This window comes from Photobacterium galatheae (assembly GCF_000695255.1).
In the GTDB taxonomy this organism is placed as follows: Bacteria; Pseudomonadota; Gammaproteobacteria; order Enterobacterales; family Vibrionaceae; genus Photobacterium; species Photobacterium galatheae.
Window position 1 is genome coordinate 114161 of record NZ_JMIB01000004.1, and the last position, 115343, is coordinate 229503.

The following is a 115343-nucleotide window of genomic DNA, read 5'->3' on the forward strand; positions in this document are numbered from 1 at the left end:
AGGCCGAAATGAGTGATGAAGCCGATGCGCTGACGGCTGGCCGTCAGGGAAAGCTGGCTCAGATGCTGATGGCGCAAGGTAATGTACAGGCAGATTCGAAAGCGAAATCATCGGAGGCGGCAGCATTCGCTGGTGTTCAGAGCGCTGCACCGCTGGATTCAGCTCATGCAGACGGTGAAGCTCAACCCGACTGGCTGAATGAAGCCATTGCCCGGCTGACGGCGTCGAAAGGCGGTGAAGCCGGCATGGCCGAAGGTGAGCACAGTGGTCATCAGCCTGGCAACGGTAATCCGGGGATGGCGGCAGGGCTGAATGCAGCACTGGCTGATGCCGGACTGCAGCTGGATGGCGCGCAGTCGGATGCACAGACAGCGACGGTTTCCGGGCAACATCAGTCGTTACAGACGATGGCTGCAGGTTTACAGCGCGGTGATGCGGCACAGACGCAGCAACCCCCTTTACCGCTTCAGCGGGACATGGCTGGGGAGCAATTGGCAGAACGTGTCCAGATGTTGATGAGCAAGAATCTCAAGCAGGTCGATATTCGTCTGGATCCGCCTGAGCTGGGACGCTTACAGATTAAACTGCACATCAACAATGATCAGGCCTCGGTTCAGTTTAACGTCGGGAATGCTCAGACCCGGGATCTGGTTGAGCATGCCATGCCAAGGCTGCGTGAATTACTTCAGCAGCAGGGAATTCAATTGGCGCAGAGCAGTGTTCAACAGGATAGTGGCCAACAACTGGCGGGTCAGCATACGGGCGGTCAGCAGCAGGATGAACACGGTTCGGCACGCGGTGGGCAAAGCGATCCGCTTCAGTCTGATGAGGACACAGGCAATGCGGTTGCCATGACCGTCAGTGAACAACGCGACGGCATCGATTACTATGCCTGAGGCTGAAAAGGTTCAGGCCAGCGCATCGCAGAGACAATTACAGAGACAATTTACCTTTAGGTCACGGAATTATGGCTGAAGAAGCGACAACAATCACAAACAGCAAAAAGCGCCTTATTTTATTATTACTGGCTTTGATTCCCGTACTTCTGGGCGGCGGGGCTGCATGGTATTTCCTGTCGGATAATGCGTTGTCAGACGATATGACCAGTGCCGATGTTGCGAAAGCGGCTGGAAAGCCAGAGCCTGCTTATTACGTGATTTTGCCAAATCCCTTTATTTTCAACGTGACCGGGGATACTCAGCAACGTCTGGTTCAGGTGAAGGTTCAGCTGATGGTGCGGGGAGACGAGAATGATACCCTGGCACGCCAGCACATTCCGTTGGTTGAGAGTACTTTGCTTCAATCATTCGGGGCGGCCAGTGTTGAGCAGTTACGTTCACCCAGCGGTCGTCTTGAACTGCGTTTGCAGGCGCTGCAATCTGTACAGTCAGCACTGGTGAAAGTGTCTGGCAATCCTGTCATCGAACAGGTTCTGTTTACCGGCTTCGTAATGCAATAGGTTTCTTGTGACTGATTTACTTACCCAAGACGAAATTGATGCGCTGCTGCATGGCGTCGATGATGTAGACGATGAGCAACCCAAACAGCAGGAAGGCCCTGGGGTTATTTCGTTCGACTTTTCATCTCAGGACCGCATTGTCCGCGGTCGGATGCCAACGCTTGAGCTGATCAACGAGCGCTTTGCCCGTCATATGCGGATCAGCCTGTTTAACATGCTGCGTAAGACCGCAGAAGTCTCCATTAATGGCGTACAGATGCTGAAGTTCGGTGAATACCAGAACACGCTGTACGTACCGACCAGTCTGAACATGGTGCGTTTCCGTCCGCTGAAAGGGACGGCATTGATTACCATGGAAGCCCGGCTGGTGTTTATTCTGGTCGAAAACTTCTTCGGGGGGGATGGCCGGTTCCATGCCAAGATTGAAGGCCGTGAATTTACACCCACGGAGCGCCGTATCGTTCAGATGCTGCTGAAGCTGGTTTTTGAAGATTACCGTGAGGCTTGGTCGCCGGTCATGGGGGTGGAGTTTGAGTATCTCGACTCTGAAGTGAACCCGACCATGGCAAACATTGTTAGTCCGACTGAAGTCATTGTCGTCAGCTCGTTCCACATTGAGATCGATGGTGGCGGCGGTGATTTTCATGTGGTGATGCCATATTCCATGGTGGAACCTATCCGCGAACTGCTGGATGCCGGTGTCCAAAGTGACAAGATGGATACCGATGTCCGCTGGAGCAAAGCACTGCGCGACGAAGTGATGGACGTCGAGATTAATTTGCGTGCCAAGCTGTTGGATATTGACCTGACGCTGCGCGATCTGATGGAACTGCGCAGTGGTGATGTGATCCCGGTGGAAATGCCTGAGTCGGCCACGCTCTTTGTTGAGGATCTGCCGACATACCGCGGTAAAATGGGCAAATCCGGCGATCATATTGCGATGAAGATAACAGAAAAATTGAAGCGGCCCGATACGGTGAAGACAGATTTGGCATTCCTGGATGGGGATGAGCTGAGTCCGACATTCTCCGTCACAGACCCGATTGACGATTAATACAGGTGATTTATGTCAGAAAAAGATCAACAAGTTGCTGACGATTGGGCGTCTGCTCTTGCGGAGCAGACCATTGATGGCTCGGTTGAAGCAGCACCCCTGGAAGAGCTGAAAGACGAGAGTACGCCAATTTCAGACGATGAACGCCGTCGTCTGGATACGATTATGGATATCCCGGTGACGATTTCGATGGAAGTCGGCCGCACCAAAATTAGTATCCGTAACCTGCTGCAGCTCAACCAAGGCTCGGTCGTCGAGCTTGACCGCGTGGCGGGTGAGTCGCTGGATGTGCTGGTGAACGGCACGCTGATCGCTCACGGTGAAGTGGTTGTGGTGAACGACAAGTTCGGTATCCGCTTGACTGATGTGATCAGCCAGACTGAACGTATTAAGAAGCTGCGGTAAGGGCATGAAGGGAAAGAAAATCATCCTGGCCACTGCGCTGGCAGCGTTGGGGTCACCCGTTTTTGCTGCGGCACCGGAAATTGATATGGGCGCGACGTTTGGATCGCTGCTGTTGGTTCTGGTGCTGATTGTTTTCCTGGCCTGGCTTCTGCGTCGGATGAAATTGCCTGGTGTGACCGGCGGCGATAATGGCTTGCAGGTGATCCGCCAGGTGGTCGTGGGCCAGCGTGAGCGGATTGTGCTGGTTCAGGTCGGTGAAGAGCAATTACTCATCGGCGTGACTCCTCAAAATATCTCTATGCTGACCAAACTGGATAAACCGTTGCCTGTTGAAACGCGTACAGGCAATGGGGAATTTGCTCAGCAACTCAGTAAGCTGTTGAAAAAACAATGATACACCGACTGAAATTACTGCCCTGGATTGCAGGTTTGCTGTGTCTGCTGATGTCCGGGCTGGCGCAGGCACAAAGTGAAGAAGGCGGCCTTGGTAAGGTCGCCAGCAGCAGTGTCACTGTCAGTGAAATGAAAAGTGATAAAGGCGCTGCGACACTTCTGACAACCAAAGGTGGCGGTGGCATTCCGGCTTTTTCTGTTTCGGTGAACCCGGACGGCAGCGAAGACTATTCTGTGACCCTGCAAATTCTGGCGCTGATGACCGCGCTGGGTTTCCTGCCGGCCATTGTGATTCTGATGACGTCATTTACCCGGATTGTGGTGGTGATGTCGATTCTTCGTCAGGCATTGGGTTTGCAGCAGACGCCATCCAATCAGGTGATCATCGGGATCGCGCTGTTTATGACCTTTTTCGTGATGTCACCGGTGCTGGATGAGATCAATACCAAGGCGGTTCAGCCGTACATCAATGAAGAAATGACGGCTCGGGAGGCGCTGACGGCGGCTCAGGATCCGCTGCGTCAGTTCATGCTCAAGCAGACTCGGGTGAAAGATCTGGAAACGTTCGTTGATATGTCTGGTTCAACAGCGACGGATCCACAGGAAGTACCAATGACGGTGCTGATCCCGGCTTTCATTACCTCTGAACTGAAAACCGCGTTCCAGATTGGTTTTATGCTTTTCCTGCCGTTTTTGATCATCGATCTGGTTGTGGCATCGGTGCTGATGGCGATGGGGATGATGATGCTGTCACCCATGATTGTATCGTTGCCGTTTAAACTCATGCTGTTTGTGCTGGTAGATGGCTGGAACCTGATCCTGTCAACGCTGGCCGGCAGTTTTGGCACCTGAAAACTGAAGAAGGAAACGCACGATGACGCCGGAATCCTTTGTCGAAATCTTTCAGGAAGCCCTTTATATGGTCTTGCTGATGGTGACGCTGATTGTCGTCCCTGGCTTGCTGATTGGTTTAGTGGTTGCCATTTTCCAGGCGGCAACCTCCATTAACGAACAGACGCTGAGTTTTTTACCGCGTCTGGTCGTGACACTGGCTGCACTGATGCTCTTCGGTCATATGATGACCCGGATGCTGATGGATTATTTCTATCGCATCATTGAGCAAATTCCTCAGATCCTCTACTGAGTCAGCGGCGCATGCATTATCCTGCAGAGATCATTCTTGAGTGGCTGGCGAACTACTTCTGGCCCCTGACCCGGATTGGCGCCATGATGATGAGCATGACCTTCTTTGGTGCCCGCTTTGTCTCAATGCGGATCCGGCTGTATTTGTCTCTGGCCGTTACTTTCGCGGTCATGCCGGTTCTGCCTGCGGTGCCGGATACGATTCCTTTACTGTCATTTCAGGGATTTCTGACCACGGCACAGCAAGTGGTGATTGGTGTCGCGATGGGGCTGGTCACGCAGTTTGTGACGCAGACTTTCGTGCTGCTCGGGCAGATACTGGGGATGCAGTCGAGTCTGGGTTTTGCCTCGATGGTCGACCCGGCAAACGGGCAAAATACACCGGTATTGGGTCAGTTTTATATGATGCTGGCCATCATGCTCTTTCTGGCAACAGACGGGCACCTGACCATGCTCAATCTGGTCGTGCTCAGCTTCACGACGCTGCCTGTGGGAACATCAATGTTGCAGGCTGTCGATTATCAGCTGTTGGCGGGCTGGTTTGGCCTGATGTTTAAAACCGGTCTGACCATGTCGCTGGCCGGGATCATTGCGCTGCTGACTGTGAACCTGTCTTTTGGCGTCATGACCAGAGCTGCGCCGCAGTTGAATATTTTCTCGCTGGGCTTCTCGTTTGCCCTGTTGCTGGGATTATTTATCAGCTGGTATCTGCTGGTTGGCATTCTGGCACATTATGAAGAACACTGGCAGTTAGGCACCGAGCAGATTTGCAGCCTGATCCGGCTGGATTGCTGAGTTAAAAGGGAGAGGCACAGGTGGCGGATTCAGACGGTCAGGAACGTACAGAACAGGCAACCCCCCGAAGGTTGCAGCAGGCGCGGGAAAAGGGTCAGGTACCGCGCTCAAGAGAGCTGGCGTCCGTTGCAGTCCTGGTTTCAGGCGCTGTAGGTCTGATGTGGTTTGGCGAAATGCTGGCGACGGCCATGAGCGAAGTCATGCGTAAGCTGTTTACGCTCAGTCGCGAAGAAGTGTTCGATTTTACCAAGCTGTTGTCTCTGACCGGAGACGCTATTTTGCACATGCTCTGGCCGTTGCTGCTGGTGCTGGTGTTTCTCTTTGTCGCTGCACTGATCGGCGCTTCAGCGCTTGGCGGAATTAACTTTTCCGCAGAAGCCGCCCGCCCTAAGTTCTCCCGGATGAATCCTGTCAGCGGGTTAAAGCGCATGATGGGCAAGCAAAGTGCTGTCGAATTGGTGAAGTCGATTCTCAAAGTCAGCCTGGTTGCCGGCGTGGCTTATTTCCTGATGTACAGCAGCCTGGAAGGTTTCTTTCAGCTCAGTATCGAAACTTACCCGAGTAATATTTTCCACGCGTTGGATATTCTGCTGAGATTTGTGTTGCTCATCTGTTGTTCGTTGCTGGTGGTGGTGGCGATCGATGTACCGTTTCAGATCTGGCAGCACAATGAACAGCTGAAAATGACCAAGCAGGAAGTGAAAGACGAGTACAAAGACGTTGAAGGTAAACCGGAAGTGAAAGGACGCATCCGGATGTTGCAGCGCGAAATGGCGCAGCGCCGGATGATGGCTGAAGTTCCGACCGCCGATGTAGTGATTACGAACCCGGAACACTTTTCTGTCGCACTTCGTTATGATCCCAAGCTTGACCGAGCCCCGGTGGTGGTGGCGAAAGGAACGGATCACATGGCCATGAAAATCCGGGAAATTGCCAACGAATATCAGATTGATATTGTGCCGGCACCGCCGCTGGCTCGTTCGCTGTATCACAGTACCGAGCTGGAACAGCAAATCCCGGATGGTTTGTTTGCGGCCGTGGCTCAGGTGCTGGCTTATGTTTTCCAGTTAAAACAGTACCGTCGGGGTCATGGAAAGCGTCCGAAGCTGTCGCCGGTGGCGATGGATATTCCGCCTGACTTGCGGCACTGATCACGGGTCGCAGAAAGTTTTGGCTGCAGGTCAAAAAATTGACTTCCCGAGGCGGTATAAAATTTGCTTTATGCGAAGCTTAGCCTGTTCAGTTCCACCAATGTCGTGGCTGACAATCACTTGATCCCAACCCAGTAAGAATGCATGAAGCTGTCGATACCTTTTTCTGATAAATTGCCTTTTCATCGATTGCAGTCGTTGCCTGCGATTGGTGCCCCTGTCATGGTTCTGGCGACGCTGGCAATGGTGGTATTGCCCATGCCGCCCCTGCTGCTGGATATGGCGTTCTCTTTCAATATCGCGCTGGCCCTGGTGGTGTTGCTGGTCACGGTTTACACCCGCCGCCCGCTGGACTTTGCTGCGTTCCCGACCGTACTGCTGATCGCGACGCTGTTGCGTCTGGCACTGAATGTCGCGTCGACCCGGGTTGTTCTTTTGAACGGTCATGAAGGTTCTGAAGCTGCAGGTCAGGTGATTGATGCCTTCGGCTCTGTGGTGATTGGTGGTAACTATGCGGTTGGTCTGGTGGTCTTCCTGATCCTGATGATCATCAACTTTATGGTCGTGACCAAAGGTGCCGGCCGGATTTCAGAAGTCAGCGCCCGATTTACCCTGGATGCATTGCCGGGTAAACAAATGGCGATTGATGCCGACCTCAATGCCGGTCTGATTGATCAGGAACAGGCGCGAACCCGTCGGAGTGAAGTCACCAAAGAAGCGGACTTTTACGGTTCGATGGACGGTGCTTCAAAATTTGTCAAAGGGGATGCCATTGCCGGTATCCTGATTCTGTTTATTAATATCATCGGTGGTCTGGTCATCGGGATGGGCCAGCATGGCCTGACGTTCGCCGATGCAATTCAGATCTACAGTCTGCTGACCATAGGTGATGGCTTGGTTGCCCAGATCCCATCGCTGTTACTGTCTATCGGCGCCGCCATGATGGTGACACGTCAAAATACTGACGAAGATATGGGACAGCAGATGCTGTTCCAGATGTTCAATAATCCACAGGCGCTGATTATTACCGGTGGCATTCTGTTCGTGATGGGGATCGTCCCCGGGATGCCGCATATTCCATTTCTGTTATTGGCCTTGATCATTGGGTTGATTGCCTTCTGGCGCATTAAGAAAGAACAGCAGCAAAAAGCACTGGCTGAAGCGGAACCTCCAGCAGAGCTGGATACGAAGCCGCCACAGAAAGAGCTGTCGTGGGATGATGTTCAGCCGATGGATACCATCAGCCTGGAAGTGGGTTACCGCCTGATCCCGATGGTGGATAAAGAACAGGGTGGTGAACTGCTTGAGCGGGTGAAAGGGGTCCGGAAAAAGCTGTCTCAGGATTTTGGCTTCCTGATCCCGCCGGTTCATATTCGCGATAACCTGGAGCTGCCACCCAATACTTATCGGATCAGCCTGATGGGCGTGAACAACGGCGAGTCAAATATCCACACGGATATGGAACTGGCCATTAACCCCGGTCAGGTTTTTGGCAGTCTGGAAGGGGAACGTACGACAGATCCTGCCTTTGGTCTGGAAGCCATCTGGATTCTTGAATCACAGCGTGAGCATGCACAGGCGCTGGGCTATACCGTGGTGGATGCCGCCACAGTGCTGGCAACACACCTGAGCCAGATTCTTGTCAACAATGCTTCGCAACTGCTCGGACATGAAGAAGTTCAGAACCTGTTGGAAGTGCTGGGCCAGTCGACGCCGAAACTGGTGGATGGTTTTGTGCCGGATCAGCTACCGCTGGGGGCGGTAGTGAAAGTGCTCCAGAATCTGCTGCATGAAGGTGTGCCGATTCGTGATATTCGTACGATCGTCCAGACTTTGTCTGAGTATTCCGGCAAGAGTCAAGATCCTGACATTCTGACCGCCGCAGCCCGAATTGGTCTGAAGCGCCTTATTGTTCAGGAAATCAATGGTATAGAACCAGAACTTCCGGTGATTACCTTGGTGCCAGAGTTGGAACAGATATTGCATAAGACTATGCAGTCCAGTGGAGGTGAGTCCTCCGGTATTGAGCCTGGTCTGGCTGAACGTCTGCAACGCTCTCTGACTGAAGCCACGCATCAGCAGGAATTGAAAGGTGAGCCTGCCGTATTGCTGACCTCAGGGGTTCTGCGTGGCACGCTGGCAAAATTTGTGAAAAACACCATCCCGACACTTCGGGTGCTCTCATACCAGGAAATTCCGGACGAGAAGCAGATCCGAATTGTGAATGCTGTGGGTAATTAGGTGTCACTGGCTGATGACTGAATCAGCTGCAACGCGCAGGGTAATCCGTCACCGGATGGGAAGACGAAATTGAAAATTAAACGATTTTTTGCCAAGGACATGCGAACCGCACTGAGCGAAGTGAAGGAACAGCTCGGTGCAAATGCAGTGATCATGTCGAACAAGAAAGTGACCGGTGGCGTTGAGATTGTCGCAGCCGTTGATAATGATACCGCGGAAGCGCCGGTAGCATCACCGTCGCAGTCAGCACGTGATGCATTGGCTGAGCGTTTTGGTGAGGCCAGACGTAAGCTTGCTGACGATAAAGTTCAGCTGCAAAATGCCAACAGTGGCCGCTTTGCCAAGGTTCTGCAGAATTATTCGCAGGAGCCGGACACAGAAGTTGATTCGCTGTCTGCGCTGCTGCAACGCCAGTCAAAACACTTAGCGCAGGCAGATGAGCGTCAAGGATATGACTTCTCCAGCCGTGCCAAGGCAGAGTCGACGACTGGTTATGGCAGTGACCGGCGCAAGTCACAGCATCCTTATGGTGCTGCAGGCCGTCAGCCACAGCATAGCAATGGTTACGATGGCTACCGTCAGAACCATGACGCAGATTCAGCCAGTCGTGCGAGCGGGCGATATGCGGCGCAACCGGAGAGTGAGACCAATGGTTATGCGCAGAACCGCCTTGATCCCAGTCGTTATGAGTCACGTTCATCCCGACGGGATGATGAGCTGGATGCCATGCGCTCTGAAATGGCTTCGATTCGTCGCCTGCTGGAGCACCAGCTCTCCGGGCTGATGTGGCAGGAAGTCGAGCGCCGCGAACCGATGCGCGCGATGATGATCAAGCGTCTGGAAAAAATGGGTTTGTCTGCAGAATTGGCCGATCAGCTGGCTTGTTATATCCCAGAGGATGTAGCGCCACATCAGGCATGGAATTCCCTGCTGCAATTATTGTCCGATCAGATTATTACGACCGATGACTGCATCCTTGAAACCGGTGGCGTGGTCGCGTTGCTTGGCCCAACGGGTGTCGGGAAAACAACGACCATCGCAAAACTGGCTGCCCGGGCGGCCATGGATTTCGGACCCGATGAAATCGCCCTGGTCACTACAGATACGTACCGGATTGGTGCTCATGAACAATTGGCCACTTACGGACGAATTCTCGGCTGTCCGGTAAGAGTTGCTAAAGATGCCGAGGAACTGGCCGATATACTTCACCAGTTACGGCATCGCCGTCTTGTTCTGCTGGATACAGCAGGCATGGGGCAAAGGGATCTGCGTCTTCAGGAGCAGCTGGATACCCTGATGCACAATAGTGGCTCTCATATCCGCAGTTTTCTGGTATTGCCGGCGACCTCCCAGCGCCGTGTATTGCACGAAACCATTGAGCACTTCCGCCGTATCCCGTTATCGGGCTGCGTGCTGACCAAGCTGGATGAAACGCTCAGTCTGGGTGAAGTGATCAGCGTAACACTGGAAAGTGCTTTGCCAATTGCATATTTGGCTGATGGACAGCGTGTGCCTGAGGACATCAAAGTCGCAACAGGTCGCTTCCTGGTGAACCGTGCCAATGAATTGCTGGAAAACGATATGGGCCAGCAACCCCACTTCTGGAACAGCGAGAGTGCAGAGAGCCAGGGGACGGACATTTATGATTGAGAAAACGATGCACGATCAAGCAAGCGGCCTGCGCCGTATGACAAAATTGGCCACAACCAAAGTGATCACCGTCAGTGGTGGGAAAGGCGGGGTCGGCAAAACCAACATCACGCTGAATATGGCGCTCGCCATGGGCCGTCAGGGGAAGCGGGTGATGGTTCTGGATGCTGACCTGGGTCTGGCCAATGTGGATGTAATGCTGGGTCTGCGTGCAGGTCGAAACCTGTCTCACGTGCTGTCTGGTGTATGCGATTTACAGGACATCATCATTGAAGGCCCGTATGGTGTTAAAATCGTCCCGGCCTCTTCCGGAACGCAGAATATGGCAGAACTGAGCAGTGCTCAGCATATTGGATTAATTCGTGCGTTCGCGACACTGGAAGATGAAATTGATGTCCTGCTGGTGGATACTGCTGCCGGGATCTCAGATATGGTACTGAGTTTTGCCGGCGCTGCGCAGGATGTACTAGTTGTAGTTTGTGATGAACCGACCTCAATTACAGATGCCTACGCGCTGATTAAAATTCTGAACCGAGAGTATCATGTCCAGCGTTTTAAGATTGTCGCGAACATGGTGCGTAGCTATCGCGAAGGTCGTGAGCTGTTTGCCAAGCTGACCCGGGTCACAGAGCGTTTCCTTCAGGCAAACCTGGAGTTGGTTGCCTGTATTCCGCTGGATGACCGGGTTCGTCAGTCGATTAAGCGTCAAAAAGTTGTCGTGGAAGCCTTTCCGCGCAGTCCGGCGGCACTGGCACTGACCACGTTGGCCAATAAAGCGCTGACCTGGCCTGTGCCAAATAATCCGGGCGGACATCTGGAATTTTTTGTTGAAAAGTTATTAGTTAAACCAACACCTGAAGAGGTACCTCTGGGTGAGTAAAGCACTGACATACGGCCGATATCAGGAAACACCCCATGCATTTGTTGAGCGGTATTCGTCACTGGTGAAGCGTATCGCGCATCACCTGATGGCGAGGTTACCGCCCAATGTGCAGCTGGAAGACCTGATTCAGGCTGGCATGATTGGTTTGCTGGAAGCACAACAGAATTATGATCCAAGCAAAGGGGCCAGTTTTGAAACCTTTGCCGGAATTCGAATTCGAGGTGCCATGCTGGATGATATCCGGCGTGGCGACTGGGTTCCCCGGTCGGTCTATAAAAATAGCCGACGGATATCAGAAGCCATTGCACAGTTAGAGCACAGCCTCGGCCGTGACCCTAATGATCAGGAAATTGCTGAATATCTCGAAATGACACTGGAACAGTACCATCAGGCATTAAATGATGTTAATTGTGGTCGCCTAGTGGGTATGGACGACCTCGGTGTCTCTGAAGATACGGTAGCAACCGAAGATTCAATGGCAGAAAACCTGCCTTTTCAGGATGTGGCGGATGGCAGTTTTCGCCAGGCACTTGCCGGCGCTATCCGAACACTCCCTGAAAGGGAAGCACTGGTGTTGTCGTTGTATTACGACGAGGAACTTAACCTCAAAGAAATTGGTGCCGTTTTAGGTGTCAGTGAATCCCGTATTTGCCAGATTCATAGTCAGGCAATGCAACGTTTGCGGGCCAAGCTCTCCGCTTGGACTGCTTCATAAACACACGATTTAGAAGAAAACACTGTGACCTCAGTGGAGGCAACTTTGAACAAAAATATGAAAATCCTCATTGTTGACGACTTTTCAACAATGCGCCGTATCGTCAAAAACCTACTGCGTGATCTGGGCTTTAACAACACCCAGGAAGCAGATGATGGATTGACAGCATTACCCATGTTGAAGAAGGGGGACTTCGATTTTGTGGTCACCGACTGGAACATGCCAGGAATGCAGGGCATTGATCTTCTCAAGCAAATTCGTGCGGATGCAAGCCTGAAACACTTACCAGTGCTGATGATTACTGCAGAAGCAAAGCGTGAGCAGATCATCGAAGCGGCACAGGCCGGTGTGAATGGCTACATCGTGAAGCCGTTTACCGCTGCCACGTTGAAAGAAAAACTGGATAAGATTTTCGAACGTATGCAGTGATGCCGTCAGTCTGACGCGAACAAGGGTAGACAGATATGATTTCACTTGAACAGGCGAGAGAGCTGGTAAGCCTACTGGAGACGAACCAGCTGGCTGAAGCGAATGAGCTGTTCCGGAGTATGGTGACGGATTGCAGAGATCCCATGTATATGGAAGTGGGTAAGCTGACACGTCAATTACATGATTCACTGCGAAACTTTCGCCTAGACCCCCGGATTGCCGATTTGGCAACCACGGACATTCCTGATGCACGTGGTCGTCTGACTTATGTGATCGATAAAACAGAAGAAGCTGCCAACAGAACAATGGATGCAGTTGAAGGCACTCTGCCAATTGCTGATTTATTGCAGGAGCGCCTGTTGCAAGTGAAACCCCAATGGCTGCGATTAATGCAAGGCGATATCACGTTGAGTGAATTTAAATCGCTTTGTCATACCATTGATGCGCTTCTGATTCAGGTGGAAGGAGACAGCCAGCAACTGCACCAACACCTGACTGAAATTCTGATGGCGCAGGACTTCCAGGATTTGACTGGCCAGGTGATACGCCGGGTGATTGAACTTGTTCATGAAGTGGAGCATCAGCTGGTTGAAATTCTGAGAGCAGCCGGGATTGAACAAAGTGAAGGTATCGCTGAGACCAATCAGAAACAGCAGCCACTCTCTCCGGAAGGGCCGATTATCAACAGTGCCGGTCGTACTGACGTGATGTCTACTCAGGATGATGTTGATGATTTGCTATCAAGCCTTGGATTTTAGGGGAAGCTTATGAGCTTTGATTTAGATGAAGATATCCTGCAGGACTTTTTGATCGAAGCCGGGGAAATTCTGGAGTTACTTTCTGAGCAGCTGGTTGATCTGGAACGACGTCCGGAAGATTCCGACCTGCTGAACGCGATTTTCCGCGGTTTCCATACCGTGAAAGGCGGCGCCGGATTTTTGGCGGTGACACCTTTGGTGGATGCCTGTCACGGCGCCGAGAATATTTTTGACCTGTTGCGTACGGGCAAGCGTACGGTAACGTCTGAACTGATGGACGTGATCCTTCAGGCGTTAGATACCATCAATGTGATGTTTTCCCAGCTGCAGGATCGTGAGCCGATTGATCCTGCAGAGCAAAGTCTGCTGGATGCGCTGCATTACTACAGTCAGCCACCGGGGGCGGAAGAACTGGCTGCAGCGTCCGTCGCTTCAGAGCCAGCGCCTGTTGAAGCACCGGTTCTGGCAGAAACACCTCAGGTTGCAGCCGATCAACCGGCCATTGCCGGTAGTTCTGTCGATGAAATTACCCAGGACGAATTTGAACGATTACTGGATGAACTGCATGGCTCCGGGGCTGGTCCGAGCGCGGCAGCGGCAGAAGTGAAAGCGCCGACACAGCCAGTGTCGACGGACATCGACAACGGTGATATTACCGACGACGAGTTTGAGCGTTTGCTAGACGAACTCCATGGTGTCGGAAAAGCGCCGGGCGACGAAGTCGCAGCATCACCACAGGCCATTGAGCCTGAAAATAAAGTCAATAGATCAGGTGCCAGTGAATCTGGTGATAGCGACCTGATGACTGACGACGAATTTGAGCGTTTACTGGATGATCTGCACGGTTCTGGGAAAGGGCCTTCTGACGAAGAGCTGGCCATTGCAACCAAACCTGCTTCTGCTCTGGCCCCGAAAACGGAGCCTCAGCCAGTGACGTCGCCACCCGCCGCGGAAAAGCCGCAGCCTGTGGCAGAGCGCAAAACAACGGCGCTGAAAGAAAAAGGTAAATCCCAAGCAGAAGCAACGGTTCGTGTTGATACTTCGACACTGGATACCATCATGAACATGGTGGGTGAGCTGGTGCTGGTCCGCAACCGTCTGATCAGTCTGGGACAGAACAGTAACGACGAAGAAATGTCGAAAGCGGTTGCCAACCTGGATGTGGTGACGGCTGATCTGCAAGGCGCGGTCATGAAAACCCGCATGCAGCCAATTAAGAAAGTCTTTGGGCGTTTCCCGCGCGTGGTTCGCGATCTGGCCCGAAGCCTGAAAAAAGAAATCGTGCTGGAAATGCGCGGTGAAGAAACCGATTTAGATAAAAACCTGGTGGAAGCACTGGCTGATCCGCTGATCCACTTGGTACGCAACTCAGTGGACCATGGGATTGAAATGCCGGATGTCCGCGAGAAAGCCGGGAAGTCCCGTATTGGTACTGTGCTGCTGTCGGCGGCACAGGAAGGGGATCATATCCTGCTGACCATTGAAGATGACGGGGGTGGCATGGACCCGGATCGCCTGCGCCAGATTGCAGTTGATCGCGGTGTCATGGACGCTGATGCGGCAGCCCGGTTGTCAGACAGTGAATGCTATAACCTGATTTTTGCGCCAGGCTTCTCGACCAAGAAAGAGATTTCCGATATCTCCGGACGGGGTGTTGGGATGGACGTCGTGAAAACCGGCATCAGTCAGTTAAATGGTTCGATTCATATTGACTCAAACCTGGGCAAAGGCACACGGATTGATATCAAAGTACCGTTGACGCTGGCGATTCTGCCAACCCTGATGGTCGGTGTTGCTGATCAGCCATTTGCGCTGCCACTGGCAAGTGTGAATGAAATCTTCCATCTGGATCTTGGTAAGACCAATGTGGTTGATGGTCAATTGACGATTATCGTGCGCGATAAAGCGATTCCGCTCTTCTATCTGCAGGATTGGTTGATTGGCCATCGTGTAGAGAAACGCGAACGACAGCTTGGACATGTGGTGATTGTCCAGATTGGCCACCAGCGTATGGGCTTTGTGGTTGATACCCTGATTGGTCAGGAAGAAGTGGTGATTAAGCCGCTGGATGAACTGTTGCAAGGTACGCCGGGTATGGCTGGTGCAACTATCACCAGTGATGGTCACATTGCCCTGATTCTTGATGTGCCAAACCTTCTGAAACATTACGCAGGCCGCAGATAATAACAATCAACAGGGGCGACAGCCCCTGCTCATTCGTGCCTGATTGCATACGGAATGAAATAAAATGGCTGTAAAAGTGTTGGTGGTGGACGACTCCAGTTTTTTCCGCCGCCGGGTGAGTGAAATTATTAATGCGGATCCGCGTCTGGAAGTGATTGGCGATGCTGTGAACGGCAAGGAAGCAGTAGAGAAGGCGCGAACATTAAAGCCGGATGTCATCACGATGGATATCGAAATGCCAGTGATGGACGGTATTACTGCAGTCCGCGAAATCATGAAAACCAATCCGACCCCGATTCTGATGTTTTCTTCTCTGACTCACGAAGGAGCGAAGTCGACACTGGATGCGTTAGATGCCGGTGCGCTGGACTTTCTGCCGAAAAAATTTGAAGACATTGCCCGAAATAAAGACGAGGCGGTGTCACTGCTGCAAAAGCGCGTCGGTGAATTGGCGCGTAAGCGATTGTTTATGAGAGCCCCATCTCGTCCAGCTGCCAGTACAGCTCCTGCGGCGACGCGTCGCCCGCTGACCACCGCGCGCCCTGCTGTCAGCAGTTCGTCAACGACGGCACTGACTCGCTCTGCGCCGTCGCCGGTTCGTCCGGCTGCCCGCTTTAAGGCGACAGGAAAGACTTATCAGTTGATGGCGATCGGAACATCAACGGGTGGTCCAGTTGCGCTCCAAAAAATTCTGACCCAGCTACCAGCGAATTTTCCATACCCGATTGTACTCGTTCAGCACATGCCAGCGACCTTTACCGCTGCCTTTGCCGCACGTTTAAATAATCTGTGTAAGATTAGCGTGAAAGAGGCTGAAGATGGGGACGTGCTCCGTGCCGGGACCGCGTATCTGGCACCGGGCGGCAAGCAGATGATGCTGGAAGGGCGTCCGGGCAGCAGCCGTTTGCGGATTATCGATGGCGGTGACCGCATGAACTATAAGCCATGTGTAGACGTGACTTTTGGTTCGGCAGCCAAGGTTTATCACGACAAAGTGCTGTCGATGATCCTGACCGGGATGGGCGCGGATGGCCGCGACGGGTCACGCATGTTGAAATCTGCAGGCGCGACCGTATGGGCGCAGGATGAAGAAAGCTGCGTGGTGTATGGTATGCCGCAGGCAGTTGCGAAAGCAGGAATCTCTTCTGAGGATTTACCGTTGGATCGAATTGCTGAGCGCATTCTGATTGAGGTTGGCTTAGCTTAAGGAGCGGGTGTGGTAGTCTGGAGTATTGCCAACCAGAAGGGCGGCGTGGGAAAAACCACCACAACGGTCAGTCTGGCGGGCTTGTTAAGTGAGCGGAACAAACGCGTGTTATTGGTGGATACCGATCCGCACTCGTCCCTGACCACTTACTTTAATTTTGATGCGGATCGCCTTGATGCCAGTCTGTTTGACCTATTCCAGCTGTCGACCATCAACCGTGATACCGTCAAGCCCATGGTTCTGGAAACCCGGTTTCAACACATTCATCTGTTGCCAGCGCATATGTCACTGGCAACGCTGGACCGGGTGATGGGTACCCGGAGCGGGATGGGGCTCATCCTCAAAAAGGCCCTGCAATGCCTGAGTGAAGAGTATGACTATGTGTTGATTGACTGTCCGCCAATTCTTGGCGTGATGATGGTCAATGCATTGGCTGCCAGTGATCGTATTCTTATTCCGGTGCAGACTGAATTTCTGGCCATGAAAGGGTTGGAACGGATGATGCGGACGCTGCAGATCATGCAAAAGTCTAAACCGAGTGATTTTAAGGTCACGATTGTGCCGACCATGTATGATAAGCGGACCCGGGCATCACTGGAGACTTTGCAGGAATTGAAGGTGCGGTACGCCAATCAGGTCTGGGCCTCAGCGGTGCCAATTGATACCAAGTTTCGTGATGCCAGTATCAAACACATGCCACCGTCTTTGTATGCGCGCGGCTCTCGTGGCGTCTATGCCTATAAAACTCTTTTGAATTATCTGGAGCGGCTTCGTCAAGATGAACGATAACTTCAAGCTGTCCAGTGAACAGGCTCTCGATGACTATTTTTTCGGGCTGCTGGATGAATCCCAGCAGCCTGATGACGTATTGGCAGAACCGGATTTACTCGAGCAGGCAGCCGAAGAGATTCGGGAACATGAAGATGGCGTGCTGGAGGATGCACAGGCATTCTTGTCAGATTTGGCACCAGATGCGGTATCTGAAGGGGCACCAGAAGCGGCCTTGGAAGCAGCATCGCTTGAAGACCTGACGGATGAGGTGGTACCAGCCGTAAGCCATCAGCCATTTGATTTTAACTTGCTGGATGAGTCTGCCGATTCAGACCGTTCGCTGACATCTGCCGGGGATGAACCGCCGTCTTTGCGGGCTATGGCAACGCCAATACCGCCCTCATCTCAATCTGGTATTGCAGAAGAGGAACCCGAGCTTCGTGTTCCTGAAGTCAGGTTTACGCCGCCTCGCAGTCAGGCCGACTTGGATCAGTTACAGCGACTGCTGGATCAAATGTCCGCCATGCAGGCGGAGGTGATCTCCGAGAGTGAAGCCTGGGTGGCAGAACAACACCAACTGGCAGCACTGGAACAAGAAGAGGATGCTGAACCGGTTGAAACCGGACTGGATGCACCCGGTTGGTTTGAAGACAGTGAAATGCTTCAGGAATCTGAACCGGAGTCTGTACAGGCACCGATTGCAGAAGTTGCTGATGACGCAGTTTCAGAACTGGCCTCAGAACTGGCCCCAGAACTGATCCCAGAATCAGCACCACTCAGTTTACGGGAACCAGAACCGGCAATTGCCCCTTATGCAGAGCCGGAAGATGATTTCCGACTGATGCAGACGCTCCCGAAAGTGGCGGAAGCTTCAACTGTGACTGAACCAGAAATTCCTGCTCCAGTTATGGAAACCAGCTCTCAGCCTGAAGAGGAAATAGTTGTCTCTTCCGCTGAGACGGACATCCTTAAGAGTACGTTTGTTGCTGAAACCGTTGTTCCGGAAGCGACGTCAGAACCGATTCAGGCCGTTCAACCCGAACATGAGCTGGTCTCTGAACCACCGCCGCCAACCTGGCAATTACCGGCATCTAGCGGACAGTCTGAGTTTCAGGCGTTGTTTTTCTCAGTGAACGGTGTGACTTTCGCCGTGTCGCTGACAGAATTAGGCGGAATTCATCAATTGGGTGAATTGAGTCATCTGATTGGTCGCCCGAGCTGGTATATGGGGTTGCAGTCTGAGCAACACCGGAAGTTGGATGTGGTAGATACAGCATGCTGGGTCATGCCTGAGTCTATACACAATGATGACCACCGGGAAAACTACCGGTATGTGGTGATGTTGGGTGAAAGTAAATGGGGACTGGCCTGTGATCAACTTCACGGAACTGAAACCTTAACAAAACAAAGTGTTCGCTGGCGGGAAAGGGCGGGTAAACGACCTTGGCTGGCGGGTATGGTGAAAGAGAAAATGTGTGCTTTAATTCATGTCAACGAACTCATTTCTATGCTGAAAGCGGGTTTAGACGTGAACAGTATTGTGTGACAAAGGCCGGAGAGGAAACAGCATGTCGCAGGTAAATGTTGCCGAAATTCAAAAAGAAGACAGTCACGACCAGGTATTACAGTGGGTCACTTTCCAGCTGGAAGAAGAAACCTACGGAATTAATGTCATGCAGGTGCGTGAAGTTCTGCGTTATACCGAAATTGCACCAGTGCCGGGCGCTCCGGATTATGTGCTGGGGATTATCAATCTGCGCGGCAACGTCGTGACGGTCATTGATACCCGTGCCCGATTTGGCCTGATGACCGGGGAGATTTCTGATAATACCCGGATCGTAATCATTGAGGCTGAAAAGCAGGTGATTGGTATTCTGGTCGACAGTGTTGCGGAAGTGGTTTATCTGCGCAGCTCGGAGATTGACAGCACGCCAAGCGTGGGAACTGATGAAAGCGCTAAGTTTATTCAGGGCGTCAGCAACCGTGATGACCAACTGTTGATTCTGGTTGATTTGAATAAGCTCCTGTCTGATGAAGAATGGGATGAGATGGCGTACCTCTGATGCCAGATCTGTTGTTAAAATGGCTGCCGCTGGCTATTTCTTTGCTAGCGGTTGTAATTGCTGTTGTGCTGGTCAAGCGTGAACGAAAAGCGCGTCAGGAACTTGATACGAAGTTTACTGCGGCTGAGTTATTGCTCAAAACAGCCAGACAGCAGCAAGAGAGCTTAACCAAACAGTTTCATGAGTTGCGTGCCGGTGCCATCGCCATGAGTAATAAAATGGCAGATCTGGCGCGTCAGCAGGATGAGTTGTCTGAACGTCAGGGGGAAATGGCCATGCAGGACCCTGAAGGCCGTTTGTACAGCCGCGCCAGTAAAATGGTTGAACTGGGGGCTGACGTCAATGAACTCATGAAAGAATGTGATCTGCCAAAGGCTGAGGCCGAGTTGCTCCTCCGTTTGCAACAGCGCATGAGTAAACGCCGGCGCTAAACAGGCACTGTTGAGGTCTGTTGCTGATAAGCTTCATGCGGTTTCATTCACAGGTTGATACCCCTCCCATCCGGGCGGGGTTTTTCCGTTCAGTACCCAGGAAAACGCAATCAGTTCCGCAATCACCACAAAGAGCGCTGGGGGAATATCATCACCCACTTCCAGCCGGTTCAGATATTCTGCCAGGACTGGATCCTGGTGAATTAAGCCACCTTGTGCCTTCACCTGTTCAATAATGTCCTTAGCCCAGTCATCATAGCCTTTGGCGGCAACATACGGGGTTTCATAGCCGTCGTAACTTAACGCGATCGCGCTGTTTTGCTTCTTGTTCATACGCTTATCCTGATGCCGCACTGCGGCGCAATCATCGGGTCGGTGTCTTCTGCGACCGGGGTATGGTGGAAAGAGATCGTGTCGCATTTGATTTCTAAGGCTTTGAGGCGACGGGTGAGCTGAGGGGTTAAAGATTCCGCGTGTTGTAAAACAGTCGGTTGGGCACTGTCAAAGTTGATACTGAGCTTTTCGTCTTGCCAGATAGCGGTTGCCTGCAAGCTATCCTCTTCACCGACGGGCAGCCCCAGCGTCACGATCCAGCTGCGGCCCGGACGTTTTCTTGCGCTTTTTGACGGTGTGTTTTTGGACTGCACGCTGAGCCGGATCTCGCGGCCGTTTGTCTGAGGCAGATGAAGCACGAAAGGGGTATTCTCATCCCGACCGACCGGATTACCGGCAATTCTCTGCTCAGCAGCCAGACGGATCAGGGCTTTGAGTTCACTCTGGGCATTGTCTGGCAGGCTGGCCAACAGTTTCGCCAGTGGGCTGTCTGGCTGAGATAACTGAGTGACCAGTGCCTTCAAACTATCTTTGCCTGCGCCCTGCTGTAGCCATCGGACTATCTCTGCCGGTGATTGAGGCAGCACCAACTGCGTCAGCCATTGTGCAATCGGAGACCCCTGCGCGCTGAGGCTAGGGGGGAGGTTGCCGAATAATCGTTGCAACACATGAAGTTGTGTTAACAAGTGTGAAAGTTGGCTGATCTGATTGCCAGATTGGAATAAAGTCGCACCTGCCTGCGAGGGCGTGACTGTTTGAGTCACGCTCCCGGTTGCCTGAGACTCAGGCGTTCGCGAAGTCTGGTTGATGGCTGTCTGATAAGCCGAATTTTGAGATATAGAGGTCACATTTACTTACCTTGCTACCGGATTGATAACAGCCTGAAACTAACAAAGATATTCGTCGCTGTGATATTATCCGGGGATGATTTCACTCACTCAGGATGACGCATCACTATGTTGTCAGTGAACGGATTGAGCTGTACCCGTGATGAACGAGTGCTGTTCGATGAACTTCAATTTTCGGTTACTTCCGGCGAACTGGTTCAAATTGAAGGCCGCAATGGTGCCGGCAAAACCACGTTGCTACGTATTATCGCTGGACTGGGACAACCGGATGCCGGTGATGTCTACTGGCACGATAACAAGATAGTCCATGTCCGTGAAGAGTATCATAGCCAGATGTTGTTTTTGGGACATCAAACTGGGGTGAAGCGCGAATTAACGGCTTATGAAAACCTGGCTTTTTTCCAGGCAATGCATGAGCATCGTCACAGTGAGGCACTGACGGGGCAGGCTAAAGTGCAGGGTGAAGATGCAATCTGGCAGGCACTGGCCCATGTGGGGTTGGCTGGCCGTGAAGATGTACCGGCCGGGCAACTGTCTGCCGGTCAGCAGCGCCGGGTGGCTTTGGCAAGATTATGGTTGAGTAACCACCCGCTGTGGATTTTGGATGAGCCTCTGACCGCCATTGATAAGCATGGGGTTAAAGTGCTGGAGCAGCTGTTTGTATCCCATACTGAACGTGGTGGCACTGTGTTACTGACTACGCATCAGGATATGTTTTCCTCGCAGAATCGTCTGCGCAAAATCACTCTGGGGCAGGCGTTGTAAATGTTGTCTTCGATGTATCAGGTTATCCGGCGAGAACTGCTGATTGCGTTTCGTCGTCAGGCCGACGTATTTAACCCGTTGTGGTTTTTTATTATTGTCATCACGCTGTTTCCACTCGGAATCGGACCTGAACCGAGTCTTTTAGCACGGATTGCGCCCGGCATTATCTGGGTGGCTGCCTTACTGGCTGCGTTGCTGTCGCTGGAACGTTTATTTCGTGATGATTTTGTGGATGGTTCTCTTGAGCAAATGATGCTGATGCCAACGCCTTTACCTGTCTTGGCACTGGCAAAAGTGATTGCTCACTGGCTGTTGACAGGGTTGCCTTTGCTATTGATCAGCCCTTTACTGGCAATTTTGTTGTCACTGGACTGGTCCACTTGGCTGGCCGTCGTGCTGACACTGCTGATTGGCACGCCAACACTGAGTTTTCTGGGGGCAATAGGGGTTGCACTCACGGTCGGATTGCGTAAAGGTGGGGTATTATTGAGCTTGCTCATCCTGCCGTTATTCATTCCCGTGTTAATCTTTGCAACTTCGGCTATTGAAGCCGCCTCTTTGGGAATGGGCTATCAGGGACAATTGGCCCTGATGGGTGCCATGCTGGCAGGCGCTGCCACATTGGCTCCCTTTGCTATCGCAGCTTCACTGCGGGTGAGTGTGAGCTGACCTATAAATGCTTGGAAGCAATTATTATTATTCATCATAGAGTATTGAAAGATGTGGAAGTGGTTACATCCCTACGCGAAAGCTGAAAACTGCTACCGTTTATGCGGCACCCTACTGCCCTGGTTTGCAGTTTTCTCTTTACTCAGCCTGACGATCGGTTCGATCTGGGGGCTGGCTTTTGCACCTGCCGATTACCAGCAAGGTGACAGTTTCCGAATTATTTACCTGCATGTGCCGGCGGCAATCTGGTCGATGGGCGCTTATCTGTGGATGGCCATTGCCGCTTTTATCGGGCTGGTCTGGCAGATTCGCCTGTCGGATATGGCAGCCGCTGCGATGGCACCGATTGGCGCCGTTTTCACTTTCATTGCCCTGCTGACGGGGGCCATCTGGGGGAAGCCGATGTGGGGCGCCTGGTGGGTCTGGGATGCAAGGCTGACCTCTGAGCTGATTCTGCTGTTTTTATATTTGGGCGTCATTGCGTTGTATAACGCCTTTGATGATCAGAAGAGTGCGGCGAAAGCGGCGGGCATTCTGGCGATTGTGGGGGTGATTAACCTGCCGATTATTCATTACTCAGTGGAGTGGTGGAATACCCTGCACCAGGGCGCAACCATTACCAAGTTTGCGAAGCCATCCATTGACAGCCGGATGCTGTGGCCGTTGCTGCTGAATATTTTAGGTTTTGCCTGCTTCTTTGGTGCCGTGACCATGATTCGTCTGCGGAATGAAATTTTGCTCCGGGAAAGTCATCGTCCCTGGGTACGCCAGCTGATGAAATGAGGTGAGTATGCATTTCGAATCAATTCAAGAATTTTTTGCGATGGGTGGTTATGCCGGTTATGTCTGGGCTGCCTATGGTATTTCTGCTTTATCTCTGCTGATCCTGCTCTGGCGCAGTGTCAGCCAAAGTCGTCATCTGGCTGCTGAAATTAAAAATAAAATTGCCCGCGAGCAACGCATTAAAGCTGCTGAGAAGCTGGAGAATACGCTATGAACCCAAGACGTAAAAGACGCCTGACTGTTGTCGTTGCCCTGCTGGCTGGACTGGGCGTGACGGTTGGCCTGATTCTGTACGCCATGAACCAGAATATGGATTTGTTTTACACGCCGACTGAACTGGTGCAAGGAAAGTCTGATGGGACGAAGCCTGAAGTCGGTCAGCGTCTGCGGATTGGCGGCATGGTGGTGAAAGGTTCGGTGTCCCGTGATCCGAACTCACTGCAGGTGAGTTTCCGGGTGGCAGATGTCGGTCCTGAAGTGACAGTCCGTTATGACGGTATTTTGCCTGACCTGTTCCGGGAAGGGCAGGGCATTGTTGCTCAGGGCGTTCTGGTGGATGCAACAACGGTTGAAGCGCATGAAGTACTGGCGAAGCATGATGAGGAATACATGCCGCCGGAAGTTGCTGAAGCCATGCAGAAGAACCACAAGCCGTTGGAATACACCGACCAACAAAAACAAGGTAGTGTGCAATGATTGCTGAGTTAGGGCAGTTCAGCCTGATCCTGGCGCTGGGGCTCTCGCTCCTGGTCAGCGTTTATCCCTTATACGGTGCCCATCAGGGGAACCCGGTTCTGATGCGTTTGGCCCGGCCCCTGACTTACGGCGTCTTTGTGATGTTGCTGTTGTCATTCGTTTTACTGGCCTGGGCCTTTTACAGCAATGACTTTACGCTGACGTATGTGGCCAGCAACTCCAACAGTAATTTGCCCTGGTATTACCGGATTACCGCAGTGTGGGGCGCGCATGAAGGCTCACTTCTGCTGTGGGTGCTGATTCAGGCAACCTGGGCGGCCGCAGTGGCAACATTCAGTCGCGGTATGCCACAGGAATCTGTAGCACGAGTGCTTGCGGTCATGGGAATGATCTCTGTCGGCTTCTTGCTGTTTATCATTCTGACATCCAATCCTTTCCTGCGCACTTTGCCTTACTTCCCTGTTGATGGGCGCGATCTGAACCCATTGCTTCAGGATCCGGGGCTGATTATTCACCCGCCAATGCTGTATATGGGGTATGTCGGTTTCTCGGTTGCTTTTGCTTTCGCCATTGCTTCGCTGATGACCGGACGCTTGGATACGGCCTGGGCACGCTGGTCGCGTCCGTGGACCATTGCTGCCTGGTCATTTTTGACTCTGGGGATCGCGCTGGGCTCCTGGTGGGCGTATTACGAACTCGGCTGGGGCGGCTGGTGGTTCTGGGATCCGGTTGAAAACGCATCTTTCATGCCATGGCTGGCCGGTACAGCGCTGATGCATTCATTGGCGGTGACAGAGAAACGGGGAACCTTCAAAGCCTGGACAGTACTGCTGGCAATTTCTGCTTTTTCACTGAGCCTGCTCGGCACCTTCCTGGTGCGCTCCGGTGTGCTGGTTTCCGTACATGCGTTTGCTTCTGATCCGGCGCGCGGGATGTTCATTCTGGGCTTCCTGGTTGTGGTGATTGGCGGCTCCTTGTTGCTGTACGCCCTGCGGGGTGCCCAGATCCGTTCTCACGGCAGTTTCAGCCTGTTTTCCCGCGAGAACTTCCTGCTGGCAAACAACCTGCTGCTGGTCACCGGTTTGCTGGTCGTTCTGATTGGTACCCTGCTGCCGTTAGTCCATAAGCAAATCGGACTGGGTTCTGTCTCCATTGGGGTGCCTTTCTTTAATACGCTGTTTACCTGGCTGATGATCCCCTTTGCGTTTTTTCTGGGCATCGGGCCGCTGGTACGCTGGAAGCGCGAGAATTTTGCAAATATCCGCCGTCCGTTGATCATTTCTGCGCTGATCACACTGCCGTTGTCCCTGCTGGTGCTCTGGTTGCGGCCAGATCCGATCCAGCCACTGGCTGTCCTGGGTCTGGTGATGGCATTCTGGATTATCATTTTGCAGGGCTTCGAGCTGTATGAGCGTGCGACACACCGCCATTCTCTGATGGTTGGCTTGGGTAAGCTGGGCCGCAGTCACTGGGCAATGGTACTGGGGCATCTCGGACTGGCAATCACCCTGATTGGGATTACGCTGGTGTCGAATTATGACCTGGAGCGTGATGTGCGCTTGTCGCCGGGGCAGTCTGTGAATGTGGAAGGGTTTGACTTCCGTCTGGCCGGCCTGCGCAATGTAGAAGGACCAAACTATGATGGTTTCATTGGTGACTTTGTGGTCACAGTTGATGGTCAGTTTGTGACTGAACTGCATGCCGAGAAGCGATTCTATACTGTGGCTGGCTCGATGATGACAGAAGCGGCCATCGACAGTGGTGTGACCCGCGACCTGTATGTCGCTCTGGGTGAGCAATTGACTGATGGTGCCTGGGCCGTCCGTATTTATTACAAGCCATTTGTCAATTGGCTGTGGGCTGGGGCTGTTCTGATGGCGCTGGGTGGCGCGATGGCAATCAGTGACAAGCGTTATCGTTTCCGTCAGCGGTTTAAAAAGGCAGAGAAAGCAGAAGAAAATGTTGCTGTATCCCGGGCTGAGGTGAATGGATGAACAAGAAATTACTCTTTATCCCGTTTGTGATTTTTCTCGCGCTGGTGGCTGTGTTTATGGAGCAGTTGACCCGCAACGCAGACGGTGATGATCCCACCCGGCTGGAATCTGTCTTGATCGGAAAGCCTGTTCCCGAGTTTCGTCTGGAAGATTTAGCCGACGCTGGCAAGCTGTATCAGCAAGATATTTTCCAAGGTGAACCGCTGCTGCTGAATGTGTGGGCAACCTGGTGTCCGACCTGTTATGCCGAGCACCAGTACCTCAATCAGCTGGCCAGTCAGGGCGTGAAAATTATCGGCCTGAATTATAAGGATGAACGTCAGAAAGCCATTCGCTGGCTGAACGATTTGGGAAATCCTTATATGCACAGTTTGTTTGACGGTAATGGCATGCTGGGCATGGATCTCGGTGTGTATGGTGCACCGGAGACTTTTCTGATTGATGCCAAAGGGATCATCCGCTATCGCCATGTGGGTGATGTCAACCCGCAAAACTGGGAAAGCACGCTGAAGCCAATCTATGCGCGTCTGCAGGAGGAAGCGAAAGGATGAAACACTGGATTGCAGTGGTTGCACTGAGCATCGCGGGCTGGCTGTCGGTGAGCCTGCCAGCTCAGGCCGCGATTGATGTGTATGAATTCAAATCCCCTGAGCAGGAAGTTGCCTTTCAGGATCTGACGGCAACGCTTCGTTGCCCGAAGTGTCAGAACAACAATATTGCAGACTCGAATGCTGAGCTGGCGAAAGATATGCGTCAGAAGGTGTTTGAATTACTGAATCAGGGAAAATCGAAGCAGGAAATCATTGATTATATGATTGCCCGCTACGGTAACTTCGTGACTTATAACCCACCGATCATGCCTTCAACGCTGATTCTCTGGCTGGGGCCGCTGTGTTTTCTGCTGATTGGGGCCTGTGTACTGGTTTACCGATCCCGCCGTGGGGTCACCGGGACAAAGACGATAGATGCTGAAGAATCGGCTCGTCTGAATGCATTGCTTGAGGAAATCGGGCAACAGGCAGACAAAAACGATCAGGCGGGTGAGAGCAAGGTGAAAAAATGACGTTATTTTGGATTTCCACCCTGATTCTGGTGCTTATTGCACTGGCGTTTCTGATTGTACCGGTATTCGTGGGCAGCAATCAGGATCAGGTCGCCAGCCGTGACGAGCTGAACAAAGCCTTTTTCCGTGATCGTTTGGGCGAGCTTAAAGAAGAAAACAGCGAAGGCTTAATTGCCAGTCCGGATGAAATGGAAGTTGAGCTGCAACAGTCGCTGCTGGACGATGTACCGGCTGAGCAGATTCAGCAGTACACATTGTTTAAACCCTGGTTAATGTTGCCAGGGGTGCTTGTCATTTTGGGTCTGTCTTACGGTCTGTATAGTATCGTCGGCAATCAGCAGAAAGTGGCTACCTGGCAGGAAACGGTTTCAAGGCTGCCTCAGTTGACCCAAAAGTTGATGGTGCAGCATGCTGACCCGCTGACGGATGAGGAAATGGATGCGCTGACTCTGGGCCTACGGACGCGTTTACACGAACGCCCGAATGATGCGACTGGCTGGCTGTTACTCGGCCGGATTGGTATCGCGAACCGGGATATTGAAACTGCTCAGGGCGCGATGAAACGTGCTTTGGATCTGGAGCCCACCGATCCAACGTTACAGCTTGAATATGCCCGGACACTGATGATGGGCGGAGAACCCGGCCAGCTTCAGTTTGCCCGGACGATGCTGAAGCATTTGCTGGAGCGTCACCCGACGAATTTTGAGGCGATGGCGTTGCTGGCATTTGATGCCTTCAGTCAGGGCGATTATCCGGTAGCCATTCAGTTCTGGGAACAGATGAAAAGTTTGCCCGGTATTGGTGATGATCGCCTCAGGATGATTGAAGGGGGGATTGCTCAGGCCAAAAAAGAAATTGAACGTGCGGCTAACCCGAGTCCTGGCGTGACCGTCACGGTGAATCTGGCACCATCCGTGACCCTGCCGGAGCAAGGGATCGTGATTGTGTCTGTTCATACAGCGGATGGTGCGCCGATGCCGCTGGCAGCAAGACGCTTACCACTCTCCCGTTTCCCGCTGACGCTGACCCTGACAGACAGCGACAGTATGATACCGGACCGGTTGATGTCTCAGCAGTCGAAACTGATTGTGCGGGCGAGAATTGACCGGGATGGAAACGTTGCCACCAAAGATGGTGACTGGTTTGGTGAAAGTGGGATTGTCTCCCTGGGGGGCGAAACAAGCATTACAATTCAGTCACAGTTTTAGTGATCTCCTGAAACATACTGGTAGTTCTGAAACAGACTGGATATCATTGTCCAGTCTGTTTTCGTTTGAATAAGTGATTAACACATTGAGTCGAAATCTTTTTTTATCCATCCTGTTGAGCATGTCTTTGATGGGGTGTGCAAGTTCTCCGCCCGATCCTGCACCGGAAAAACTGGCCGGGAATGAATATGGTCTTGATGAGGAAGAACTGGCAGCAGCCGGGTTGACAGTTGAAGAACTGCAGTCGCTGGAAACACCGGAAAGCACAGCTTATGACCCTTTTGAAGGCTTCAACCGTGCAATGTGGACGGTGAATTATGAGTATCTGGATCCTTACTTTCTTCGTCCGGTCTCCTTAGCTTATGTGGATTACGTGCCTTCACCTCTGCGTACTGGCCTGCGAAACTTCCTGTCGAATCTTGAAGAACCAGCCAATATGCTCAACAGCTTTTTGATGCAGAATCCCGAGAAAGCGGTTGATCATTTTAACCGGTTCTGGATTAACTCCATCTTTGGTTTAGGCGGGTTGATTGATATTGCCTCTGCGGCAGACATTTCCCCGCCCGGGCAGCAATCTTTCCCGGATACGCTCGGCTATTACGGTGTTGGCAATGGCCCCTACTTTATGATTCCGGCGTATGGTCCAGTCACCTTACGTGAAGGTGCAGGAGACTGGGTCGATAAACTGTATTTTCCACTCAATCTGCTGACATTCTGGCAAAGTGCCGGGAAGTGGGCGTTGGAAGGGATGGAAAACCGGGCAAAATTGGTGGCTCAGGAGCCGATGCTGAACAACTCTCCGGATCCTTATGTGTTTACACGGGATGCCTATATTCAGTACAAGAATTTCAGGGCTGGTGGAGAGGCGGTGGAGTCTGATCAACCAGTCAATGAAGACTACCTTGATGATTACCTTGATGAAATCGACAGTGAATAGTGTATTGTTTTGATTTTCTGATAAAAGTCAGAGCTATTGATGGCTCTGGCTTTTTTTTTCAAGCCTTCTAGAGTTGTGCGCTCTTATGTTAATTTTTTGTGAATAAAAACATTGTATGTTATTTGAATGACTTGTATGTAATTCAATCCATTTTTAGTTAATCCAATCGTTAATAACTTTCTTATTTTTCTCTCTTTTTTCTTTCATTTGAATAACCTAGCGCTCACTTATTGATTGCTTGCTTTATTTATCACTTTCATCAGTTCATCTTACGTGCGCTTACATTACAGCTGGCAGAAGATCACAAAGCGTAACATTTGTATCATTTTTTTCACTTTCTTTCTTTGAGACATAAAGAAACTCGACTATTTCTTATACAACGTAGCTTGTTGGCTATGTTTTCTTTCTTTTTTAACTCAAGGAACAAGTCATGTCTTTCAATAAGTTGAGTCCTATTGCAGCAGGCATTGCCGCTGTGACATTGTCGTGGGGAGTAATGGCGGCACCGGGCACACCGCAAATCGGCTGGATGGAAACTGATTTCGCGATCATTGAAGTTGATCAGGCGGCCAGTGCTTACAAAAGTCTGGTGACCGTTAAACCTGCTGCTGAAGTCCCAGTGGCCTGGCAGCGTTACTCAGGTGAAACGGCGGATCACTGGAAAGTGAAACTGAATGATCAGGTTGTGTTTGAAACGGCGATTGCTCCAGCGTCCAGCGGTGCGGGTTCAACAACACTTTCAGTCGCCCAGGGTGGCAAGTATGCAATGACCGTTGAACTGTGTAGCGGTACAGGTGCGGCCGAAGTTTGTACCAGCAGTGCGGCAAAGAATATTGTGGTTGCAGATACAGACGGCAGTCACCTGGATCCATTGCCAATGAATGTCGATCCGAATAATGGCAACTACACCACACCTCCCAATACCGTTGTAGGCGCTTACTTTGTTGAGTGGGGTGTTTATGGCCGTAAATTCCCAGTGGATAAAATACCCGCACAAAACCTGACTCACATTCTGTATGGCTTTATTCCAGTCTGTGGCCCGAATGATTCTCTGGGTGAAATTGAAAACGGTAACAGTCTGGCAGCGTTAAAACGCGCTTGTCAGGGCACGCAAGATTTTGAAGTGGTGATTCATGATCCTTGGGCTGCTGTCCAGATGCCTCAGGCTGGCCATAGTTACAGCACGCCTTACAAAGGCACTTATGGTCAGCTGATGGCATTGAAACAGCGTTATCCAGATCTGAAAGTGATTCCTTCTGTCGGGGGCTGGACACTGTCTGATCCATTTTATTCATTCACCGATAAGGCGAAGCGCGATATTTTTGTAGCCAGTGTGAAGAAGTTCCTGAAAACCTGGAAGTTCTTTGACGGTGTTGACATCGACTGGGAATTCCCGGGCGGTAAAGGTGCGAACCCAAATCTGGGTGATCCGGTGAAAGATGGCCCGGCTTACGTTGCGCTGATGCGTGAGCTGCGAGCTATGCTGGATGAACTGGAAACTGAAACAGGCCGTCAGTATGAACTGACGTCAGCCATTGGTGTGGGTTATGACAAGATTGATGTGGTGAACTACGCAGACGCGGTTCAGTACATGGATTATATCTTCGCAATGACCTATGACTTCTTCGGTGGCTGGAATAATGAACCGGGTCATCAAACGGCTCTCTTCTGTGGGACGCATATGTCAGCCGATGTCTGTAACGGTACGGGTGTTGATGAGAATGGTGAACCGCGCAAAGGTCCGGCTTATACAGCATCACACGGTATCGATCGCTTGCTGGGACAAGGCGTGCCAGCGAATAAACTGGTTCTGGGTGCAGCGATGTATGCGCGCGGCTGGACTGGCGTGACGGAAGCAAGCATGACCGATCCGTCGAATCCAATGACAGGGAAAGGGACAGGTCCGGTTCCTGGCTCCTGGGAAGCCGGTGTCATTGACTATAAAGATGTTGTGAAGAACTACATCAACAACGCGGCTGTTGTGAAAGGTTATGATGAACAGGCTGAAGGCCCATGGGCTTATGATCCAAGCAACGGTAACCTGATCACTTACGACAACCCACGCTCGATTCTGGCGAAAGGTCAGTATGTTCGTAATCTGGGACTGGGCGGTATGTTTGCCTGGGAAATCGATGCAGACAACGGTGACATCCTGAATGCGATGCAGGAATCTCTGGCTGGCGGTGGCGGTAACTATGCGCCAATCGCGAATGCCGGTGCGGATCAACTGGTGAATGGTGCAGCCACTGTGACACTGGATGGTTCTGCATCAAGCGATCGCGATGGCCAGATTGTCAGCTATCTGTGGACTCAGAACAGCGGTCCGGCTCTGACTTTGACGGGGGCTGATACCGCAAAAGCCACAGTTACTGTGCCGGCCGTGACTGCAGACACGCAGTATGTGTTTACACTGACTGTGGCTGATGACAAAGGTGACACAGCGACCGACACCGTGACTGTCAGTGCCAAAGCACCGGGTTCAAATACTGCACCTGTTGTGACTGTATCAGGCCCAACGTCTGTGAATGCGGGTGAGGCTGTTGTACTGGATGCTTCTCAGTCGACAGATGCCGATGGTGACACTCTGACTTTTGACTGGACAGTGCCAGCCGGCGTGAACGCAACAGTCAATGGTGCGACCGTGAGCTTCACTGCTGCCAGTTATACGGTTGATACAGCACTGAACTTTATTGTTGCAGTCTCTGACGGGACGGACACAGTGACTCAGTCTGTGACTGTCACGGTTCTGAAAGATGGTGGTTCAACCGGTTGTACCAATGTCTGGAGTAACGCTGGTGTGTATAACGCTGGTGAGATCGTGACGCACGCCGGGAAGTCCTGGAAAGCGAAATGGTGGACGACTGGCGAAGAACCGGGAACGACGGGTCAGTGGGGCGTCTGGGAAGATCTGGGTGCAGCAAACTGCCAGTAATGACTGAAATCAGAAAGCAAATTTGAATTCAGTGATAAAGAGAAAGCCGCTCAAGTTGAGCGGCTTTCTTATGCGTTTCAGCAGTCGTTTTTGTCTTGCTGTTCTTTTCAGCTTTTAGAAAGAACGACTGTACTGGACACCATACAGCAGGGCATCAGCACGGGTTGTCGCTGTAACCTGAGAAAGTGAGGTGCTTTCAGTTGCCTGGATATCTTTACCCATCAGGTAAGTCAGACCGAAGTCCAGTGTTGACTTACTGTCCAGATTGTAACTGAAGCCACCTGAGAACCACTGACGGTCTGAATCCGGTACAGAAATAGAGGTTTTCTTATCCTGAGCACTGGTGTCATACATGTAACCGGCACGCAGCGTCCAGTCAGAATTCAGGGTGTAGGTACCACCAACCGCGTAGTGCCAGCCGTCCTGCCACTGATATTCATTCAGGACCAGGCCTTTGTTAGTCTTCAGTACATCGAAGCTGCTCCACTCGATCCACTGGACACTATAGTGAACCGCAAACTGGTTGTTCAGTTGGTGGAAACCAGAGAATTCAACCATATCCGGCAGTGGCATCAGCAGTTTCTGATTGCTCTGTTTGCCGCCAGCTTGCTGGGCATAAATATCGCCTTCAGCTTCCAGCTCTGGGCTGTAGTGATATGACAGACCGAAACGGTTAGCGTCATTCAGTTCATAAACAGTACCCAGGTTGAAACCAACCGCAGTACCATCGACATCGACATCAACCAGTGGTCCTTGAACCCCGCCAGTTTGCATTTCGATCAATTTTTCGAGCGTTTGGTTAGAACGCTGCAGTTCGCCCTGACCGTAGATGATGTCCAGGCCGCCGCCAATGCTCCATTGCGGGTTCAGGCGGTATGCTGCATTCAGGGTCAGGTTCAGGCTTTTCACATCGGTCAGGCCACCAAATTCGTTTGCAGCATAGCTGCTGCTGAACTCAGTTTTGGTGCCGAAGTTTGAGTAGATGCCCACACCCAGTGCCAGTTGATCATTTACTGGATGGACATAATACAGGTTCGGAACGTAAGAAGTGCCACCGATTTGCTCATTCTCAAGACTTGTTGTCGTCACTGAACTTGTGAGTGGATTCTGGAACGTGTAATTTGCGTTTTTGACCTTAATGTCCGTATCGATGACATTCAGACCCAGTGAGATAGCTGGCGCATTAAACAGGGTCATGGCCGCGGCATTCCGGGACATCACGGATGCATTGTCGGCAATCACGGCATCACCGGCAAAAGCTCGGCCAAGTCCGGTTGCAGATTGTGAGTTTAACTGGAAGCCAGCAGCCAATGACTGCTGAGATGCCAAAGCGATGGCCGTTGCCATCATGGTTTTTGTAAACAGACGCTTCTTGTACATTTATTTTTATCCTGATCTTTTTTTCGGCTGATACATGATTTATCAGCAAGCAGCCGATTCTAGAAGCAGGTAAAAAAACATCAAATCAGACCAGTCTATAAGTTACTGTTTTATCACTATTGAATGTGACTGTTTGATGAAAAGATAGGCATTTTTTGCGGTGGCTGGATAAAATAGCCACCGCAGATTCAGAGAGCGCTGGTTCAGATATTGGTCCATTGCAGCGAATCTTTGAGTTTCTCTGCAATTGGCATCACGTTTTCACCTTTGTTCCCCACCACAATCAAGCTGGCGTCTTTGGAAGGAATGACGACGCCACGCATGTTTTTATCTTCAAAGTTTTCCATGGCGTGGCTGGGTTTTGGCACGACAAAGACGGTGATTTTACCGTTTTGTCCTTCCATCACCATGTGCAGCGCACCGCTACCGTCAAAACCACAGTGGTTCAGATAATAGACGTGGGAAGGTAACGCACTGAATTTTGGACCAAAAGGTTTTAGTTTGGCGTTGACCTGTTTCAGAGAAACCCCTTCATCAATCTGGTCGACAAACGGTGCTTCGTTATAAATATGATTCAGGGCAATTTGCCCGATATCCTGTGATGAGGCTGGCGCGAAGACGTCATTGAACTGACCGATGAGCAAACCACACAGGAAGGCGACTGAAGCCGCAATCGCCAGATGCCGGCGAACCTTTTTCTCGGCCTGATAACCCTGGCCTGACTGACGGAACAGAATGCGATCAGCCAGATCTTCCGGCACATCCACTTTCATGGCTGCGGCGAGCTTTGTATCAAGTTGTTGTAACTCGTCATGAAGCTTGCGGTTGGCAATCGACGAATTTTTCGCCGCACACATTTCCGGGCTGTGGTCACTGGGGTCAGCCAGAATTCTGCGACGAAATTCAAGATCGTCCATTTTGTTGTCCCCTCCGCTCTGTTTGTTTCTCTAAAGAATCTTTTAACTGATTTCTGGCCCTGAACAGTCGGGTCATCACGGTATTTCTGTTCAGGCCAAGGATATTAGCAATTTCATCACCGTTGAATCCAGCCATGACTTGCAGAACAAGCGGCTCACGGTACTCCGGTGAGAGTTGCTGAATTAAATGCTGTAACTGGCTCATCTCTGAGTCGCCATAACTGCTTGTGTCGGTGTCCTGAGCTGGAATCGCATGATCGTCAATATCGACCAAATCGAGCTGTTTCCGTTCAAAACGCCGGGCATTCTCCCGTCGCAGAATCGTAATCAGCCACGCCTTGGCCGCACTGTCGTCATTGAGACTATCTAGTGAACGCCATGCGCGCAGACAAGTTTCCTGGACCAGATCTTCAGCAATATGAGGATCGTGGCATAACCAGTAGGCATACCTGTACAGGTCTTTGTGCCAGGCCCTGACCAGGGCTTCGTAACGTTTTTGTTTATTCATGTCTACAGAGACCGAGGCATCTGCATTTTTCTTACGAAAAAATTGCTTCATCATGATGTTGCCTATTCGTAACCCTTAGCCATGTGGACCCTTCGTCGTCGAAAGTTAGGAAAATTTAAGTCATTCATTGTTGTGTTATTGATTTTCCTCAATATCCGTCAGTCTGTATCCGTTATAGTGATTCTGTTATCGGATGGTTTATCGGTAACGTCCTTTACGGACTGAGTATACCCTTCAACGACTTGCGACGGGGTTCGCTGGTAGATCAATTGGAAATACTGGCATTTACTCTTCGCCTTTTTATTGAGTCTTGCACAAACGGCTGACATTGTGAGTTTAATAACCATACCATAGCGGTGTGGTTTTTTTTTATGCCTCTCTGATTCCCTTTATTTTTGATTGTTTTTGACGCCTCTCAACTTTTTAAACATTCATTTGAATTAAATAACAATACCGTTACAATCGGTGTGGTCTGACCTCTAGTTTGTCTTACATAATGATAAGGAGTCGCGATGACACGTCGCCAGAATCTCACTACTCAACAGGGTGAGCGCATTGCTGTTGTTACAGGACTGCGTACCCCTTTTGCTCGCCAGGCGACTGCCTTTAATGGTGTCCCCGCTCTGGATATGGGCAAAATGGTGGTCAATGAAATGCTGCAAAAAATTGACTTTGACCCGGCATTGATTGAGCAGGTGGTCTTTGGCCAGGTGGTTCAAATGCCGGAAGCACCGAATATTGCCCGTGAAATTGTGCTGGGCACCGGGATGAACATTCACACGGATGCCTACAGTGTGACTCGTGCCTGTGCGACCAGCTTCCAGGCGGCGGCCAATGTGGCTGAAAGTATTCTTTCGGGGACGATTGATATCGGGATTGCGGGTGGTGGTGATTCTTCGTCGGTCTTGCCAATCGGCGTGTCGAAAAAACTGGCCGCGACTTTACTGGCCCTGAGTAAAGCAAAGACGATGGGCAAAAAAATGGGCTTGCTGAGTAAGCTCAGCCTCAAAGATTTGATGCCTGTGCCCCCAGCCGTTGCTGAATATTCGACGGGTCTGAGCATGGGTCAGACGGCAGAGCAGATGGCGAAAACCCACGGGATCAGCCGTGAGGAACAGGATGCGCTGGCACACCGGTCGCATACACTGGCCGCGCAGGCATGGCGTGATGGCCTGATCCAGGACGAAGTGATCACCGCTTTCCCAGAACCTTATCGCCAGTGGATCAATCAAGATAACAACATCCGTGAAGATTCTACGGTCGAAGGTTATGCCAAACTTCGTCCGGCTTTCGACCGCAAGTTTGGTTCTGTCACTGCCGCGAATAGTACCCCACTGACAGACGGTGCGGCAGCCATACTGCTGATGCGTGAAGGCCGTGCAAAAGCGCTGGGTCTGAAACCTCTGGGCTATATCCGCTCTTATGCATTTTCAGCGATTGGCGTTGAGCAGGACATGCTTATGGGACCATCGTATGCGACGCCACTGGCGCTGGATCGCGCCGGACTGACGTTGTCTGATCTGACGCTGATTGATATGCACGAAGCATTCGCGGCACAGACCCTGGCCAACGTGAAAATGTTTGCCTCGACGAAATTTGCGCAGGAAAAACTGGGTCGCAGCGAAGCCATCGGTGAAATCGACATGGACAAGTTCAATGTTCTGGGCGGCTCGATTGCTTACGGCCACCCATTTGCAGCCACTGGCGCCCGGATGATCACGCAAACCCTGCGTGAACTGCAGCGTCGTGGGGGTGGTTTTGCACTGAACACCGCCTGTGCGGCTGGCGGTCTGGGTGCGGCGATGATCCTGGAGGCTGAATAATGACGGATGTAACCATGACTGAACAAGATAATGCACAGCGTGCACCGGAAGCACAAGCGTCTGCCTTTCGTCTGAGCTATGGCGAGAACGGCATTGCCTGGCTGACGATTGATGTCCCGGATGAGAAGATGAATACCCTTCAGGCTGCGTTTGCCGAGCAGGTTGGCGCTGTTCTGGATGAGCTGGAAAGCAAGAAAGCAGACATCAAAGGTCTGGTCGTGCATTCGGGTAAGCCGGATAACTTCGTCGCTGGGGCAGATATTCGTATGCTGGCGGCTTGCACGACGGCAAAAGAAGCCGAGCAGCTGGCCTTGCAGGGACAGCAGATGTTCCAGCGGATTGAAGACTTACCGTTTCATGTTGTCGCGGCGATTCACGGCCCTTGTCTGGGCGGTGGTCTGGAGCTGGCGCTGGCGTGTCACAGCCGGGTCTGTACCGATGCCGGTGCGACGAAGCTGGGCCTGCCGGAAGTGCAGCTTGGCCTGCTGCCTGGCTCTGGTGGCACGCAGCGTTTGCCGCGTCTGATTGGTGTTGCAAACTCACTGGATCTGATCCTGACCGGTAAGCAGCTTCGTGCGAAAAAAGCGAAGAAGCTGGGTGTGGTGGATGAGTGCGTTCCGGAAAGCATCCTGCTGAAAGTGGCAGAAACACTGGCCCTGAAAGGGAAACCGACCCGTAAACACAGCTTCCAGGACTGGGCGATGGGGGGCAACCCGGTTGGTCGCTCTCTGGTGTTTGATCAGGCTCGGAAGAAGACTCGCGAGAAAACCCGCGGTAATTATCCGGCTGTGGATGCGATTCTGGATGTCATTAAATATGGTCTTCAGCACGGCGTGGCAAAAGGCCTGAAGGAAGAAGCGCGTCGTTTTGGTGATCTGGTGATGAGCCCAGAGTCAGCCGCACTGCGCAGTATTTTCTTTGCGACGACGGCCATGAAGAAAGAAACCGGTGCAGGGGATGACGTGCAGCCCGCAGACGTGAATCGTGTCGCGGTGCTGGGCGGCGGCCTGATGGGCGGTGGTATCAGCCATGTATCGGCCACGAAAGCCGGTTTGCCAGTGAAAGTGAAGGATATTTCGAACGACGGGATCCTGAATGCGCTGGCCTATAACCACAAGCTGCTGGAGAAGAAACGCAAACGTAAAATCATCAGTAAAGCTGAATTGCAAAAACAGATGCTGATGATCAACGGTGGTGTGGATTATCAGGGTTTTGACAAGGTTGATGTGGTGATTGAGGCCGTGTTTGAAGATCTCAGCCTGAAACATCAGATGGTGAAAGAGGTCGAGGCGAACGCTAAGCCGGATACGATTTTTGCAACCAACACGTCATCGCTGCCGATCAACCAGATTGCTTCGGCTGCGACGCGTCCGGAGCTGGTGGTTGGCCTGCATTATTTCAGCCCGGTTGAAAAAATGCCGCTGGTAGAAGTGATCCCACATGAGGGCACCGCGCCGGAAACCGTAGCCACGGTTGTGAAACTGGCGAAGAAGCAAGGTAAAACACCGATTGTGGTCGCCGATAAGGCCGGTTTCTATGTGAACCGTATTCTGGCACCTTACATGAATGAAGCGGCGCTGGCGCTGCTGAGTGGCGAACCGGTTGAGCACATTGACAGTGCGCTGCTGGACTTCGGTTTCCCGGTGGGCCCGATTACGCTGCTGGATGAAGTCGGTGTCGATGTCGGTGCTAAGATCAGCCCGATTCTGGAAAAAGAGCTGGGGGATCGTTTCAAGAGCCCGGATGTATTCGATATTCTGCTGAAGGATGGCCGGAAGGGGCGTAAGTCTGGCAAAGGTTTCTACCTGTATCACGGGAAGAAAAAAGGCGTCGATAAGAGCATTTATAAACTGCTGAACCTGAATCCGGCGCGGAAAGCCAGCGGCCACGACATTGCGATTCGCTGTACGCTGATGATGCTGAATGAAGCGGCTCGCTGTCTGGATGAGGGCGTGGTTCACAGTGCCCGTGACGGCGATATCGGTGCGATCTTTGGCATTGGTTTTCCACCGTTCCAGGGCGGCCCGTTCCGCTATATGGATCAGCTGGGGGCGAAGCGTGTTGTTGAGCTGCTGAATGAGCACGTGCACAAATACGGTGATCGTTTCCGTCCTTGTGAGCGACTGCTGGAAATGGTGAAGAACGACCAGCGTTTTTACGATTAAATCGTCAGAAACTCATAAATCAAAGGCCTGCAGTTGCAGGCCTTTGTCGTTAGAGGGAGATGGAACATGACGGAAATGTCAGAGAAAACAGAATCTAAACAGTTTTGTGGTGCTTGAAACCTTGCTGCATGGTGGCATTCAGACGAAAACGGCGATAGAGAATTCGGGGTCTGATCAGATGAAGCAGCAGAATCACGGAACCCGCGACCATTAAAGGGTTGAATCCAATCCAGAGCAGGAAGCTCAGGCTACATAAGGCAATCCCGGTCAGCAGGTACAGCATCCCGTCAAACTGGCGGGGATGAATGGCTTGCATACAGGTACGGCAGAAAAGCCGGCTGTGAATACTCTGATTTTTCGCCGTAATTTTTTCACGGCAGATCGAACAGGCGTGTGACATATCAGTTCCTGAACATTGTCTTGAGAAAATGTGCTTATTCGACCTCATGGCTTCTTGTGTCAAACCAGACACAGACTGCCAGCCAGAGGGGATATATTTTGATTTCTTAATTTAGTTAATCGACTGAAACCAAAGAAAAATTAGCGGAAATTATAAAAGTGTAACCGCGGTTCCATTTTTCGGGGGAATGGTGTGCGATAACGGCATATCCTCTGAGCCGGTGGCTCAGAGGCATGTATCAGAAGTATGGCAACGTCAGGGAAAGCACAAGCTGTCAGAACTAGCAGGCTGTTTGCTGAAATAAGGAGACGGAAGTGATGGGTTCACCGGTTTCCAGTGGGGTCAGATTTCTGTGGGCATCCCCCTGAGCGTAAGCGATGAGCCGGTTGGCTGTCCGGGGTTTAATGGCTTCGACCATAAAACGCACCAGCTCGGCTCGGCTCAAGGTCGCCATTTCTGCAGCAATTTTCTGGCGCTGGTCGAAATGGTCGTCTTTGTGGCCGATACTGACCCAGTAACGTTGCGCTCGGGCGCGCAGGTTGGTATCCGGTTCAGATAACTGAGCAATCAGGCCCTGTTTGCTGGCCTGCCACTGGCTTTCGTTCAGTTCCAGCAGAACCAACGCAAAGGCATTGGTAAATTCGTCAATGGCTTCCAGCAATTGCAACGGTCCGGCCACCGGCGACTGGATATAGAGTAACAGGCCGGGATAACGGTTGAGGGGCAGGTTCGCTGTACCCACCATATACCCCAACTGCTGTTCGGTGCGCAGCTCGTGGAAGAAAGTGGTCGACATCAGGTGATTGGCCAGCGTAAAGATGGCGATTTCCCGGGGCGACTGTTCCCGGGACTGATGATAAATCAGGATGGCAGAATCGGCATGGCCACAATCGACTTCGAACCGTAGTGTGCCGCTTTCCCCCAAATGTACCAGCGGGCGTTGTGCTTCGCCGTATAGCTGATCGGTGACCCGGAAGGCATCTTTCAGAACTTCTGCCAGTGCTAACGCCTCATCTTTGCGCCAGTCCCCATAAACAAAAGCATCGATATGCAGTTCGGCAAACATGGCATCCACAAAATCCGGCAGTTCAGATATTTCGACGGTTTCCAGTTCCTGAATCAGGGCCGGGTAGGGTGGATTATTGGGTTGCAGCAGACCCGTCAGTTGATTAAACAACTGGGAGATGGGTTTATCTTCTGCGGCATTGCGCCAGTTGCGCAGCATTTGCGCTTTAATACTGGCGAACCGCTCTTGTTTAAAGGTTCGGCCGGAGAATTTTTCCAGCAGCAGTTTGAGCAGCAGGGGTTGTTTCTCACTAAAGCCAGACAACTGTAATGTCACCCCACCCTGATGGGCATAGAGGTTATAAGCCATGCCTGCAACCTCGGCCGGATAAGCGGCTTCGTTGCAGGATTCCATCAGCATTTCAACGCAGAGTCGGGTTTTGACGATGTTCCGGACTGAACTGACGGCATGCGGACTATCAATGGCCACATAGACCTGACCTTTGGGCACCCGAAACTCATGTTCCTGTTTGTACCACAGGCGAAAGCCGGGCAAATCCTGAATGAGCTGCGGGATATCATCTCGCTGGCAGGTCAGTGGGTGGGGATCCAGCCGTTCACACAGATACGGATTGGGTTCCGGCAGGGTGAGGGCAGGATGAACGCCCGGAGCAGACCATGCCTGTAACTGGGCTTCTGTGAAAGGTTTGACCGAATAAGGCGTGTGATACCAGTCGGCGACCCGGTCGTGTGCCTGGCCTTTGGCAACCAGCGTCAGACGCAGGTTGTCCGGGCGCAGCATCGCCAGAACTTCTTTAAGCAGTGGTTCGTCGTAGTGGCTCATCATGTAATCGCCATAGACGATATCTTCCGGTGCATAGTGCATCAGATTCATGACCAGATAGCTGACAGTATCCAGTGGCCGGCTTTTTTCCTGATAACGGAAGGCTTGCTCCAGCACAGCGCGTTTTTCACGATAGCGCCATTCGGCCAGCCCCTGTTCGGCAATCAGGTGAATGTACTGAAAAATGGTGGTCACAATGTGATCGGTCTGCTCCAGTCCTTTTGGGGTCAGGTTCAGGCCAATTGTAAACTCACGGAAATTACTGCCGCTGATACCGCCACCGGCCGCCAGGGTATTGATCAATCCTTCGCTTTTCAGCAGCGACATCAGACTGCCGGTGCCTTCATTCCCCAATAAATGAGCCAGATAAGACAAAGGCTTGCTGCGGTAATGGATTTCCATGGCCGGCAGGGAAAACGACAGCGTGAGTTTGCGGACTTCTTTGATCGGCTCAATGGCAATAAAACGGGCGTTTTCCCTGTCTGTTACCAGAGGGACAGCAATGGCCGGTTTTTCTTTGCCGACATTCGGGATCGCGCCAAAAAACTGTTCGGCAAATGTCTGCAGTTCGTCGAGCGATTGTGGGCCAAGCAGCACCAGCCCCATCAGATTGGCGGAGTAGTGCTGTTTGTAGAAGGCGATTAGTTCGTCGCGGACTGGCAGATCCGGACGGTCTTCCAGCGTACTGAGATCTCCGACGGAAAATTTGGCAAAGGGGTGCTCCGGATTGATGGTTTCCTTATGCACCTGATACAGACGACGGACATCGTCTTTCAGCTTCAGTTTGTATTCGGAATCCACGGCCTGCCGTTCTTTGTCGACGGAATCGGCATTAAACAGCGGCGCGGTAAAAAATTGTCCGAACCGTTCCAGCCCGGCTGCAAATGCGGGCGGAACGATTTCGAAGAAATAGGTCGTGTTTTCGGTACCCGTCCAGGCATTGTTACTGCCACCGTACTGGTTCACAAAGGATTGAAATTCACCGGGATGAGGGAATTTCTCGGTGCCGAGAAACAGCATGTGTTCCAGAAAGTGGGCCATCCCCTGACGATCCAGCGGATCATCGAAATGGCCGATGCCGACCGACAGTGCCGCTGCCGACCTCGGTGCTGCCTGATCATGGACCAGTAACACCCTGAGTTGGTTATCCAGGGTCAGATAGCGGTACTCTTTGGGATCGTTCGGACTCTTGAACACAGGAAGCGCCTATTTTTACAGGGAATTAGGCTAATTATGACGCCCAATAATGACACTGGCAAATTCTGTCTGGTCAGTTGTTATGTTTCAGGGAAATGATCCTGTGATCGCGATAGCGATTCAGCCGTCACGCTTTCGGATCACTTAAGATTAAATGGCTACCCTGTCTATGCCAGCCTTTGCTAGCATAGCCACAGAAACGCGCAATCGGATTGGAGACTATGCGAATTTTTATCATGCGTCACGGCGAAGCACAGCATTTTGCCCCAAGTGATGCGGAGCGGCCCCTGACCGCACAAGGAAAGTCTTACTCGCGCCAGATGGCAAAGCAACTCGCCAGTCATCTGGACGGTCAGCTGGATCTGGTCTGGGTCAGCCCTTACCTGCGTGCGCAACAGACCTGGCAGGCAATGTCAGAAGAGCTGCCGGTGCCCAAAACGCTGATGACGATTGATGATATTACCCCTTACGGCGATGCTGCGCAGGTGGCTGATTATCTGAAAGCGGTGATTGAACTGGAAAAACCGGAAACCGTGCTGGTGGTCTCTCACTTGCCATTAGTCGGTTATCTGAGTGCTGAACTGGTGCCCGGATTGCAACCGCTGATGTTTCGAACGTCCTCCATTGCCGCGGTTGACTTTCATCCAGAAGGTGAACCGTCCGCCTTATTATGGCAGGAGAACCCGGTTGAGGCCGTCCAGTCGAATCATCACTAAGTTGGGTGCAGAGCGCACTTTTCAATGACCAGACTGTCCAGCCCGGATGGTTCAGGTACAATCCATCTTAAAAGAATGATTGATGAATAAACTGGTTATGAAAAAGATACTTCTTGTTTTGTTCGGCAGCCTGGGACTGACTGCCTGTGCAGCGAACATGGTTAAACCCAATATTGTGGCCAACGGGGCAATTAAATGGGCCAACGGTGTTCGTGAAGAAATGAATATTTCTAAGTCGGGCAGTACGTTAACTTTCCTGTCCCCACCAAGCATTATGGCACCCGGTGGTATCACGATTTTTTCCCGCATCGACAGTGCCCGTAACGGCAACTGCGAACATTACTACAACGAAAGTGCAATGAAAGTGCGGATGCAGATTTGTGACACCGGTGAAGTGACGCTGATCCAGGATGGTCAGGTGATTAACGTTGGTGCGCTGGCGCGGGAAGTTTATTGAAATTGCCTGAAGGGCGAGTGAATTCTGAAACCCTGATCCCTTGATGTCACTCATCGAGGGATTTTTGTATGTGCCAACCCATTTCATGACGGCCATCATCTCTGGTTTGACAGAGACGGAGGCAGGTGTTTTTTATGTGGAAAAGTCTGGTAGAATTTTCCTGCATGAAAAATATGTTATAGAACAAAGAGATAATTTTAGAGTGTTCCCCGTATCTACGGGGATGAACCGCGCAGACGATTATTAGCGAACTGGCGCACCATGTGTTCCCCGTATCTACGGGGATGAACCGAGTTTTCATCAGAATCGTTTAAACTGGACTCAGTGTTCCCCGTATCTACGGGGATGAACCGGTCGCCGGAATGCCGCTCACGAATGAATTGCTGTGTTCCCCGTATCTACGGGGATGAACCGAACTAGGTTTTTTGTGCGCTTTGTCGCTTCCGGTGTTCCCCGTATCTACGGGGATGAACCGTTAATGTGATTAAATGGCCACATCAGCCACACGTGTTCCCCGTATCTACGGGGATGAACCGTTGTCGTACCGCTATGTTCGGACTATGGTTGAGTGTTCCCCGTATCTACGGGGATGAACCGTTGAAACGCTTGGAAAATGGGGACGAGAAGGCGTGTTCCCCGTATCTACGGGGATGAACCGCGTAATTGGGTGTTGGGTATTCGTACCCAGTAGTGTTCCCCGTATCTACGGGGATGAACCGGCGAGTTCATTTGTTATGTATATCCGGAATAAGTGTTCCCCGTATCTACGGGGATGAACCGATACTTTATTAGGTCAGGGTATTGAGTTTTTGGTGTTCCCCGTATCTACGGGGATGAACCGAATGAATCAGGACGCGCAACATCATCACTAGTGTGTTCCCCGTATCTACGGGGATGAACCGCGATCCCGATATAACGTTTATCGGTCGGTAAAGTGTTCCCCGTATCTACGGGGATGAACCGGGGCAGCAGCTCAAACTTAAATCGCAGGGGACGTGTTCCCCGTATCTACGGGGATGAACCGTGTGGAATGCCTTGTATAGACACTTTTTTCAGGTGTTCCCCGTATCTACGGGGATGAACCGCCTGAGGATTTTGACTCGTATAGAGAGGAGACGTGTTCCCCGTATCTACGGGGATGAACCGAACAGGGGCTTAGGGTATATTAGTAATTTCTCGTGTTCCCCGTAGATACGGGGAAGCCCCATGTTTTTCATCCCGGTGCTTACCGCTCCGGGATTTCAATCAGTACCAGCAGGGCACCAGCGCCGCCAAATTCCAGCGGTGCCTGATGAAACGCCATCACATCCGGGTGTTGGGCCAGCCAGAGTGGGGCTTTCTGCTTCAGAATATGTTTCCCGATGCCGTGCATCACGCAGGCACAGGACACGCCATCTTTGATACAGGCGGCAATCATTGCGGCCAGTTCTCGTTTTGCTTCCATTTGTGTCATACCGTGCATATCCAGAAAAATATCCGGGACATAGACACCGCGCCGTAACTTTTTCACTTCATACTTAGACACATCGGAACGGGCATACTGCATCGGGCCGTGTTCGCTGAGGTGCGGCTCGAACTCGTCCGAGAAGTAAAACTCGTGATTTTGGCTGTCTTTGATGCTCACATTGCGCTTATCGGTTTTCGGGCGCTGTCGGCGTGGGGTGATTATGGTATCATTCGACAGCTTTTTAATGCCCTGAACTGCTTCCTGAAAGAGCGCGAAGTCGTCTTCTTCCAGGGCGGGGTCTTTTTTACTCATCATCAATTTCCAACTACTTTATCGCGGTATTGTAGCGCCATTTGGAGGCTATTTTGGATAAGATTTTTGTCGACGAAGCCGTCAACGAACTTCACACATTACAGGACATGCTACGTTGGACCGTCAGCCGATTCAACGATGCGGGCCTGTTTTATGGCCATGGCACAGACAATGCCTGGGATGAAGCGGTGCAGCTGGTTCTGCCGACGCTGCATCTGCCGATTGATATTCCTGCTGACGCGCGCTTCTCGCGCCTGACCAGCAGTGAGCGCCGTGCCATTGTTGAGCGCGTGGTCCGTCGTGTGACTGAGCGTACGCCGGTGGCCTATCTGACTAACCGCGCCTGGTTCTGCGGGCTGGAGTTCTTCGTGGATGAACGCGTTCTGGTGCCACGTTCTCCGATTGGTGAGCTGATTGATAATGGCTTTGAGCCGTTTCTGAACCGTGAGCCAACCCGCATTATGGATCTGTGTACCGGCAGCGGCTGTATCGGCATTGCCTGTGCTTATGCGTTCCCGGAAGCGGAAGTGGATCTGGTTGATATCTCAACCGACGCACTGGCTGTCGCCGAGCAGAATATTCACGATCACGGTCTGGAACAGCAGGTGATTCCGCTGCATTCCGATCTGCTGCGTGATGTGCCGAAAGATCAGTACGACATCATTGTCTCTAATCCACCTTATGTGGATCAGGAAGACATGGACAGCCTGCCGGAAGAATTTCGTCATGAACCAGAGCTGGGTCTGGCTGCCGGTTTTGATGGTCTGGATCTGGTTCGTCGTATTCTGGCCAACGCGCCCGATTATCTGGCAGAAGACGGGATTCTGATTTGCGAAGTGGGCAACTCCATGATTCACATGGAAGCACAATACCCGCACATTCCGTTCACCTGGATTGAGTTCGAAAACGGCGGCCACGGCGTCTTCATGATGACCCGTGAACAGCTGCTTGATTGCGCAGCAGATTTCGCTGAATACAAAGACTGATACCTTCCCCCTTTCAGTTTTCAAACAGCCGGATTTCATCTGGCTGTTTTTTTCTGCCTTTTGTTTTCCCGTCGCTTCCCCGCGCAAAGTCTCAAAACTGACTGCCTCATTTCTCATGTTTAAAATTCATGACCTATAAATGCTGCACAAATATCCGGCATCCGTGACTGAAATGTCAGGGGCGGTAGCGTGTTTGGCTGCAAAGTACACGGAGAAATCACAAGGGTGACAGCCCAAGAATGAATGTTGTCAATGACCGGAAGCACTCATGGTGAGGAGGGTTTGCAATGAGTCAACTTCGTCCCGCTCAGTTAGGACCCATTGTGGGGCATACGACTGCAACAAGTGCACGGATTTGGATTCGTGGCGCGACCGAAAGCGAAAATTTAGAATTTAACCTTGGCCGAAGAACAGTTGGGGTGATTGCGATTACTCGGGTGAATGGCCGTCGTCCGAGGCTGCGCCGAGTGTATTATTTTCGTTTGCGACGTGAATATGATCGAACCGGCACTTTTACATTAGGTGAAGAATTGGGGCTAAAGCCCAAGAATAGCCAGTTATTCCCGCTGGAAGCAGATACGGAATATGAAGTGCGGGTTGGGACACTCTCGGTTGATGATCCGAATCCAGAAGATGACAGCCTTTCCCATACGACACTTGCAGAGCGGCTGCCCGATCCTGACATCTGGTTTAGTGATCTTGAAGCTTTGGATCCGGAACTGTCCGAAGCAAAATTTCGCACATTTCCGGCAGAATCGCATGAGCGGGGGATCAGCTTTATCCTGGGGTCATGCCGTTACCCGGGAATCCTGTGGAAAGCGAAACACTCAGACGCCATTTTTGAACCTTTATTGAATGAAGCGTCAGGTCTTGATGCGCGGGAACGGGTGAATTTGCTGCTCATGGTAGGTGACCAGATTTATGCGGATATGCTCAACCGGCATGTTCCAGTGATGAAAGCTGAAACCTATGAAGCATTCCAATCGCGCTATCAACAAGCATTCGGTTCCAGGCACATGCGGCGATTACTCCGGCAATTTCCAACGTACATGATCCTTGATGACCATGAAATCGAAGATAACTGGTCTCAGGATCGTATTTGCCGTGCAGAAAGCCGTTGTGTGTTTAACCTGGCTATAGACGCCTATCGAAGTTATCAGTGGGTGCATGGCCCGAACTGTTTTGGCGAGCGCCTGTACTACAAGTTTGACTGTGGTGGCTATCCCTTTTTTGTGCTGGATACACGTACTCAGCGTGTGATGAATGATGTCCTGAATTCTCTGGAAGATAATTGTCTGTTGGGCCGGCCAAGTCTGGCAGACGAAGAACCCAGTCAGCTCGACCTGTTGCTGCGCTGGCTGGAAGATTGTCAGCATCGTCTGGGGAATATTCCCAAGTTCATCGTGAGTTCAAGCGTATTTGTTCCCAATCCTGTCGATGCACGCCTCGGGCGAGTGGGTTCAGTCGAAGATCGGGTTCGTTGGTGTGAAGCGACGGATTCCTGGCCGGCCTTTCCGACCACCAGAAAAGCGATCCTCCAGAAAATTGTGGAATCTGAAGTGCAAAACGTGGTGTTCCTGTCCGGGGATATTCATTGCAGTAATGTCGCTGAAATGCGCTTTTCCGGTGCTGCCGGCAGTGAAGAACTGCGTGCGTTTTCTATTACATCATCGGCCTTTTACTGGCCATTTCCTTTTGCCGATGGTGATCCGTCCGGATTTGTCCATGACTCACAGGCAGAGCGGCAGGAAGACACCTTCTCTTTTGAGGCTAATGGCGTGGCCTGTGAAATGAATTACCGGGCATGGAACTTTACCCAGGAAGATAATTTCTGCCGGGTCGATATTGACCGGGCAACCCATCAGATCCGGGTGACAACTTTCGGCAAAAAAGGTCAGGTGCTTGAGGCAGGCGGATGGTTTGGTCTGCCCGGTGAGCCACTTCGTACCGAACTGAGACTGGCAGACTGGTAAAGGAAACATCCGGGATTGATCTGAGAGTCAGGTCAGCATCTGAGAACGATGTCGCAAGCGGGTGAGTTGAGCGGAGCCTGAATAATGAAACGGATTACTTCTGACCCTGACAAACTGAAAGACGAAAAATTTGATGTGATTGTGATTGGCTCTGGATATGGCGGAGCAATCACCGCGTCGCGATTGGCGAGAGCCGGCCAGCGCGTCTGCTTACTGGAACGCGGTCGCGAAATTCTTCCCGGTGAATTTCCGGATACGCTGTCTGAAGTTCGCAAGGATATGCAGATCCAGCTGGCTCATGGACGTGTTGGCTCAGAGACCGGGCTGTTTGATATTCATATTGAGGCGCAGCAAAACGTCGTTGTCGGGTGTGGCCTTGGCGGCACCTCCTTGATCAATGCCAATGTTTCACTTGAGCCAACGTTAGAAGTTATGACAGATCCAGCCTGGCCAGAACCTCTGAGAAATGATCTCGATGGTTTACTCCAACAAGGGTTTGAACGAGCTGCGGAAATGCTGAAACCCACCCCTTATCCGGAAAACTATCCGCCGTTAAACAAACTGAAGGCCCATGAAAAGTCTGCTGAAGCTTTCGGCGTCGCTTTTTCGCGTCCGCCAATAAATGTGACTTTTGAAACACCGCCCGGCGGGGTGAATCATGTCGGGGTTGAGCAGTCTGCCTGCACAAACTGTGGTGACTGTGTCAGTGGCTGTAATTACAGCGCTAAAAATACCACTCAAATGAATTATTTGCCGGATGCCTGGAATCATGGCGCTGAAATTTTCTGTGAGGTGAGTGTCCGGTATTTGGAAAAAGTAGCAAAGGGGTGGCGTGTTCATTGTAAACGGGTCGGCGCACGACAAGGCAAAGAAGGAGAAGGCCATCCTGATGACGCACGATTGTCCGTTCAAGCCGATATGGTTGTCCTTGCCGCCGGGACATTAGGCAGTAACGAGATACTGCTGCGCAGTCGTGAATTTGGATTGTCTTTGTCTGATCGTCTGGGGCACGGTTTTACCGGCAACGGAGATGTGTTGGGCTTTGGATATAATTGCGATCAGCCTGTTGACGGTGTCGGCTTCGGCAAATTGCAGCGTGACAACCAAAAGCCCGTTGGTCCATGTATTACTGGCATCATTGATTTGCGTCATGCCGAGGCGCGTGACGAGCGCATGGTGATTGAGGAAGGCAGCTTACCGAGTGCGATTGGCCCTTTGCTGCCCATGGCGATGGCAAGCGCTGCCGGGCTGCTCGGTCAGGATACCGACGATGGCATTCTGGATGAACTGCAAGAGCACAGCCGTGCCTGGGAGAGTGTGGTACGGGGGCCGTATCACGGTGCTGTGAACCATACGCAAACCTATCTGGCGATGAGCCATGATGATGGCAATGGTCAGATTCTTCTGGAAAACGATCGGCTGCGGATCGACTGGCCGAATGTCGGTGAGCAGGCAAATTTCAAGCATGTTCATGATCGTCTGACTCAGGCAACAGCAGCCTTGGGGGGGACTTATGTCAAGAATCCGATCTGGTCCCCCCTCATGAATAAAAGCCTGGTGACCGTCCATCCGCTTGGAGGCTGTTGTATGGGGGAGGATGGTTCTAAAGGGGTGGTGAATCATCAAGGACAAGTGTTCAGTGGCAATGACACGGCAGTCCATGACAGGCTTTATGTTTCTGATGGTTCAGTGATTCCGACCTCTCTGGCGGTCAATCCGCTGTTGACCATCAGTGCCCTGGCAGAACGCTGTTGTGCGCTGATGGCAAGGGATCATGGCTGGACAATCTCCTACAAACTGCCTTCCGCCACAACCCGTAAACCTCTTTCCAAAACCGTCGGGCTTCGCTTTACGGAGACGATGCGGGGCTATTTTTCTGCCGGGATGACGGCCACGGGTGATGAACTTGCGGGTTATCTTGATGCAGCCCGTCAGGGACGGCGTGCGGGCACTGATATGTCATTTACCCTGACGATAGCTTCCGATGACTTGGATGCCATGCTGGCAAACTCGCAACATCCGGCGGAGATCACGCATGGGACGGTGGTGTGTCAGGCGCTTTCATCCGAACCGCTCACGATCAGCTCAGGCGAGTTCAGGTTATTTGAACAGCTTCCTGCCCAACCGGATATACGGCAGATGCGCTACCGGGTACGCTTGAAGGCGCAAAACGGTGAGGTGTATTTTCTGGATGGGTTTAAACAGATTCAGGATGATCCGGACACATTGGATCTGTGGTCAGACACCACGACTTTGTATGTCCGTGTTTATCAGGGCACCGATGAAAATGGGACACTCGTCGGTAAAGCGGTGCTCACCATCAGCCCGACAGACTTCTTTCATCAGTTAACAACAATTGAAATCACCAACACAAAGGAGCGTGACGAAAAACTGGCTGTGATCGCCAGGTTTGGCCGGTTTTTTGCCGGTGAATTGTATGACATTTACGGCGGTGTTTTTCATCACCGGAAGGTGTCTCACCCGCCCCGAAAGAAACGTCAGTTGCGTGCACCAGAGCCGGCGATTTATCCCATTCAGACAGATGACGGTGTGAATTTAAGGCTGACCCGCTATCAAGGGGGCCAGAAGGGACCGGTTATGCTGGTTCATGGTTTAGGGGTTGGCTCGACGATTTTCTCCACCGACATGATAGACACAAACCTTGTTGAGTTTCTGGTCGCAGGCGGTTACGACGTATGGTTACTGGATTACCGGGTCAGTATCTTGCTGCCATCGTCGGCTCGTGCTTCGAATGCCGATCAGGTTGCCCAATACGACTTTCCTGCGGCGGTCGCCAAAATCTGCTCAGAAACCGGTGCAGCCAGCATTCAGGCGATGGTGCATTGCTATGGCGCGACAACTTTTTTTATGTCGATGCTGAATGGTCTGAAAGGCGTGCGTAGTATTGTGTGCTCACAGATTGCGACGGACATTGTGGTCCCCAGCGTCACCCGGATCAAAACAGGCTTGTATTTTCCGACAATTCTTGAACGTTTTGGTGTGAATTCCCTGACGGCTCAGGTGCCGGAAGATGGGGGTTCAGCTTTGACCCAACTCTATGACCGGACACTGAGTTTGTACGCCAAGACTCAGGCTCAGGGAAATTGCAATACAGATCCCTGCCATCGCATCACCTTTATGTATGGTTCACTTTACCGGCATGATCAGTTAAATGACGTGCTACACCATCACTTACATGAACTTTTTGGGGCAGCTAACATTGAAAGCCTGAAGCACCTCGCAACCATGTGCCGGGCCGGAAAATTACTCGATGCCGAGGGGAATGACGTTTACCTGCCGCAGCTGGCGCGGCTTGATTTACCGATTTTGTTTATTTCCGGCGCAGAGAACCAGTGTTATTTACCGGAAAGTACCCAGCGGACTTACGATAAGCTTTGCCAGCAGTTCGGCCCGGAGCAGTATCATCGTGAAGAAATTCCGGGGTACGGACATATCGATTGTATCTTTGGTCATCATGCCCATCAGGATGTTTTTCATTACATCCTGAACCACCTGGAGAAAACAGCAGTTCCTGAATAACAGGTATCCGGTACACGTTTCTGAAATGCCAGGGCGGTAGCGTGTCTGGATGCAAAGCACACGAAACATATCGAGAAAGGGCAGAGCAATGATAACCAATACGATGGCACCCAGCGCTGTTTTGGTTCATGTCCCGGATGTTGAAGCGGGCTTGCACTGGTATATGCGGGCGTTTCCGCAAGCCAGAGCTGTTTATCTCGACGCTTTCAATTTTACCGTGCTGGATATCAATGGATTTTCAATTGAGATTGTTCAGGCGGATGAAAAAGTCGGAGCCGGTCAAAACGGGACGGTCTTATACTGGTCAGTCCCTTGTCTTCAATCCGCAATTGAGCATTTTACCCAATTAGGTGCGAAGCTTTATCGTGGCCCGATGTCGATCGAAAATGGTTTGAGTATGTGCCAGTTTCAGGATCCTTTTGGGAATTTGATTGGATTCAGGGGGGAGTTTGAGGATAGTGTATAAACGAACTGAGTTTTTCATCCGTATTGTTGAGATTGAATTTTCAACAAATAGTTCGCATAAATTATGAGTTCATGAATAAGTTCCATCAACACTTATCGGAGGGGGTATGGATACTGTTAAAATAATTCACATTTCAGATCTACATATTTCTGAAAGCTTATTTAAGGAGCCTACGAGTAACTTTAAACTTCCACATCGATATGGGCATAATATTCAAGCTTTTCTATCGTTGGATGCTTATTTGAAAGAGAATGAATGGGATCTCCTTGTTATAACTGGTGATGTTAGTAGAATCGGAAACTCAGAAAGTTTTGTTCATGTTCGAAATTGGTTGGAAGGCGAGCATATTAATGGAGCCCATAAGATAGGATTAAAGTTAGCTGATTCTGTTCATAAACAGTATGTTTTAATTCCTGGAAACCATGATCGGTTCAATGGCAAGCTTGTTCAAACTTCTTTAGATTTTTTTCATGGACAGTTTCAGCCTGTACAAAGTGGACATAATAAAGTTTTTTATTTTAATGGTAATAGAGTAAATGTACATCTTTATGATAGTACACAAAACAATAAATCATTCGCATATGGTTATGTTGAACCATCAGATATGATAGTTAAAGATTTAGATAGTAGTCTAAATATTGCAATATTACATCATCACTTTATTCAACCGCCACACCATTCCAGAGAAGCTGCATCAGAGCTTACCAATTCTCCAGATGTTTCAGCATATATGTTGAACTCAGAGTTTGATGGAGTATTTTTCGGACATACTCATAAAGGTTATATAGACCGATTAAATATTGATATGTTAAAGGAAATCCTTCCTGATAAGAGAACAAGGAATAGATATATTAGTAAGATATTACCCAAGTTTATTTTGAGGAAGTTAGATAAAAGCTGTTTTGTTTCATATAAGAGAGACAAGGCTAGAAATGGACAACTCCCGACGCTAGAGAAATATTTCCTTTTTTTATTTTTAAAAAAGAATGGGGTGGATGTGAAGGCTCCAAATGAATTTAAATCAATATCTGATTTTTATCGTCATATTGATTCGGTTGATGATAATAGATATGACAGGGTTTTTAAGAAGTTGAGAGAGAAAAATATCCTAATATCTCTCGCCCCAAGTGCTTGTCAAGATGAAGCAAAGCATAAAGGTTTTCATGAGATAATTTTTAAAAGAGATAATAATGGATGTTATCAACCTACATGGAAAGAGTTGAAATTCAATGGGCATAAATTTATTTAGGTTTGTTTTAACGTTATTATGTCAATTTAAATAACATTGTTAGGTGTTTTAGCCTGCATTGACAGGCTTTATTAAAATTAATTATTGTTAAATTTTCATTTAATGTTCATGTTCAAAAAATACATCACAATCTACCAAGTTTTCTTCATGCGATTTCGTGATTTTAGTCTGAAAAGGTGTGAATTTTGCAACAGCATCCATCGAAAAAAGCACTCGGGATTGGGCTACTCCTGACCACAACTTTCATCACAATATCTGGTTCAGCGTTGTCCTCAGTCGAAGGGAATGTCACAACACTTATCATCAATGATGGGAAACAAGACCAGTTGGTTCTGTCTGGAGATGAGCAGGTTCAATCACTCGAAGCGGAAGCAAAAAAAGGAAAAACTGCGCAGAAAGATCAACTTCATGTTGGAGCAAGTCATGCTAAGCAGAACGATAATAATCAAAGTCAGGCGGCGGGGAATGAAAGTCACGCTGAGCCGTGAGTGAACGGAGCAGAGATAAACTAAATATGGATGTTTCATAAAAAGGAGAATTCGGTGTTTCTGTCATTATTAGTCGTGACTTTTGTCATCGCCGTTTGTGTTTGTGTGATTGTCTCGAAACTATTTAGCCAGCCCATTGATGTCATTTTGGAAAGGCTGGTGGCGAGTGATATTGCATTTGCCTGGACAAAATATCTGAAATTCGCCATCTATGTTGTGGGTATTTCCGGCGGTGTGAGAATTTACAGTCTGGAAGAATTCTTACGCGCACCGAGTGAAAACTTCACGCCGCCTGTGTTAACAACGGAACGCTGGGTGCTGGAAATTTACCGGACCATTATCGAGTCACTGCAATCCATCGCCTGGATGTTACTGGTGTTCTTTATCTTTGCGTTGATTGCCTATGTCATCGTCAGGGCATTTGAGCTGCGTTCACGCAAAAATGATCCATAAACTTCCGTCATCTCTCTGGACTATGCTTACGGAATCTGCCTACGAAGCCTGATTGTGTCAGGCATTTCAGAATGAAGTGAGATGGACTGTGTATGCACCCTGACAGCGATGAAAAACTCTCTGAGGAGCACCGGCCGGAAGCGATCAGAGAAAAACTCAACAGGCCCGCGAAAGAAAATGTTGCTGCGGACGTTGTGCTTGGCGGCATTGACGGGTGTGTGACCACTTTTGCGGTGGTGTCCGGTGTTGTAGGGGCTGGTTTTTCTCCTGTGGTTGCGCTGGTTCTGGGATTTGCCAACTTGATCGCAGATGGCTTCAGTATGGCGGTGAGTAACTATGAGTCGATTCAGACCCAGGGCGAGTTTATTCAGAGCATTCGCGAGACTGAACAGGAACACATTCGGAGGGTTCCGGAGGGAGAACGGGAAGAGATCCGGCAAATTTTCCAAAATAAAGGTTTTTCCGGCGAAACGCTGGAAAAGATTGTCGATACCATCAGCGCTGATCAGCAGTTATGGATTGATACCATGCTCATTGAAGAGCATGGCGTACAAATTACGAACCGGAATCCGGTGAAGGCTGCGATTGCAACATTTGCATCATTTGTTTTCATTGGCTCAGTGCCGTTAATTCCGTTCATGGTTCCGGGACTTACACCCCTGCTTCAGTTTGCGATCAGTGCCTGTCTTGCGGGGCTGATGTTCTTTTCGATTGGTGCTTTCAAGAGCCGTCTTTTCGATAAACCCGTGTTTCGATCCGGAATCAGCACGCTGCTCACCGGCGGAACGGCTGCGATGCTGGCTTTTCTGGTTGGTTATGTGCTTCGGGAAATTTTTGGTATTGCTGCGCTTTAGGTTGATGTAACGCATACAGTGTCTGAAAGGAAAGGCAGGAAAAAAGTACCTTATGTTTGAGGTGAAGCCTGATTCCTGTCCATGATTCCCCCTAAAAAAATGCCTCTGAGCCTGACCTCAACCTTGCATCATTTAAAAGACCATTGAAGATAGCCGTTCAGATTAAGTCGTGCTTTTCACGATTGGTATAGAGATCAAATAAAAAAAATTTTGAGGGCTGTCAGCCACTTGAAAAAAGAAAATTCAGTTATGCTCCGTCTGACTCAGAAATGTAGTGCATGCGCCTGTTTATTGAGGGAGGGAATGTTGGCCGATGGATGACGCGCTTGCCCTCTCTGTGAGCGGATTGAGCGCATCGCCGGCAAAAAGTAAGCAGGAACAAACCATGAATCATTTTTTCAATTCGGCAATGGATGCAGAAAGCGGGAAGAAGGGGCTCTTTTATATTGATCCGGAGCAAGGTGCCCCCCGAATTTATTCCCTGAGCCCAAAAGAGAATGGAACGGGATTGACTCTGAATTGGGCAACTGCCCTGATGAAAGCCAAAAGCAGTACAACACTCACCGATTATTTCACTGCTGAGCCCGGCTATGAGCAATGCCGCATTGCCTACGATCAGTATGGCTGTTTATATCTGCTGGATGAGAAACAGCAACAGGCAGAGTTTCTTTACGACTATGGCATTGAGTATCTTCGTGCTGTGATACTGTCTGATGGCCGAACTTTAGCGGTTTTGTATCATTCAGAGACCACTTACACACATCATGTTGAATTCTGGCAGTTTGAGGGGAACAAACTTTGTCGTTCCTGTTCGGTTGAGCTGGATTGGGAAACGGATGATGACGAGGCTGATAACGAGGCTGCGCATCCTCAACCCCTGTACGAGATTCATTTTAACGACCTTCTTTTTGCCGGACCAGAAAATAGTCTGATTCTCTATGCCTGCCGTGAGGCCAAATTTACGGATCGGAGAAGACGTCCGCTGCAAAGTTTAATACGCATCGATCTGGATGTAGTACGCGGAAAAGCCAGGATTCGTACTCAGCAGCTGGAAACGCCGCTGGATCAATGGGAACCGGAACAGACCAGTGTTGCAGTCGATGCCCGTCGTGGCTTGCTGGCCATGCCCAGCATGGTGATTGAGGCAGAAGATCATCAGGATGCAGGGCAGCAGAACTACCAGCACGCGGTCAATCTGATTGATTTAAACCGGATGCCACTGGTCAGTGAACCACAATTGCCTTTTCAGGAACTCATGCACCGGATACCGGTGCGCGTCTTTATGCAGTCAGAACTGGGCAGACGATTTCAACCGGATGATGCGCGTCAGGTGTCCGAATTTATCAATCGGATGTCCGGCTTACAGATCAGTGCGCAGGAAGATGCCCTCTGGATCTGCTGGAATGATAGTGCAGTTCGTAAAATTGCCCTGGATGGACAATGGCGCTCTCCACTGCTTGCCGTTGCTGATGAGCGCAATCCTGAGCGAATTTCTCCATCGGGTGACGAAAAATATCTGCTGCAACTGCCGGTTTGTGCATCGAACCCTCAGGTATTGATGGCGAGCTGGCAGCATCTGCATACGCTGCATCTGACGGCGGAGCAGCTGACGGCTTTATCGATGGAAAGTCCGGGGGCTGCACTTGAAACATGGTCTGCTGTCCAGGAAGGCAAGTGTTATTGGGATGAAGACTGGTCCCGACCACAACATCAGAATGATGCGCAGAAATACCAGCTAGCGATGCTGGGCAAGCAGAAAGTGTGGGTATCCGATTTTCAATCTGATCAAGCTTTGGGGACGGCGCTTCATCGACTGTCGCTGAAATGCACTGAGATTGAACAACTGTGCACCGGCAATTATTTGATGTTTGCGTTTACAGATGGCAAAACGGTCTGGGATGAAGAAAAGTTTTTCAGTACTGTGATTCAGCTCCCCAATGTTTCCAGCGCAGAATGGATGGCAGATATCCTCAACAGTTTTATTGGTTACGATGGGTCGGATTATTGTTTTGGCGGAAATTATAAGCCTGCGCTGGCTGCTTGTGCATTGCAACTGGGTTTATCCGACAGTCGATGGCTGCCGCTGATCAGCCGCTATCTGAATGCGATTGACCCGGATCATGAAGCGTTTTTCGCCGATGAAGGGTTGAATATCCTGGCATCACGTCATCATCACAGCCCGGAATGGGAAAGTTTCTATCGATCGCTGCCATACCCGTTGGCTGACCATGAAGAAGATTTTCATGATTTTGAGGAGGACGATGAAAATGAGTGAGAACAATCATATTCATCCCCGTTCCGATGAAGCGGTAGGCACCGATATTCCGGCTGAGCTGCTGGCGCAGCTCTATTTGCAGCGCGAAGATCTGTATCAGCAGGAACTCAGCCGGATTGCTGGCATTGACACGCCAGAGGCGATGAACGCTGAGCTGGGCCGCTGGCTGGAAGAGGTACGTCACCCCGATGCGATGACTTCGGAAGATCCGGTCTGTTTTGATTACGAAAACCGGTTTGATCAACGTTTTATGGGACACGAAATCCGTCAGTTCGTTCGGACCATGGATAATACCCAGCTCAAACAGCTTCACCTGAAAAAGCCAAAAACTTATGGTTCCGCGATTCCTTCTTGCCTGTTTGATCAAGCGAAAACGCTGCATGCGTGGGATGCACTGGCAATCTATCTGAAAGCTCAGATTCGCTGGTATCAGGATAATGAGATTGAACAGGCTTTCTATCATGATGAATTGCCTTATGGTCATTATGCGGCCGGAATGCTGGCAGAAGTACACAGCCGTTATATTCCGCTGTACGTCGAGTACCTGAAGGCGCTGCCGTTGATGACCGAGTACGAAGGCACCGGCGAGCAAATCGATGCACTGTTCCAGCACTATTGGGACAATCAGGATGAGATTGACGGTGGTTTTGAGGCGTTTCTGCCAGTACTCAAAGCCCGGTTGACTTTCGCTCGGGGTGATTTATGGGAAGAAAGCTTCTGTGAGTGGTGCGAAACGGGTATGCGGGAATGGCTGGATGATCATTCGGCGATAAAGCAAGCGCTGTGTGAGCAGGTCCAGGCTGAACTGACAGCGCTCGATGTTGATCAGGATGATATTGAGAGCACAATAGATTTGATCGCTCATACAGATTGATGGGGTCGAATCAGCGCATTTGAAATCAAACGGAAGGCAATTGCCTTCCGTTTTTATCTCCGTCATCTCATGCAGTCCGGGCACCGGAAATGGTCTGTCATATCCGCTGGCTGCTGAACTGATGGCCGAAAGGTTTTAATTGGTCTGGATATTCTTCAGCAATTCCGCACTCAGTTCTCGTAAAACCCCGGGGGCTGGGCGGGTGTGGGAAAACGCCCGAATGCCATAAATCCCCATCACGAGGAAACGGGCCAGTTGTTCTGCTGTGCGTGATGTGGCGATCTCTCCTGAACGAAGTGCCTGTTCAAATTGGATGGTGAACAGATTCTCCCATGTGCGGAGCATGGTACTGATCATGCATTCGATCTCTTCATCCTGCTGTGCCAGCTCACTGAGTGCCTTCTGTAACAGGCAATCTTTAATGTTTTCCTGCTCGCATTCCGTCACCATTTGATCCAGATAAGCTGCAATGCCAGCCATCACCGTAGGTTGATGATCAAACAGGGCTTGAAATGCTTCGCCACGCTCAGACTGGTATTGCTCCAGCGCAGCGATCAACAACCCGCGTTTATTGGTGAAGGCACAATAAATCGACCCCGGGTGCAGCCCGGTTGCCTGTTTGAGATCCTGCATACTGGTTTTGCTGTATCCCTTCGCAATAAAAGCATCCATGGCTGAATGTAATACCGCTTTGCGGTCAAATTCGGCACTGCGCATCAATTTTCTCTGTATCCATAAAGCTTGCAGGGATTTTAACTGATCTTGAACAAGCATTCAAAAAATACTTGAACGTCCATTCAAGATCGACTAATTTGAATGGGCATTCAAGAAATAAAGACATGGTGTACCCTATGGAAAACTTGTTTCAACCTGTTGAACTGAATGGTTCTATCACACTCAAAAACCGCATTCTGATGGCGCCTTTAACCCGTTGTATGGCAGACGATGATCTGGTGCCGACTCAGGCGATGGTCGATTATTACGCTCGTCGTGCCGATACCGGCCTGATAATCTCTGAAGCCACCATTATCCGTCCGGACGGGCAGGGTTATCCGAACACGCCGGGGTTGTACACACCGGCACAAATTGCCGGCTGGCGTAAAGTCACCGACAAGGTGCATGAAAACGGCGGCAAAATTTTTGCTCAGTTATGGCATACCGGCCGTGTAGCGCATCCGCATTTCTTTGGTGGAGAATTCGTTCTGGCACCATCTGCTCTGGGTGTCGAAGGCACGGTGCCACGTATGCGTGAGTTGAATTACGTCGTACCGAAAGCCGCCACGAAAGAAGAGATTGAGGAACTGGTGGCAGACTATGCGCAGGCGGCGATCAATGCGCTGGAAGCGGGCTTTGACGGCATTGAAATCCACGGTGCAAACGGCTATCTGATTGATCAGTTCCTGCATTACAGCAGTAATGTGCGTGACGATGCGTTCGGTGGTACGCCAGAGAATATGGCACGTTTCCCACTGGCTGTGGTTGATGTCATTGTGGACGCGATTGGTGAAGATCGCACGGCGCTGCGTCTGTCACCGGGGGCTTATTTTAATATGGCACCGGATGTCCGCGACCGTGAAGTGTTTGACTATCTGCTGGCTGAACTGGAAAAACGTGCTCTGGCTTATCTGCATGTGGGCATTTTTGATGACGGCATGACGTTTGATACGCTGGGCGGGACAGCGTCTGAATATATGCGTGCTCGTTACAGCCAGACGCTGGTGGGTGTCGGCGGCTTTACACCGGAAACGGGTAGTCAGGCGGTTGCTGACGGGAAGTTTGATCTGCTGGCGATTGGTCGTCCGCTGATCGCTAACCCGGATTATGTGGCCAAAGTGAAAGCTGGCGAAGCATTGACTGAGTATTCAGAGACCATGCTGGCAGAGCTGGTTTAAATAAATCATTTCCCTGAACTGGATGAGAAAACGGAAGGCAGCCGCCTTCCGTTTTTGTTTCAGCCTGATCTCGTTGCGACGATGTGACATCGGCACCCCAAAAGCGATACATTGTGATTGATTGAAGATGCATGACAGGTGCGATGACCGTGATTGAAATGAAACGCCCTCAGGATCTGGCGCGTTTACGTCGCCTGGCTTTGTCTGCTCAGGGCTTGCTCCATACGCAGCCTTTCGGACGGGGCATACAGGGAGCAAGGAAAGCCATTGCACATTTAGGGTATGTGCAGATCGATACAATTTCTGTGGTGGAACGAGCGCATCACCATGTTTTACAGGCCAGAGTTCCAAATTTTAAGCCGGAGATGACGCATCAAATGTTGTTGAATGGCGATATTTTTGAGTACTGGACGCATGCGGCGGCGTTGATTCCGATCGACGATTTTCGGTTCTCCTTACCCTATAAACACGCCCTGAAATCTGGTCAGACGCACTGGTATAAAGCACGTGATCACAAGCTTATGCATGAGTTGCTGGCACAGATTCGTTCAGATGGCCCGATACGTTCCCGTGATATAGAAAGTAATCCTTCGAAGCGAGCGGGCTGGTGGGATTGGAAACCGGCCAAAAAGGCGCTGGAGCAGCTGTATATGGAAGGCGATCTGATGGTCAGTCACCGAGACGGTTTCCAAAAAACTTACGATTTAACTGAACGGGTATTGCCTGATCATGTCAATACGAAGATGCCCAGCCTGGAGGCGTTTGCCGAGCACTTGCTGAACCGGCAATTACGCTGTCATGGTTTTGTTTCACTCAAAGGGCTGACTTACCTGCGGCGAATTCCCGGGCTTCGAAAAGCAGTGAAGATACTGGTGACGGAAAAATTAGCGTCCGGTGATTTAGAGCAGGTGTGTGTCAGCAGCGGTGAGGTTTTTGTTCTGGAAACCGGTGCACTGGAGCGTCCGATTCCCCGTCTGAACAACCGCATGCAGATCCTTTCGCCATTCGACAACAGTGTCATTCAGCGTGACCGGCTGAAAGCGTTGTTCCACTACGATTATCAGATTGAATGCTATGTGCCCGCCGCCAAGCGTCAGTATGGCTATTTCTGTTTACCGTTACTGTATCGCGGTGAATTCATCGGACGGATGGATTGTAAAGCACACCGGAAAATCAGCCATTTCGAGATCAAATCATTGCACGTTGAACATCATTCCTTTGATGACGAGCGGATCATCGCGGCATTTGCAGAAGCTATCGGGCAATTCTGTCAGTTTCAGGCCTGCCGCACTGTGTCTCTGACCCAGGCCCATCCCAAACATCTTGCGGGGCGTTTGCAAAGTGTTCTGAAACGGCTGGGAGACAATCAGGAATGCGTGGCAGAAAAATAAGGGCGGGAAGCCTGTGAATGAACATGGTGTTCATTCACAGGTGGTATCAAAGCGTCAGTCAGCGTGAACACACGCGAGGATTAACCGCAGCACTTTTTGTATTTTTTGCCACTGCCGCACAAGCACGGATCGTTGCGGTTTGGTGTTTTATCAAATGTGATGGTGGCGGGTTTATTCAGCACCGTATCCAGCTCAACCGTATTTTCTTCCTGAGACGCATCCACGACAATATGGGCCACGATCGCGTGCTCTGCAACGATTGCTTCAATTTCTGCTTTCCGTGCTTCGGTATTGACCACAACAGTCACCGGCGCTTCTTCGGTACCGGCTTTGACGTGACGGTTGACGTTATAGCCTGACTGAGCATGGTTTTGCATCACATCGATGCGGCCTTTGAAAAAAAATTTTGACATTGGAGACTCATCACTTGTTGGTATGACGTAACAGAGCGGCGATTATACGCAGAATTGGTCACGGATAAAGCAAGGATGAAACAAACACACAGACAACAAAACCTTCAGGCCATGCTGAAGGTTTGCTCCTTGGTGATTCAAAGTGTGCTGTGATTTGTTCTGAGGTTTCCGGGCTGATTCACAGCCCATACCCGCCGCTCACCTCCAGAACGGCATTTCGCATCGCAATCGACTGATCAGAAAGTAAGAATGCAATCGCCCCAATCTGATCGTCTGGTGACAGAACCCGGCCAAGCGCAGTTTGATCGAGTGAAGCAAACAGCGCTTTCTGTTGTTCAGTCGTCATCCCAGCTTTGGATTGAATTTCTGTCGCGGTGACTCCCGGGCGGACAGCGTTGATCCGAATACCATCAGCGGCGAATTCAAGATTGGCGACCCGGGCAATGGCTTCAAAAGCGGCTTTACTTGCCGAATAAATAGCGGCGCTGGCAAATGCGTTGGTGACCGCAATGCTCGAAACAAAGACCACACTGGACGGATTGTTGAGGATCGGGTGAAGTTGTTGCAGCGTGAACCAGGGCCCTTTGGTATTGATGTTCATGGTTAAATCAAAGGCTTCTTCTGTGGTGGTCAGAATCGATCCCGGATAGAAAACGCCGGCGTTCAGCACCAGACCGTCTAAGCGAATGTTATCTGACTGGAGTGTGGCCGCCAATTGTTTGAGCTGGGCAGGATTGGCGCTGTCTGCGACATAACCGGTACAGCCCAGCGTTTGTGCGACCTGATTGATTCTGTCCTGGTTACGGCCTGTAATGATCACGCGGTGGCCGGTGTTGACCAGATGTTCCGCCAGCGCTTTGCCAATACCCGATGTGCCGCCAGTGACTAAAATTGTTTTTCCATTCATAGGACGCTCCGTTGTTTGCATGTGGTTGTGTATGGTTGCGCATATTTGCATTGATGTGAGGAGAATATCAGCTTGATTGGTGCGTCATAAGATACCAATATAGATACAAAATGGTGCTGAAATGGAAACAAAGGGCTGGAGATGGGAGCTGGAATCGACATGTCATATATGAATCTGCCGTTATTGCATGTGTTTCATCGGGTGGTGGAACATGGCAGTTTTCAGGCAGCAGCGAATGAGCTGAACTTGCCCCGCTCATCGGTCAGTAAGAAAGTCAGACAACTGGAAATGTTTGTTGGCCAGCCTTTGCTGCATCGTTCCACACGGCAACTACATCTGACGGATGTCGGCCGGAATTTACTCTTGGGCACGGGCGATCTCCGGGCTGTGCTTTCGAACCTGCATGGCATTATGGATGAAACTCAGGATGTGCCAAAAGGGCGGGTTAAAATCAGTGCCAGTATCCTCATGGGGCAGTGTTTTCTGGTGCCCCTTTTGAAACAGCTTCGTCAGACGTATCCAGAGATTATGATTGAGCTGAGTCTGGATGATCAGATGGTCGATTTGCTGGAACAGAACGTTGATATTGCGATCCGCATCGGCCAGTTGCCTGATTCGTCATTGATTGCCCGGAGAATCGGAGAAAAATGCTGGGGGTGGTTTGCCGCTGAAAGCTATTTGTCTGAACGGGGGGAGCCGGTGTCTCCGCAGGAACTGGCGCAGCATGATTGCCTGGTGTTCGGTAATGCAACCAGCACCTTTAATTTCTGGCCTTTTCAGGATGTATCGGGTCAGACCGAATCGATTGAAGTAACGCCTGCCATTCAGACGGACAACAGCCGGGTACTGGTCGACATGGCCTGTGATGGTTTGGGTATTGTGATGGTTGACCCTTGGTTTGTCCGGAAGGAATGTCAGTCGGGTCAGTTAAGACCGGTGCTGACGCATTGGCAACACCCGGACAGGAGTCCGATTCACTTGGTCTGTGTCGGCGAGCGCACCAAAGCATCGCAGGCGGTGTGGCAGTTTTTGCTGGAGCACTGGGCGCAATAAACTGAAATTTTCAGGAAAATGGATGGCAAGCCTTATGTTTTTGTCGGTTCTGTTCGCAGATATAGCCGTGAATTTTTTTCTTTCATTGCTTTGAGATGAAGACATTCGCTTGTTGATGCCAATCAGCTATTTGATCACAACCATGATCGGGGTTGGGACAATTGCGGTATTAAGACAACAAAAAGTGTAAATTCTGTGTTTTCATCCCTGTTTGAAAGAAAAGGAGTTTCACCATGTATACAGGCCAATGTCACTGTGGCAACGTCCGGTTAACCATTCCCAGACTGACTGAAACCGCAACCCGGTGTAATTGCTCAATTTGCCGCCGTTATTCGACCCTGTGGGGTTATCTGACTGAATCTGAGGTTGATATCAGTGTGGGTCAGTATGGCACGCAGCAATATTCACATGGAGATCAGTGTATTGATTTCCATCGCTGCGGACATTGTGGCTGTGTGACGCATTATTCAACGACAACCAAAGTCGAAAGTGATCGCCTGGCTGTGAACTACCATCTGTTTTCTGTTCAAGACATCGCCTCAATTCGAATCCGGCTGTTCGATGGTGCAGATACATGGCAGTTCATGGATGAGTGAAGTGAATCCGTGAACTTGATGAGTAACATTGAGGTGTGATGAAACAACTGGCGGCCAGTATGCCCTGAATCGCTCTGGCCGTTTGAAATACATCCGTAAACCGTGGCGATATCCGGCACAGGAGATCGAGTGATCTGGATCGAATGGGGGAGTGAACGAAGGCATTTTGGGTGATTTCAAATTGTTGCCGTGCATTGGCAATGTTGTTTGAAATAGAATCTCAGGTGAATTGATTATTGATGTAATTTATTTCAGCGTAAAAATAATCGCTAAGTGAAAGATATTACAGATATTACAGATATTTCACGGAAGTTTTTGTTGTTTTGAAAAATGAGAAATGCTCTTGGTTATTGAGTGAAATGTATATAAGGTTTGATAAAAAATTAAGGTGATATTTTTTTGCTCTATAGGGTGATGTCCCCTAGTCTTGATTTGCAGTTGAAATAAACACGTAGTACTCGCTTCTAACCATCCTATTCAAAGGAGCTAAGCTATGAAAAATTCATCTGGAAATAAAATAGCCGTCTCATGTTTTTTGGTTATATTGAGTATTTTCTCCATTCATGTGTTTGCAACACCACCAGTCGTCACTTGTACCGGAATACAGTCTGCAACCTATACACCGGGAATGAATGATGATCTGAAAACGATTGATGTTCAGGTCGAAACGACTTTTGCAAACTGTGTCCATTTACAACCGTTGCCTAAAATCATGTCAGGTTATTCAAATACAGAAGCTACTGTGGACGCTTCATGTAATGACCTTGGTGTTGCTGTTCCTAACCAGCGTACAATTATCTGGAGTAACGGGCAAAAAAGTAAAATTAACTATATTTCGACGGTCTCTATTGTGAATGGCCAGGTTGTCTTGACGTATGATGGTGTTGTGTTGAGTGGGCTCTATCAAGGGAGTTCGGTCTTTGGGAGTGTCACTGCAACGACTTTTATTGGCAATGAGCCTGTAGATGCATTGGTTGGTTGTGCAACCGATGAGGGAATCAGTGGGAACTCCGGACCTGCATTTATGACCATCACACCAACCCTTTAAAAATACCACTGTTTCGTTTTCAGTCTGATTTCGGTTTTCGGGTGATGTCAGGAATGATGCCATGCCGTCAGTGATCCACTGATGGCATTTTTCATTCTTGTTGATCGGGAATGTTGATTTAATATGGCCGCGGGTTGAGGGAAACCGCTAAAGAAGGGGAAACAATGGACGTGATACTTTACAGCGCGACAGGTTCTAATAGTTCAGAGCGGGTTGAATGGGTGCTCAACTACAAAGCTGTACCATACAAGCGGATTGAGGTGGCCCCTGAAGGACTCAAAACCAGTTATCTTCAGATCAATCCGTTTGGTTATGTGCCTTGTCTGGCCGTTGACGGCCATCTGATTCAGGAATCAATGGCGATTATTGAATGCCTTGAAGAACTTTTTCCGCCATCGGGTTCACAGTTCATTTCATCGCAATTCAAGGCATCACAACATAGCCTGATCGGCGATTCCGTTTTCAGCAGAGCCGCTGTGCGTGCGGTCTGTGAGTATGTGAATGCCAGCATTCATTCGCCGCAGAATCGCACGGTGCTGAAAGCATTTCGCCCGGAGCTTTCTGAGCCATCCAAACGTGAACTTCGTGGTCAATGGATCACAACCTGTCTGGAGACACTCATGAAACAGCTCTGTCAAACATCGTCATTTGCCATTGGCGAACAATTTACAATTGCTGATATTTTCGTGGCATCGATTTATAAAAAGGCGTTGCAACACGGTGCGGTTGCGAGTCCTTTTTATGACCAGCATTTAGACTGGCTCCGGCAGGATGAACAGATTGCAGCGGCAGAGCCGTTCGCACCGGCATGCGTTGCTTTCACCAACCAGGCGGCAAATTCACGATCAGCGCCACGCTAAGATCAATTTTTATGTGACTGACCGCAATAAAAAGGAAAGTGATGTGTTTGTTACTTTCCTTTTTTGATTGCTGATTTTTTCATTGGGTCAACATGGTAAATCTAGTCAGGACGCGGCTCACCCATCCATTATTGATTGTTCTATCATAACCTATTGTTTTTATTGTCATTTGTTGTCACCCGGGTGACATGTTTGTGAAATAAAAGTGTCATATGGTCGGTGTAAATTTCCCGACTCAAATTTGTCATGATTCTGAAAATAATTTGTAACGTGAAACAATATAAAAATGGAGCGTCTGAAATGTCAGTGTGTAATTTATTAGATTTTTCTGAGTCGGGTGGTTGTGGCTGTAAAATTCCACCTCAGATGTTGACGAATATTCTTAAAACAACGCAAAAGAAAAATACCGTTAAGAATGAAGATATTTTATTAGGTTTTGAAACTTCCGATGATTGTGCCATTTATAACTTCGGTGGCAAAAAGCTGTTGTTTTCGACTGACTTTTTTAGTTCAACGGTCAGCTCCCCTTATTTGTTCGGAAAAATCGCTGCAGCCAATGCACTGAGCGATATTTATGCGACCGGTGGCCGCCCTTTAATTGTGAATTCAATTCTGGCATTTCCGCCTGATGATATTCCGATGCCATACATTGAAAAAATGATCGAAGGTGCTCAGGAAGTGATGGCGGAATGCGGGGCAACCGTTGTTGGCGGTCATACCATCAAAAACGCGCAGCCTTTGTATGGCTTTGCGGTGATTGGCGAAGCTGAGGATGCACATATCCGGCAGAATAATACGCCCCGCAATCATGATCTGGTGATCATCACCAAACCATTAGGGATTGGCATTATTTCAAATGCCCTGAAGGTGGGAAGGCTCCGCGAAGAAGACCTGTTTGAGTCGACGCTTGAAATCATGAGCCGCGTGAACCGGATTGGTTACTCTCTGGCTCAGCATCAAGGGGTCAGCGCGATGACTGATATCACCGGTTTTGGTCTCGCAGGTCATTTAAGCGAACTGGTGGAAAACACTGGGTTTAACGTCAACATCGACGGGGATGCGGTGCCTGTCATTGACGGCGTTGAAGCTTTAAGTTTGGCGGTGACCAAGAACCCAAGCGGGACTTATAACAATATCAGCCGCTATGCACGTTTCATGAAGTATGACGCCGATATCAGTGATGAACGCCGCCTGATTCTGCATGATCCTCAGACAAATGGTGGATTATTGTTTACCGTCGATGAAGAAACCTACCGGGAACATATTCTGCCGCTGTTTGAAGCTGAATCGTCGGAGCATTATGTGATCGGGACCATCAGCGAAGGGCAAGGGCAGATCGTCGTCAAATGAGTCAGGAAATGATCGTTGGTCTGTTAGGGATCATCACAGGCAGCCTGTCTGGTTTACTGGGTATCGGTGGCGGCATCTTGCTGGCACCTTTACTGATTATTTGCATGCCATGGCTGAACGGTATGGCATTGCCCATGGTCACGATCACAGGCCTAACGGTTGCACAGAGCTTTTTTGGCTCCGTCAGTGCGCTATTTCATCACTCAAAATATCAGCAACGGGATAAAAATCTGATTTTCCGCTTCGGTGTACCGATGGGGATCGCCAGCCTGACGGTGTCGTTGTTTACTTTTCATTTATCCGACCAAGTGATTTTAATCACCTTCTCTGTGCTGGCAATCAGTTCAGTGGTGATTGCCACCTTAGGTCCGGATTTCTGGAAAAAATGGCTGGGTGAAATCCGTTTAGACTCTGTGGTCTTGCCGATGATCGGCCTGTTGCTCGGATTTACTTGCGGGATTGTCGGTCAGGGCGGTGGGTTTATTTATCTGCCCGTGATGATTGCCGTGTTCGGCTGCAATCCCAAGCTGGCCATTGCGACAGCCCCTGTGATTGGAATTATTTCTTCTTTCTCGTTGTTTTTCGGGCGTGCAGCCTCAGACACACTGGACTGGACGCTCTGCGGCTATCTGGTGGCGGGCATATTCGTTGGCGCGAAAGTCGGCAGTTACCTGTATTTCCGATTGAATGAAAAGGTGCTGGCGCGCTGCGTGAATATTTTCGTGCTGCTGAGTTCAATCAAGATCATGTCGATGGCTATCGGCTGATCAAAATCGATTGGTGGAAAAATGATTAATGCGGATGTAAGCGGGTCTGACTGGATCAAGCCCGAGGTATTTGATTACCTGAAAAAACAGTTTTCTGAAAAACGTTTTGGTAACCCGAACTCGAATCATTTCATCGGAAACAGTTTGTTTCAGGAGATTGAAATGGCAAGAGGGACATTGTGCGGTCTACTGTCCTGCGACAGTCATCATCTGATTTTCAATGGCGGTGCAACGGAAGGGATCAGAAATGTATTTTACAGCTTCTTTGAGCACCACAATTATCAGGATGCAGTGATCCTGTACTCGCCTTATGAACATTCAGCGACGCTGGAAAATGTTCGCTACTGCCGCTCGAAAGGTGCAGCGTGTATTGCCTTAGCACATGAACAAAATGGTCTGCTGGATCTGGCCGAGTTGAAGGCAACATTGCAAGCTTGTCAGGGCAAAGCCATTCTGGTCGCGGTGATGGCTGCGCATAATGAAACCGGTGTGATTCAGGACTATCAGCAGATTGCTGAAGTGTGTCACAGCTATGATGCGGAATATCTGTGCGATACGACGCAACTGATTGGCAAGCAACCTTTTGATTTTGAACGAAGCGAGGTGGATTATGCCGTCGCTTCCGGTCATAAGTTTGGTGCTTTGCCCGGTACCGGCTTTCTGCTGGTGAAAAATTCCTGGCATTTCAGCCCGCTGTTGCTGGGCGGCGGACAGGAATCCAGTCTGAGGGCGGGTACCCAGAATTATCTGGGCATTGCTTCGATGGCAATTGCGTTACCGCTTGCGCATCAACGGATGGCAAACCAAGCGGAAGTTACCGTTGCGCAGCGACGCTTTGAGCAAGCGCTGCAGCATCACTTTCCCGGAACGGTCATTATTGGTGAAGCGGCACCACGTGTTCCGGGACTGACTTTCTGCGCCATTGGCGGTGTCAGCAGGGAAACGTTGCAGGCGGCCTTAGAAGATGCCCGCATCATGGTGTCGTCCGGCTCGGCCTGCTCCGACCGGAAATCAGCCTTGTCGAAAGTGGCAACCGGGCTGGGGTACAGTGATGAAGTGGCAAAAAATACCCTGCGCTTTAGTTTGGGATACTCGGGCACGGCAGCAGTCTATAGCAGTCTGACAGAGACACTTCTGGCGGTTGAGCCGAAAGCGCTGGTTGCCTGACTTTCGCGGATGGTGTTTGAGTCAAGAGCCAGCTTGATATGCTGGCTCTTTTTCATCGTTTCAGAACAAGAGCGCTCAATATGAACGGGATGTTTATTTCCGGAAGCAGCACTTGAGCTACAAAGAGAGAGTTCCTGTGAACAGGATGAGTGAAACTTATCTCATATCGATTTATGATGCTCCGCCATGCGCTGCTTGCAGGCGCTGAATGAATCATTCTGAATCATCAAGGAGATTGCGACGGATGTGGATCGGCAACGAAACGCTTGAAGGTCAATGGACGACATTAGAACCATTAGAAGAAACGCATATCGAGCCGTTGAAAAAAGCGGTTTCAGAGGGGGAATCCTGGAAGCTGTGGTTTGCCAGTGTCCCGACACCGGAAGCCATGCCCGACTATGTGAACCGCGCCATGCAGGATGCCCGGGAAGGAAATATTGCCTACGCCGTGCGGCTGAAGTCATCCGGCGAAATCGTCGGAACCACTCGCTATTACCATGTTGATGAAGCGAATCGCAGAGCGATGATCGGTTACACCTGGTATTCAGATTCGGTCAAAAGAACGCCGGTGAATACTGAATGTAAATATTTGCTCCTGAGTCATTTATTTGAAGGTGCCAATGCGATTGCCGTCGAGTTCAGGACGCATTTTTTCAATCAGACTTCTCGTGCTGCCATCGAGCGTCTTGGCGCAAAACAGGATGGGATTTTGCGTCACCATCAGATCATGAAAGATGGCTCATTCAGAGATACCGTCGTGTATTCGATCATTGCCAGTGAGTGGCCGGCGGTGAAAGCGAATCTGCTCAGTAAGCTCAGAGATTAGGGAAGGGCGCGATAGAGCAATTGGGTTAGGTGCTGTTCAAGTCGCCCGGTATGTTCAAGCGCCGGATATTTCAGTTTTCAGCCACGCCATGAACACCTTTAATCGTGCCAGTCTGGCTGAGTTCGGGTCATAGACCATATAGCGCCTGACCGGATTTGGGTGAGGTAACTGAAAAGGGATCACCAGCTGCCCGGCGTCAAGCTGGCTCTGATATAAATAGGGGACGGCCAGCGTGACGCCATGGCCGTTTAACACCGCAGTCAGTGCCATATCGGTGCTGTTGACCCGGGTCCACTTGGCGTGTTGGTTGCTGGCCTGCACACCGGTGTTTTCAAACCAGCTTTGCCAATCGTAGGCGCCGGGGTGCTCCAGGGTAACCAGCCAGGTGGACAGAAGATCTTCGGGGGAACTGAATGCCAGGTCACGGGCAAGTTGGGCAGAACAAACCGGGTAGACTGCGGATTCACCAAAGTACTCACAGGACAGGTTGTCTGGTGTGTGTTTTTCCACTTCTGTGCCGAAACGAATTGCCAGATCAATATGTGCTTGCCTGAGATCATCAAACCCCGCGGACGAGACTACTCGAATTTGGATTTCAGGATGTAATTCGGAAAAGCGTTGCATCCTTGGCATCAACCAGAGCGTGGTAAAAGCCTGTGTTGAGCTGATTGTCAGCTCACCAGCAATCTCTTCCTGATGAATTTGGTTCACCCCTTGGCGAATGATGGCCAAAGCTTGTTGCGCGCACTCGAACAGGCTTTGCCCTTGCTGGCTCAATAGCATTCTTTTGCCTTTCCGGACAAATAAGCGGCATCCTAAACTCTGTTCCAGCTGTCGCATTTGCTGGCTGACTGCGGCTTGGGAAATACAGAGTTCATCGGCCGCCAGACTATAGCTGTTGTGTCTGGCTGCGCATTCAAAAGTGACCAGTAAATTGATATTTCTCAGCAAAATAGGGTTGTCTCGCCTGTATTCTGTTTCAGTATTATAAGTTTTTCTTATATTAAAAGTCGATTTGTATCGTTGGTGTTGAACCGCACCGGGAAACAAAATGGGTATTCCAGGGATCAGCCCGGCCCATTCGTGGTTTTCCAGTCAGGAGACAGACATCATGCAAGAATTTAAACAGTTACATCAGCAAACGACGCCTTTCATCATCGGAAATGTTTGGGATGCTGCCAGTGCCCGTTGCGCCCAGCAGGCCGGATATCAGGCGTTAGGGACTTCCAGTGCAGCCATCGCCAGTTTGCTGGGCTATGAGGATGGTGAACAAATCCCGTTTGCTGAGTTAGTTTTTATGGTTCGGCGCATTGCCGCAGTCAGCAAGCTTCCTCTCAGTGTGGATATTGAAGCCGGGTTCAGCCGGAATCCAGAAGTGATCGCCCTTCATATTCAGCAGCTGGCGGCGTTGGGTGTAGCCGGGATTAATATTGAAGATAGCCGGGTAGACGCAGACCGGACCCTCGTTCCGGCGGAGGAATTTGCGGCGATATTGTCGGCCGTAAAAGCGATCCTGCAACATGACCAGACTGAGGTATTTCTCAATGTTCGCTGCGACGCATTTTTACTGGGTTTAGATAATGCTTGCGCTGAAACGGTGAAGCGCGCACAAATCTATCAGATGGCAGGTGCTGATGGCTTATTTGTGCCCTGTCTTACGCAGGCTGAACATATCAAAGCGGTTGTTGCAGCAAGTAGGCTTCCGGTGAATGTGATGGCAATGCCTGATCTTCCTTACTTTGAGGTGTTGGCGGGCTTGGGGGTGAAACGGATCAGTTCAGGAAATTTTGCCCATGATGTGATGCACAGACATCTTCTGAATCAAATGGTTGAGATGAAACAATCAGGATCGTGCAAATCTCTGTTCGGTTCGAGCACTGCCGGATGACCTGATTCGCTGCTGCTCTTTTTCAGACTCAGAATGGGAGCGGAGAAAGTGATCTCGGGTGAGGAAGTTGGGTTTGTGTGAAACAGCACTCAGTTTTGTGGCTGCCGACCGCATGATGCGGCCGGCGTTTGCGGTGATGATCCAGGCCGGAGGAATTTAAGCCCGGTTATCTGCCTGTTTCCCGGTCAGTGAGTTCATCACTGCGTCTTTGTCAGTCAGGTAAGATTCCAGCCCTTCACGGCGCAGGTCGCACGACGGGCAGTTGCCACAGCCGTCGCCAATAATACCGTTGTAGCAGGTCAGGGTATGGTTGCGGATGTAATCCAGCTTGCCGTGCTGATCGGCCAGCGCCCAGGTTTCGGCTTTGTTCAGCCACATCAGCGGTGTTTCGATGTTCAGCGGTCGGTCCATGCCCAGCACCAGCGACTGGTTCAGCGATTTGACGAATGCATCGCGGCAGTCCGGGTAGCCGGAGAAGTCAGTTTCGCACACACCGGTGATCACCGCTTCTGCGCCAATCTGGTATGCGTAAATCCCGGCTAAAGTCAGGAACAGAATGTTGCGGCCCGGCACAAAAGAATTTGGCAGGCCGTTGTCCTGTAACTCATGCGAGACCGGGATGTTGTCACGGGTCAGCGAGCTGATCGCCAGTTCGTTCAGCAGACCGACATCCATCACTTTATGGGCCGCCACGCCCAGGTCTTTGCAGATGGCCTCGGCGACTTCGATTTCCAGTTTATGGCGCTGACCATAGTCAAAGGTGATGCAGTGAACTTCATCATATCGGGCCATGGCCTGAATCAGACAGGTGGTTGAGTCCTGTCCGCCACTGAAAACGACAACTGCTTTGCGCATCATGCTGCTCCGGATTATTGATAAGACTGATGGGGGCACATCCTACCCTGAGAGTCAGGATATGCCAAGTGACAGTCGCTGCCATTCCGACCAGCTCAGGATCCCGGTTTGTTCAAACGCCGAAAGCTGATCAAAATAGGGTTGAATGTCGCCAATATTGGCTTCAACCCAGCTCGGATCGAAATATGTATCCAGATAGCGTTCCCCGCTGTCACACAGCAAGGTCACGATAGAGCCGGTTTCGCCCCGGGCTTTCATCTCGCTCGCCAGTTGCAGAACACCGTACAGATTGGTGCCGGTTGAGGCCCCGGCTTTGCGGCCCAGCAGTTTTTCCAGCCAGTAAATGGTGGCAATGCTGGCGGCATCCGGAATGGTGCGCATTTCATCGACGACGTCCGGAATAAAGCTCGGCTCAACGCGCGGACGACCAATGCCTTCGATCCGGCTGCCACGCTGGCCTTTCAGCGCCGGGTCTCGGGTCAGGTAGTAGTCGTGAAACACCGAATGTTCCGGATCGACGACACAGAGCTTTGTTTCGTGCCGCTGATAGCGAATGTAACGTCCAATGGTGGCAGATGTGCCGCCTGTCCCTGCACTCATGACGATCCATGATGGCACCGGATGATCTTCCAGCTTCATTTGCTCAAAAATGCTGTTGGCAATGTTGTTATTGCCCCGCCAGTCGGTGGCCCGTTCAGCGTAAGTAAACTGATCCATGTAATGGCCGTTCAGCGTTTCAGCCAGACGGCGAGACTCGTCATAAATCTGGCAGGGGTCGTCTACAAAATGTGCCTGACCACCATAGAATTCAATCTGCTCAATTTTTTTACGCGCTGTATGGCGGGGCACGACAGCGATAAAGGGCAGGCCGAGCAAGCGGGCAAAGTAAGCTTCCGAAACCGCGGTGCTGCCGGAGGATGACTCGATGATGGTGGTGTTCTCACCAATCCAGCCATTACACAGGCTGTACAGAAATAAAGAGCGAGCCAGTCTGTGTTTCAGGCTGCCTGTCGGGTGGGTGCTTTCATCTTTCAGATAGATATCGATACCGTCAAGAACCGGGATATCCAGTTGAATAAGGTGCGTGTCTGCCGAGCGTTGAAAATCGGCTTCAATTTTTCTGATGGCCTGGTTAACCCAGCGAGGATCATGACGCATAACGTATCCCTAGTATTCGTTGTCTGATGACTTGATAAAAAGTTTACGGATTCCAGCGGAAAAATCTTTGCTATTATTATTATCATTAAGATTTTTTGTAGAAAACTTTTCTACAAAATTCATTGTTTAGAGGAAATTTATGGCTGATATCGATGCGACGGACCGACTGTTGCTGGGCATGCTGCAACAGGATGCCAGCCTGTCACTGAATGAGTTGGCAGAAGCCGTGAATCTGACAACCACGCCGTGCTGGAAACGACTGAAACGTCTGGAAGAAGCAGGCATTTTAAAACGCCGGGTGGCCCTGTTGGATCCGGTGAAACTGGGTCTGTCATTTATTGCGTTTGTGCAGATTAAAACCAGCGATCATTCACAGGCATGGTATAACCGCTTTGTCGTTACCGTGAACGAGTTTCCTGAAGTCATGGAGTTTTACCGGATGGCCGGAGAATATGATTACATGATGAAAGTTCAGGTCGCGGACATGTCAGCCTTTGATGCCTTCTATAAAAAACTGGTCAACAGTATTCAAGGTTTAACCAATGTGACTTCGACGTTTGCGATGGAACCGCTGAAATACACCACCGCACTACCTTTATAAACATCTGAGGTTGAACAGAAAAGTACTGTATAAGAACAGATATATTTTTATGGGGCTGAAAATGCGCAGCATCACCTGCTGTTTTCCTGAATCCCCTTATTTTTGAGTTGAAAAATAGGCTATCTTTTTGCCAATATGTTGCTTGATTGTCACTTCACGGTGATCGAGTTTCTCCCTCTCAACAGCCCCTGGAACATCATCATATTCTGATTTATCGCTCACTCAGCGTGGGCGAGCCGTATTTTGCTGGAGGAAAAATGCAGATTTTTTGGCAACTCAGGTGGTATTTCCGACAGGAATGGCGGCGTTATGGCGGTGCGATTGCCATCTTTGTCGTGATTGCGATTTTTGAACTGATCCCCCCGCGCGCAGTGGGCTGGATCGTCGATGGTGTCGTGGACGGTAAGATTTCACTGAACACCATGCTGATGTGGCTTGTCGGCCTGGCAGCCCTATGGGTGATGGTTTATCTGCTGCGTATTGTCTGGCGGCTGTGGTTGTTTGGCAGTGCCGCGAAGCTGGGGACTGTCCTCAGAGATAAGCTGTACCAGCACTTTACCCGGCAGGCCCCGCAGTTTTTTGAGCGTCATAAAACCGGCGACTTGATGGCTCGTTCGACGAACGATGTGAACGCGCTGGTGATGACCGCCGGGGAAGGGGTCTTAACGGCTGCGGATTCGCTGATCACCGGTTGTGCTGTACTGCTGATCATGACCACGCAACTGAGCTGGCAACTGACGATTCTTGCTCTGCTGCCCATGCCTGTCATGGCGCTGCTGGTGTCCCGCTTTGGCAGACAGTTACATGACAGGTTTGGTGAATCTCAGGCGGCGTTTTCTGCGCTGACAGACACGACGCAGGAGTCGCTGAACGGTGTTCGCATGATCCGGGCGTTTGGTCTGGAGAAGCGCCAGCAGGCAGCATTTGAAAAAGTGGTCGATACGGCGGGCGACAAAAACTACGAAGTGGTGAAAGTCGATGCCAAGTTCGATCCGGTGATTCAACTGACGATTGGCATGTCGTTTTTCCTCAGCGTCGGTGGTGGGGCGTATCTGATCCACATCGGTGAACTGACGCTGGGGGATCTGACGGCCTTCACGCTTTATCAGGGATTGATGATCTGGCCGATGCTGGCGATTGCCTGGCTGTTTAATATTCTCGAACGCGGTTCTGCGGCCTGGAAGCGACTGCAGGAAATTCTGAATCAGCAGCCGGATATTGTCAGCGGTCAGACGCCATTGCCGGGGCTGCGAGAACCGTTGTCCATTCAAATTGAAGCGTACCATTGGCCGCAACAGCGTCAGCCTGCACTGAAAGAGGTTCACATTCATCTGGCCGCCGGTCATATGCTGGGGCTGGCCGGTCCGGTCGGAAGCGGGAAGTCAACACTGCTGGCATTGTTGCTGCGTCAGCAGGAACTGGTGCAGGGCCAGATTGCTTATGGCGGGGTAGAAATCCGCGATGCGGTTCTGGATGCGTGGCGAAGTCGTTTTGCGGTGGTCAGCCAGAGCCCGTTTCTGTTTTCGCGCTCAATTGCAGAGAACATTGCGCTCGGGAAACCGGAAGCTTCCATGTCTGAGATCCGTCGTGCCGCAGCACTGGCGTGTATTGATGACGATATCATGCTGTTTCCTGAAGGGTATGACACCCTGGTCGGAGAGAAAGGCATCACCCTGTCCGGCGGTCAGAAACAGCGGATCGCCATTGCCCGGGCATTACTGCTGAATGCAGAAATTCTGGTTCTGGATGATGCGCTGTCTGCGGTAGACGGCAAAACAGAGCACCGCATTCTGAATAATCTGCGTGCACAGCCGCAGCGCCAGACCGTGATTGTGATTGCTCACCGACTGACGGCACTGGAACAGGCGGATGAAATTGTGGTGCTTCAGCATGGCGAAATCAGTGAACGCGGCACGCACGCCAGCTTGCTGGATCACGAAGACTGGTATGCCGAGATGTATCGTTACCAGAAACTGGAACAAGCAATTGAGGAGGGCCAATGAAGGAACAGGCCGTAAATAATGCTGTCCTGAAGCGGTTGCTGAGCTATGCGCTGACAGATAAGCCTAATCTCGTGGCTGCGATTGGTCTGCTGCTGATTGCTTCGCTGGCTGATGTGTCTGGTCCGTGGCTGATCCAGCACTTTATCGATAACAACATCACCCGGGATGAGTTTCCGGCCATAGAGGTCGCGGTACTGGCAGCGGCTTATCTGGCGCTGATGATTCTGGCGGGTGTGTTTAAGTATGCGCAAGCGCTTCGCTTTAACCGCCTGGCGATTGATGTGGTGCAGAAGGTGCGAAAGCAATTGTTTGCCAGTGTGATGAATCAGCCATTGTCTGCGTTTGATTACACGCCAAGTGGCAAGCTGATCTCCCGGCTGACCAATGATACTGAATCGATCAAAGAATTTTACGTCTCAGTGATCGCGACATTTCTGAAGAACATCATTCTGATTCTGGTGATGCTGGCCGTGATGACCATGATTAGCTGGCGTCTGACCCTGGTGGTTCTGGCATTGTTGCCCATCGTGGTGGGCGTCATGGTGGTGTATCAGCGGAAAAGTGCCGGGGCTTACCGCCGGATGCGTGATCTGTTGTCGGATATCAATGCGTCGATGAGTGAGTCGATTCAGGGGATGAGTCTGGTGCAACTGATGCGTCAGGAGGAAGGCTTCAAAGCCCAGTTCTCAGGGCTGACAGACCAGCATCTGAAGGCGCAAATTGGGGTGACCAAACTGAACAGTATGTTACTTCGGCCCTTGATTGATCTACTGTCAGGGATTGCATTGCTGACTTTGGTTGCACTGTTCGGATTCAGCGGCACTGAGCTGATTGGTGTGGGTGTGCTGTATGCGTTCCTGAGTTATCTGGGGCGGGTCACCGAGCCTTTGATTGAGATGACGCAGCAATTGTCGCTTTTGCAGCAGGCGCTGGTCGCCAGTGAACGGATTTTTGCCCTGATCGATGCCCGTCAGCAGCGCTACGGCGAGGATCTCAGTCCGATTGCAAGCGGACAGATGGCGTGCCGTAATCTCAGCTTCAGTTATGACGGTAAGCAAAAAGTGCTCAGTGATATCAACATGACTTTGCCGCATCAGGGTTTTCTGGCACTGGTCGGTCATACGGGCAGCGGCAAAAGTACCCTAGCTTCACTGATGATGGGCTTTTACCCGAGTTCTGAAGGCGTTGTGGAACTGGACGGGCGTCCGCTGGAAAGCCTGAGTCAGCCGGTTTTACGGCAGGGGATTGCGATGGTGCAGCAGGACCCGCATGTGCTGAGCGATACGGTGCGTGAAAACGTGAGTCTGGGGCGGGCCGTGGGCGACCCTGTGATCTGGCAGGCGCTGGAAACGGTCGGCTTGGCCGGACAGGTGCGTCAGTATGCCGAGGGGCTGGATACCTTGCTCGGCAGTGGTGAAGTGAATCTGTCCGCCGGACAGCGACAATTACTGGCGCTGGCACGCGTGCTAGTGGAGCAGCCCAAATTGCTGATTCTGGATGAAGCCACGGCCAATATTGATTCTGGCACCGAGCAGAAAATTCAGCATGCGCTGGCTGTTTTACGCAAGAACATGAGCCTTGTGGTGATCGCGCACCGGCTTTCCACCATCATGGATGCCGATGAAATTGTCGTCTTGCACCAGGGTGAAATTATTGAACGAGGGACGCATGGCAGCCTGCTTTCTGAGCGGAAACAGTACTGGCAAATGTATCAGCTTCAACAGGCGGGTGATCATCTTCACCAATTGGAAGATGTCTCGACGGAAGCGGTAGAAAATTGACGACCGTCTGACAAAAAAGTACCAGTCTTTCCCTATAAATGGCTCCCGAAATCATGATGGCATATCTGGTTCTCGGGAGCTTTGTCGTAAGTGGGCACTTATTTAGCTGGAGTGCCGCTGACGCATCAAACCTTCCTGAACTGCTGTCGCCACCAGTTCGCCCTGACGATTGTAAATTTCGCCGCGAACCAGACCTCGTGAGCCGCTGGCTGACGGACTGTCGATGGCGTAGAGCAGCCAGTCGTCCATCCGGAACGGACGGTGGAACCACATGGAGTGGTCAATGGTCGCGACCTGCATCTTCGGCGTCAGTAATGTGACGCCGTGGGGTTGCAGGGCCGTGACCAGAAATCCCCAGTCGGAGGCATAAGCCAGGACGTATTGGTGAATTCGCGGATCGTTCGGCATTTCACCATTTGCTTTTATCCAAAGGTACTGTTTGGCCGCCTGTGATTGAGGATGGAGTGGATTGATGACGTGAACAGGGCGCACTTCAATCGGTCGCTCGCAACCGAAGGTATCGACAAACCTGCCTGGAAGTTGGTCTGCGAGTGCTTTGACGTGTTCCTGTTCCGACTTGAGGGATTCAGGCGGCGGTATATTGGCGGGCATCTGGCTTTGATGGTTAAATCCATCTTCCAGCCCTTGGTATGACGCCGTCAGGTAAAATATGGGGCGGCCGTTTTGAATGGCCTGAACCCGGCGGGTACTGAAGCTTTTTCCGTCCCGGAGGTTTTCAACATCGTAAATGATAGGTTTTTGAGGATCGCCGGGCAGAAGAAAGTAACTGTGGAACGAATGGACAAAACGCTGTTCCGATACGGTTTCTTTCGCAGCAGATAAGGACTGACCGATCACTTGGCCACCGTAAACCTGAGGCAGCCCTAAATGCTGGCTCTGGCCACGGAACAAACCTTGTTCCAGCTGTTCTAAGTGTAACAGATTGAGAAGTTCGTTCAGTTCTTTGCTCATTGATGCTCCAGTTACAATGTTATCATTAATTAAACTTTTACAATCAGTTGATCTGAAACACAAGACGAAAGGTTCAAAACCGTTAGAATCATCGACTTGCGGGAGGAATAAGAAGGGCGACTATGAAAAAGATGTTTGCGTTGTTATCGATTTTGATTGCAGCACTGGTGATTTCGGCTTGTACCAACTTGATCACGAAAGAGACTGGCATTGGTCAGGTTCAAGGCTCACTGGCCTATCGTGAACGCATTGCGTTACCCGATGAAGCCCTGATCACTGTGACATTATCTGATGTTTCCCTGATGGATGCTCCCGCAGAAGTGATCAGCAGTCAGTCTTATCTGGCAGGTGGAAAGCAAGTGCCATTTTCTTTCATGCTTCAGTACATGGAAGAAGAGATCAAACCGGGCCATACCTACGCGGTCAGTGCGCGGATTGAGTTGAATGGTCAGTTAATGTTTATCACGGATACGGCCAATCATGTCATCACAGACCCGGCCAAAACCATTCAGTTGGATCTGATGCTGGTCAAAGCCGGACAGTAAAACTGAACACACCTTCCAGAACCCGGCAATTGCCGGGTTTCTTCTGTTTGCACCCTTCAATTTTCAGGAAAACCATCCCAGCGATAGCGTTTGAGCGACACCCGGCCCGTTGGTGATACCTCAATGCCATCGGCAATCAGGCACTGACGCTGGCGAATCAAATCATCTCCCTGTTGCGATATTTTTCCCTGGCTATTGATCACCCGAAACCAGGGCAGTGTTGAACCTTCTGGTAACTGGCCTAATAACCGGCCGACATGGCGCGCATAACCGGGAAAGCCGGCAAAACGGGCGATATCACCATAAGTCGACACTTTGCCCAAAGGGATTTGGGCGATCTGGCTGTAGATTTGGTTTTCAAAGTCGTCCATAGTTGTTTTAGGGTCTATTTCCGGATGAATGATTTTAAGGGATAACCTGCGAACGTTGCATGGCAACTGTTGTAGTCCGTTTGCGCAAGGAGGTGCAAATGCTGAATGCCATTCTGCTTTCAACCATGAGCGTGGTGCTGACTGTCATTGGGGTCAGTACTTTTGGGCTCTCTCAACATTACCTCACCGTGTTAGCGGTGGCTATTCCTGCATTGTGGCTGTTGCCGCAAGGTGGCCTTTCGTCTGTACTGCTATTGTGTGGTATCGGTGCCTATAGTGCCGCGTTGCCGTATCAGCCGCTTGCTTTGTCTGTCAGTCTTCTGGTGATGTTGCCTGTATTTTCGGTTAGTTTTTCCTCAAAAGCGAACTGGCAGGTTGGCGCTTTGTTATTTGCGATCGTTATTGCGATGGATGCTGGTCTGCTGGCTTTACAGGGAGATGGGAAACTGGGCGGCCAGATGTCATTTACGTTACTCCAAATCATGGCGGTGGGATTGATCTGGTGTGCGGGTCATTTCTGGCGTCCGGTGAAAGGGAACTATGGCTTGCCGTTGTTGTTGGCTGTGCCGTTATGGCTGAGTGATCTGGCACCGGCTGCTTTGGTCGTCTTGTGTATTATCGGACTGATCCTGGCGCTTCAGACCCTGTATCAGAGATACACACTCGACTGGGTCACCCGACTGAGCTGGGTGCTCCCGGCGGTTGCGTTTGCTGCGGTAGCCATCGATCCGGCATTTGATGTTCCCAACCCGGTGCTGGTCTCCTGGCTGATGGTGCTCGGCAGTGCCATCTTGGGAGAATATCTGCTGGCCGAAGTCGAAGATGCCTGAAGCGTTTCAGACAGGTTTGGGTAATAATCCAGCAGTCAGTGCCTGAGTGCTTGTCTTTACCTTGCAATGACTCTGGGGTTCATGGATAATCCCTCCCGTTCTCGCGACAAGCCAAGCGCTTACAGCGAGTCATCGAATCTATGGAGGCCCCCATTGGTCCTCCCGCAACACTAACTCGTGAACCCGGTCAGGCCCGGAAGGGAGCAGCCGCAGCGAGCGACGTGTGTGCCGGGATGTGGCTGGTGGGGGTCTCCACCCATCTGGCGTGTGTTGCTTGCACCATAAGCTGACATATCTTCCCAATTTCTTGTCATAATTTGCAGTATAAGCTGTCATAGCCTACTTTTTATGTAGTTTTACTACAAAAATGGTTGCGTCATGTACAAGCGTAATCTCAAGCATTCCCGTGTAAAAAATCTATTTAAATTTGTCAGTGCCAAGATGAATAGTGTACTTCTTGTTGAAGGATCTCTTGAGTTTGATACATGCTTTCACCTTGAATACTCTCCTCATATCCAATCATTTGAAGCTCAGCCTGTCGGCTTTTTTTATCAATACCTTAACCGAGACTGCCCGTATACGCCTGATTTCAAAATAATTGAAAAAGGAGTTATCAAATATATAGAGGTAAAACCGTGGGAAAAAACGCTGAAAGAAGATTTTCTGTTACGTTTTCCTGCTAAGCAACAAAAGGCAGCAGAACTTGGTATCACATTGGTATTAATTACAGAGAAACAAATCAGAGTAAATCCTGTGCTAAATAATCTTAAAGCTCTTCATCGTTATTCTGGTTTTCAGTCTTTTACTCCGTTACATACCCTCTTTTTATCACTGGTTCAAAGACTCGGTCGAGTAAGTATCAATGAAGCTGCGAAGCAGCTAATGATTGAGCGTCCACTTATATTAAAAACAGCACTAAGTCTAATATCATCAGGAGTTATTTCTGCTAATTTGGTAAATGAAGAATTGGGTTTAAACTCTGTTGTATGGAGTAAATCTTATGAGTCATGAGAAGGAGGTAGGGGTATTTGGTGATGAATTTCAGACAGTTATCGAATTCGATAAGCACTCCGAAGGTTCCTTATCAACTCATGGAACTGTCAATAGGGACTTGGCTTCATATTCTACAGAAATTCAATCAGAAGTAATGCGGCGTTATCGATTCATTGAGTGGATTCGAAAAAGAGTTAAAGGTGGATGGACGGAGAAGAACCTTAATTCATTGATAAGACAAGCTGCAATAGAGTTGAAACTTGAACCTCCAAGTTGTAGAACATTAGCTAGGTGGTGGAAGAGGTATTCAGAAGCAAATTTTTCGCTGATGTCTCTGTTACCGAACAATTCAAATAAAGGCAACAGAAAACAAAAAGTTGCCAATGACTCAGTTTTCTTCGAACGAGCGATTGAGAGATACCTTGTGCCTGAACGTCCATCAATCGCTGCAGTTTATGAATACTACTCAGATTTGATTCGCATTGAAAATCAAAGCCTTGTGGATGGTAAAATTAAGCCAGTTTCATATAAAGGTTTTTATAATCGAGTGAAGAAACTCCCTGCATATGAAGTTGTACTGGCTCGGCATGGAAAATATCAGGCGGATATGGAGTTTAATAAAATTGATGCTCATATGCCGCCATCACGCGTGTTAGAAAAAGTAGAAATAGACCATACACCGCTTGATCTCATCTTGCTTGATGATGAATTGAAGTTGCCCATAGGGCGACCTTACCTAACCTTACTTATTGATCAATATAGTAAAAGCATTATTGGCTTTCACCTAGGATACAATCAGCCTAGCTATTACTCGGTGATGAAAGCAATATTGAATGCAATTAAACCGAAAGACTACGTGAAAGAACGATATCCTTCAATTGAACATGATTGGTACTGTCAGGGGAAAATGGAGACATTGGTGGTTGATAATGGACCTGAGTTTTGGGGGGGAAGTTTAGAGCAGGCTTGTTTAGAAGTAGGGATAAATATCCAATTTAATCCGGTTCGAAAACCTTGGCTAAAAGCTTTAGTAGAACGAATTTTCAGGACGATTAGTAGTAAGCTGTTGGTGAATATTCCAGGTAAGACATTCTCAAATATTATGGAGCGTGCAGGGTATGATCCTACCAAAGACTCTGTCATGACATTTTCTGTTTTTGATGAGTTATTCCATAAGTGGGTGATTGATGTTTACCATTATGAAACTGATACAAGAAAACGCTTAATCCCTCATTTGAAGTGGCAAGAAGGTGTGTCTATGATGCCACCAATTAGCTATCAACCAGAAGACCTTGAGAAATTATCTGTTATTTTAGGACTACAAGCCTTCAGGAAGCATCGTAGAGGTGGAATTCACCTTCATGGATTACGCTATGACAGTCAAGATTTCGCTGCATATCGTCGTATGAATCCAAGAGATACAGTGATTCTGACCAAAACTGATCCAGATGATATATCAAGCATTTATGTATATTTAGAGCGTGAGCGTCATTACTTGAAAGTCCCTTGCATAGATCCTATTGGGTACACTAAAGGTCTGTCACTCGATAATCATCTGAAATTCAAACTACTCTACAGGGATTATATTAGTCGTCACACTGACCTCGATGGATTGGCAAAGGCAAGAATATACATTCATGAACGAATTGTAAGAGAAACAGAGGAGTTAAACCAACTTCACCGTAGCCGCCCAAAACGAACCACGGGCGGCATGGCGCGGTTAGCCAAACATAATGGTGTGAGGAGTGATAGTGATGCTTCCTGCGTGCCTGAAGCGCTTCCCGCTTTGAACGTTAAAGAGCAAAAGAATCCGCAAAAGGCACTTCCAGATTCTGATGAATGGGATGATTTCATCTCTAAACTGGATCCTTATTAATGTTCTCGCTTTCGCCTGAAAATGAATTCAAATATCAGATGTTTGTCGATGTGTTTGTTGAATTACCAATCGCCACGACGGTGATGAATGACTTTGATCGGCTCAGGTACAACCGGAAGTTTGGTGGTGATCAGCAATGTATGTTGCTTACAGGCGATACAGGTTCAGGTAAGTCATTTCTAATCCAAGAGTACTGCCGGCGAGTGCTACAAACGTCACAAAATCCAGCCGCTGTGCTATCCAGTCGCATTCCCAGTAAACCCACACTCGAGTCAACGATTATTGAGTTGCTAAAAGATTTGGGACAGTTTGGTGCCGTTTACAGGAAGGGAAAGAGCAAAGATCAGTCTCTGACCGAGTCACTGCTCAGGTCTTTAAAGTCCAAAAATACAGAACTTATCATCATTAATGAGTTTCAAGAACTTGTGGAATTTCAATCTGGACGAGCTTTGAGCGAGATAGCGACCCGATTGAAATACATTAGTGAGGAAGCCACAGTCCCGATTGTTCTGGTTGGCATGCCTTGGGCAGCTAAGATTGCAGAAGAACCGCAGTGGTCATCAAGACTCCTGATACGCCGTGAATTGCTCTACTTCAAGCTCTCTCAAGAGCCAGAGCAATTTATACGTTTTGTGAAGGGGTTATTGAAACGTATGCCTTTTAATGAAGCTCCCCAGTTAGATGGCAAGCAGATGATTCTGGCATTGTTCTCTGCATCTCATGGCCAGATTCGGCGCTTAAAACAGATATTAAATTTGGCCGTACAGCAGGCACTGGCGGAAGAAGCTTCAACCGTTAACCAACATCATGTTGCTTCAGTATTTGGCATGTTATTCCCATCGACAAAGAACCCCTTTTTGCTGTCAGCCAAAGAAATCGAAGGGACTGAAGTTGCGGTGCCATCGCATTACGACGTTGGTGCAGAGAATGAGTTTGATGCCGTTATCCCAACCCAGTACACCGATCTCCTTCCATTATCACAGTTACTGCGGAAAAGTAGGAAAACTAAGTAATCCTTAGTACACTTAACCTGTTCATACTAAGACAATCTTAGCTAAATCTAGATTTTGCTAAGAGCTTGCTATGACCAACCCAATTCCTGTTCGCCTTAAATCTGCCAGAAAAGCAGCAGGATACACTCAACAACAGCTCGGGATTATCCTGGGGATGGAACCGAATACAGCAAGCGCACGCATGAACCAGTATGAAAAGGGAAAGCACACGCCAGACTACCAAACCATGAAGCGCATTGCAGACGAACTTGGTGTGCCTGTGGCTTACTTTTATTGTGATGATGACTTGCTTGCGGAGCTGATCTGTTCATTATCTAAGCTCGATAGCCAAGGCAAAAAAGAAGTACTTGAACTGATTAGAAAAAAACAGCAGTAACTTTAAGCCATTCAGCTCTGAAGTGTGTTGCCCGTAGACTGATCGATGGAGAAAGTGATGAGCAAGAAGCCCACAGAAAAAGAGCTTGTAGAAGGTTTAACTCCTTGGAATGCTCATGCGGATGAACTAGCCTCAGTGTCACCAACCGAGTTGGGAATAGAAGCATCGGAGAGTGACTACAAAATGGCGCTAAAGAGAATTGAAGCCCTGTTTGATGCTGAACCTAATACCCCGGAAGGTGATGAGCTTGAAAAGCTAATTTCTTTTGTTGAAGCTTATGAGAATAAACATCACCCGATTTAGGCCATTTTAACTCACTTTTGCCCCGGAACGTTTTAGAACGTATCGTTTTAATGTACAAAGCATGCGCATTGCTTATCAACCAACTACCGAGTATTCCTCGCTAGTTGAACAGTAGCAAAATTTGTAATAGTTGCCTGATTAATGAAAAAAACAGTTGATTTCAGCATAATTGTTCTTACTATCAGATACGATAAAGCCACAGGCAGTACCTATGGCTTTGAAATTTAATTCAGTCAGGATAATTCATAGCCTCCACTTCATTAATACTTATACTAGCTAATAACCTTTCTTCATGTTAGTTACTCTCTATTTTCAAGTTAGATGGATTTGGAACATTCTTTGTCCATCGATTATTAGTTTCCAATACCAAGTTACTAACATTTAGAGCTAGCTGTTCATTCGCTTTGTTTTCATCTAAGCCTGTGTACTCTGCTACATTGAAATCAAAGTGGGTAATCTGCATTTCTATTTGTCTCTGTGCATTCCGGTATATTGACCACAATTCTTGAGGTTTTCGTAATTGTAACCATGCAGTACAAAATGCCGCTACTGCCGAAAAGATTGATGGTAGCACTTTTGCGTAAAAGATTCCCTCATTCAAACTAACCAAAAGGGGGGCAGATAGAGTACTGAGCATGATAATTCTAAAACACCAAAGTGACTCAATTTTATTGTGATCGGCTTTCTTCTTAAAGTGCTCTGCTTGTTCTGTGCTGTATTCTCGAGCTGACATTTTTAATACTACCTGATTAGTTTCTGGTTGAAAGAATATGATTGACCTCACTCAACTGTCTGTTATGGGGGTACTCATCCATCAATACCTCCAATAAGTCTATTAAACCTCTTTTTAAAGCCCCTTTTTCTGCCTCGCTTGCTGCGTGAAGCCATTTATCAAGTTCTGTTCCATGATTCTTTAATTTACTTGCGTTTCCGCCAGCTTTCAACCAAATAGAATCAAGCCTATCGTAAGCTATATTGGCGCAAACTTCCGAAAATCTCTTAATGATCTCGTTTCTATGATGTTGAGTTGATTTACCTGTATAAAATGAAAACCAAAACGTATTGGTAGAATCTAAAAGCTCTGAACAAGCTTCAATAGTAGGTTTAAAGTGTGGTGTTTCTGGCATCCAACCATAGCTGCTTTTGAATAATCCATTGGCAACCTTGTTCCAACGCTTTTCAAATATTATGTTTCCAAGTATATTGGCATGATTGCTTAAACACTTTGAGTTGATCTTCTTAATTAATATCAATACATCGTTTTCATGATGAGAAATATTTTGAGACAAGTAAGATAGAACAAAAGAAGCGTCAATATAAGTATTGCCAGCAATGTGCGTTTTCAACGCATTAATAAGATATGGTTCTGAATCGTTTAATTTCAGCAAAGCTTGAGGATTAGCCACAACTTTTCGAGCCATATTTTCAGCGAGAATCTTACTTTTAGTTGAGTCGAGTTGCGACCAAACTTTGCCTCTATCTGCATTGGATAGTAGATATTCCGAAATTTCTTCAGAGACTCTTTCAAAAACAATCGATAAAAGATTGACCTGAAGATTATCACAGAGCTTGGCTAGAAAATCTTCTTTTTCTATGTTCGGTGGATAAAACAGCCCTCCTGTGCTTAGCTGTTTTTGCCACACCCGCAATGCATCTTGCTCTGTGATGTCAATATAACTGAGAATACTAGGTTCTCTCAGGGATCTTTCAGCCAATAAATCAATGAATGGAGAAAAAGCACTATCCCTGAGTAGATTAATCGCATGCCTGTGGGACAAACTTTGAACTATGAATGGTACACCTTCAGTCCAATTGGGCATGGAGTTGCGTTGCTTTTTGTATACTTGATCTTCATCATATAGGTTAAAAACAGCCCAAGCATGTAGCTTTGCCCATTCCTGAGAAATAGAAAATTGCTCTAGTGCCATTAAGCTATCTGCTGTCATGTCACTCGTTTTCGCTCTTTCAAACAACATTTGCTCAAGATCTTGTCGCACAGAAGATAACCGTAAGAAAGTTTTTTGAAAGTGGACTATAGAAAGCCAGAATAATATATGTTCACTGATTTCGGGTTTATTAACTAGTGTGCCGATGCCATTGACTACTGACTGTGACCACCACTGCATTGATTTACCTGGCAGTGCTCTTTCAAAGTACTTGTTAAGATCTTCATGACCAAGAGCTATCAAATTGTGTTCTATCCAATTTGATAGTTCCACTTGCGGCATGGCTCCTTTAGGAACGGCGTCACTTGATAAATTGCACATAGTTAAAATATCAGAAGCGTCGCCTTCGCTAACCATTAGCATCTTAATCGAACTCAAGAGCTCGTTTTTTATATCTTTAGCTTTATCTGGTGAAGGAGAGCAAGCGATTAAAGCCCTAAGAGCCACGATAGCATTAGTCAAAGTAGAATTTGCTCTAAACCGATCAATGTTGTCAGCTGCTCTTCCTAGCTTATTCAATACTTTCAAATCACCAGTTAACTCGGAACAGTTAAGGAGTAGTTGATGAAGTATCGAATCATTTTCGGCTCGATTAATCAGGTAGTTAGTTGCTCGAGAGGGTTCAGTGGTTGTTGTACTATTAATTAAGGATACGTTAGGCAGATACCATTGATTCAAAACTGATGCGGGAACATAGTAAAATGTAGGCAACTTAGCACGTACTAATGATTGAGGCGGTGTAAATGCGCTTCTAACAGAAAATTCTTTTCGTGCTTCTCCCCACAATTTCTCCCATAGCTGAGCGATTAATAAGGGTAAGGTTTTGTCAGCTTCTATAGCTAGGATGTTATCGCTACAAATCAGTTTGTTTGCGACACTTTGCAACAAGCTGGAATGAGGCGGCTTGCACTCTTCATGGTTAACTAGTTGATAAATAAATTCTTCAAGAAAGTGTACTTGAGGTATCTTGTCCAGTTCCCAAAGTAAAACCGTACTTTTAACCATACCACTGCGCGGCGCATCCAAATCAGGCTCAATACTCCATAACGCCCACCAGTTACCAACAGGTCCACAGTTGATTGCTGGCCACCATTTTTCTTTAGGGGTAACGTATCCCCCGGGTTTATCAGTCAAGCCAAGTAACTCCGGAGGAAGGGGTGAATCTCCCTCCCAGAATAGCAAATCATGACTATTGTCCCTGCAACCATAAATCGCTTTTAGTGGTTTCGTCATCATATATTATCTAGTATCCAAGAGAGTGGAGCCGTTAAATCAGAATCTTTGTTGCTCTGCTCTGGAGCAATTACCCATCCCTGATATTCTGGGCCTTCATCGATGAAGTCATCATCATTGCTATTGGGTTGAAGGGTTTTACCTAAGGAAGACACCCCCCATATAGATGTCATCTTTTCCGGCCAGGTTGCTTGGATAAACGAATAGAATAACGGTAATTTACTTTTCAAGGCTTCTGAAGGCACTTGACCCTCTTCGAGTACTTCATCAAAACAAGATAATACGATAGCTAACGGAGGCTTATTTTCCTTAGAGCTTAGATTTAAGCCTGCCACGTGACACAACATCTGAAGAAGTTCTATCCAATATACGTTAGCATCCCAAATTTCAGGTCTTGTAGTTTCACCTGGCGTGTTAGTTGGTATAGAAGTTAACTTTGACAAAGCGTCAGGGTAAGTTTTCTCTCCACTAAGGCGAATAAATACTAACCACCCATCTGTACTTTGTAACCTTCTACGCCAATCTGAAGAGAGCTCTCGCTGCTTAAAAACCTGAGATAATTGCTCGCCACCGTAATCAGGCCAGTACAGATCAATTGTCATCTGGTTGCTATCAATTAATGGGAACAGTATTTCGGAGTACTGATCGGCGTGAGTGTGCTCAGCTGCATTGCCGTCTTCCAACTGGGTTAGTACATCTTCTAAAGCACTTAAATTAACTGACGCACCATCACCAGTCCTTATTTTTAACTTACCTGGCCGTCGTTTTAGTCGTCCAAAGAGTTGACCTGCATAGTGTGTCTTACCACTATTAGGGCCACCAAGAAGCAGTATCTCAGAATTTTTCATGGTGCCCCCTAAAAGCGAGAAATGAAGTGTTCCCTAGAATAGGTTCCGTGATAGGTTCACAAAACCCAGGTATCCAAGCCTCATTTAAAATTGATTCTAACGCTATTGTAAAAGAAGTAGGATCTTCCACTGTTACTTCAAACTCTTTGGCATGGGGAATATTGCTTTCTAAAGCTCTTTGAATTGCTTTTTTTATTCCCTCTGTAGGTTGTTTGTCACTTTTTGCCCAAACAAGCACTGTTGGCCTAGAACCGACAGATTCACCTAAGCGTTCGATAATTGTCCGCAGCTCTCTCCTTGCCACACTGCGTTCTTCTCCAGCAAGCTTTTCACAATCTGCAAATATTAAGAAGGCATCGCTCTGAGAGGCTGTCCATTGTGCTCCTGCGGCATCTACAGCGTCGACATCAATAGACCACCTTGTGAACCACTCACCAGGAGCGTCCGTAAGAAAGATGTTCTTAATCTTATTACTGGAGTCTTGTAAGATGAGATGAAGAATACCAGGTGTTCGATCCACCCCACGTGGAGTATGAGGAGGAAATGATGGCAATTGCTTCTCATTGTTAATTCGAGCCCATGATGCTATTGATTCCCATGCGCCAAGAGTTTGAGAGCCACAAAACTCAAAATTGTTGTACTTTTCACCTGACAGTAATTGCAAATAATTCGCAGCTAGAAAAGTCGTTTTTCCTGTATTTTGGGCGCCAAGCAATCCAATAAAAATTGATGGGCCTTGTTGATACAGACGCGATAAATCTGAGCTCCCTAGAGCTGAGGATGACCAAGGCACACGAAAGGAAATATTGTTTTCATTTCTTTCTTGGTCACTTATCTCAGTTGCCTTATTGCGGCTCCATGAAGGACAATCTTCATGATTGAGCTCCCCCATACAACAAGTATCGCCATCATGTACGAAGCAATTTGGATTTGAACACCGACTCATACCTACACCTCCGCAACTAGTCGGTATGCTTGTTCCTGTCTAAAGATTGCTCTTGATAGTTCGGGTAAGCTACAACGCCAGTCCTGAGGAATAAAAGATTTCTCTATCAATGAATTCAAATCGCAATTCTCATCAACTAAAGCTCGAACAACCATCCCCCCGATATTTGAGCTTTTCTCATCTGATCTAGAAGTAAGTGTTTCTAACCAACAAGGATCGAGCCGCGAACGTTTGTTTCGAATTTCAGTCAAAATTTCATAAAAACTGTAGTTACAGTCATGACTGCATTCAGGTAATTTTCCTACCGACTCAGCTAATGTGAATACAACACTAGCTGGTGACGGTATTTGTATTTCTTCGAGCAAATCATACGGCATTAAAACTGCTGCGATTTTAGGAGGGTGAGATCGATAGCTCTCTTTTTGAGATGTTGAATAGAGAGCTTCAGCCCACCATAAAACATTTAGCCTCGTCTGCTCCTGCCTTTGAAAATTTAAAAATGCTTTTTGCTGCCTTTGGAGGGTTAGCCTTTGCTCATTCAGGGATTTTTCAACGGACTTCTTCAGCGAGTTAAGATTCTCCATTTGCTTATTATTAGCAATTGATTGTTCTTCAACAAATGCGATTTCCGAAGCTATAATCTCAGACATTCTTTCAGCAAAATCACCTGCCCAATGGACAGGGTTCTGGTGAGGGGAATATCTATTGGGTTTTGTCCCAGCTACATTCTGACCATCTTGATTTATATAAGTTTGACCAGCTGCTCCACCTATACGCTCGCGAAGATCATCTTCATCAACATCTTTTTTAATAACAACTGGAGTTGGTAGCTCATCTAGCTTAATTGTTTTCTCTTTGCTAAATGACAAATCTGGCGCGCTAACAATTGCATTCTGCTCAGCAGTACGCCCTAATGATTGCAAAAAGGTTCGCAGTACTTTTTCTTCTTTTCCACATCTTAATAAAGGGAATACGTCACAAGCGGTGAGCCACATTATTGCAGCATTGTTATCTTCTTCTGATACTTGAGAGCACGCTTCGAGAATAATAGACCGATATAGATTAACTGGTTCATCAGTATATGCGGTCAAGAATGCCTTCCACTCATTCTGAAGAAGCTCTTTTGCTTTGTTTATAGCCAACTCATCTAGTGAAACATTAGGGTTTAAGCCACATAGAATTGCTGGAATAAGTTGGTCACGCTCTTCACGATAGTATTCAGCCAGCTTTTGAGCTGCTTGCTCGATTTTAGCATAGCGTTCATCATTACCGTCGATGCTCTCGATAAGTCCTAAACTTAAAAATGAATCCAAAATTGCATCCATACTAGCTCCTTAGTACAGTTTTTCGTTGACGGATAAATGAGTTAAAAAGCTTTTAATTAAATCGCTTTCAGGATAGTCATGAGCAACTGTATTCAACAGGTCAGTTGGTTTCACCGCTGCACCATTGACTGATTTTTGCCAAATGTTCAACCACATATCTTTTGGTCTTGAGTTGCTCGCAATATCACTGTTTCGCCCGCCAGCTCTCTTCCAAAGAGCCCTCGCATCTGCAATATCAGGGTATTCTTCTGCTAAAAAGCCAATTAGGTCATCAGTTGAAACATTCATCAACTCGACTTCCTGGTGGTGAGTAAACATATCTGCATTATCTCGAAAAAACTTCAACATGCACTGAGCGGATGCTTGAGAAGCAAAATGCCTGTATTGATCATCTTTAAATGTGTCACCAAAATCTGAAACTGCTTTTGCAACAATTACCGGAATTCGATTTATACTACCAACAGCACCTAGAGCACTTGCTTCCATATCAACACCAAGAACCTTTCGCATAGACTGAGAAAGTCTCGAAAACAAGCCGGAATCCTCAACGACAGCTGCCCCAGTCGCTATAGGAGCGACATGAATCTGAAATGGCTCAGGCTCAGGTAACCCTTTCGGGTGCCATAGATTCAACTCATTGGCTTTCTCGAGCCCACTGTTAGTTAAAGTAAGCTCCTTAGTCACTAATTTTTTCTTTAATAATCGGGCTAATACAGATTGCCAATCTGCGCATTTGGTATCAAATTCGTCATGTTCAAATGGTTTAATTTTATTTGCTAAACACTGTATTACCCAATTCTCTTGATTTTCGAGTGGGTACTTAGGTCGAGATATCGGCCAAGCGGACAAATCTACAGAGAGGTTTTGCATTCTTTGAACAATTTCCGTGTCAGGGCGGTATTGAAGCATATCACCTTGAAAAACCTCGATATCACCTTCTTTAATGAGCTTACCTGCATCGTAAGACCAAAGTCTTTCTGCAAAAATAACATCGCCAAGGGAGACTTTTCCTCTTCGGCCTGCGCATATACCCGTCATTGCAATGCACTTAAATTCGGCCTCGGAAAGCATGCTATGAACTAGAGCGCTCGCTTCTTCCCGCCCCATATATGAAGACCAAGTAACTCGGACAGATATTGCTGCATTGTCTTTACCTGCAAAACGAGCATCAGCAGCTAACCTCCCGCTTGATAAAGTTATCTCTCCCCAACCAGTACTATCGATGCCGTCCTTGATTTGTAAGACTTGCTCAAATTCATCCTTTAATGCGCATACAATAAGGACATCTATTTGTTCTTTTTCCGTCATGGTTACCCGCTTCTAGATTTAGTCACTCGAGAATAGCAATATTCTAGATATCATATGGTGATAAGTGCATTGTTTTCAACGGATGCTATTCAGAAAACTCATCTTTATTCATGACATTACGAGCATACAGATGAGTTATCTTCGAGTTTAGCTATAGCGGGTAACTAAACATCTTCATAGTGCTATACCTGATCTGTGTCTTGATTTTCCGGGTAGCTAGGATAAACCCAATATTAGTTAACTTTCCAAAGGGTTCGTTGAAGACGTTAAGTATATGAAAGCGAACAAACTCGCTGAGGAGTTACCTGAAAAACGTAAGTTGACGGCAACTTAGTGCTGCCTGAAGGGTGAGACTTCAGCCTTAGCGAAGTAAAAGGAAATGTGTCGAATCCTTATCTTTTGCATGCTTATTCACCCAAGGCAATGTCTTGGTAGTCTAGTTGAGATAGATAAACTAATGCAGTGAATGGTATTTAGTCTACTTGCTCTAAATGATTTATGTCCAAAACCAAGATAGCCCCTTCGTCCACCATCTGCTATACCTAAACTAAGTTATCCTTAGTTTGGGTTGGCTATGTTCCTGATTACACCAGACAAACAGTATGCAGACGAGTCCCTGGAAAGCTTCCTAATACGGGTTTGTGAATGTAATGGTTTTGAATCATTTCAGTTGCTTAGCGGTGTTTTATGGGCGTGGTTAGTCGAGAATGATCATCAGGCTGCTGGGGCACTGCCGCGTAAGTTAAGCCAGATAAACCTGTACCATGCGAAGCATTCAAGCGGATTCAGAGTTCGTGCAATACAACTTCTGGATTCCTTGTTTGGGGGGGATATCAAGCCATTAATGGGTCATGCGGTATTGCATTCATCGGTGACGTTTTCTCCAGGTCTGGCTGCAGTCTTTCGGGATGGCTTACACATTCCTCGGTGTTTTCTCAGTAGTCAATGTGTTCCTGTGTGCTCCCAATGTTTGGCTGAGCAAACCTATATTCGCCAGTTCTGGCACCTCATTCCTTATCAAGCCTGTCATCTACATGGTGTGAAAATGCTGTATCAGTGTCCTGAGTGTCAACAGCCGCTCAACTATCAGGAGAGTGAACAAATTTCGTTATGCGCTTGCGGCTTCGAGTTAAGCAAAGTTGTGACTAAGCAAGCGAGCTGTGACCTGGTGGCGATATCAAAACTGATTGTAAGTGGTGATCATGAGGGCAATCGAGATAGTTCAATTTCTCATTGGTTAGGGGCGCTACTCTGGTTTTCAAGGCGACAGAAATCGTCACCCAAGCGTGACGTTATGGATGAATCCATGCTGTCAGAGGCGGTTGATTTCTTCTCAAGGTGGCCAGTTGCAATGGTCGAGGAGCTTGATCAAATCGTGCAAGGAGCAGCGCTGAAGTTAACCAAAAACTATAACCATACCAAGTTCTCAGACGTGTTTGGCGATTTGCTGACCGCGACTAGAAAGCTGCCATCGAGCGATCTACATCGAAATTTCGTCCTGAAAACCATTGTTGATTACCTGGAGCAGTTAGTTCGGTCGAACCCCAAAAAAGGTGAAGATAACATTGCTGATTTACAGTTATCGATTCTTGAGGCTTCAGCGCTATTGTCATCGTCGACAGAGCAAGTGTATCGGTTATATGAAGAAGGCTACTTACAGTGTTCTAAACGATTGAAATTGCATTCAAAGCTGTCATCTGATGATGCTGTGTTTTATCTCCGCCAGATTATTGAACTTCGCCGTGCTGGTATAGCGTCTGACTACAGTACAAACACTGTGTATTTGCCCTCATGGTAAAGCCGATGCACTTATCAGAACTGATAAAAATCAGCGATATAGCTGAAAGAAATCAACAACTCAGAAAAGCGCTCGTGGCGTTTACAGAAAATGTTGAGGTGTCCGGCTGTGAACTGGAACTCCTGACAGTCGCGGCGAATCTAACTTTGCCCAGGGATCAGGTCGAAGATTTGAGGGATGTATCATTAGCAAAGTCATTGTTTCAGAATAAAACCCACCTCAAGCACTGTATTGAAGAGGTTCAGTGGTTTCATACGCATAACCTGAAATATCCCGATGCAAGGGTGTCAAAACAGCGAATTCTTGTTCAGTCACCTGAGCTTTGCTCTGGTGTGATTACTGGGGCAAATCTACCATTCCAGCTCGGGTGGTCACATAACAGCGCTCAGGTAAATCCGGCAAAACTGTTTTTGATTCAGTTTATCTGGCGAGGGGAAAACAACACTTTACTCGATGTCTTAGCGAATTTGGACAAGGTATGGAAAAACGCTTTTCTGGCGCTTGGAGTGGCACCTGGTCAACTGAATGAACTGAAGCGCCAAGTATTAGAGGTGCAATTGGTGAATCGGCTGCCTGAGGAAGTGAGTGAATTCTCGAAGCAGATACGAATCCCAATTCATGATGATTACTGTGCTTTAACGCCTGTTGTTAGCCATAGTGTGCAGGCTTACTTGCATCAATTGATTTATGACCGTCAGTTTCAATCGAAGCTCACTGAACATAGTCATCCAGCCAGTGTTGGCAGTCTTGTCGCCTCGGTTGGTGGGAATACCCGTATCCTTTTTTATCCGCCACGTGTCAGGCGTGCCGGTGCAAAATCTTTTTTTGATCGCAGGGCAGAGAATGGGTTAGCAGTCTATGACCATTCTGTGTTGAAAGGTCGTAGTTTCATCAATGCCCTCAGTTGTATCGCAGGTGAGCATCCTGCTCCCATCCTCAGGCAGCGAAGGCAACTACGAATATCCGCTTTACGATATATTCGTAAGCAACTTGCGCTTTGGCTTGCGCCCATGATGGAACTGCGAGATAGCCTCGATTCTAATCAGGCTGACGTCAGCAGCATTCATGCTCTCGAAGAAAAATTGCTCTACCTTCCCATCGAACAGTTGCCGACTGTATTGAATGAATTAAATATTCAATTGCACCTTGGGTTACAGAAAGCAAAGTATGCTGCGAGGTATGCTTATCATCCAAATCTGATGGCTCCTTTGAAGCATCAACTGAGCTGGTTGTTACGCTACTTAGCACGCCCGGAGGGGCGGATGAGCCAAGATGGCGTTCAGAGTCTGTTTATCCACTTCCGACAACTAAAAGTTCATGACGCTTCCCTGATGTCGAATCCTTATGTCGCCGGTATACCATCGTTGACGGCTTTGGGGGGACTCATGCATCACTATCAGCGTCGTCTGACTGATATGCTGGAGCAACCTTGTAAGGTGGTAAAAGGTGCATGGTTCATTTCTCAATATCATATTCAGACGGAGAAAAAGTTGCCGGAGCCAAGTCTGCTCCATCACCGAAGTAAAGTCTCCAATGTTCAACGTCCCGGAATTATTGACGGGGTGCACGGCGATCTCGAGATGGATTTGGTTCTGGAGATACGCTTTACGGATACCACACAATTACCAGATTTGATGTGTTTTCAGGCAGCTTTTCCGTCACGTTTTGCCGGTGGGACAATGCATCCGCCTTCGCTCTATGAACAGGTGAACTGGCTCAATATCTACCGAGATAAGGCCGAATTATTTCGAGTTTTGTCTCGCTTACCCAGAAGTGGTTGCTGGATATACCCAGAAGATAAAGGCACAGAATCATTTGAAGCGCTGGCATTTCGGTTAAAGGCTGAACCCGATTTGAGACCGATAGGCATGGGATTTCTGCCCTTGGAGCAGCCGAGAGAGCGAAAGAACAGTCTATCGCCGTTACATTGCTATGCTGAGCCTTGTCTTGGTGTTATTCGATGCATGAATCCCATTGATGTCAGGCTCGCGGGTAAGAAAGCTTTCTTTGAATCAGCATTTTGGCACTTTGATACCGCAATGGACGCTATGCTTATGAAAAAAGCACCTTGAGGGAAGCAAAATGCAAATTTGCCGCCATCTGAACTATGTGCGCTCGTTGTCACCCGGTAAAGCCGTATTTTTCTACCAAACGCCAGAACGTGACTTTATCCCAATACAAGTCGAGACGAACAGGATTCGCGCAGCGAAAAGTGGTTTCAGTGAAGCCTACGACAAGAACCAAACACTAAAAAACTTAGCACCGCAAGATCTGGCTTACAGCAACCCTCAGTGTATTGACGCATGTTATGTCCCGCCTAATGTTTCAGAAATACAGTGCCGTTTTTCCCTTCGCGTGGAAGCTAACTCGATGCAGCCGGAAAGCTGTGAAGATGAAAAAGTCAGGCGCTATCTGAGTAAACTGGCATGCACTTACGCCCAAGCAGGTGGTTATCACGAGTTGGCCCGACGTTACTGTCAAAACATTCTTTTGGGGACCTGGTTGTGGCGAAATAGTCATACCAGAGGGACGCTTGTTGAGGTGCTGACTTCGAATGAAAACCGCTATGTCATTTCCGATGCCCGTTACTTGGGGTGGACTGTGATATGGCCGGAAGAGGAGCAAGCTGTGCTGGAAGGTCTGGCCTCGGAAATGGCTGTAGCATTATCTGAACCCAGGCAATATTGGTTTGCAGATATCACAGCCAGATTAAAAACGGGTTTTTGCCAGGAGATTCACCCAAGCCAAAAATTTATTGATGGGCATCAACCGGGAGAGTCATCCAAACAATATGCGACAGTTCAGTGTGAGGATGGTCGGCAGGCCGCTTGCTTTCATGCTGAGAAAGTCGGTGCTGCTTTGCAAATGATCGATGATTGGTGGGATGTTGAAGCGGATAAGCGGTTAAGAACTCATGAATATGGTGCTGATCGGGAATATTTGATTGCAAGGCGTCACCCAAAGAACAAGCAAGACTTTTATACATTATTGACGCAAACCGCTGTATTTATCCGGCAACTACGGAAGGTACGTGATAACGGTGGAGAAATCCCGCCACATATTCACTATCTGATGGCTGTATTGTGTAAAGCGGGTCTTTTTCAACGAGGAGGCCAGTGATGAGAGAGCGGCACTATTTTTGGATCCGTTATTTACCACGAGACGTTGATGTTGGTTTGCTGGCAGGTCGTTGCATCAAGGTATTGCATGGTTTTTTGAGTGCGGAGGATCATGTCTTTTACGATGAGGTCGGAGTGTCTTTTCCTCAATGGAATATAGAGTCAGTCGGGCAATCAATCGCTTTTGTCTCTCATAATGCGAAGGCACTGAACTATTTTCGTCAGCATCCCTATTTTCAGATGATGAGCACTGATCGTCTGTTTGAAGTATCTCCTATATTGAAAGTGCCACAGGAGCTGCCAGAAGTCCGGTTTAAACGGAATCAGAACATTGCTAAGTGCTTTTCGGGGGACAAGCGCAGAAGGCTTGCCAGAGCAATGCGTAGAGCAGAATCAAGAGGTGAATTATTCCAGCCAGAGTTGAGTATTACCGACCGAGAAATCGAGCCATTTCATCGTGTACTCATGAGCAGCCAAAGCTCACAGCAGCACTATTTACTCCATATCCAAAAGGAAGAACATGTTTCGAGGGCTGAAGGCCAGTTCTCTCGTTATGGCCTAGCGACGAATAAAGAATACAGAGGAACTGTTCCTGATTTAAACCTTTGCGTACCCTAATTTTCTAAGGAGTTTTCAGGTTAATAAAATCAGAGGGTTAGATGCATGGGTAAAAAAAATAGGGTTAAAGATAAGAATGACGCATAACTCCCTGTTGAATCATAGATTCTTTCCTATACTTAACGGTGACCTGCCGTGTAGGCAGCTGAGAAAACCGGCGCGCGGATCAATGAACTCTTGGCCATGTGACCTGCCGTATAGGCAGTTGAGATAAGGCCAAGAAGTAAGCATCCGCAACAAGCACAGCTAGACCTGCCGAAAAGGCAGGGTTCACTCGGACACCCCAGCGATTGCTGGGGTGTTTAGGTGGTCAGTAAAATTAACGGTTGTTAGCAACTGTTTAGGCGGCCAACCGGCTCTTTAGGGTATCAGAGTTAAGGATTCGGCTTGCTGTCTTGTCCTCTTGCGAGATAGTCAGCAGTTTCAGCATCGCTTAGAGGCTGAATGCGGGTAGAGTACTGTTTGATATAACTCAGATTTGCCCCAAAATCGTTTAGTCACTGCTTCTTGACCGCTTTCTCCTACCAGCCCTTGACCTACTTTTCTTAATGGTAGATTATGAGTCTGGTTGAGTACTTGCGACTATACAGACATGTTCTGCAATTTGTGAGTGTAAGGGAGCTAAAGACAGCTAGAACAGTATTTTGCTGCTATGGCGTCTGTATTTTATAAAAATATTATATAGACAATGTCTGCTAAAAGACACTGTTATACGAATAATTGAGACTGTAGGTCGTGGAAATGGAAATCAAACAAAAACAAGAAGGTGTATACCCTCTAAATATAGAACTTCCATCTTTGAAGTCCCTATTCATTGAAATGTACTTTGGCGAACAATTGTTAAGTACTGGCACTGCAACTTTGATTTCGAATACTCGAGAATCTCACTGTGCTTTAGTCACTAATCGACATAATGTCACTGGTAGGCACCAACAAACAGGTGAGTGTCTAAGCTCAACTTTAGGTGTACCAGACAACATTGTTATTCACTTTCACCGTCCCGGTGAGGATATTGGTGATTGGATTAAGGTCAAAATTCCCTTGTATCGAGAGGATGGTAGTCCATTTTGGATTGAGCATCCTACATTGGGTGAAAAAGCGGATATCGTTGCATTGAACTTAAATTGGGGTAGCGATGTACTTAAAATTCCATACTACCTCAAATTAGACCTTGATCGAGTTGGGATGCTAGTTAGTCCAGCGGAACCTGTTAGTGTCATAGGTTTTCCTTTTGGAATGTCGACGAGTGGAACACTACCTGTTTGGGCTACAGGATTTCTAGCTCAAGAACTTAGTTTAATTTCTGAAGATGATCCTGTGTTCTTGATCGATTGTCGAACAAGGCAGGGTCAATCAGGCTCTCCGGTTATAGCATTTAGAACATCGGGTTATCGAACAATAAAAGATAACCGTATTAGTGCTAGCTTGTCTGGTAGGGTAGCTTGGGAGTTTCTAGGTATATACTCCGGTCGAGTTAATGCGCAATCAGATCTGGGTCGAGTTTGGCATGTATCCGCACTTGAGGAACTGCTAAATGCAGCAGAACGTGTCTACATAGAACGCAATAATAAGAACGATTAGACGATAGTGAAATAATTCGTATAACAAGACATTCAATTGAAAAAATATAGTGCCATATATTTTGCAACTGAACTTTGCGTTAGGGCGTTAAGCTCAACAATACATAGGAAATAGAATGACCAGAGAACTAAGTAATCCAGAGCAATATTCAAACCTTTGGAATAATGAGTCAGAGTTTCTCGAATTCCATGAAATTTATGGCCAGCTGTCAAGAATGACACCAGCAGGAAAGGTTCTTGAATTTGGGTGTGGTGTTGGGTATGGAACCCGTCATTTATCGGCCGAACGGGAAGTTTTGACTTTAGATAGTAATTCTCAGCTAATTGAAAAAGCCAGAAATATCACAAATGAAAACGTGGTAATTCACCAATGTGATTTTTTTGATTTAACAGAAGTAGATAAGGGTGTTATTGCCGAATTTAAACCACAAGTTATCGTTGGCTGGTTTATTGGTGGCTGTGGTGTCGATATATTCAAGCACACCCAAGAAGAACCAAATGAAGTAAAAAAATCCAAACTATATCGTGAAAAAATTGAAGATATTATTGTTTCTCCCGACGTGTGTTTAGAGTCAGTTGATTACATTCACTTAGTAAACCGAGGCTTTTTGGCTGCGGGGTTCTCTGAAGCTGAAATATTTACAGAAACAAAAAAGGATTATGATACATATGTATTCGAAAAAATTGGATTTGAAGTTGTTGAAGTAAAGAATATAGATTGGCCTAGAGAGGGCAGTGAGTTTCAATACGGGCAAGCACATAATCCCAATTTCGTTGGCGAGATAGCAGTTCCCGCAATCACATCTATTGTAGCCAATAGACTGAAGCAGCCCTAACAAGTCAAAGCACGCGGACTTGGTGAAGCAGTCACCTTTTTTGTTCCCCAAAAAGTCGCCAACTTCACCAAGCCGGTGTTTGAGGCGTTAGGTATCAGTCGCTTCGTGAATGAACTCAAATACTTACCCTACATTTCGGTGTAGAATAGTCTTTCATATTAAATCTAGTTCTTATGGAAAGAGTATGCAAAGCTATAGTGTAGATTCAATAACTTCTTTAGTCCTTAATTCTAATGCCGACGACTGGCAATGCGATACAAATACGGGGATTTATGTTTTTAAACAAGATGTTAGGTTACAAATAAAACCTGAAGGTGAATACGAAAAATTTAGTGAACAGTGGGCAGAAAAGTTTCCAAATCCGAATGTTACTAGAGATATACATTCTATCTATTTCGAAAGCTCAAAAGTTCGAGAGTATTTTCTTGTTTCAGTTGACGGTGGGCGAGCGTCACTTCCATTGCCTAAGTCAGCAACAGAATTAAATGTTAGTCGTGAACAGTATGCGTTTGCGCATCTAGTGCATTATGCTGGACCAAACTGCTTGTATGATTTTGAAAACTATTTTCAAAGAGCAGGTCTTGTTGTCGCATAAAGATACCTAACAAACGAGTATGGCCTCAACATACTTTCCTAATCTGACAGAAATGGGTTTGAGCAATAGTTCTAACTCATTTTTGTCCAGAACCGTGTTGAGATTTTCCACAGCCCGGGCATAGTTTCGTCGTAGTGACGATACGAAAGAAAAAATCTTACACACTCTGGAGCAGGTGTTAAGCGAAGGGAAGGTTATGTCATCTTATGCTTCATTTCTATGTCAACTTATGGTGCAAATCGTTCGATAACCTTCTGATATATAGAGCGTGTTTATGTCAGCTTATGGTGAAAGCAACAGCGTGTGTAGTTTTCACCATAAGCCTGCATAATTTCCCTAAAAGCGTACATAATTGGCACCATAAGCGTGCATAAGCTATTTTTGTTGTAGTTTAACAACAAAACGGGCTAGACATTATGTATCGTCGTCAGCTCAAACACTCCCGTGTAAAGAACCTTTTCAAGTTCGTCAGTGCCAAGATGAACCAAGTGATGACCGTTGAGTCGTATCTTGAGTTCGATACCTGCTTTCATCTCGAGTACTCTCCTCAAGTCACCTCGTTTATTGCTCAGCCTGAAGGATTCCGCTATCGCTTTGCCGAAAAAGACTGTTCTTATACACCAGATTTCGAGGTAACGGAAAGCGGCCAAGTGAAATGGCTTGAAGTCAAACCCTATTCAAAAGTACAACATTCGGATTTTTTCATTCAATTCAAAGCGAAGCAAGCCAAAGCGCAAGAGATAGGTATTCCATTGATTCTGGTGACAGAGAAGCAAATCAGGGTCAGTATGACTAAGTTAACGGTGGATTAGAAAGTGGGCAGGTCACAGAGGATGGCATGGAGAATTGCTCATGAGTTAACAGAAAACGGTGGTGTTTTATAACTGAGTTACCTATTGAAAGTACAAATATGGCTGCTGTTTAGATAGCAAAAAGCCCGCTCATTGAGCGGGCCTGAATATCACTTTAGTTAGGTACAACTGCCCCTAAATTTTCAAGGTAGAGCGCAGATTTAGATTCTTGTTTCATATAATTGTAGAAATAAACCTGATCACCGTTCGCTGGTTCTTGGTAATCAATAGTAATTTTGATACCCGAGCTAGTCGATTGGCAGTTTTGACTTTCTGGTTTGGTTGGCCTTGCTTGTTCAGTGCTTCCGATAAACATAAAACCATCATAATGTGTCATCACATCACAGCTTAGATAACTTGATTTCCCCTCTAGCGTGAAAGAAACCTGTCCAGGTGCTTCTTTCTCTACAGTCATCATGCCTGCCACGTAACCTTCATTTTCCGGATCGGCAATATAGATTTTGTTTGATTTCAATGGCAGCTTGTCCATACGTGCATTAGCTTGTTCTGCCGTCGCGTAGTGAGTCGATGTGTTATGAACGACTTCACCCCATACATTCACGGTTTGGATTTGTGTGAGCATGACGCTACCATCGTGACTATCGAGTTTACGAAGTACAAATATTTCCTCTGGACCTTCTTTATCATTGTAAGGGTAGTTGATGACTAACTGCTGATCGATAATTTCGTAGGTTCCAATTTCAGAAAATAGAATTTGACTCGGATCGGTAGGGCAAGTCTTTGAACCATTCAGCGCAGAGCCGTAATAGTATTTCCCATTTTCGAATTTGAAAGAGGAACAAGTCATGCCTGGTGGAACGTAGATATAACCCCAATCTTCATCTTGTTCATACTCTGTGGTATGAACGACACCATATAATATACGACCATCGGTAATCGGACTTACATCAATCTGACCGATATCGCTCAGATCCAGTGGTGGCTGTGTGGCCTCGTGCAGTTCAAATGGAAGGAGCGTGCTAACCCAGCGTGATTTTTCGGTTGCTAGGGGAGAATCATTGACGGAGATTTCAAGTGAGTATTGACCTACTGAATTGTCATGACTTGGCGTACCGATAAAATGAAGTTGCTGATGTTCGTCGATATCGACTCTCACTCCCTGGACATTAAGTACTGCCTTATACGTAAGCAAATCCTGCTCTGAATCACTAAATAATCCTGTTAAATCAATGGTCTTTGAGTACGTTTGGCCGACTTCGATATGCCAGTTTGCCATTTCATTGGCGATCTCTTTATGGGGCTGTGAGTTAAGTATAGGTAGATGATTGATGGCTTCTTCCATAGTGCTGCTAATGGTTAGCGGTGTTTGGCTACCTGCTTTATCTATAGCCGTTAGAGTTACGCTGAACTGACCCGCTTGAGAAGGGGTGCCATTAATGGACAATAGATTGTCCTCAAGTCGAACAGTAAGGCCTTGAGCTTCGTTAACGGCTAACGTAATTGTGTTTAAGTCATTATCGACAAAGAGTGATTCGATATTGAATTGACTTTCGACCGCTTCGTTAGCTTGCAATCTTAATCCAGTGAGCCACAGATTAAGCTCATTGTATTTTCTTTCATTAACACTAGGTGCAGGGTTGATCGTTTCTTCGACGATATTGAAAAGTAGCTCTGAAGGCGCACTCTCAGCAACACTATCATTCGCGATGAGAAGAAGCTGCTGCTGACCAAGTGTTGTGGTCATGCCCGATATGTTTAGTGTTGTTCCGTTTAGGTCTACGACTAAACCCTCAGCAAGAGATTGAGGCAGCAATGCATAGCTTAGGCTATCATGATCTTTGTCTTCAAAGAGCCCAGCGACATCCGTTGTGAAGTTAACCGCTTTACCTGAAAAAAATTGTTGTGCGTCCAACAACGATTGAATCGCATCTAGTTTGTTTTCAACCACAGTAGGAGCGTTGTTCCTTTGTGGGTCACGGACTTGCCATTCAAACGTCAACGGGTATGAGGTCGCGCCTTTGTTGTCTTTTGCGAAAACAAAGACGGTGAATGTTCCGGTTAATGTAGGCTTACCTTCAAGGACACCTTGTTCATTAACACTGAGTCCATTGGTATATTTCTCACCCTTAATTCTCACTTGATACTGTAAAGTATGTGATGCCTGATCTTTATCGGAAAATAGTGCTGTGAGGTCAATAGGTGTAAAAAAATCATCTAACAATGTCGTGACAGGTTCAACTTGTCCCGTTACAACCGGTTTGTAGTTATCAGCAGGAAAAACGGTGACGCTACCACTTTCATCAATGGAAGCGACTGGAATGAATGTCGGATCAAAGTCGATCGCTTCATCAAGTACCGAGTCGCTCATCAAAGTACTCATGCCTTCAATCAATGCTGATTTCTGCTTAATATCCAATTCTTGGTGGTCGACAAGCGTCTCACCCAAGACAAGTAGTGCTTTGCCCATATCATCAGTTTGCTTAAGATAATCACCCAGCAAGAGGGACTCTGACGGATTTAAGCTGCTAATGTGCTGCTTGAGTTGGGCGAGAGCCTCTCCTCGAGACATCCCATGACTGACGGCAAGCTCAATATAGTCAGTAAAAGGAGAAACCACAGACGAGTTATTCGCTGTGAGGTTGAAAGCTTTGGTGATAGGACCACGCGTCATGTCGCGAGTTTGCCCCGGGATAGCCTTGATACAAATAGGACCTTGAATATCTAAAGCACTTTGCGCCGTGAACTGACCATTCTCATTGGTCTTGCCAAGGTAGTTGGTACAGTTTTCACCATTGTAGACATCAGCTTGGTATAGGTAACCATCCAGAGCGGTAATGGTCTTATTCAATACAGGCGTGCCACCATTATCCGATGAACCACCACTACCGCCACCACAACCCGTTAAAATTAAGCCTAAACTAACGGTAATTACTGTACGTTTTTGCATGAATTTCTCCATCATTCAATTAGTTATAATGAAGCGGAGCATAGTAAAGAGTTATCAAATACTTAGCAAAAAAAAAAGTAGAAATGTACTACATTGATCTTTGTTTGGGTTATAAATTGAATAGTATAAATGAGACAAGGGCTAACTTTGCTGACTATTTCTACAGCTATGTACATCATTTCGTCGTAGTGACGATATGAAAGAAAAAATCTTCCACACTCTGGAGAAGATGTTAAGCGAAGGGAAGGTTATGTCACCTTATGGTGAAGTTGACAAACATGTCTGTAGTTTGCACCATAAGCCTGCATAATTTCCCAAATTCTTGCCATAACTTGCAGCGTAAGCTGACATCGTCATTTAAGGCGTCAATCAATGGTATTTCTGTCGAGAAGGCCACTTTTTGCATGTTGATTGAGTTGTTTGTTTCAGTTCAGGTTTGTCCTACAAGTTTGTTAGAGCAGAGATTCGTTCATTCTGCCAATACGAATTTGCCCAGCTAATCTTATTCGACGAAAAAACTAAGTAACAAATGACGTAATAGTCTGGTAGAAACAGTGCGGTTTGATATAAAAGAGAACTTCGCTAAGTTCATTGCTTATAATTGAAGTTCTACAATTTCAAAAGGAACAATGACCAGAAAGCGCGATAAAATTTGAAGGTTCCTCTCTATTTAACTTTGATATTTTTGTCAAAATTTAATTTAAACGCCTTTAAAAGTATGCGAGTATCATTTTTTATTTTTAAATTACATATTCAAAAAATAATGAAAGTTACTTTCACTTGATATGAGATGATAAGTAATGCAATGCTGAGAGTATTCATCATCAGTGGGATAAATTAACAAAGAAGGGTGTTTTACCTGCGGTTTAAAGAGATTCGAATTTGATTGAAAGTATAATATTTCAGTACTATTTTGTGTGGAGATGAACTGGCAGCAAGTGAGCCTTGGTGATCGTTTAGCGAGTGACTATAACTAGCCCACAGTTCGTAGTTGTCGAGTTTTCTCTGGGTGATAAATTTCAGTTGAACTCTTTGGTTAACCATGAGTAGCAGCACAAAGTGATTTAAGGTGAACGCTAAGTGAGAGCTTCAACTGAACGATTTTTAGCTGCTGAAATCGGCATCTTCAAATGATTGGATTTAAGAGGGTTTAGATGATGAAATTAAAAATAATTGCAGCGCTTATGCTTTTATCGTCGACGAGTTGTCATGCGTTTACTTCAACCAATAGTTTTCAAACAACTTCAGACAGAGAATTGGCAGCCTTTGAAGTTCGCGATTTAGAGCTCAATAAAATGCTGGGTGTTCATTCGGATTATGACTATGATTTAGACAAGAAGTACATCGAAGGTATTGATAATAACAATGATGGTGTAAGAGATGCCTTAGTCAAGATTGCTCGATCACTCATCTACTATGATCGAAAGATTACTAAAGATGATTATGAAGAACTCCTCTCCCTTCTTATTGAGATTCAACCAAAGAAAGATCCCATCAAAGATTCCAAGTCGGTCAATCAACTTAAGTGTAGGTACTATTCTCTTCATCCATCAATACAAAAAGAAGCCTCTTTCGAAGAGATTCGGGCGCGGGTACTCAATTCTGCAAGCCGACGCTCGGCTTTTGGTATTGAAGCTCTCGATCCCAAAGCTGATCCCAATACGTGTGAAGCGTTAGAAATAGAGAAATTGCAACAAAACTAAAAAGGAGAAGCTGGGAAACGGTGGAAATTCGGTATTCACCCATACAGTCGTGGCGGATACGCAGAAGTAACTCACTTATCTATGAAGTGCTATAATCATTAACTTGTTCTTTCAACCACTGAATGAAGCACTTGACTTTAGGTCGCTTTAGGTTCTTTTCTGGTAAACAGATAAAATAAGAAGATTCCGCTTCAATGGCTTGCTCACCAATACGAACGAGTGTTCCATGATGTATATATCGATGCGCTAAACTATGTTTGATTAATCCAATCCCTTGCATCGCCAAAGCACTTTCCACGACAAATAGAGAACCGTCAAATAGAAGTGAGGGTTTGATCGATTTCCTGCCATTGTGTTTGAACCAATCGTCCCAGCTCATATCCGTCCATACATCCTCAATTAAGGCTCCTTTATGTAAATCATCGATGCTATAAATGCCATGCTGTTCTTGATAGTAGGGGTGGCAGACCGGATAGATGATATCTTTCATTAACCATTCACTATACATCCCTTGATACTGACCCTGGCCAAATCTCACGCACAAATCGATACTTTGATCACTGGGTAGTGCGAGACGATTGGATGGTTCAATTAATATACTGATCTCGGGAAACTGCTCTCTAAATCCTTGTAATCTTGGAATGAGCCAATGGTGAGCGAAAGAGCTTGGAGCTGATATTGCGAGCTTGTTTGGGTGTTTATCATCAGTCAATCCATCAACGCCAGCTTGCAGATGGCTAAACCCTAGCTTCACTTCTCTGTAAAGGTTCTCTCCGCTAGGTGTCAGCTCTATTTGTCGATGGTTCCGATGAAACAAGCAAGTATCAAGGCTTGCTTCGAGTTGCCTGATCTGTTGACTGACAGCAGCGGGCGATACAAATAATTCTTGAGCGGCAGATTTAAAGCTTCCTAAAGAGGCTGATTTATAAAAATAAAGTAATCCTTGTAAAGGAAGATTCTGGCGTTTCAATGAAGATGACCTTAACCATGATTAAGAAATTATCGTTTGTCAGGCTAGCATAAATTCACAAAAATATGAAACGAACAATCATTTGGGTGATAATTATATCAATTACTTTCTGATGTTTCGCCTGAATACCAGTCGATAAAATAACAAAAAAGGCTTTGAATGAATATGTGCATATAAACAGTCATTCGACATCACCGATGTTCTTTGGGATGTGACCAACAATAATGAGTTTGTTTCGAGAGTCAGTGAACATTTAGGTCATGGAGTTTTTAAAACGCTTCCCAGCCAACAGCGTTTCATTCACATCGCTTCTTGCTCATCTCTTGGGCTTAATCAGCGACAGCAACAATATGGGGCATAAAATGCTTAGCCAAAGTAACCGATTCGTTATAATTCTCTCTTGTACATTAGTATTAATGGCACAAATGGCCACTACCTTGTATTTACCGGCTTTACCACAAGTTGCGAGTGAGCTTGCCATCAGCCGCCATCACGCTGAGTTGTCAATTTCATTCTTTGTGATCGGTGCAGCCTTGCCTGTGATTTACTGGGGGCATGCTGCAGAAAAATATGGCCGAAAATGCTCACTGGCAATGGCCTTGCTTGTGTTCATGACAGCAAGTCTCGCCCTTTATTTTACCCAGTCTCTCGAAAGCTTACTGATCGCGAGGGTGATCCAGGGAATTGGAGCGGGCGGCGCTGCGATCATCGCCCGGATTATCGTTAGAGATTACTGGAATGGCGATGCGCTCACGCAAAAGCTGTCTCTGTTATCAATGGCATTCATCGCAGCATTGGGCATCGGCCAATTTATTGGTTCATTGCTCACCCAGTACAGTGATTGGCGCATTGGTTTTTTATTGTTGGCATCCATTGCTGTCATTTCTTTATTCGCGATGACTCGGTTACAACTTCAAGGTCCGGTTCAAAGTGGCCAACTCACGCCAAAATCCAGAGCGAGTTACGTGCAGATCGTGAAGGACAGAGGCTTTCTCATCCCTTGCATGCAAGGGGGACTTGGTTTTGCCACGATTGTGATATTACAGGAAGTGAGTCCATTTATATTCGATCACGACCTGCAACTGTCTGGTCAAATGTTTGGTTTCTTTGGCCTTGCGATTGGCATGACTTATTTTTTGGGATCGCTGTATGTCAAACGCACTGTTACTCAAGTAGGCAGCCAACAGCTGATGTATCGAGGGGCATATATTATTCTGATGGGTGCCTTATTGATGCTGACGATCTGGTTGTTCAGTGAATCACTTCAAAGGCAGATTCTTATCGGTAGTTACCTCATTTTGTATCTGCTCATCATTTTTGGTCAAGCTGTGATTTTTCCGAACAGTATGTCATTGGCTGCAAGCAGTTCTTCTCACAGTGGTGCACACAGTATTGCTTTATGTGGTTTCTTGCAGCAATCAATGGCAGGGCTTGCCGCAGCCTTGGCGGTTGGGGCCGGTCATAGTCACAGCTGGACTTATTGGGTCGCCATGATGGGTATTGTCATTTTCAGTCTGGGCTTCACCAAAAGAGAGCAAAAAGCATGTCTGAACTAGTTTTCACCTTTTCGCTCAACACTGAAGAAGCCAATGTTCTGACAGAAAACCGAAAAACAGTGATGCAATCACACCGCCACAGGTGGCCATGAATGGGCTGATGGAGAGCATGGTGGAACGAACATTCGTTTGTGTATATTCGTGTAGCAATACACTTTCTGAGTTATTACCGTGAACAGGAAAAATGTCAGGTAACACAAAGCGAAACTCAACAGGTGTGTGGTAGATGCTAAGGCAATCACGGCAATGCCCGCAGAACCGCGGGTCGATAACATCAGGATTTTGTGTGAGGCATTGAATATTCTGAGTAAGCAGACATCAAAAAGTCAGGGGCAGAGAGAATACCGAATACGGTAATTATACCCAAAGGTGGATGAACACTTCTCTGGTTCGCTCTTGGCTATGGGGTAGATTGGAATGTATGATGCGTTCATGACAAATTTTATTGATAAGTGGGTCATTTTTGAGAAATAGATTATTCAAATACGTTCTGATGAGCCTGATGCAATTATTGCTGGCTGGTTCCTCTATTGCATCGGGCACCAGTATCACGGGCATCTATTCCAGTCTGAATGTTCATGATGAATCTGGGGACATTCTCGGAATAGAAGTCACGATTTCAGAATCTTATTCGGGGAAGTATTTTGTAACCTTTCAAGCCAGTGAAGGTCAGCCAAGGATACCTGTTGTGTCTGAAGCAAATGTGAATCGCAATGAAATCACCTTCCATGTGAATGAGAAAAATGGTTATCAAGGTTTATTTCGAGGGGAGATTTCCTCGGGGCAATTAAAAGGACACTTTGAGCAGGGATAATTGTCGCCAAGTGGAGAGGAGATGATTCTCCTTCTAAGAAAGCATAGTTTTTGGGAATAGGTCTGCTCATGAAATAGTCTTTGATATTTCTGATTTGACATGATCAATGAATAAAGCAACAGACTGGGATATTCTGTCTGGATTCCATGCCATATGAATATCCCAGCTTGTCTCTTCTGGAAAGGGAATTAAGGCGATTTTGTCATAGAGCCCAAGAATGGATTTCTTCGGTAAGATCGCAACACCAGTATTAGATAAGATTAATGTAATCATGGTTTGCATATCTGTTGATATGTTTGTAATGTGATGCGGTCTGTTTTCCAGTAATGCCATGATTTTTGTATTCATCATGGATTTACTGTGTTCACCCATCATGAATAAATTGAATTTTTTTAAGTAAAAATCAACATCCATTTGACTGAATTGATCTTTAGAGACAGCCAATACAAACTCATCCTGTGAAACCTGAAGGCTCTGGAGCGTTGTTGAGGCTGGCTTTCGCATAAAACCAATATCCAGTGATCCGGAAAGTAATTGCTCTTCTTGCTCTTGGGAGCAGATATCTGCTAAAGCAATAGAAATATGCTGATGCGTTTTTTGGAAGTCACGAATAAAAAGGGGAAGGAAATCATTGCTTGATTTACCAAACCCAATCGATAAAGGTGTCAGGTTACTTTGTGAAATACTGGAGATTAGCGCATCTGTCTTTTTGATGTGTCGATTTAATGCTGTGATTTCATCAATGATAAGTTTTCCTGCATCAGATAGGGTGACACCATGGCTATCTCTGACAAAAACTTCAATGCCATAGGCGTCTTCAAAGTTTTTAATTTGCTTTGAGAGTGCAGGTTGTGAAATGCAAAGTATTTGAGATGCAACCCTGAAGTTTTTCACTCTGGCAAGCGTTTCAATTGAGTGTAAATATTTCGGATTAACCTTCATAACTTTCAGTTATCGCCATAAAAATAAAATCACTATGCACTATAGCATAAACGTAGATAATTCTGATATCGAATATTGATGAGTGGGTTTCCTATGAAATATTGTGTACTGGTGAAAGAGGATGTACTGGTTTTTGAAGCGTTCAATGCGGAAAACGCATCAGCGATCATCATGAGTTTATTCAGGCAGGGGTTTGTGTTAGCACCGGTGCTGATAGAGGCAAACAACGCAGAAAATGCTCGGGCATGTTTCCAAAACCGATTTGAATGGAACGATATCTCAACAGCATTTCAGCAGAGAAAGGTATTGATCTGTTAGCGGTTCGCATTCGCTGAATGAAGGTTGAATTAGTAGGGCGACAGGGTGATATAGAGACTCCTGTAGCAAAGCAGGAGTCCTTGGGACTGATTTCTGTGTTTTTCTGTTACTTTCTATGCGGCTGCGACGCGTGACGATAGTGTGTATGTCACGATCATTGCGCCGACACCACAGGCAATCAGCACAGTGCCTAAATGCTGAATGATACCTGCCAGGCCCAAACCACTGCCAATGAACAGGTAATACATGAGCCCGAACAGGGCAGCGGCACTGCCTGCTTGTTGCCTGTAGTTGCTCAATGCCATGCTGAGTATATTGGGGATCGCTATGCCGTAAGCCGTTACGATTATCATGATTGGTATGAGAAACCAAATCGAGTCCAGCATGGTGTAAACGCCCACAGCCCCCAGAGTGAACATCATCCCGGCACCTTTTAACAATAAGTGTTGAGACACATTTTTTGTCAGTAAGCCTTTGTTGAGAAAGCTGCCCAGCAGTGAGCCAATGCCAAGTACAAGACCACTGTAGCCAAATTGCTCTGAGGTGAACCCAAGTGCAGCGACATGGAATCCTCCCAGTTGGTAATAAGCAAACAGAGCGATATTGTAAAAGGCCACTAACAGTGCGGACTGCCAGATTTGCACATCTTTCAGCATGCGAGCACTGAGTGCACCGAGTTTTAACGGTTGTTTTTCTGTTTGTGTTTCAGGCAGTAGAAAGAAGTTGTAAATCAATAAGCCAATCGCCATGGCAAATAAAGCGAAGAACACAAACTGGTGGCCGCCGGCTTGTGATAGCTGGCCTCCGCAAAACATACCGATCACCGGACTGATGGCGATCCCCAGCCCCATGAGACTGAAGACTTTGCCAAGTGCTTCACCATCAAACGCGTCGCGCAGCATGGTTTGTGTGACCACCGAGCCAACCGCGATCCCGAAGGCGCTGAAGGCACGGGCAATCATCAATACGGTAAAGCTTTCTGTCTGCATGGCCACAAAAGCTGCGCAGCTATAGATCAACAGGCCTAAGAGCATCGCTGGCCGTCTGCCCCAGAAGTCAGCAAGTACGCCCCATGCAGCAACCCCAATGGCGAAAGCCGAAAAGTAGATTGATAATGTTTGTGCTGCCTGCGTGTCAGAGACTGCGAACGACTGTGAAATGGAACCTAAAGCCGGGCTATAGATGGTCTCGACAATCTGCGGAAACATCAGCATGACAACCATCAGCCATAAAGATGGTTTCACTTTCATGTTTCATCCTCCTCATGAATGAATCTGGCCCGCAGTGTATACTGGCGTTTTTAATGCGCATAAACGACATTCAGACATAAAACATTAAGATTCGGACAAATGGCAGTTATTGATCAAAAAACAGCGTTTGACGCGGATAAATTTACAGCGAGCGTGATTGGGATTGCTGCGGATGTCGGTCAGCATGATTCGGGCGTACATCAGCACCGGAAAGGCCAGATCCTCTATGCGCCGCAAGGATGTATGACCTTTGCTCTGGAGCATGCCATTTGTATTTTACCGCCGACGAAAGCAGTCTGGATTCCCCCGCAAACGGCGCACCGGGCGGTGATGACCAATGTTGTCGCTTATCGTTCTTTATATTTTGATGGCACGGTTTACGACGGCCCTGAAGAGATCACCATGATTGAGGTGAATGACCTCTTAAAGGCGCTGATGAATCGAATGGCTTTCTGGCCCTGGGACAAACCAGAAGCAGAGATGGTGAAGACAACCGCCTTGTTTTGGGAAGAGTTTTATCTCGCAAAGCGCCATGATTATCAGCTTCCCGTACCTGTGGATGCCCGGTTGAATCTGTTTCGCACGCAAATAATGCAGGATACTTTTTTAGCGCCATCGGCCAGCTCCCTGGCTGAATCCGTTGGGCTCAGTCCGAAAACTGTCACACGGATCTTCAAAGCTGATACCGGTATGTCTTATCAGGATTGGCGACAGCAATGGCGTTTGCTCAAAGCGATTGAATTGCTGTCTTCCGGAATGCTGGTCGCTGATGTGAGCGTCTGGCTTGAGTTTTCATCTGACAGCGCTTTCATTGCTTTTTTTAAGCAGCAAACGGGGAAAACGCCATTGCGTTTTATGGAGCGGGGCACAACGCTGGTAACGTGATAAAGTACCGCGCAAGCGAAAATCCAGTTAGCGTGTACAACGGCAGGGAAGGTGCTTATCTCATTCTGGTGCCTGTTTGGCTTTATCTGAGCCAAACGTATTCAATCTAACATCAGTCTTCCGTCAGCATGGCTAAAAACGAAGCCATGTCATCAGCGATGTGCTCTAACGGTTGGCTGTTCACGCCATGTTCATCGCACTCATGAAACCATAGTGCAACCCGCGGGTTATCATTTGGGGTGCCTTCATAGTCCAATACCACGACATCACCAAAGCTTGTTTCTGCGATGGGTAATAAATATGGACTATTGAATCTATCTTTGTAGAAAATGTGGTTTTCAAAGATGTTTGTTGACTCATGAAGAAGAATTGATCCCTTCCCACTGACATCATAAAAAATCTTGATTGGATACTTATTCGTTTGAGTCTTAAAGTAACGTTGTATTGGTTCTCCGCCATTGTTTCTTTTTAGAAGTTCAATGAGAAGATGAGGAAGAGAATAACCGTGAAACTCTTCATCCATATACTCTGCGATGTCTTCAAAATGGAATGGTGTTAATGACTCCCGTGAAGAGCCCATTTCAAAATAAATCATTCTCATCATATTCCTCATTTGTATAACGATTGAAAAAATCAGTCTTCCGTTAGCATGTCTAAAAACGATGCCATGTCGTCAGCGATGTGCTCTAACGGTTGGCTGTTCATGCCATGTTCATCGCACTCATGAAACCATAAAGCAACCCGCGGGTTATCTTTTGGGGTGCCTTCATAGTCCAACACCACGACATCCCCAAAACTTGTTTCTGCGATGGGCATTAAGTGAAGGTTATTAAAGCGTTCTTTATAAAAAAGATACATATCGAACATATT

107 protein-coding genes, 1 other RNA gene and 1 CRISPR repeat array (2 of these 109 running past the window's edge) are annotated in these 115343 nt (G+C 48.2%); of the genes, 80 read left to right on the forward strand and 28 right to left on the reverse strand.

Annotated elements, in window-relative coordinates:
* From EA58_RS20785 to EA58_RS02350, 21 genes are all read left to right on the forward strand, one after another.
* On the forward strand, window positions 1–896 hold the 3' portion of the coding sequence (locus tag EA58_RS20785) for a flagellar hook-length control protein FliK (RefSeq protein WP_051641849.1). The gene continues 541 nt to the left of window position 1, outside the view; 896 of the gene's 1437 nt are visible here — the last part of the coding sequence; the start codon falls outside the window, past its left edge; it ends in the stop codon at window positions 894–896.
* A gap of 71 nt (window positions 897–967) precedes the next feature.
* Window positions 968–1459 carry a flagellar basal body-associated protein FliL gene (fliL, locus tag EA58_RS02255; RefSeq protein WP_036748480.1) on the forward strand — a complete coding sequence of 164 codons (492 nt, stop codon included), beginning with the start codon at window positions 968–970 and terminating at the stop codon, window positions 1457–1459.
* 7 nt (window positions 1460–1466) lie between these two features.
* A complete protein-coding gene (gene fliM / locus EA58_RS02260; protein ID WP_036748483.1) occupies window positions 1467–2513 on the forward strand; it encodes a flagellar motor switch protein FliM in 1047 nt (348 codons plus the stop codon).
* Window positions 2514–2525: 12 nt separating this feature from the next.
* On the forward strand, window positions 2526–2918 hold the full coding sequence (gene fliN / locus EA58_RS02265) for a flagellar motor switch protein FliN (RefSeq protein WP_036748486.1): 393 nt from the start codon (window positions 2526–2528) through the stop codon (window positions 2916–2918).
* A 4-nt stretch (window positions 2919–2922) separates the two neighbouring features.
* Complete coding sequence (gene fliO / locus EA58_RS02270) at window positions 2923–3312, forward strand: flagellar biosynthetic protein FliO (RefSeq protein ID WP_036748488.1); 390 nt, start codon at window positions 2923–2925, stop codon at window positions 3310–3312.
* Window positions 3309–4163: a flagellar type III secretion system pore protein FliP gene (fliP, locus tag EA58_RS02275; protein ID WP_036748490.1), complete on the forward strand. Its 855-nt coding sequence runs from the start codon at window positions 3309–3311 to the stop codon at window positions 4161–4163. Before fliO ends, fliP begins: the two co-directional genes overlap by 4 nt.
* 22 nt (window positions 4164–4185) lie before the next feature.
* A complete protein-coding gene (fliQ, locus tag EA58_RS02280) occupies window positions 4186–4455 on the forward strand; it encodes a flagellar biosynthesis protein FliQ (protein ID WP_036748493.1) in 270 nt (89 codons plus the stop codon).
* Window positions 4456–4466: 11 nt separating this feature from the next.
* Window positions 4467–5249 (forward strand): flagellar biosynthetic protein FliR, encoded by a 783-nt coding sequence (gene fliR / locus EA58_RS02285; protein ID WP_036748495.1) that lies wholly within the window; start codon window positions 4467–4469, stop codon window positions 5247–5249.
* A gap of 20 nt (window positions 5250–5269) precedes the next feature.
* Window positions 5270–6400, forward strand: coding sequence for a flagellar biosynthesis protein FlhB (gene flhB, locus EA58_RS02290; RefSeq protein WP_036748498.1), 1131 nt, complete (start codon window positions 5270–5272; stop codon window positions 6398–6400).
* Between the two features lie 144 nt (window positions 6401–6544).
* A complete protein-coding gene (gene flhA, locus EA58_RS02295; RefSeq protein WP_036748500.1) occupies window positions 6545–8641 on the forward strand; it encodes a flagellar biosynthesis protein FlhA in 2097 nt (698 codons plus the stop codon).
* Window positions 8642–8710: 69 nt separating this feature from the next.
* Complete coding sequence (flhF, locus tag EA58_RS02300) at window positions 8711–10291, forward strand: flagellar biosynthesis protein FlhF (RefSeq protein WP_036748501.1); 1581 nt, start codon at window positions 8711–8713, stop codon at window positions 10289–10291.
* Window positions 10284–11171, forward strand: coding sequence for a MinD/ParA family protein (locus EA58_RS02305; protein ID WP_036748503.1), 888 nt, complete (start codon window positions 10284–10286; stop codon window positions 11169–11171). The genes flhF and EA58_RS02305 overlap by 8 nt, the downstream gene beginning before the upstream one ends.
* The gene (locus tag EA58_RS02310; protein WP_036748506.1) at window positions 11164–11889 is read left to right on the forward strand and encodes an RNA polymerase sigma factor FliA; all 726 of its coding nucleotides are present in this window, start codon (window positions 11164–11166) and stop codon (window positions 11887–11889) included. Before EA58_RS02305 ends, EA58_RS02310 begins: the two co-directional genes overlap by 8 nt.
* Window positions 11890–11946: 57 nt before the next feature.
* Window positions 11947–12318, forward strand: coding sequence for a chemotaxis response regulator CheY (gene cheY / locus EA58_RS02315; protein ID WP_036748874.1), 372 nt, complete (start codon window positions 11947–11949; stop codon window positions 12316–12318).
* 35 nt (window positions 12319–12353) lie between these two features.
* On the forward strand, window positions 12354–13076 hold the full coding sequence (locus EA58_RS02320) for a protein phosphatase CheZ (protein ID WP_036748509.1): 723 nt from the start codon (window positions 12354–12356) through the stop codon (window positions 13074–13076).
* Window positions 13077–13085: 9 nt separating this feature from the next.
* Window positions 13086–15260: a chemotaxis protein CheA gene (locus tag EA58_RS02325; RefSeq protein WP_036748511.1), complete on the forward strand. Its 2175-nt coding sequence runs from the start codon at window positions 13086–13088 to the stop codon at window positions 15258–15260.
* A 64-nt stretch (window positions 15261–15324) separates the two neighbouring features.
* Window positions 15325–16467 (forward strand): protein-glutamate methylesterase/protein-glutamine glutaminase, encoded by a 1143-nt coding sequence (locus EA58_RS02330; RefSeq protein WP_036748513.1) that lies wholly within the window; start codon window positions 15325–15327, stop codon window positions 16465–16467.
* Window positions 16468–16476: 9 nt separating this feature from the next.
* Window positions 16477–17256: a ParA family protein gene (locus EA58_RS02335; protein ID WP_036748516.1), complete on the forward strand. Its 780-nt coding sequence runs from the start codon at window positions 16477–16479 to the stop codon at window positions 17254–17256.
* On the forward strand, window positions 17246–18784 hold the full coding sequence (locus EA58_RS21255; protein ID WP_235199531.1) for a chemotaxis protein CheW: 1539 nt from the start codon (window positions 17246–17248) through the stop codon (window positions 18782–18784). The genes EA58_RS02335 and EA58_RS21255 overlap by 11 nt, the downstream gene beginning before the upstream one ends.
* 22 nt (window positions 18785–18806) lie before the next feature.
* On the forward strand, window positions 18807–19301 hold the full coding sequence (locus EA58_RS02345) for a chemotaxis protein CheW (protein WP_036748518.1): 495 nt from the start codon (window positions 18807–18809) through the stop codon (window positions 19299–19301).
* Entirely contained in the window at window positions 19301–19732 is a 432-nt protein-coding gene (locus EA58_RS02350) for a DUF2802 domain-containing protein (RefSeq protein ID WP_036748520.1), read from the forward strand. The genes EA58_RS02345 and EA58_RS02350 overlap by 1 nt, the downstream gene beginning before the upstream one ends.
* 33 nt (window positions 19733–19765) lie before the next feature.
* Here the strand turns inward: EA58_RS02350 and EA58_RS02355 are convergent, their stop codons facing one another.
* Complete coding sequence (locus EA58_RS02355; protein ID WP_036748523.1) at window positions 19766–20065, reverse strand: EscU/YscU/HrcU family type III secretion system export apparatus switch protein; 300 nt, start codon at window positions 20063–20065, stop codon at window positions 19766–19768.
* Entirely contained in the window at window positions 20062–20913 is an 852-nt protein-coding gene (locus tag EA58_RS02360; RefSeq protein WP_152547911.1) for a hypothetical protein, read from the reverse strand. Before EA58_RS02360 ends, EA58_RS02355 begins: the two co-directional genes overlap by 4 nt.
* Window positions 20914–21021: 108 nt before the next feature.
* Between EA58_RS02360 and ccmA the strand changes: the two genes are divergently transcribed.
* The 11 genes from ccmA (at window position 21022) to EA58_RS02415 (ending at window position 31960) form a co-directional block, all read left to right on the forward strand.
* Complete coding sequence (gene ccmA / locus EA58_RS02365) at window positions 21022–21678, forward strand: cytochrome c biogenesis heme-transporting ATPase CcmA (protein ID WP_036748527.1); 657 nt, start codon at window positions 21022–21024, stop codon at window positions 21676–21678.
* A complete protein-coding gene (gene ccmB / locus EA58_RS02370; RefSeq protein ID WP_036748530.1) occupies window positions 21679–22347 on the forward strand; it encodes a heme exporter protein CcmB in 669 nt (222 codons plus the stop codon).
* Between the two features lie 51 nt (window positions 22348–22398).
* Window positions 22399–23130: a heme ABC transporter permease gene (locus EA58_RS02375; protein WP_036748533.1), complete on the forward strand. Its 732-nt coding sequence runs from the start codon at window positions 22399–22401 to the stop codon at window positions 23128–23130.
* 7 nt (window positions 23131–23137) lie between these two features.
* Complete coding sequence (gene ccmD, locus EA58_RS02380) at window positions 23138–23344, forward strand: heme exporter protein CcmD (protein ID WP_036748536.1); 207 nt, start codon at window positions 23138–23140, stop codon at window positions 23342–23344.
* The gene (ccmE, locus tag EA58_RS02385; RefSeq protein ID WP_036748538.1) at window positions 23341–23826 is read left to right on the forward strand and encodes a cytochrome c maturation protein CcmE; all 486 of its coding nucleotides are present in this window, start codon (window positions 23341–23343) and stop codon (window positions 23824–23826) included. The genes ccmD and ccmE overlap by 4 nt, the downstream gene beginning before the upstream one ends.
* Window positions 23823–25820, forward strand: a complete 1998-nt coding sequence (locus EA58_RS02390) for a heme lyase CcmF/NrfE family subunit (RefSeq protein ID WP_036748539.1) — start codon at window positions 23823–23825, stop codon at window positions 25818–25820. Before ccmE ends, EA58_RS02390 begins: the two co-directional genes overlap by 4 nt.
* Complete coding sequence (locus tag EA58_RS02395; protein ID WP_036748541.1) at window positions 25817–26371, forward strand: DsbE family thiol:disulfide interchange protein; 555 nt, start codon at window positions 25817–25819, stop codon at window positions 26369–26371. Before EA58_RS02390 ends, EA58_RS02395 begins: the two co-directional genes overlap by 4 nt.
* Window positions 26368–26883 carry a cytochrome c-type biogenesis protein gene (locus EA58_RS02400; RefSeq protein WP_036748543.1) on the forward strand — a complete coding sequence of 172 codons (516 nt, stop codon included), beginning with the start codon at window positions 26368–26370 and terminating at the stop codon, window positions 26881–26883. The genes EA58_RS02395 and EA58_RS02400 overlap by 4 nt, the downstream gene beginning before the upstream one ends.
* Window positions 26880–28091, forward strand: a complete 1212-nt coding sequence (gene ccmI / locus EA58_RS02405) for a c-type cytochrome biogenesis protein CcmI (RefSeq protein WP_036748545.1) — start codon at window positions 26880–26882, stop codon at window positions 28089–28091. The genes EA58_RS02400 and ccmI overlap by 4 nt, the downstream gene beginning before the upstream one ends.
* Window positions 28092–28221: 130 nt before the next feature.
* A complete protein-coding gene (locus EA58_RS02410; protein WP_081819539.1) occupies window positions 28222–29028 on the forward strand; it encodes an MlaA family lipoprotein in 807 nt (268 codons plus the stop codon).
* Between the two features lie 430 nt (window positions 29029–29458).
* Window positions 29459–31960: a glycosyl hydrolase family 18 protein gene (locus EA58_RS02415; protein WP_036748551.1), complete on the forward strand. Its 2502-nt coding sequence runs from the start codon at window positions 29459–29461 to the stop codon at window positions 31958–31960.
* A gap of 114 nt (window positions 31961–32074) precedes the next feature.
* Here EA58_RS02415 and EA58_RS02420 read toward each other — a convergent pair whose 3' ends face one another.
* The 3 genes from EA58_RS02420 to EA58_RS02430 form a co-directional block, all read right to left on the reverse strand.
* Complete coding sequence (locus EA58_RS02420) at window positions 32075–33340, reverse strand: outer membrane protein transport protein (RefSeq protein WP_036748553.1); 1266 nt, start codon at window positions 33338–33340, stop codon at window positions 32075–32077.
* A gap of 203 nt (window positions 33341–33543) precedes the next feature.
* Window positions 33544–34257 carry a DUF3379 domain-containing protein gene (locus EA58_RS02425; RefSeq protein ID WP_036748554.1) on the reverse strand — a complete coding sequence of 238 codons (714 nt, stop codon included), beginning with the start codon at window positions 34255–34257 and terminating at the stop codon, window positions 33544–33546.
* On the reverse strand, window positions 34244–34819 hold the full coding sequence (locus EA58_RS02430; RefSeq protein ID WP_036748557.1) for a sigma-70 family RNA polymerase sigma factor: 576 nt from the start codon (window positions 34817–34819) through the stop codon (window positions 34244–34246). Before EA58_RS02430 ends, EA58_RS02425 begins: the two co-directional genes overlap by 14 nt.
* Window positions 34820–35277: 458 nt before the next feature.
* Here EA58_RS02430 and fadI point away from each other — a divergent pair, with 458 nt between their 5' ends.
* Complete coding sequence (gene fadI / locus EA58_RS02440; protein ID WP_036748562.1) at window positions 35278–36588, forward strand: acetyl-CoA C-acyltransferase FadI; 1311 nt, start codon at window positions 35278–35280, stop codon at window positions 36586–36588.
* 14 nt (window positions 36589–36602) lie between these two features.
* Complete coding sequence (gene fadJ / locus EA58_RS02445; protein ID WP_036748876.1) at window positions 36603–38753, forward strand: fatty acid oxidation complex subunit alpha FadJ; 2151 nt, start codon at window positions 36603–36605, stop codon at window positions 38751–38753.
* A gap of 94 nt (window positions 38754–38847) precedes the next feature.
* Here fadJ and EA58_RS02450 read toward each other — a convergent pair whose 3' ends face one another.
* The gene (locus tag EA58_RS02450) at window positions 38848–39153 is read right to left on the reverse strand and encodes a hypothetical protein (RefSeq protein WP_036748566.1); all 306 of its coding nucleotides are present in this window, start codon (window positions 39151–39153) and stop codon (window positions 38848–38850) included.
* 280 nt (window positions 39154–39433) lie between these two features.
* Complete coding sequence (locus EA58_RS02455; protein ID WP_036748569.1) at window positions 39434–42199, reverse strand: insulinase family protein; 2766 nt, start codon at window positions 42197–42199, stop codon at window positions 39434–39436.
* Window positions 42200–42420: 221 nt separating this feature from the next.
* On the opposite strand from EA58_RS02455, the gene sixA reads away from it, so the two are divergent.
* Together sixA and EA58_RS02465 are read left to right on the forward strand one after the other, a co-directional pair.
* The gene (gene sixA, locus EA58_RS02460) at window positions 42421–42915 is read left to right on the forward strand and encodes a phosphohistidine phosphatase SixA (RefSeq protein ID WP_036748571.1); all 495 of its coding nucleotides are present in this window, start codon (window positions 42421–42423) and stop codon (window positions 42913–42915) included.
* Window positions 42916–42997: 82 nt separating this feature from the next.
* Window positions 42998–43372, forward strand: coding sequence for a hypothetical protein (locus EA58_RS02465; RefSeq protein WP_235199532.1), 375 nt, complete (start codon window positions 42998–43000; stop codon window positions 43370–43372).
* Between the two features lie 202 nt (window positions 43373–43574).
* Window positions 43575–44518: a CRISPR direct-repeat array (repeat unit 29 nt; unit sequence GTGTTCCCCGTATCTACGGGGATGAACCG).
* A gap of 79 nt (window positions 44519–44597) precedes the next feature.
* Here the strand turns inward: EA58_RS02465 and smrB are convergent.
* A complete protein-coding gene (gene smrB, locus EA58_RS02470) occupies window positions 44598–45131 on the reverse strand; it encodes an endonuclease SmrB (protein WP_036748573.1) in 534 nt (177 codons plus the stop codon).
* A gap of 53 nt (window positions 45132–45184) precedes the next feature.
* Between smrB and prmB the strand changes: the two genes are divergently transcribed.
* The 10 genes from prmB (at window position 45185) to EA58_RS02520 (ending at window position 58289) form a co-directional block, all read left to right on the forward strand.
* Window positions 45185–46117, forward strand: a complete 933-nt coding sequence (gene prmB, locus EA58_RS02475) for a 50S ribosomal protein L3 N(5)-glutamine methyltransferase (RefSeq protein ID WP_036748576.1) — start codon at window positions 45185–45187, stop codon at window positions 46115–46117.
* 287 nt (window positions 46118–46404) lie between these two features.
* Window positions 46405–48090, forward strand: a complete 1686-nt coding sequence (locus tag EA58_RS02480; RefSeq protein WP_051641851.1) for an alkaline phosphatase D family protein — start codon at window positions 46405–46407, stop codon at window positions 48088–48090.
* Between the two features lie 84 nt (window positions 48091–48174).
* Window positions 48175–51630, forward strand: coding sequence for an alpha/beta fold hydrolase (locus EA58_RS02485; protein ID WP_036748579.1), 3456 nt, complete (start codon window positions 48175–48177; stop codon window positions 51628–51630).
* 103 nt (window positions 51631–51733) lie between these two features.
* Window positions 51734–52096: a VOC family protein gene (locus EA58_RS02490; RefSeq protein WP_036748582.1), complete on the forward strand. Its 363-nt coding sequence runs from the start codon at window positions 51734–51736 to the stop codon at window positions 52094–52096.
* Window positions 52097–52202: 106 nt separating this feature from the next.
* Complete coding sequence (locus EA58_RS02495; RefSeq protein WP_036748585.1) at window positions 52203–53345, forward strand: metallophosphoesterase family protein; 1143 nt, start codon at window positions 52203–52205, stop codon at window positions 53343–53345.
* A gap of 185 nt (window positions 53346–53530) precedes the next feature.
* A complete protein-coding gene (locus EA58_RS02500) occupies window positions 53531–53833 on the forward strand; it encodes a hypothetical protein (RefSeq protein WP_036748587.1) in 303 nt (100 codons plus the stop codon).
* Window positions 53834–53887: 54 nt separating this feature from the next.
* On the forward strand, window positions 53888–54286 hold the full coding sequence (locus EA58_RS02505) for a hypothetical protein (RefSeq protein ID WP_036748882.1): 399 nt from the start codon (window positions 53888–53890) through the stop codon (window positions 54284–54286).
* A 92-nt stretch (window positions 54287–54378) separates the two neighbouring features.
* Window positions 54379–55140, forward strand: coding sequence for a VIT1/CCC1 transporter family protein (locus tag EA58_RS02510; RefSeq protein WP_036748589.1), 762 nt, complete (start codon window positions 54379–54381; stop codon window positions 55138–55140).
* Between the two features lie 313 nt (window positions 55141–55453).
* Window positions 55454–57415: a hypothetical protein gene (locus EA58_RS02515; RefSeq protein ID WP_036748591.1), complete on the forward strand. Its 1962-nt coding sequence runs from the start codon at window positions 55454–55456 to the stop codon at window positions 57413–57415.
* Window positions 57408–58289: a hypothetical protein gene (locus EA58_RS02520; RefSeq protein WP_152547913.1), complete on the forward strand. Its 882-nt coding sequence runs from the start codon at window positions 57408–57410 to the stop codon at window positions 58287–58289. The genes EA58_RS02515 and EA58_RS02520 overlap by 8 nt, the downstream gene beginning before the upstream one ends.
* Window positions 58290–58424: 135 nt before the next feature.
* Here EA58_RS02520 and EA58_RS02525 read toward each other — a convergent pair whose 3' ends face one another.
* Entirely contained in the window at window positions 58425–59006 is a 582-nt protein-coding gene (locus tag EA58_RS02525; RefSeq protein WP_036748884.1) for a TetR/AcrR family transcriptional regulator, read from the reverse strand.
* A gap of 134 nt (window positions 59007–59140) precedes the next feature.
* Between EA58_RS02525 and EA58_RS02530 the strand changes: the two genes are divergently transcribed.
* Together EA58_RS02530 and EA58_RS02535 are read left to right on the forward strand one after the other, a co-directional pair.
* Window positions 59141–60181: an alkene reductase gene (locus EA58_RS02530; protein ID WP_036748596.1), complete on the forward strand. Its 1041-nt coding sequence runs from the start codon at window positions 59141–59143 to the stop codon at window positions 60179–60181.
* A 131-nt stretch (window positions 60182–60312) separates the two neighbouring features.
* On the forward strand, window positions 60313–61572 hold the full coding sequence (locus EA58_RS02535; protein ID WP_200872145.1) for a winged helix-turn-helix domain-containing protein: 1260 nt from the start codon (window positions 60313–60315) through the stop codon (window positions 61570–61572).
* Between the two features lie 80 nt (window positions 61573–61652).
* Here EA58_RS02535 and EA58_RS02540 read toward each other — a convergent pair whose 3' ends face one another.
* Together EA58_RS02540 and EA58_RS02545 are read right to left on the reverse strand one after the other, a co-directional pair.
* On the reverse strand, window positions 61653–61985 hold the full coding sequence (locus EA58_RS02540; protein ID WP_036748599.1) for a PBPRA1643 family SWIM/SEC-C metal-binding motif protein: 333 nt from the start codon (window positions 61983–61985) through the stop codon (window positions 61653–61655).
* A gap of 178 nt (window positions 61986–62163) precedes the next feature.
* Window positions 62164–62892, reverse strand: a complete 729-nt coding sequence (locus EA58_RS02545; RefSeq protein ID WP_036748601.1) for an SDR family NAD(P)-dependent oxidoreductase — start codon at window positions 62890–62892, stop codon at window positions 62164–62166.
* Between the two features lie 159 nt (window positions 62893–63051).
* Here EA58_RS02545 and EA58_RS02550 point away from each other — a divergent pair, with 159 nt between their 5' ends.
* From EA58_RS02550 to EA58_RS02585, 8 genes are all read left to right on the forward strand, one after another.
* Window positions 63052–63945 (forward strand): LysR family transcriptional regulator, encoded by an 894-nt coding sequence (locus EA58_RS02550; RefSeq protein WP_036748603.1) that lies wholly within the window; start codon window positions 63052–63054, stop codon window positions 63943–63945.
* A gap of 233 nt (window positions 63946–64178) precedes the next feature.
* Window positions 64179–64541 (forward strand): GFA family protein, encoded by a 363-nt coding sequence (locus tag EA58_RS02555; RefSeq protein ID WP_036748606.1) that lies wholly within the window; start codon window positions 64179–64181, stop codon window positions 64539–64541.
* Window positions 64542–65034: 493 nt separating this feature from the next.
* Complete coding sequence (locus EA58_RS02560) at window positions 65035–65589, forward strand: hypothetical protein (RefSeq protein ID WP_152547914.1); 555 nt, start codon at window positions 65035–65037, stop codon at window positions 65587–65589.
* 164 nt (window positions 65590–65753) lie between these two features.
* Window positions 65754–66449, forward strand: coding sequence for a glutathione S-transferase family protein (locus EA58_RS02565; RefSeq protein ID WP_051641854.1), 696 nt, complete (start codon window positions 65754–65756; stop codon window positions 66447–66449).
* Between the two features lie 300 nt (window positions 66450–66749).
* Window positions 66750–67799, forward strand: coding sequence for a selenide, water dikinase SelD (selD, locus tag EA58_RS02570; RefSeq protein ID WP_036748609.1), 1050 nt, complete (start codon window positions 66750–66752; stop codon window positions 67797–67799).
* A gap of 8 nt (window positions 67800–67807) precedes the next feature.
* The gene (locus EA58_RS02575; protein ID WP_051641855.1) at window positions 67808–68566 is read left to right on the forward strand and encodes a sulfite exporter TauE/SafE family protein; all 759 of its coding nucleotides are present in this window, start codon (window positions 67808–67810) and stop codon (window positions 68564–68566) included.
* A gap of 21 nt (window positions 68567–68587) precedes the next feature.
* Window positions 68588–69733, forward strand: coding sequence for a cysteine desulfurase family protein (locus EA58_RS02580; RefSeq protein WP_051641856.1), 1146 nt, complete (start codon window positions 68588–68590; stop codon window positions 69731–69733).
* A gap of 244 nt (window positions 69734–69977) precedes the next feature.
* A complete protein-coding gene (locus EA58_RS02585) occupies window positions 69978–70559 on the forward strand; it encodes a GNAT family N-acetyltransferase (RefSeq protein WP_036748612.1) in 582 nt (193 codons plus the stop codon).
* Window positions 70560–70613: 54 nt separating this feature from the next.
* Here the strand turns inward: EA58_RS02585 and EA58_RS02590 are convergent, their stop codons facing one another.
* Window positions 70614–71510: a LysR substrate-binding domain-containing protein gene (locus tag EA58_RS02590; protein ID WP_036748614.1), complete on the reverse strand. Its 897-nt coding sequence runs from the start codon at window positions 71508–71510 to the stop codon at window positions 70614–70616.
* Window positions 71511–71670: 160 nt separating this feature from the next.
* Here EA58_RS02590 and EA58_RS02595 point away from each other — a divergent pair, with 160 nt between their 5' ends.
* Complete coding sequence (locus EA58_RS02595) at window positions 71671–72447, forward strand: isocitrate lyase/PEP mutase family protein (protein ID WP_036748891.1); 777 nt, start codon at window positions 71671–71673, stop codon at window positions 72445–72447.
* Between the two features lie 156 nt (window positions 72448–72603).
* Here the strand turns inward: EA58_RS02595 and queC are convergent, their stop codons facing one another.
* Window positions 72604–73302 carry a 7-cyano-7-deazaguanine synthase QueC gene (gene queC, locus EA58_RS02600; RefSeq protein ID WP_036748617.1) on the reverse strand — a complete coding sequence of 233 codons (699 nt, stop codon included), beginning with the start codon at window positions 73300–73302 and terminating at the stop codon, window positions 72604–72606.
* 54 nt (window positions 73303–73356) lie between these two features.
* Window positions 73357–74460, reverse strand: a complete 1104-nt coding sequence (locus EA58_RS02605) for a PLP-dependent cysteine synthase family protein (RefSeq protein WP_036748619.1) — start codon at window positions 74458–74460, stop codon at window positions 73357–73359.
* Between the two features lie 139 nt (window positions 74461–74599).
* Here EA58_RS02605 and EA58_RS02610 point away from each other — a divergent pair, with 139 nt between their 5' ends.
* The 3 genes from EA58_RS02610 to EA58_RS02620 all read left to right on the forward strand — a co-directional run bounded on the left by EA58_RS02610 (window position 74600) and on the right by EA58_RS02620 (window position 78845).
* On the forward strand, window positions 74600–75061 hold the full coding sequence (locus EA58_RS02610) for an Lrp/AsnC family transcriptional regulator (RefSeq protein WP_036748621.1): 462 nt from the start codon (window positions 74600–74602) through the stop codon (window positions 75059–75061).
* Window positions 75062–75318: 257 nt separating this feature from the next.
* On the forward strand, window positions 75319–77064 hold the full coding sequence (locus tag EA58_RS02615; protein ID WP_036748623.1) for an ABC transporter transmembrane domain-containing protein: 1746 nt from the start codon (window positions 75319–75321) through the stop codon (window positions 77062–77064).
* The gene (locus tag EA58_RS02620; protein ID WP_036748625.1) at window positions 77061–78845 is read left to right on the forward strand and encodes an ABC transporter transmembrane domain-containing protein; all 1785 of its coding nucleotides are present in this window, start codon (window positions 77061–77063) and stop codon (window positions 78843–78845) included. Before EA58_RS02615 ends, EA58_RS02620 begins: the two co-directional genes overlap by 4 nt.
* Window positions 78846–78947: 102 nt before the next feature.
* Here EA58_RS02620 and tesB read toward each other — a convergent pair whose 3' ends face one another.
* Window positions 78948–79817 carry an acyl-CoA thioesterase II gene (gene tesB, locus EA58_RS02625; protein WP_036748627.1) on the reverse strand — a complete coding sequence of 290 codons (870 nt, stop codon included), beginning with the start codon at window positions 79815–79817 and terminating at the stop codon, window positions 78948–78950.
* A 122-nt stretch (window positions 79818–79939) separates the two neighbouring features.
* Here tesB and EA58_RS02630 point away from each other — a divergent pair, with 122 nt between their 5' ends.
* The gene (locus tag EA58_RS02630; protein WP_036748630.1) at window positions 79940–80362 is read left to right on the forward strand and encodes a YbaY family lipoprotein; all 423 of its coding nucleotides are present in this window, start codon (window positions 79940–79942) and stop codon (window positions 80360–80362) included.
* 56 nt (window positions 80363–80418) lie between these two features.
* Here the strand turns inward: EA58_RS02630 and EA58_RS02635 are convergent, their stop codons facing one another.
* The gene (locus EA58_RS02635) at window positions 80419–80733 is read right to left on the reverse strand and encodes an MGMT family protein (RefSeq protein WP_036748632.1); all 315 of its coding nucleotides are present in this window, start codon (window positions 80731–80733) and stop codon (window positions 80419–80421) included.
* A gap of 98 nt (window positions 80734–80831) precedes the next feature.
* Between EA58_RS02635 and EA58_RS02640 the strand changes: the two genes are divergently transcribed.
* The 7 genes from EA58_RS02640 (at window position 80832) to EA58_RS02665 (ending at window position 86124) form a co-directional block, all read left to right on the forward strand.
* Window positions 80832–81563 (forward strand): VP0952 family biofilm-associated protein, encoded by a 732-nt coding sequence (locus EA58_RS02640; protein ID WP_036748634.1) that lies wholly within the window; start codon window positions 80832–80834, stop codon window positions 81561–81563.
* Between the two features lie 151 nt (window positions 81564–81714).
* Window positions 81715–81811, forward strand: an RNA gene (gene ffs / locus EA58_RS21260) — signal recognition particle sRNA small type.
* 130 nt (window positions 81812–81941) lie between these two features.
* On the forward strand, window positions 81942–82574 hold the full coding sequence (locus EA58_RS02645) for a TnsA endonuclease N-terminal domain-containing protein (RefSeq protein WP_036748637.1): 633 nt from the start codon (window positions 81942–81944) through the stop codon (window positions 82572–82574).
* The gene (locus EA58_RS02650; protein WP_036748639.1) at window positions 82564–84432 is read left to right on the forward strand and encodes a Mu transposase C-terminal domain-containing protein; all 1869 of its coding nucleotides are present in this window, start codon (window positions 82564–82566) and stop codon (window positions 84430–84432) included. The genes EA58_RS02645 and EA58_RS02650 overlap by 11 nt, the downstream gene beginning before the upstream one ends.
* The gene (locus tag EA58_RS02655; protein ID WP_051641857.1) at window positions 84432–85445 is read left to right on the forward strand and encodes a TniB family NTP-binding protein; all 1014 of its coding nucleotides are present in this window, start codon (window positions 84432–84434) and stop codon (window positions 85443–85445) included. The genes EA58_RS02650 and EA58_RS02655 overlap by 1 nt, the downstream gene beginning before the upstream one ends.
* Before the next feature lie 70 nt (window positions 85446–85515).
* Window positions 85516–85821: a helix-turn-helix domain-containing protein gene (locus EA58_RS02660; RefSeq protein WP_036748641.1), complete on the forward strand. Its 306-nt coding sequence runs from the start codon at window positions 85516–85518 to the stop codon at window positions 85819–85821.
* Window positions 85822–85878: 57 nt separating this feature from the next.
* Window positions 85879–86124, forward strand: a complete 246-nt coding sequence (locus EA58_RS02665) for a hypothetical protein (RefSeq protein WP_036748643.1) — start codon at window positions 85879–85881, stop codon at window positions 86122–86124.
* Window positions 86125–86419: 295 nt separating this feature from the next.
* Here the strand turns inward: EA58_RS02665 and EA58_RS02670 are convergent, their stop codons facing one another.
* The 6 genes from EA58_RS02670 to EA58_RS02695 are packed head-to-tail and all read right to left on the reverse strand — an operon-like array spanning window position 86420 to window position 93730.
* Window positions 86420–86857: a DUF4231 domain-containing protein gene (locus tag EA58_RS02670; protein WP_036748646.1), complete on the reverse strand. Its 438-nt coding sequence runs from the start codon at window positions 86855–86857 to the stop codon at window positions 86420–86422.
* 16 nt (window positions 86858–86873) lie between these two features.
* Entirely contained in the window at window positions 86874–89306 is a 2433-nt protein-coding gene (locus EA58_RS02675) for a GAP1-N1 domain-containing protein (RefSeq protein ID WP_036748648.1), read from the reverse strand.
* Complete coding sequence (locus EA58_RS02680; RefSeq protein WP_036748651.1) at window positions 89303–90151, reverse strand: TRAFAC clade GTPase domain-containing protein; 849 nt, start codon at window positions 90149–90151, stop codon at window positions 89303–89305. The genes EA58_RS02675 and EA58_RS02680 overlap by 4 nt, the downstream gene beginning before the upstream one ends.
* Window positions 90138–91043: a TRAFAC clade GTPase domain-containing protein gene (locus EA58_RS02685; protein WP_051641858.1), complete on the reverse strand. Its 906-nt coding sequence runs from the start codon at window positions 91041–91043 to the stop codon at window positions 90138–90140. The genes EA58_RS02680 and EA58_RS02685 overlap by 14 nt, the downstream gene beginning before the upstream one ends.
* A 56-nt stretch (window positions 91044–91099) precedes the next feature.
* Window positions 91100–92422: a GTPase-associated system all-helical protein GASH gene (locus EA58_RS02690; protein WP_036748655.1), complete on the reverse strand. Its 1323-nt coding sequence runs from the start codon at window positions 92420–92422 to the stop codon at window positions 91100–91102.
* Window positions 92423–92431: 9 nt separating this feature from the next.
* The gene (locus EA58_RS02695) at window positions 92432–93730 is read right to left on the reverse strand and encodes a 5'-methylthioadenosine/S-adenosylhomocysteine nucleosidase family protein (RefSeq protein WP_036748657.1); all 1299 of its coding nucleotides are present in this window, start codon (window positions 93728–93730) and stop codon (window positions 92432–92434) included.
* A gap of 574 nt (window positions 93731–94304) precedes the next feature.
* Here EA58_RS02695 and EA58_RS21265 point away from each other — a divergent pair.
* The 8 genes from EA58_RS21265 (at window position 94305) to EA58_RS02735 (ending at window position 103088) form a co-directional block, all read left to right on the forward strand.
* Complete coding sequence (locus EA58_RS21265; protein ID WP_081819532.1) at window positions 94305–95528, forward strand: TniQ family protein; 1224 nt, start codon at window positions 94305–94307, stop codon at window positions 95526–95528.
* Window positions 95529–95533: 5 nt separating this feature from the next.
* A complete protein-coding gene (locus tag EA58_RS02705; protein ID WP_161781013.1) occupies window positions 95534–97600 on the forward strand; it encodes a type I-F CRISPR-associated protein Csy1 in 2067 nt (688 codons plus the stop codon).
* 10 nt (window positions 97601–97610) lie between these two features.
* Window positions 97611–98648 carry a type I-F CRISPR-associated protein Csy3 gene (csy3, locus tag EA58_RS02710; protein WP_036748663.1) on the forward strand — a complete coding sequence of 346 codons (1038 nt, stop codon included), beginning with the start codon at window positions 97611–97613 and terminating at the stop codon, window positions 98646–98648.
* A complete protein-coding gene (cas6f, locus tag EA58_RS02715) occupies window positions 98648–99265 on the forward strand; it encodes a type I-F CRISPR-associated endoribonuclease Cas6/Csy4 (RefSeq protein ID WP_036748664.1) in 618 nt (205 codons plus the stop codon). Before csy3 ends, cas6f begins: the two co-directional genes overlap by 1 nt.
* Window positions 99266–100006: 741 nt before the next feature.
* Window positions 100007–100846 carry a trypsin-like serine peptidase gene (locus EA58_RS02720; protein WP_051641859.1) on the forward strand — a complete coding sequence of 280 codons (840 nt, stop codon included), beginning with the start codon at window positions 100007–100009 and terminating at the stop codon, window positions 100844–100846.
* 115 nt (window positions 100847–100961) lie between these two features.
* Window positions 100962–101681: a methyltransferase domain-containing protein gene (locus EA58_RS02725; RefSeq protein WP_036748666.1), complete on the forward strand. Its 720-nt coding sequence runs from the start codon at window positions 100962–100964 to the stop codon at window positions 101679–101681.
* Between the two features lie 184 nt (window positions 101682–101865).
* Window positions 101866–102276 carry a hypothetical protein gene (locus EA58_RS02730; protein WP_036748668.1) on the forward strand — a complete coding sequence of 137 codons (411 nt, stop codon included), beginning with the start codon at window positions 101866–101868 and terminating at the stop codon, window positions 102274–102276.
* Between the two features lie 416 nt (window positions 102277–102692).
* Window positions 102693–103088 carry a TnsA endonuclease N-terminal domain-containing protein gene (locus tag EA58_RS02735; protein WP_051641860.1) on the forward strand — a complete coding sequence of 132 codons (396 nt, stop codon included), beginning with the start codon at window positions 102693–102695 and terminating at the stop codon, window positions 103086–103088.
* A gap of 154 nt (window positions 103089–103242) precedes the next feature.
* Here the strand turns inward: EA58_RS02735 and EA58_RS02740 are convergent, their stop codons facing one another.
* Entirely contained in the window at window positions 103243–106035 is a 2793-nt protein-coding gene (locus tag EA58_RS02740; protein WP_036748671.1) for a hypothetical protein, read from the reverse strand.
* A gap of 1154 nt (window positions 106036–107189) precedes the next feature.
* Between EA58_RS02740 and EA58_RS20795 the strand changes: the two genes are divergently transcribed.
* Entirely contained in the window at window positions 107190–107738 is a 549-nt protein-coding gene (locus EA58_RS20795) for a hypothetical protein (protein ID WP_051641861.1), read from the forward strand.
* A 79-nt stretch (window positions 107739–107817) separates the two neighbouring features.
* Here EA58_RS20795 and EA58_RS02745 read toward each other — a convergent pair whose 3' ends face one another.
* Window positions 107818–108708, reverse strand: coding sequence for a LysR substrate-binding domain-containing protein (locus EA58_RS02745; RefSeq protein ID WP_051641862.1), 891 nt, complete (start codon window positions 108706–108708; stop codon window positions 107818–107820).
* A 260-nt stretch (window positions 108709–108968) separates the two neighbouring features.
* Between EA58_RS02745 and EA58_RS02750 the strand changes: the two genes are divergently transcribed.
* Entirely contained in the window at window positions 108969–110264 is a 1296-nt protein-coding gene (locus EA58_RS02750) for an MFS transporter (RefSeq protein ID WP_235199534.1), read from the forward strand.
* A 502-nt stretch (window positions 110265–110766) separates the two neighbouring features.
* Window positions 110767–111078: a hypothetical protein gene (locus tag EA58_RS02755; protein ID WP_152547916.1), complete on the forward strand. Its 312-nt coding sequence runs from the start codon at window positions 110767–110769 to the stop codon at window positions 111076–111078.
* Between the two features lie 66 nt (window positions 111079–111144).
* Here the strand turns inward: EA58_RS02755 and EA58_RS02760 are convergent, their stop codons facing one another.
* Both EA58_RS02760 and EA58_RS02770 read right to left on the reverse strand, forming a co-directional pair.
* Window positions 111145–112020 carry a LysR family transcriptional regulator gene (locus EA58_RS02760; RefSeq protein ID WP_036748675.1) on the reverse strand — a complete coding sequence of 292 codons (876 nt, stop codon included), beginning with the start codon at window positions 112018–112020 and terminating at the stop codon, window positions 111145–111147.
* Between the two features lie 431 nt (window positions 112021–112451).
* Window positions 112452–113588: a multidrug effflux MFS transporter gene (locus tag EA58_RS02770; RefSeq protein ID WP_036748680.1), complete on the reverse strand. Its 1137-nt coding sequence runs from the start codon at window positions 113586–113588 to the stop codon at window positions 112452–112454.
* Window positions 113589–113687: 99 nt separating this feature from the next.
* On the opposite strand from EA58_RS02770, the gene EA58_RS02775 reads away from it, so the two are divergent.
* Window positions 113688–114473: an AraC family transcriptional regulator gene (locus EA58_RS02775; RefSeq protein WP_036748682.1), complete on the forward strand. Its 786-nt coding sequence runs from the start codon at window positions 113688–113690 to the stop codon at window positions 114471–114473.
* 112 nt (window positions 114474–114585) lie between these two features.
* Here the strand turns inward: EA58_RS02775 and EA58_RS02780 are convergent, their stop codons facing one another.
* Together EA58_RS02780 and EA58_RS02785 are read right to left on the reverse strand one after the other, a co-directional pair.
* Window positions 114586–115077, reverse strand: a complete 492-nt coding sequence (locus EA58_RS02780; protein WP_161781014.1) for an SMI1/KNR4 family protein — start codon at window positions 115075–115077, stop codon at window positions 114586–114588.
* 29 nt (window positions 115078–115106) lie between these two features.
* Window positions 115107–115343 carry the final stretch of an SMI1/KNR4 family protein gene (locus tag EA58_RS02785; protein WP_036748686.1) on the reverse strand. It continues 252 nt past the right edge of the window, so the window shows 237 of its 489 coding nt (coding positions 253–489); its start codon lies beyond the right edge, outside the window; the stop codon is at window positions 115107–115109.

What these genes read in the sequence shown, in the direction of transcription:
- EA58_RS02650 (WP_036748639.1), top strand. Translation starts at nt 82,564, where the DNA reads ATGAGTCATGAGAAGGAGGTAGGGGTATTTGGTGATGAATTTCAGACA.
- EA58_RS20795 (WP_051641861.1), top strand. Translation starts at nt 107,190, where the DNA reads ATGATGAAATTAAAAATAATTGCAGCGCTTATGCTTTTATCGTCGACG.
- EA58_RS02605 (WP_036748619.1), bottom strand. Translation starts at nt 74,460, where the DNA reads ATGCGTCATGATCCTCGCTGGGTTAACCAGGCCATCAGAAAAATTGAA.
- EA58_RS02595 (WP_036748891.1), top strand. Translation starts at nt 71,671, where the DNA reads ATGCAAGAATTTAAACAGTTACATCAGCAAACGACGCCTTTCATCATC.
- EA58_RS02780 (WP_161781014.1), bottom strand. Translation starts at nt 115,077, where the DNA reads ATGATGAGAATGATTTATTTTGAAATGGGCTCTTCACGGGAGTCATTA.
- EA58_RS02485 (WP_036748579.1), top strand. Translation starts at nt 48,175, where the DNA reads ATGAAACGGATTACTTCTGACCCTGACAAACTGAAAGACGAAAAATTT.
- EA58_RS02615 (WP_036748623.1), top strand. Translation starts at nt 75,319, where the DNA reads ATGCAGATTTTTTGGCAACTCAGGTGGTATTTCCGACAGGAATGGCGG.
- EA58_RS02320 (WP_036748509.1), top strand. Translation starts at nt 12,354, where the DNA reads ATGATTTCACTTGAACAGGCGAGAGAGCTGGTAAGCCTACTGGAGACG.
- EA58_RS02730 (WP_036748668.1), top strand. Translation starts at nt 101,866, where the DNA reads ATGCAAAGCTATAGTGTAGATTCAATAACTTCTTTAGTCCTTAATTCT.
- fliQ (WP_036748493.1), top strand. Translation starts at nt 4,186, where the DNA reads ATGACGCCGGAATCCTTTGTCGAAATCTTTCAGGAAGCCCTTTATATG.
- tesB (WP_036748627.1), bottom strand. Translation starts at nt 79,817, where the DNA reads ATGAGCAAAGAACTGAACGAACTTCTCAATCTGTTACACTTAGAACAG.
- EA58_RS02325 (WP_036748511.1), top strand. Translation starts at nt 13,086, where the DNA reads ATGAGCTTTGATTTAGATGAAGATATCCTGCAGGACTTTTTGATCGAA.
- selD (WP_036748609.1), top strand. Translation starts at nt 66,750, where the DNA reads ATGTCAGTGTGTAATTTATTAGATTTTTCTGAGTCGGGTGGTTGTGGC.
- EA58_RS21265 (WP_081819532.1), top strand. Translation starts at nt 94,305, where the DNA reads ATGTTCCTGATTACACCAGACAAACAGTATGCAGACGAGTCCCTGGAA.
- EA58_RS02305 (WP_036748503.1), top strand. Translation starts at nt 10,284, where the DNA reads ATGATTGAGAAAACGATGCACGATCAAGCAAGCGGCCTGCGCCGTATG.
- EA58_RS02540 (WP_036748599.1), bottom strand. Translation starts at nt 61,985, where the DNA reads ATGTCAAAATTTTTTTTCAAAGGCCGCATCGATGTGATGCAAAACCAT.
- EA58_RS02720 (WP_051641859.1), top strand. Translation starts at nt 100,007, where the DNA reads ATGGAAATCAAACAAAAACAAGAAGGTGTATACCCTCTAAATATAGAA.
- EA58_RS02350 (WP_036748520.1), top strand. Translation starts at nt 19,301, where the DNA reads ATGCCAGATCTGTTGTTAAAATGGCTGCCGCTGGCTATTTCTTTGCTA.
- EA58_RS02495 (WP_036748585.1), top strand. Translation starts at nt 52,203, where the DNA reads ATGGATACTGTTAAAATAATTCACATTTCAGATCTACATATTTCTGAA.
- EA58_RS02760 (WP_036748675.1), bottom strand. Translation starts at nt 112,020, where the DNA reads ATGAAGGTTAATCCGAAATATTTACACTCAATTGAAACGCTTGCCAGA.
- cas6f (WP_036748664.1), top strand. Translation starts at nt 98,648, where the DNA reads ATGAGAGAGCGGCACTATTTTTGGATCCGTTATTTACCACGAGACGTT.
- EA58_RS02490 (WP_036748582.1), top strand. Translation starts at nt 51,734, where the DNA reads ATGGCACCCAGCGCTGTTTTGGTTCATGTCCCGGATGTTGAAGCGGGC.
- EA58_RS02550 (WP_036748603.1), top strand. Translation starts at nt 63,052, where the DNA reads ATGTCATATATGAATCTGCCGTTATTGCATGTGTTTCATCGGGTGGTG.
- queC (WP_036748617.1), bottom strand. Translation starts at nt 73,302, where the DNA reads ATGCGCAAAGCAGTTGTCGTTTTCAGTGGCGGACAGGACTCAACCACC.
- EA58_RS02555 (WP_036748606.1), top strand. Translation starts at nt 64,179, where the DNA reads ATGTATACAGGCCAATGTCACTGTGGCAACGTCCGGTTAACCATTCCC.
- fliO (WP_036748488.1), top strand. Translation starts at nt 2,923, where the DNA reads ATGAAGGGAAAGAAAATCATCCTGGCCACTGCGCTGGCAGCGTTGGGG.
- EA58_RS02560 (WP_152547914.1), top strand. Translation starts at nt 65,035, where the DNA reads ATGAAAAATTCATCTGGAAATAAAATAGCCGTCTCATGTTTTTTGGTT.
- EA58_RS02330 (WP_036748513.1), top strand. Translation starts at nt 15,325, where the DNA reads ATGGCTGTAAAAGTGTTGGTGGTGGACGACTCCAGTTTTTTCCGCCGC.
- EA58_RS02775 (WP_036748682.1), top strand. Translation starts at nt 113,688, where the DNA reads ATGGCAGTTATTGATCAAAAAACAGCGTTTGACGCGGATAAATTTACA.
- EA58_RS02525 (WP_036748884.1), bottom strand. Translation starts at nt 59,006, where the DNA reads ATGCGCAGTGCCGAATTTGACCGCAAAGCGGTATTACATTCAGCCATG.
- ccmA (WP_036748527.1), top strand. Translation starts at nt 21,022, where the DNA reads ATGTTGTCAGTGAACGGATTGAGCTGTACCCGTGATGAACGAGTGCTG.
- EA58_RS02415 (WP_036748551.1), top strand. Translation starts at nt 29,459, where the DNA reads ATGTCTTTCAATAAGTTGAGTCCTATTGCAGCAGGCATTGCCGCTGTG.
- EA58_RS02585 (WP_036748612.1), top strand. Translation starts at nt 69,978, where the DNA reads ATGTGGATCGGCAACGAAACGCTTGAAGGTCAATGGACGACATTAGAA.
- fliR (WP_036748495.1), top strand. Translation starts at nt 4,467, where the DNA reads ATGCATTATCCTGCAGAGATCATTCTTGAGTGGCTGGCGAACTACTTC.
- EA58_RS02515 (WP_036748591.1), top strand. Translation starts at nt 55,454, where the DNA reads ATGGATGACGCGCTTGCCCTCTCTGTGAGCGGATTGAGCGCATCGCCG.
- EA58_RS02695 (WP_036748657.1), bottom strand. Translation starts at nt 93,730, where the DNA reads ATGACGGAAAAAGAACAAATAGATGTCCTTATTGTATGCGCATTAAAG.
- fadI (WP_036748562.1), top strand. Translation starts at nt 35,278, where the DNA reads ATGACACGTCGCCAGAATCTCACTACTCAACAGGGTGAGCGCATTGCT.
- EA58_RS02530 (WP_036748596.1), top strand. Translation starts at nt 59,141, where the DNA reads ATGGAAAACTTGTTTCAACCTGTTGAACTGAATGGTTCTATCACACTC.
- EA58_RS02755 (WP_152547916.1), top strand. Translation starts at nt 110,767, where the DNA reads ATGCAATTATTGCTGGCTGGTTCCTCTATTGCATCGGGCACCAGTATC.
- EA58_RS02545 (WP_036748601.1), bottom strand. Translation starts at nt 62,892, where the DNA reads ATGAATGGAAAAACAATTTTAGTCACTGGCGGCACATCGGGTATTGGC.
- ccmB (WP_036748530.1), top strand. Translation starts at nt 21,679, where the DNA reads ATGTTGTCTTCGATGTATCAGGTTATCCGGCGAGAACTGCTGATTGCG.
- EA58_RS02685 (WP_051641858.1), bottom strand. Translation starts at nt 91,043, where the DNA reads ATGGGGGAGCTCAATCATGAAGATTGTCCTTCATGGAGCCGCAATAAG.
- EA58_RS02400 (WP_036748543.1), top strand. Translation starts at nt 26,368, where the DNA reads ATGAAACACTGGATTGCAGTGGTTGCACTGAGCATCGCGGGCTGGCTG.
- EA58_RS02630 (WP_036748630.1), top strand. Translation starts at nt 79,940, where the DNA reads ATGAAAAAGATGTTTGCGTTGTTATCGATTTTGATTGCAGCACTGGTG.
- EA58_RS02770 (WP_036748680.1), bottom strand. Translation starts at nt 113,588, where the DNA reads ATGAAAGTGAAACCATCTTTATGGCTGATGGTTGTCATGCTGATGTTT.
- sixA (WP_036748571.1), top strand. Translation starts at nt 42,421, where the DNA reads ATGCGAATTTTTATCATGCGTCACGGCGAAGCACAGCATTTTGCCCCA.
- fliN (WP_036748486.1), top strand. Translation starts at nt 2,526, where the DNA reads ATGTCAGAAAAAGATCAACAAGTTGCTGACGATTGGGCGTCTGCTCTT.
- EA58_RS02750 (WP_235199534.1), top strand. Translation starts at nt 108,969, where the DNA reads ATGGAGTTTTTAAAACGCTTCCCAGCCAACAGCGTTTCATTCACATCG.
- fliP (WP_036748490.1), top strand. Translation starts at nt 3,309, where the DNA reads ATGATACACCGACTGAAATTACTGCCCTGGATTGCAGGTTTGCTGTGT.
- EA58_RS21255 (WP_235199531.1), top strand. Translation starts at nt 17,246, where the DNA reads ATGAACGATAACTTCAAGCTGTCCAGTGAACAGGCTCTCGATGACTAT.
- EA58_RS02680 (WP_036748651.1), bottom strand. Translation starts at nt 90,151, where the DNA reads ATGAAAAATTCTGAGATACTGCTTCTTGGTGGCCCTAATAGTGGTAAG.
- smrB (WP_036748573.1), bottom strand. Translation starts at nt 45,131, where the DNA reads ATGAGTAAAAAAGACCCCGCCCTGGAAGAAGACGACTTCGCGCTCTTT.
- EA58_RS02395 (WP_036748541.1), top strand. Translation starts at nt 25,817, where the DNA reads ATGAACAAGAAATTACTCTTTATCCCGTTTGTGATTTTTCTCGCGCTG.
- EA58_RS02705 (WP_161781013.1), top strand. Translation starts at nt 95,534, where the DNA reads ATGCACTTATCAGAACTGATAAAAATCAGCGATATAGCTGAAAGAAAT.
- EA58_RS02565 (WP_051641854.1), top strand. Translation starts at nt 65,754, where the DNA reads ATGGACGTGATACTTTACAGCGCGACAGGTTCTAATAGTTCAGAGCGG.
- EA58_RS02575 (WP_051641855.1), top strand. Translation starts at nt 67,808, where the DNA reads ATGATCGTTGGTCTGTTAGGGATCATCACAGGCAGCCTGTCTGGTTTA.
- EA58_RS02430 (WP_036748557.1), bottom strand. Translation starts at nt 34,819, where the DNA reads ATGATGAAGCAATTTTTTCGTAAGAAAAATGCAGATGCCTCGGTCTCT.
- ccmE (WP_036748538.1), top strand. Translation starts at nt 23,341, where the DNA reads ATGAACCCAAGACGTAAAAGACGCCTGACTGTTGTCGTTGCCCTGCTG.
- EA58_RS02690 (WP_036748655.1), bottom strand. Translation starts at nt 92,422, where the DNA reads ATGGATGCAATTTTGGATTCATTTTTAAGTTTAGGACTTATCGAGAGC.
- EA58_RS02670 (WP_036748646.1), bottom strand. Translation starts at nt 86,857, where the DNA reads ATGTCAGCTCGAGAATACAGCACAGAACAAGCAGAGCACTTTAAGAAG.
- EA58_RS02420 (WP_036748553.1), bottom strand. Translation starts at nt 33,340, where the DNA reads ATGTACAAGAAGCGTCTGTTTACAAAAACCATGATGGCAACGGCCATC.
- ccmI (WP_036748545.1), top strand. Translation starts at nt 26,880, where the DNA reads ATGACGTTATTTTGGATTTCCACCCTGATTCTGGTGCTTATTGCACTG.
- EA58_RS02410 (WP_081819539.1), top strand. Translation starts at nt 28,222, where the DNA reads ATGGGGTGTGCAAGTTCTCCGCCCGATCCTGCACCGGAAAAACTGGCC.
- cheY (WP_036748874.1), top strand. Translation starts at nt 11,947, where the DNA reads ATGAAAATCCTCATTGTTGACGACTTTTCAACAATGCGCCGTATCGTC.
- EA58_RS02620 (WP_036748625.1), top strand. Translation starts at nt 77,061, where the DNA reads ATGAAGGAACAGGCCGTAAATAATGCTGTCCTGAAGCGGTTGCTGAGC.
- EA58_RS02740 (WP_036748671.1), bottom strand. Translation starts at nt 106,035, where the DNA reads ATGCAAAAACGTACAGTAATTACCGTTAGTTTAGGCTTAATTTTAACG.
- fliL (WP_036748480.1), top strand. Translation starts at nt 968, where the DNA reads ATGGCTGAAGAAGCGACAACAATCACAAACAGCAAAAAGCGCCTTATT.
- EA58_RS02640 (WP_036748634.1), top strand. Translation starts at nt 80,832, where the DNA reads ATGCTGAATGCCATTCTGCTTTCAACCATGAGCGTGGTGCTGACTGTC.
- EA58_RS02610 (WP_036748621.1), top strand. Translation starts at nt 74,600, where the DNA reads ATGGCTGATATCGATGCGACGGACCGACTGTTGCTGGGCATGCTGCAA.
- EA58_RS02390 (WP_036748539.1), top strand. Translation starts at nt 23,823, where the DNA reads ATGATTGCTGAGTTAGGGCAGTTCAGCCTGATCCTGGCGCTGGGGCTC.
- EA58_RS02735 (WP_051641860.1), top strand. Translation starts at nt 102,693, where the DNA reads ATGTATCGTCGTCAGCTCAAACACTCCCGTGTAAAGAACCTTTTCAAG.
- EA58_RS02355 (WP_036748523.1), bottom strand. Translation starts at nt 20,065, where the DNA reads ATGAACAAGAAGCAAAACAGCGCGATCGCGTTAAGTTACGACGGCTAT.
- flhA (WP_036748500.1), top strand. Translation starts at nt 6,545, where the DNA reads ATGAAGCTGTCGATACCTTTTTCTGATAAATTGCCTTTTCATCGATTG.
- EA58_RS02580 (WP_051641856.1), top strand. Translation starts at nt 68,588, where the DNA reads ATGATTAATGCGGATGTAAGCGGGTCTGACTGGATCAAGCCCGAGGTA.
- EA58_RS02520 (WP_152547913.1), top strand. Translation starts at nt 57,408, where the DNA reads ATGAGTGAGAACAATCATATTCATCCCCGTTCCGATGAAGCGGTAGGC.
- EA58_RS02345 (WP_036748518.1), top strand. Translation starts at nt 18,807, where the DNA reads ATGTCGCAGGTAAATGTTGCCGAAATTCAAAAAGAAGACAGTCACGAC.
- EA58_RS02655 (WP_051641857.1), top strand. Translation starts at nt 84,432, where the DNA reads ATGTTCTCGCTTTCGCCTGAAAATGAATTCAAATATCAGATGTTTGTC.
- EA58_RS02635 (WP_036748632.1), bottom strand. Translation starts at nt 80,733, where the DNA reads ATGGACGACTTTGAAAACCAAATCTACAGCCAGATCGCCCAAATCCCT.
- EA58_RS02510 (WP_036748589.1), top strand. Translation starts at nt 54,379, where the DNA reads ATGCACCCTGACAGCGATGAAAAACTCTCTGAGGAGCACCGGCCGGAA.
- EA58_RS02465 (WP_235199532.1), top strand. Translation starts at nt 42,998, where the DNA reads ATGAATAAACTGGTTATGAAAAAGATACTTCTTGTTTTGTTCGGCAGC.
- EA58_RS02480 (WP_051641851.1), top strand. Translation starts at nt 46,405, where the DNA reads ATGAGTCAACTTCGTCCCGCTCAGTTAGGACCCATTGTGGGGCATACG.
- fadJ (WP_036748876.1), top strand. Translation starts at nt 36,603, where the DNA reads ATGACTGAACAAGATAATGCACAGCGTGCACCGGAAGCACAAGCGTCT.
- EA58_RS02535 (WP_200872145.1), top strand. Translation starts at nt 60,313, where the DNA reads ATGACAGGTGCGATGACCGTGATTGAAATGAAACGCCCTCAGGATCTG.
- csy3 (WP_036748663.1), top strand. Translation starts at nt 97,611, where the DNA reads ATGCAAATTTGCCGCCATCTGAACTATGTGCGCTCGTTGTCACCCGGT.
- ccmD (WP_036748536.1), top strand. Translation starts at nt 23,138, where the DNA reads ATGCATTTCGAATCAATTCAAGAATTTTTTGCGATGGGTGGTTATGCC.
- EA58_RS02375 (WP_036748533.1), top strand. Translation starts at nt 22,399, where the DNA reads ATGTGGAAGTGGTTACATCCCTACGCGAAAGCTGAAAACTGCTACCGT.
- EA58_RS02450 (WP_036748566.1), bottom strand. Translation starts at nt 39,153, where the DNA reads ATGTCACACGCCTGTTCGATCTGCCGTGAAAAAATTACGGCGAAAAAT.
- EA58_RS02665 (WP_036748643.1), top strand. Translation starts at nt 85,879, where the DNA reads ATGAGCAAGAAGCCCACAGAAAAAGAGCTTGTAGAAGGTTTAACTCCT.
- EA58_RS02645 (WP_036748637.1), top strand. Translation starts at nt 81,942, where the DNA reads ATGTACAAGCGTAATCTCAAGCATTCCCGTGTAAAAAATCTATTTAAA.
- EA58_RS02725 (WP_036748666.1), top strand. Translation starts at nt 100,962, where the DNA reads ATGACCAGAGAACTAAGTAATCCAGAGCAATATTCAAACCTTTGGAAT.
- EA58_RS02660 (WP_036748641.1), top strand. Translation starts at nt 85,516, where the DNA reads ATGACCAACCCAATTCCTGTTCGCCTTAAATCTGCCAGAAAAGCAGCA.
- EA58_RS02425 (WP_036748554.1), bottom strand. Translation starts at nt 34,257, where the DNA reads ATGGACGATCTTGAATTTCGTCGCAGAATTCTGGCTGACCCCAGTGAC.
- EA58_RS02675 (WP_036748648.1), bottom strand. Translation starts at nt 89,306, where the DNA reads ATGATGACGAAACCACTAAAAGCGATTTATGGTTGCAGGGACAATAGT.